General features: G+C 72.2%; 96 protein-coding genes and 4 pseudogenes (1 of these 100 running past the window's edge). 55 read left to right on the forward strand and 45 right to left on the reverse strand.

What is annotated here, in order from left to right; translation table 11 throughout:
• Positions 1–188: 188 nt before the first annotated feature.
• Complete coding sequence (locus ACZ4Z2_RS20090; protein WP_468077809.1) at positions 189–701, reverse strand: SRPBCC family protein; 513 nt, start codon at positions 699–701, stop codon at positions 189–191.
• Between the two features lie 404 nt (positions 702–1,105).
• Here ACZ4Z2_RS20090 and ACZ4Z2_RS20095 point away from each other — a divergent pair.
• Positions 1,106–1,354, forward strand: a pseudogene (locus ACZ4Z2_RS20095) (cytochrome P450); the annotation flags it as partial.
• A gap of 54 nt (positions 1,355–1,408) precedes the next feature.
• Here the strand turns inward: ACZ4Z2_RS20095 and ACZ4Z2_RS20100 are convergent.
• Positions 1,409–2,758, reverse strand: a complete 1,350-nt coding sequence (locus tag ACZ4Z2_RS20100) for a Gfo/Idh/MocA family protein (RefSeq protein WP_468077811.1) — start codon at positions 2,756–2,758, stop codon at positions 1,409–1,411.
• Positions 2,759–2,824: 66 nt separating this feature from the next.
• Between ACZ4Z2_RS20100 and ACZ4Z2_RS20105 the strand changes: the two genes are divergently transcribed.
• From ACZ4Z2_RS20105 to ACZ4Z2_RS20125, 5 genes are read left to right on the forward strand one after another with little or no spacing between them, the layout of a single operon-like run.
• Positions 2,825–4,111, forward strand: a complete 1,287-nt coding sequence (locus ACZ4Z2_RS20105; RefSeq protein ID WP_468077813.1) for an ABC transporter substrate-binding protein — start codon at positions 2,825–2,827, stop codon at positions 4,109–4,111.
• Between the two features lie 11 nt (positions 4,112–4,122).
• Positions 4,123–5,049, forward strand: a complete 927-nt coding sequence (locus ACZ4Z2_RS20110) for a carbohydrate ABC transporter permease (RefSeq protein WP_468078132.1) — start codon at positions 4,123–4,125, stop codon at positions 5,047–5,049.
• The gene (locus ACZ4Z2_RS20115; protein WP_468077814.1) at positions 5,046–5,927 is read left to right on the forward strand and encodes a carbohydrate ABC transporter permease; all 882 of its coding nucleotides are present in this window, start codon (positions 5,046–5,048) and stop codon (positions 5,925–5,927) included. Before ACZ4Z2_RS20110 ends, ACZ4Z2_RS20115 begins: the two co-directional genes overlap by 4 nt.
• 47 nt (positions 5,928–5,974) lie before the next feature.
• A complete protein-coding gene (locus ACZ4Z2_RS20120; protein ID WP_468078134.1) occupies positions 5,975–6,571 on the forward strand; it encodes a hypothetical protein in 597 nt (198 codons plus the stop codon).
• Positions 6,572–6,612: 41 nt separating this feature from the next.
• Complete coding sequence (locus ACZ4Z2_RS20125) at positions 6,613–7,044, forward strand: ankyrin repeat domain-containing protein (protein WP_468077816.1); 432 nt, start codon at positions 6,613–6,615, stop codon at positions 7,042–7,044.
• Positions 7,045–7,053: 9 nt separating this feature from the next.
• Here ACZ4Z2_RS20125 and ACZ4Z2_RS20130 read toward each other — a convergent pair whose 3' ends face one another.
• Positions 7,054–8,058, reverse strand: a complete 1,005-nt coding sequence (locus tag ACZ4Z2_RS20130) for a LacI family DNA-binding transcriptional regulator (RefSeq protein ID WP_468077818.1) — start codon at positions 8,056–8,058, stop codon at positions 7,054–7,056.
• Positions 8,059–8,190: 132 nt separating this feature from the next.
• On the opposite strand from ACZ4Z2_RS20130, the gene ACZ4Z2_RS20135 reads away from it, so the two are divergent.
• Entirely contained in the window at positions 8,191–9,342 is a 1,152-nt protein-coding gene (locus ACZ4Z2_RS20135) for a Gfo/Idh/MocA family protein (protein WP_468077820.1), read from the forward strand.
• 21 nt (positions 9,343–9,363) lie between these two features.
• Here ACZ4Z2_RS20135 and ACZ4Z2_RS20140 read toward each other — a convergent pair whose 3' ends face one another.
• The 5 genes from ACZ4Z2_RS20140 to iolC all read right to left on the reverse strand — a co-directional run bounded on the left by ACZ4Z2_RS20140 (position 9,364) and on the right by iolC (position 15,518).
• Entirely contained in the window at positions 9,364–10,425 is a 1,062-nt protein-coding gene (locus ACZ4Z2_RS20140; protein WP_468077822.1) for a sugar ABC transporter substrate-binding protein, read from the reverse strand.
• Between the two features lie 158 nt (positions 10,426–10,583).
• Complete coding sequence (locus ACZ4Z2_RS20145) at positions 10,584–11,393, reverse strand: GntR family transcriptional regulator (protein ID WP_468077824.1); 810 nt, start codon at positions 11,391–11,393, stop codon at positions 10,584–10,586.
• 40 nt (positions 11,394–11,433) lie between these two features.
• Positions 11,434–13,323 (reverse strand): 3D-(3,5/4)-trihydroxycyclohexane-1,2-dione acylhydrolase (decyclizing), encoded by a 1,890-nt coding sequence (iolD, locus tag ACZ4Z2_RS20150; protein WP_468077826.1) that lies wholly within the window; start codon positions 13,321–13,323, stop codon positions 11,434–11,436.
• A 92-nt stretch (positions 13,324–13,415) separates the two neighbouring features.
• A complete protein-coding gene (locus ACZ4Z2_RS20155) occupies positions 13,416–14,294 on the reverse strand; it encodes a Cgl0159 family (beta/alpha)8-fold protein (RefSeq protein WP_468077828.1) in 879 nt (292 codons plus the stop codon).
• Positions 14,295–14,561: 267 nt separating this feature from the next.
• On the reverse strand, positions 14,562–15,518 hold the full coding sequence (iolC, locus tag ACZ4Z2_RS20160) for a 5-dehydro-2-deoxygluconokinase (RefSeq protein ID WP_468077830.1): 957 nt from the start codon (positions 15,516–15,518) through the stop codon (positions 14,562–14,564).
• A 332-nt stretch (positions 15,519–15,850) separates the two neighbouring features.
• On the opposite strand from iolC, the gene ACZ4Z2_RS20165 reads away from it, so the two are divergent.
• From ACZ4Z2_RS20165 to fxsT, 8 genes are all read left to right on the forward strand, one after another.
• Positions 15,851–16,870: a sugar ABC transporter substrate-binding protein gene (locus tag ACZ4Z2_RS20165; protein ID WP_468077831.1), complete on the forward strand. Its 1,020-nt coding sequence runs from the start codon at positions 15,851–15,853 to the stop codon at positions 16,868–16,870.
• A 5-nt stretch (positions 16,871–16,875) separates the two neighbouring features.
• Entirely contained in the window at positions 16,876–17,952 is a 1,077-nt protein-coding gene (locus tag ACZ4Z2_RS20170) for an ABC transporter permease (RefSeq protein WP_468077833.1), read from the forward strand.
• An 8-nt stretch (positions 17,953–17,960) separates the two neighbouring features.
• Positions 17,961–18,866, forward strand: a complete 906-nt coding sequence (locus ACZ4Z2_RS20175) for an ATP-binding cassette domain-containing protein (protein WP_468077835.1) — start codon at positions 17,961–17,963, stop codon at positions 18,864–18,866.
• Between the two features lie 203 nt (positions 18,867–19,069).
• Positions 19,070–19,225 carry an FxSxx-COOH cyclophane-containing RiPP peptide gene (gene fxsA, locus ACZ4Z2_RS20180; RefSeq protein ID WP_468077837.1) on the forward strand — a complete coding sequence of 52 codons (156 nt, stop codon included), beginning with the start codon at positions 19,070–19,072 and terminating at the stop codon, positions 19,223–19,225.
• Positions 19,226–19,257: 32 nt separating this feature from the next.
• Positions 19,258–21,609 carry an FxsB family cyclophane-forming radical SAM/SPASM peptide maturase gene (locus ACZ4Z2_RS20185; RefSeq protein WP_468077838.1) on the forward strand — a complete coding sequence of 784 codons (2,352 nt, stop codon included), beginning with the start codon at positions 19,258–19,260 and terminating at the stop codon, positions 21,607–21,609.
• 176 nt (positions 21,610–21,785) lie between these two features.
• Positions 21,786–22,451: a TIR-like protein FxsC gene (locus tag ACZ4Z2_RS20190; protein ID WP_468077840.1), complete on the forward strand. Its 666-nt coding sequence runs from the start codon at positions 21,786–21,788 to the stop codon at positions 22,449–22,451.
• A 4-nt stretch (positions 22,452–22,455) separates the two neighbouring features.
• Entirely contained in the window at positions 22,456–23,781 is a 1,326-nt protein-coding gene (fsxC, locus tag ACZ4Z2_RS20195) for an FxsC protein (protein WP_468077842.1), read from the forward strand.
• Positions 23,778–27,764 (forward strand): FxSxx-COOH system tetratricopeptide repeat protein, encoded by a 3,987-nt coding sequence (gene fxsT, locus ACZ4Z2_RS20200; RefSeq protein WP_468077844.1) that lies wholly within the window; start codon positions 23,778–23,780, stop codon positions 27,762–27,764. Before fsxC ends, fxsT begins: the two co-directional genes overlap by 4 nt.
• Before the next feature lie 99 nt (positions 27,765–27,863).
• Here fxsT and ACZ4Z2_RS20205 read toward each other — a convergent pair whose 3' ends face one another.
• Together ACZ4Z2_RS20205 and ACZ4Z2_RS20210 are read right to left on the reverse strand one after the other, a co-directional pair.
• Positions 27,864–28,796 carry an alpha/beta fold hydrolase gene (locus tag ACZ4Z2_RS20205; protein ID WP_468077846.1) on the reverse strand — a complete coding sequence of 311 codons (933 nt, stop codon included), beginning with the start codon at positions 28,794–28,796 and terminating at the stop codon, positions 27,864–27,866.
• A gap of 342 nt (positions 28,797–29,138) precedes the next feature.
• Positions 29,139–30,815: an acyltransferase gene (locus ACZ4Z2_RS20210; RefSeq protein ID WP_468077847.1), complete on the reverse strand. Its 1,677-nt coding sequence runs from the start codon at positions 30,813–30,815 to the stop codon at positions 29,139–29,141.
• A 406-nt stretch (positions 30,816–31,221) separates the two neighbouring features.
• On the opposite strand from ACZ4Z2_RS20210, the gene ACZ4Z2_RS20215 reads away from it, so the two are divergent.
• Positions 31,222–32,583 carry a hypothetical protein gene (locus ACZ4Z2_RS20215; RefSeq protein ID WP_468078136.1) on the forward strand — a complete coding sequence of 454 codons (1,362 nt, stop codon included), beginning with the start codon at positions 31,222–31,224 and terminating at the stop codon, positions 32,581–32,583.
• A 77-nt stretch (positions 32,584–32,660) separates the two neighbouring features.
• On the opposite strand, the gene ACZ4Z2_RS20220 is transcribed toward ACZ4Z2_RS20215, so the two are convergent.
• Complete coding sequence (locus tag ACZ4Z2_RS20220; RefSeq protein WP_468077849.1) at positions 32,661–33,320, reverse strand: Pr6Pr family membrane protein; 660 nt, start codon at positions 33,318–33,320, stop codon at positions 32,661–32,663.
• 92 nt (positions 33,321–33,412) lie between these two features.
• A complete protein-coding gene (locus ACZ4Z2_RS20225; protein ID WP_468077851.1) occupies positions 33,413–35,038 on the reverse strand; it encodes a serine/threonine-protein kinase in 1,626 nt (541 codons plus the stop codon).
• 124 nt (positions 35,039–35,162) lie between these two features.
• On the opposite strand from ACZ4Z2_RS20225, the gene ACZ4Z2_RS20230 reads away from it, so the two are divergent.
• Positions 35,163–37,559 carry an ATP-binding SpoIIE family protein phosphatase gene (locus tag ACZ4Z2_RS20230; RefSeq protein WP_468077853.1) on the forward strand — a complete coding sequence of 799 codons (2,397 nt, stop codon included), beginning with the start codon at positions 35,163–35,165 and terminating at the stop codon, positions 37,557–37,559.
• Positions 37,560–37,619: 60 nt separating this feature from the next.
• On the opposite strand, the pseudogene ACZ4Z2_RS20235 reads toward ACZ4Z2_RS20230, so the two are convergent.
• Positions 37,620–38,402: pseudogene (locus ACZ4Z2_RS20235) on the reverse strand (DUF899 domain-containing protein).
• A gap of 214 nt (positions 38,403–38,616) precedes the next feature.
• Between ACZ4Z2_RS20235 and ACZ4Z2_RS20240 the strand changes: the two are divergent.
• On the forward strand, positions 38,617–39,231 hold the full coding sequence (locus tag ACZ4Z2_RS20240; protein ID WP_468077855.1) for a dihydrofolate reductase family protein: 615 nt from the start codon (positions 38,617–38,619) through the stop codon (positions 39,229–39,231).
• A gap of 36 nt (positions 39,232–39,267) precedes the next feature.
• Here ACZ4Z2_RS20240 and ACZ4Z2_RS20245 read toward each other — a convergent pair whose 3' ends face one another.
• Positions 39,268–40,419 (reverse strand): cobalt-precorrin-5B (C(1))-methyltransferase, encoded by a 1,152-nt coding sequence (locus tag ACZ4Z2_RS20245; protein ID WP_468077856.1) that lies wholly within the window; start codon positions 40,417–40,419, stop codon positions 39,268–39,270.
• A gap of 18 nt (positions 40,420–40,437) precedes the next feature.
• On the opposite strand from ACZ4Z2_RS20245, the gene ACZ4Z2_RS20250 reads away from it, so the two are divergent.
• Entirely contained in the window at positions 40,438–41,184 is a 747-nt protein-coding gene (locus ACZ4Z2_RS20250) for a cobalt-precorrin-6A reductase (protein WP_468077858.1), read from the forward strand.
• 50 nt (positions 41,185–41,234) lie between these two features.
• On the opposite strand, the gene ACZ4Z2_RS20255 is transcribed toward ACZ4Z2_RS20250, so the two are convergent.
• The gene (locus tag ACZ4Z2_RS20255) at positions 41,235–41,867 is read right to left on the reverse strand and encodes a precorrin-8X methylmutase (protein WP_468077860.1); all 633 of its coding nucleotides are present in this window, start codon (positions 41,865–41,867) and stop codon (positions 41,235–41,237) included.
• A gap of 176 nt (positions 41,868–42,043) precedes the next feature.
• Here ACZ4Z2_RS20255 and ACZ4Z2_RS20260 point away from each other — a divergent pair, with 176 nt between their 5' ends.
• Positions 42,044–42,601: a GNAT family N-acetyltransferase gene (locus ACZ4Z2_RS20260; RefSeq protein WP_468077862.1), complete on the forward strand. Its 558-nt coding sequence runs from the start codon at positions 42,044–42,046 to the stop codon at positions 42,599–42,601.
• 34 nt (positions 42,602–42,635) lie between these two features.
• Here ACZ4Z2_RS20260 and ACZ4Z2_RS20265 read toward each other — a convergent pair whose 3' ends face one another.
• The 4 genes from ACZ4Z2_RS20265 to ACZ4Z2_RS20280 form a co-directional block, all read right to left on the reverse strand.
• Entirely contained in the window at positions 42,636–43,208 is a 573-nt protein-coding gene (locus ACZ4Z2_RS20265; protein WP_468077864.1) for a hypothetical protein, read from the reverse strand.
• Positions 43,209–43,267: 59 nt separating this feature from the next.
• Complete coding sequence (locus tag ACZ4Z2_RS20270) at positions 43,268–43,600, reverse strand: DUF3140 domain-containing protein (protein WP_468077866.1); 333 nt, start codon at positions 43,598–43,600, stop codon at positions 43,268–43,270.
• Positions 43,601–43,606: 6 nt separating this feature from the next.
• Complete coding sequence (locus ACZ4Z2_RS20275) at positions 43,607–43,834, reverse strand: hypervirulence associated TUDOR domain-containing protein (RefSeq protein ID WP_468077868.1); 228 nt, start codon at positions 43,832–43,834, stop codon at positions 43,607–43,609.
• 133 nt (positions 43,835–43,967) lie between these two features.
• On the reverse strand, positions 43,968–44,849 hold the full coding sequence (locus ACZ4Z2_RS20280) for a LysR substrate-binding domain-containing protein (protein ID WP_468077870.1): 882 nt from the start codon (positions 44,847–44,849) through the stop codon (positions 43,968–43,970).
• Between the two features lie 82 nt (positions 44,850–44,931).
• Here ACZ4Z2_RS20280 and ACZ4Z2_RS20285 point away from each other — a divergent pair, with 82 nt between their 5' ends.
• The 5 genes from ACZ4Z2_RS20285 (at position 44,932) to ACZ4Z2_RS20305 (ending at position 48,579) form a co-directional block, all read left to right on the forward strand.
• Entirely contained in the window at positions 44,932–46,137 is a 1,206-nt protein-coding gene (locus ACZ4Z2_RS20285) for a thiolase family protein (protein ID WP_468077872.1), read from the forward strand.
• Positions 46,134–46,829 (forward strand): 3-oxoacid CoA-transferase subunit A, encoded by a 696-nt coding sequence (locus ACZ4Z2_RS20290; RefSeq protein WP_468077874.1) that lies wholly within the window; start codon positions 46,134–46,136, stop codon positions 46,827–46,829. Before ACZ4Z2_RS20285 ends, ACZ4Z2_RS20290 begins: the two co-directional genes overlap by 4 nt.
• A gap of 86 nt (positions 46,830–46,915) precedes the next feature.
• Positions 46,916–47,554 (forward strand): 3-oxoacid CoA-transferase subunit B, encoded by a 639-nt coding sequence (locus ACZ4Z2_RS20295; RefSeq protein ID WP_468078138.1) that lies wholly within the window; start codon positions 46,916–46,918, stop codon positions 47,552–47,554.
• Between the two features lie 134 nt (positions 47,555–47,688).
• On the forward strand, positions 47,689–47,964 hold the full coding sequence (locus tag ACZ4Z2_RS20300) for a hypothetical protein (protein ID WP_468077876.1): 276 nt from the start codon (positions 47,689–47,691) through the stop codon (positions 47,962–47,964).
• Positions 47,965–48,018: 54 nt separating this feature from the next.
• Positions 48,019–48,579 carry an AAA family ATPase gene (locus ACZ4Z2_RS20305; RefSeq protein WP_468077878.1) on the forward strand — a complete coding sequence of 187 codons (561 nt, stop codon included), beginning with the start codon at positions 48,019–48,021 and terminating at the stop codon, positions 48,577–48,579.
• A 26-nt stretch (positions 48,580–48,605) separates the two neighbouring features.
• On the opposite strand, the pseudogene ACZ4Z2_RS20310 reads toward ACZ4Z2_RS20305, so the two are convergent.
• The 6 genes and pseudogenes from ACZ4Z2_RS20310 to ACZ4Z2_RS20335 form a co-directional block, all read right to left on the reverse strand.
• Positions 48,606–49,137: pseudogene (locus ACZ4Z2_RS20310) on the reverse strand (TetR/AcrR family transcriptional regulator).
• An 82-nt stretch (positions 49,138–49,219) separates the two neighbouring features.
• Positions 49,220–50,620, reverse strand: coding sequence for an MATE family efflux transporter (locus ACZ4Z2_RS20315; protein ID WP_468077880.1), 1,401 nt, complete (start codon positions 50,618–50,620; stop codon positions 49,220–49,222).
• A gap of 45 nt (positions 50,621–50,665) precedes the next feature.
• Positions 50,666–51,718, reverse strand: coding sequence for a cysteine synthase family protein (locus tag ACZ4Z2_RS20320; RefSeq protein ID WP_468077881.1), 1,053 nt, complete (start codon positions 51,716–51,718; stop codon positions 50,666–50,668).
• Between the two features lie 13 nt (positions 51,719–51,731).
• On the reverse strand, positions 51,732–53,096 hold the full coding sequence (locus ACZ4Z2_RS20325) for a type III PLP-dependent enzyme domain-containing protein (RefSeq protein WP_468077883.1): 1,365 nt from the start codon (positions 53,094–53,096) through the stop codon (positions 51,732–51,734).
• A complete protein-coding gene (locus tag ACZ4Z2_RS20330; RefSeq protein ID WP_468077885.1) occupies positions 53,093–54,115 on the reverse strand; it encodes an ornithine cyclodeaminase family protein in 1,023 nt (340 codons plus the stop codon). Before ACZ4Z2_RS20330 ends, ACZ4Z2_RS20325 begins: the two co-directional genes overlap by 4 nt.
• A complete protein-coding gene (locus ACZ4Z2_RS20335; RefSeq protein WP_468077887.1) occupies positions 54,112–55,101 on the reverse strand; it encodes a TauD/TfdA family dioxygenase in 990 nt (329 codons plus the stop codon). The genes ACZ4Z2_RS20330 and ACZ4Z2_RS20335 overlap by 4 nt, the downstream gene beginning before the upstream one ends.
• Positions 55,102–55,383: 282 nt before the next feature.
• Here ACZ4Z2_RS20335 and ACZ4Z2_RS20340 point away from each other — a divergent pair, with 282 nt between their 5' ends.
• From ACZ4Z2_RS20340 to ACZ4Z2_RS20365, 6 genes and pseudogenes are all read left to right on the forward strand, one after another.
• Entirely contained in the window at positions 55,384–56,919 is a 1,536-nt protein-coding gene (locus ACZ4Z2_RS20340) for an ABC transporter substrate-binding protein (RefSeq protein ID WP_468078140.1), read from the forward strand.
• A complete protein-coding gene (locus tag ACZ4Z2_RS20345; protein ID WP_468077889.1) occupies positions 56,904–57,929 on the forward strand; it encodes an ABC transporter permease in 1,026 nt (341 codons plus the stop codon). Before ACZ4Z2_RS20340 ends, ACZ4Z2_RS20345 begins: the two co-directional genes overlap by 16 nt.
• Entirely contained in the window at positions 57,926–58,741 is an 816-nt protein-coding gene (locus tag ACZ4Z2_RS20350; RefSeq protein WP_468077891.1) for an ABC transporter permease, read from the forward strand. The genes ACZ4Z2_RS20345 and ACZ4Z2_RS20350 overlap by 4 nt, the downstream gene beginning before the upstream one ends.
• Positions 58,738–60,384: an ABC transporter ATP-binding protein gene (locus ACZ4Z2_RS20355; RefSeq protein WP_468077893.1), complete on the forward strand. Its 1,647-nt coding sequence runs from the start codon at positions 58,738–58,740 to the stop codon at positions 60,382–60,384. The genes ACZ4Z2_RS20350 and ACZ4Z2_RS20355 overlap by 4 nt, the downstream gene beginning before the upstream one ends.
• Positions 60,385–60,970: 586 nt before the next feature.
• Positions 60,971–61,145 (forward strand): annotated as a pseudogene (locus tag ACZ4Z2_RS20360) (amino acid transporter); the annotation flags it as partial.
• Positions 61,146–61,283: 138 nt separating this feature from the next.
• A complete protein-coding gene (locus tag ACZ4Z2_RS20365) occupies positions 61,284–61,703 on the forward strand; it encodes a DUF6003 family protein (RefSeq protein WP_468077895.1) in 420 nt (139 codons plus the stop codon).
• Positions 61,704–61,871: 168 nt separating this feature from the next.
• Here the strand turns inward: ACZ4Z2_RS20365 and ACZ4Z2_RS20370 are convergent, their stop codons facing one another.
• On the reverse strand, positions 61,872–62,150 hold the full coding sequence (locus ACZ4Z2_RS20370) for a GlsB/YeaQ/YmgE family stress response membrane protein (protein WP_468077897.1): 279 nt from the start codon (positions 62,148–62,150) through the stop codon (positions 61,872–61,874).
• Positions 62,151–62,425: 275 nt separating this feature from the next.
• Between ACZ4Z2_RS20370 and ACZ4Z2_RS20375 the strand changes: the two genes are divergently transcribed.
• Positions 62,426–63,901: an FG-GAP and VCBS repeat-containing protein gene (locus ACZ4Z2_RS20375; RefSeq protein WP_468077899.1), complete on the forward strand. Its 1,476-nt coding sequence runs from the start codon at positions 62,426–62,428 to the stop codon at positions 63,899–63,901.
• Between the two features lie 32 nt (positions 63,902–63,933).
• Here ACZ4Z2_RS20375 and ACZ4Z2_RS20380 read toward each other — a convergent pair whose 3' ends face one another.
• Positions 63,934–65,046 carry a DNA alkylation repair protein gene (locus tag ACZ4Z2_RS20380; protein WP_468077901.1) on the reverse strand — a complete coding sequence of 371 codons (1,113 nt, stop codon included), beginning with the start codon at positions 65,044–65,046 and terminating at the stop codon, positions 63,934–63,936.
• A 59-nt stretch (positions 65,047–65,105) separates the two neighbouring features.
• Complete coding sequence (locus ACZ4Z2_RS20385; RefSeq protein ID WP_468077902.1) at positions 65,106–66,071, reverse strand: helix-turn-helix transcriptional regulator; 966 nt, start codon at positions 66,069–66,071, stop codon at positions 65,106–65,108.
• Between the two features lie 142 nt (positions 66,072–66,213).
• Here ACZ4Z2_RS20385 and ACZ4Z2_RS20390 point away from each other — a divergent pair, with 142 nt between their 5' ends.
• A complete protein-coding gene (locus ACZ4Z2_RS20390) occupies positions 66,214–66,624 on the forward strand; it encodes an ATP-binding protein (protein WP_468077904.1) in 411 nt (136 codons plus the stop codon).
• Between the two features lie 996 nt (positions 66,625–67,620).
• Positions 67,621–68,727: a ricin-type beta-trefoil lectin domain protein gene (locus ACZ4Z2_RS20395; protein ID WP_468077906.1), complete on the forward strand. Its 1,107-nt coding sequence runs from the start codon at positions 67,621–67,623 to the stop codon at positions 68,725–68,727.
• Between the two features lie 320 nt (positions 68,728–69,047).
• Here ACZ4Z2_RS20395 and ACZ4Z2_RS20400 read toward each other — a convergent pair whose 3' ends face one another.
• Positions 69,048–70,394, reverse strand: a complete 1,347-nt coding sequence (locus ACZ4Z2_RS20400) for an extracellular catalytic domain type 1 short-chain-length polyhydroxyalkanoate depolymerase (protein WP_468077908.1) — start codon at positions 70,392–70,394, stop codon at positions 69,048–69,050.
• A 330-nt stretch (positions 70,395–70,724) separates the two neighbouring features.
• On the opposite strand from ACZ4Z2_RS20400, the gene ACZ4Z2_RS20405 reads away from it, so the two are divergent.
• On the forward strand, positions 70,725–72,737 hold the full coding sequence (locus ACZ4Z2_RS20405; protein WP_468077910.1) for a glycoside hydrolase family 31 protein: 2,013 nt from the start codon (positions 70,725–70,727) through the stop codon (positions 72,735–72,737).
• A 158-nt stretch (positions 72,738–72,895) separates the two neighbouring features.
• Here ACZ4Z2_RS20405 and ACZ4Z2_RS20410 read toward each other — a convergent pair whose 3' ends face one another.
• Positions 72,896–73,291, reverse strand: a complete 396-nt coding sequence (locus ACZ4Z2_RS20410) for a TetR-like C-terminal domain-containing protein (protein WP_468078141.1) — start codon at positions 73,289–73,291, stop codon at positions 72,896–72,898.
• 161 nt (positions 73,292–73,452) lie between these two features.
• Here ACZ4Z2_RS20410 and ACZ4Z2_RS20415 point away from each other — a divergent pair, with 161 nt between their 5' ends.
• Positions 73,453–73,800, forward strand: a complete 348-nt coding sequence (locus tag ACZ4Z2_RS20415) for a YciI family protein (RefSeq protein ID WP_468077912.1) — start codon at positions 73,453–73,455, stop codon at positions 73,798–73,800.
• 366 nt (positions 73,801–74,166) lie between these two features.
• Here ACZ4Z2_RS20415 and ACZ4Z2_RS20420 read toward each other — a convergent pair whose 3' ends face one another.
• A complete protein-coding gene (locus ACZ4Z2_RS20420; protein ID WP_468077914.1) occupies positions 74,167–75,330 on the reverse strand; it encodes a magnesium and cobalt transport protein CorA in 1,164 nt (387 codons plus the stop codon).
• Positions 75,331–75,601: 271 nt separating this feature from the next.
• Here ACZ4Z2_RS20420 and ACZ4Z2_RS20425 point away from each other — a divergent pair, with 271 nt between their 5' ends.
• Entirely contained in the window at positions 75,602–76,735 is a 1,134-nt protein-coding gene (locus tag ACZ4Z2_RS20425) for a winged helix DNA-binding domain-containing protein (RefSeq protein WP_468077916.1), read from the forward strand.
• Between the two features lie 112 nt (positions 76,736–76,847).
• Here the strand turns inward: ACZ4Z2_RS20425 and ACZ4Z2_RS20430 are convergent, their stop codons facing one another.
• The 3 genes from ACZ4Z2_RS20430 to ACZ4Z2_RS20440 form a co-directional block, all read right to left on the reverse strand.
• The gene (locus ACZ4Z2_RS20430; RefSeq protein ID WP_468077918.1) at positions 76,848–77,645 is read right to left on the reverse strand and encodes a S1 family peptidase; all 798 of its coding nucleotides are present in this window, start codon (positions 77,643–77,645) and stop codon (positions 76,848–76,850) included.
• 333 nt (positions 77,646–77,978) lie between these two features.
• Positions 77,979–80,840 carry a helix-turn-helix transcriptional regulator gene (locus ACZ4Z2_RS20435; protein ID WP_468077920.1) on the reverse strand — a complete coding sequence of 954 codons (2,862 nt, stop codon included), beginning with the start codon at positions 80,838–80,840 and terminating at the stop codon, positions 77,979–77,981.
• Positions 80,841–81,087: 247 nt separating this feature from the next.
• Positions 81,088–81,921: a LuxR C-terminal-related transcriptional regulator gene (locus ACZ4Z2_RS20440; RefSeq protein ID WP_468077922.1), complete on the reverse strand. Its 834-nt coding sequence runs from the start codon at positions 81,919–81,921 to the stop codon at positions 81,088–81,090.
• 155 nt (positions 81,922–82,076) lie between these two features.
• Here ACZ4Z2_RS20440 and ACZ4Z2_RS20445 point away from each other — a divergent pair, with 155 nt between their 5' ends.
• Positions 82,077–83,756 carry an AMP-binding protein gene (locus ACZ4Z2_RS20445; protein ID WP_468077924.1) on the forward strand — a complete coding sequence of 560 codons (1,680 nt, stop codon included), beginning with the start codon at positions 82,077–82,079 and terminating at the stop codon, positions 83,754–83,756.
• A gap of 23 nt (positions 83,757–83,779) precedes the next feature.
• Positions 83,780–85,363 carry an AMP-binding protein gene (locus tag ACZ4Z2_RS20450; RefSeq protein WP_468078142.1) on the forward strand — a complete coding sequence of 528 codons (1,584 nt, stop codon included), beginning with the start codon at positions 83,780–83,782 and terminating at the stop codon, positions 85,361–85,363.
• 17 nt (positions 85,364–85,380) lie between these two features.
• Here ACZ4Z2_RS20450 and ACZ4Z2_RS20455 read toward each other — a convergent pair whose 3' ends face one another.
• Positions 85,381–86,106: a hypothetical protein gene (locus ACZ4Z2_RS20455; protein ID WP_468077926.1), complete on the reverse strand. Its 726-nt coding sequence runs from the start codon at positions 86,104–86,106 to the stop codon at positions 85,381–85,383.
• 287 nt (positions 86,107–86,393) lie between these two features.
• On the opposite strand from ACZ4Z2_RS20455, the gene gcl reads away from it, so the two are divergent.
• Positions 86,394–88,178 carry a glyoxylate carboligase gene (gcl, locus tag ACZ4Z2_RS20460; RefSeq protein ID WP_468077927.1) on the forward strand — a complete coding sequence of 595 codons (1,785 nt, stop codon included), beginning with the start codon at positions 86,394–86,396 and terminating at the stop codon, positions 88,176–88,178.
• 751 nt (positions 88,179–88,929) lie between these two features.
• Here the strand turns inward: gcl and ACZ4Z2_RS20465 are convergent.
• Both ACZ4Z2_RS20465 and ACZ4Z2_RS20470 read right to left on the reverse strand, forming a co-directional pair.
• On the reverse strand, positions 88,930–89,823 hold the full coding sequence (locus ACZ4Z2_RS20465) for a 2-hydroxy-3-oxopropionate reductase (RefSeq protein ID WP_468077929.1): 894 nt from the start codon (positions 89,821–89,823) through the stop codon (positions 88,930–88,932).
• Positions 89,824–89,870: 47 nt separating this feature from the next.
• A complete protein-coding gene (locus tag ACZ4Z2_RS20470; protein WP_468077931.1) occupies positions 89,871–90,710 on the reverse strand; it encodes a TIM barrel protein in 840 nt (279 codons plus the stop codon).
• A gap of 253 nt (positions 90,711–90,963) precedes the next feature.
• Between ACZ4Z2_RS20470 and ACZ4Z2_RS20475 the strand changes: the two genes are divergently transcribed.
• The 8 genes from ACZ4Z2_RS20475 (at position 90,964) to hypA (ending at position 97,590) form a co-directional block, all read left to right on the forward strand.
• Positions 90,964–92,604 carry a hypothetical protein gene (locus ACZ4Z2_RS20475; RefSeq protein ID WP_468077933.1) on the forward strand — a complete coding sequence of 547 codons (1,641 nt, stop codon included), beginning with the start codon at positions 90,964–90,966 and terminating at the stop codon, positions 92,602–92,604.
• Between the two features lies 1 nt (position 92,605).
• Positions 92,606–93,694: an NADH-quinone oxidoreductase subunit B family protein gene (locus tag ACZ4Z2_RS20480; RefSeq protein WP_468077935.1), complete on the forward strand. Its 1,089-nt coding sequence runs from the start codon at positions 92,606–92,608 to the stop codon at positions 93,692–93,694.
• Positions 93,695–93,820: 126 nt separating this feature from the next.
• Complete coding sequence (locus ACZ4Z2_RS20485) at positions 93,821–95,614, forward strand: nickel-dependent hydrogenase large subunit (protein ID WP_468077937.1); 1,794 nt, start codon at positions 93,821–93,823, stop codon at positions 95,612–95,614.
• Positions 95,607–96,167, forward strand: a complete 561-nt coding sequence (locus ACZ4Z2_RS20490; protein WP_468077939.1) for a NifU family protein — start codon at positions 95,607–95,609, stop codon at positions 96,165–96,167. Before ACZ4Z2_RS20485 ends, ACZ4Z2_RS20490 begins: the two co-directional genes overlap by 8 nt.
• Positions 96,164–96,760: a DUF5947 family protein gene (locus ACZ4Z2_RS20495; protein WP_468077940.1), complete on the forward strand. Its 597-nt coding sequence runs from the start codon at positions 96,164–96,166 to the stop codon at positions 96,758–96,760. Before ACZ4Z2_RS20490 ends, ACZ4Z2_RS20495 begins: the two co-directional genes overlap by 4 nt.
• Positions 96,761–96,801: 41 nt before the next feature.
• The gene (locus ACZ4Z2_RS20500; protein WP_468077942.1) at positions 96,802–97,008 is read left to right on the forward strand and encodes a hypothetical protein; all 207 of its coding nucleotides are present in this window, start codon (positions 96,802–96,804) and stop codon (positions 97,006–97,008) included.
• A 74-nt stretch (positions 97,009–97,082) separates the two neighbouring features.
• Positions 97,083–97,232: a hypothetical protein gene (locus tag ACZ4Z2_RS20505; RefSeq protein ID WP_468077944.1), complete on the forward strand. Its 150-nt coding sequence runs from the start codon at positions 97,083–97,085 to the stop codon at positions 97,230–97,232.
• A 7-nt stretch (positions 97,233–97,239) separates the two neighbouring features.
• A complete protein-coding gene (hypA, locus tag ACZ4Z2_RS20510; protein ID WP_468077946.1) occupies positions 97,240–97,590 on the forward strand; it encodes a hydrogenase maturation nickel metallochaperone HypA in 351 nt (116 codons plus the stop codon).
• Between the two features lie 90 nt (positions 97,591–97,680).
• On the opposite strand, the gene hypE is transcribed toward hypA, so the two are convergent.
• The 7 genes from hypE to ACZ4Z2_RS20545 all read right to left on the reverse strand — a co-directional run bounded on the left by hypE (position 97,681) and on the right by ACZ4Z2_RS20545 (position 105,999).
• On the reverse strand, positions 97,681–98,751 hold the full coding sequence (hypE, locus tag ACZ4Z2_RS20515) for a hydrogenase expression/formation protein HypE (RefSeq protein WP_468077948.1): 1,071 nt from the start codon (positions 98,749–98,751) through the stop codon (positions 97,681–97,683).
• Complete coding sequence (gene hypD / locus ACZ4Z2_RS20520; protein ID WP_468077950.1) at positions 98,744–99,889, reverse strand: hydrogenase formation protein HypD; 1,146 nt, start codon at positions 99,887–99,889, stop codon at positions 98,744–98,746. Before hypD ends, hypE begins: the two co-directional genes overlap by 8 nt.
• Positions 99,886–100,167 (reverse strand): HypC/HybG/HupF family hydrogenase formation chaperone, encoded by a 282-nt coding sequence (locus ACZ4Z2_RS20525; protein ID WP_468077952.1) that lies wholly within the window; start codon positions 100,165–100,167, stop codon positions 99,886–99,888. Before ACZ4Z2_RS20525 ends, hypD begins: the two co-directional genes overlap by 4 nt.
• Positions 100,168–100,170: 3 nt before the next feature.
• The gene (hypF, locus tag ACZ4Z2_RS20530) at positions 100,171–102,519 is read right to left on the reverse strand and encodes a carbamoyltransferase HypF (protein ID WP_468077954.1); all 2,349 of its coding nucleotides are present in this window, start codon (positions 102,517–102,519) and stop codon (positions 100,171–100,173) included.
• Complete coding sequence (hypB, locus tag ACZ4Z2_RS20535; RefSeq protein WP_468077955.1) at positions 102,516–103,259, reverse strand: hydrogenase nickel incorporation protein HypB; 744 nt, start codon at positions 103,257–103,259, stop codon at positions 102,516–102,518. The genes hypF and hypB overlap by 4 nt, the downstream gene beginning before the upstream one ends.
• A gap of 464 nt (positions 103,260–103,723) precedes the next feature.
• Positions 103,724–104,257 (reverse strand): hydrogenase maturation protease, encoded by a 534-nt coding sequence (locus tag ACZ4Z2_RS20540; RefSeq protein ID WP_468077957.1) that lies wholly within the window; start codon positions 104,255–104,257, stop codon positions 103,724–103,726.
• The gene (locus ACZ4Z2_RS20545) at positions 104,254–105,999 is read right to left on the reverse strand and encodes an enoyl-CoA hydratase-related protein (protein ID WP_468077959.1); all 1,746 of its coding nucleotides are present in this window, start codon (positions 105,997–105,999) and stop codon (positions 104,254–104,256) included. Before ACZ4Z2_RS20545 ends, ACZ4Z2_RS20540 begins: the two co-directional genes overlap by 4 nt.
• A 188-nt stretch (positions 106,000–106,187) precedes the next feature.
• Here ACZ4Z2_RS20545 and ACZ4Z2_RS20550 point away from each other — a divergent pair, with 188 nt between their 5' ends.
• The 6 genes from ACZ4Z2_RS20550 (at position 106,188) to ACZ4Z2_RS20575 (ending at position 110,197) form a co-directional block, all read left to right on the forward strand.
• A complete protein-coding gene (locus tag ACZ4Z2_RS20550; RefSeq protein WP_468077961.1) occupies positions 106,188–106,448 on the forward strand; it encodes a YkoF family thiamine-binding protein in 261 nt (86 codons plus the stop codon).
• Positions 106,445–106,822, forward strand: coding sequence for a helix-turn-helix domain-containing protein (locus ACZ4Z2_RS20555; RefSeq protein ID WP_468077963.1), 378 nt, complete (start codon positions 106,445–106,447; stop codon positions 106,820–106,822). Before ACZ4Z2_RS20550 ends, ACZ4Z2_RS20555 begins: the two co-directional genes overlap by 4 nt.
• A 139-nt stretch (positions 106,823–106,961) precedes the next feature.
• Entirely contained in the window at positions 106,962–107,471 is a 510-nt protein-coding gene (gene uraD, locus ACZ4Z2_RS20560) for a 2-oxo-4-hydroxy-4-carboxy-5-ureidoimidazoline decarboxylase (RefSeq protein ID WP_468077964.1), read from the forward strand.
• Between the two features lie 7 nt (positions 107,472–107,478).
• Complete coding sequence (gene uraH / locus ACZ4Z2_RS20565) at positions 107,479–107,883, forward strand: hydroxyisourate hydrolase (RefSeq protein WP_468077966.1); 405 nt, start codon at positions 107,479–107,481, stop codon at positions 107,881–107,883.
• Positions 107,884–107,888: 5 nt separating this feature from the next.
• Positions 107,889–108,782: a factor-independent urate hydroxylase gene (pucL, locus tag ACZ4Z2_RS20570; protein WP_468077968.1), complete on the forward strand. Its 894-nt coding sequence runs from the start codon at positions 107,889–107,891 to the stop codon at positions 108,780–108,782.
• Between the two features lie 41 nt (positions 108,783–108,823).
• Positions 108,824–110,197 carry an 8-oxoguanine deaminase gene (locus ACZ4Z2_RS20575; protein ID WP_468077970.1) on the forward strand — a complete coding sequence of 458 codons (1,374 nt, stop codon included), beginning with the start codon at positions 108,824–108,826 and terminating at the stop codon, positions 110,195–110,197.
• 284 nt (positions 110,198–110,481) lie between these two features.
• Here the strand turns inward: ACZ4Z2_RS20575 and ACZ4Z2_RS20580 are convergent, their stop codons facing one another.
• Positions 110,482–112,686, reverse strand: coding sequence for an alpha-N-acetylglucosaminidase (locus ACZ4Z2_RS20580; protein ID WP_468077971.1), 2,205 nt, complete (start codon positions 112,684–112,686; stop codon positions 110,482–110,484).
• A 506-nt stretch (positions 112,687–113,192) separates the two neighbouring features.
• Here ACZ4Z2_RS20580 and ACZ4Z2_RS20585 point away from each other — a divergent pair.
• Positions 113,193–114,263 carry the 5' portion of a peroxidase family protein gene (locus ACZ4Z2_RS20585; protein ID WP_468077973.1) on the forward strand. 624 nt of this gene lie beyond the right edge of the window, so 1,071 of the gene's 1,695 nt are visible here — the first part of the coding sequence; its start codon is at positions 113,193–113,195; its stop codon lies beyond the right edge, outside the window.

Consider the following 114,263-nt stretch of genomic DNA (forward strand, 5'->3'; position numbering starts at 1 on the left):
ATTCCCACCTACCCCGCGACGCCATGCACGCGCTCTCGACGCACCGGGCCCCGACCCGAGTACGTCCAGTACACGGGTCGGGGCCCGGCACGCCGAGAGCACGCACCTGACGCCGCGGGGCCGCCCTTCGGGCGACGGCGGGAATGTGACGACAGGGCCTAGAACGCTCGCAGGCGCGCCGCAGGCGCTCAACGCCCGGCGGACGTGTCCCCCAACAGCCCGTCCACCGCGCGCCCGAACATCCGACGGGCCAGCCACCCGAGGGGCCGGTCGCAGCACCCGGGCAGCCGGTGGACGCGCAACTCCTCCCGCCACAGGACACGAGAAGCGACGGGGCCCGGGGCGGGGCCGGAGTCAGGGCGGGGGGCCGGTCCGAGGCCGGCGCCCGCCCCGTCACCGTACGGCTGGACCTCGATCTCGGCCCACCCCTTGACCACGGACCCGTGCTTGACGAGCCGGCACCGTCCCGCCCCTCCGCTCTCCGGCGGCTGCCACACCGTCACCTCCATCGGGTCGTCGAACGAAAGGGGACCGACACCGCTGCGGGCGACGAAAACCGTGCCCTCGGCGGTCGGGGGAGGCGTGCGGACGGTGACCCGGGTCAGGGGGACGACCTCGGCGTGGCGATGCCAGTCGGTGAGCCGCCGCCATGCCACGTCGGCGGGCAGCCGGGAGAGGCGTTCGAGGGAGAAGAGGACCACGAGCCGATCGTAAAGGAACGATCACTGCCCTTGTCGTCCATCCGACGAGGTCGAAAGGTGCCTCGAACCGGCACGGGACACGCCACGACGCGGGACGCGTCCTGGCCGCAGGCGAGGCTCACACGCGACGATGCACCCATGGATCTTGAGAAGCCCGACGGACTGGTGATACGCCACGCGGATGCCTCGGACTGGCCCGGACTGGCCGGCATCGACTCCGTCGCGGTATCGGGTGACGATGCGCGGCGCGCGACGATCCGACGCTGGTGCGAACAGGGCTCGGTCCTCCTGGCCGAGGACGCATCCGGCCCCTTGGGCTACAGCGTGCTGGAATACACCTTCTTCGAGCAGGGCTTCGTCACCACGCTGATGGTCGCGCCCACCGCCCGCCGACAAGGCGTGGGCGCACGTCTCCCCGGCACCCGGACCCCGACGGCTTCGACATCACCCGCACCGCCGCCGCCCGCCACCTCTCCTTCGGCCTCGGCGCCCACGCCTGCCCCGGCTCCACACTCGCCCGCGAACAGCTCCGCATCACCCTGGAACTCCTGACCCGCCGACTCCCCGGTCTGCGCCTCGCGGACGATCAGCGGATCGTCATGCGGCCGACGCTCATCCACCGCTCCCCGGAGACCCTCGACCTCGTCTGGTGACGTCCCCGAGGTGCCCTCCGCCCACGGACGGCAACCCCGCGCGCCCCCGCCGGCTCACACGTCCAGCACCTCCCGCGCCGCCACCGCCGCCCCCGTCTCCAGCGACCGGTTCGCCGCCAGCCCCGTCACCAGGGACCTCGCCCCGTCCGCCGCGTCCGCGGCGCGGCCCAGTTCGTCGGGGACGCGGTCCCCGAACAGGTCGGCCAGCATCAGGTCGTCCCCGCCGCCGTGCCCGCCCTCACCCGTCGCGACCCTCACCTCGCGCGGCCGCTCCCAGAACCGGCGTACCAGCAGCTCGGTCCGCCCCGCCTCGTCGCCGGTCTCCGTGCCGTGCAGGACCGGGCTCGCCCCGGTGACCCGGACGTGCGGCCGGGTCCACGTCGACTCCTCCACCAGCAGCTCCAGACGTCCCTCGCTGCCGTTGAAGGCGATGCGGTAGCCCTCCCAGGGCGCGTACGCCGTCAGGTGGTACGTCAGGGTCGCCCCGGACGCGTACCGCACCAGGACCGCCATGTCGTCCTCGATGGTCACACCGGGGCCGAAGACGTTCCGGTCGCGGTGGTAGCCGTCCTCCCCTTCGGCGTCCAGGTAGAGCGCGCCGAGGACGGGGGAGTCCTTGAGGTGCAGTGCGAACGGGTCGCCCTCGGCGGCGGGGGAGCCGTGGGCGCGGTCGTAGTCCCGGGCGAGCCCTCGGCGCCGGCCCGCCTCGTCGCCGTAGAAGAACAGGCCGCCCTGGGCGAAGACGGTCTCGGGGCGGGTGCCGAGCCACCAGTTGACCAGGTCGAAGTGATGGGTCGACTTGTGGACCAGCAACCCCCCGGAGTTCGCCTTCTCGCGGTGCCAGCGGCGGAAGTAGTCGGCGCCGTGCCGCAGATCGAGCAGCCACTCGAAGTGCACGGAGCCGACCTCCCCGATCTCACCGCTCGCGAGCAGCTCCCGTACGGCCGAATGCACCGGGTTGTAGCGGTAGTTGAAGGCGACCCGCACCTCGCGGCCCGTCCGGCGGCGCGCGTCCAGGATGCGGCGGGCGCGCCCGGCGTCCGTGGTCATCGGCTTCTCGGTGACGACGTCGCAGCCCGCCTCCAGGGCCCGCACGATGTAGTGGTCGTGGGACCGGTCCACACCGCACACCACCACCAGGCCGACCCGCTCGCGCCGCAGCATCTCCTCGAACTCCCCGGCCGCGTAGGCGGGTACGGGCGCGCGGCCGGGGTGGTCGGCGGCGATCCAGGTGTTGTGGACGGCCATGCGGTGCGCGTTGGTGTCGCAGAGGCCGACGAGGTCGATGCGGTCCGCGTAGGGGCCCGTCAGCGCCTCGGTGAACATCCGTGCGCGGGCGCCGAGTCCGACGACGGCGGCACGGCGGCGTCCCACGGAGGAGGCGCAGGGGTCTTGTTGTGACATCCGGACCTTCCCTAGGGTCTCATGCGGGGGGTGGAAGCGCTTTCTAGTGAAAGAGGTGACCCACTCATGCCCGGAAACAGGACGGGGAAGTCCTGCGCGACGGCCGTGGTCCTCGCTCTGTGCGCGGTGCTCGGCGGCTGCTCGGGCCCGGACGAGGCAGGCGGCGGCGGCAAGGTCGTCCTGCGCTACACCTGGTGGGGCAACCCGGACCGGGCGGCGAGAACCCAGCGGGCCGTCGACCTCTTCGAGCGGAAGCACCCCGGCATCGAGGTGCAGACCTCGTTCTCCGGCTACGACGCCTACAAGCAGAAGCTCGCGACCCAGGCGGCCGGCGGCGACGCGCCCGACGTCATGCAGCTCGACTACCGCATGATCGACCAGTACGCCTCCGGGGGCGTCCTCCTGGACTTCGCGGAGCAGCGGGCCGCCCTGGACACCGACGCGTTCGACCCGGGGCTCCTCGCCACCGGCAAGGTCGACGGCAGGCAGTACGCGATCCCCCAGGCCCGTGGCACCGAGACCGTCGTGTACGACGCGAAGCAGTGGAAGGCGGCCGGCGTCGCACAGCCCCGCGAGGGCTGGACCTGGAACGACTGGGCCGACACCATGCGGGAGCTGGCGCGCGGGACCGGTGAGCCCGGCGGCACGGACCCGGGCTGGAGCGAGGACGCCTTCGAGGTCTGGCTGCGCGGCCAGGGCAAGGCGCTCTACACCGAGGACCGGCGACTCGGCTTCACCGCCGACGACCTGACCCGCTACTGGACGTTCACCGACCGGCTCCGCCGGGAGGGCGCCGTCTCGCCCGCCGAGGAGACCACCCAGCTCGACGGCACGGTCGAGAACACCCCGCTCGGCCGCGGCAGGGCCGCCTCCGACACCAACTGGGACGCGCCGGCCAGCGGTTATGTCGGCCTCCTCCCGGACGGCGAGGTCACCCTCGCGCCGATGCCCTCCGGCGAGAACGGCACCCCGGGCCAGTACTTCAAACCCTCGATGTTCATGGGCGTCGCCGCCGACACGAGTCACCCCGAGGAGTCCGTCCGCCTCGTCGACTTCCTGCTGAACGACCCCGGCGCGGCGGAGATCCTCGGCGCCACCCGCGGCATCCCCGTCAACGAGAGGCTCCGCGAGGAGATCGCCCCCGGCCTCAAGGACTTCGACCGGACCATCTACGACTACCAGGCTTCCTTGGAAGGCGAGTTGAAGGCGCCGCCCCAGGCGCCCCCCTCCGGCGACAGCGCCCTGCAGACCACCTTCCAGCGCGACTACGACCAGGTGGCGTACGAGCGGATGTCCCCCCGAGAGGCCGCCGAGAACTACATCACCGAGGCGGAGGCGGAGCTGAGGTCATGACCACCACACACATGCCGACGACCGTACGGGGCGAGGGAACCGAACCGCCCGAAGGGCCCGCCCGCAGGCCCCGGCGCGAGGGCGCCGCGTGGGTGTTCCTGTCGCCGTGGGTACTGGGCGCCTGCGTCCTGACCCTGCTCCCGATGGCCGTGTCGCTCTACCTCTCCTTCACCGACTACGACCTGTTCAACGCGCCCAGCTGGGTGGGCCCGCGCAACTACACGCAGATGTTCACCGAGGACCCCCGCTACTGGCGTTCGGTCGGGGCGACCCTGACGTACGTCGTCATCGCCGTCCCCCTGCAACTGGCCCTCGCCCTCGTCGTGGCCCTCGCCCTGAAGAACATGCGCCATGGCAAGGGCTTCTACCGTTCCGCCTTCTACGCCCCGTCCCTCCTCGGCGCGTCCATGTCCATCGCCCTCGTCTGGCGGGCGATCTTCAACGACGGGGGCACGGTCGACCATCTGCTCGGCACCGGCGGCTGGGTCAACAAGCCCGGCTGGGCGCTGCTCGCGGTGGCCCTGCTGACGGTGTGGCAGTTCGGCGCCCCGATGGTCATCTTCCTCGCCGGACTCCAGCAGATACCGGGGGAGCTGTACGAGGCCGCCGAGGTCGACGGGGCCGGGCGGTGGCGCCAGTTCCTGTCGATCACCGTGCCGATGCTGTCACCGGTGATCTTCTTCAACCTGGTCCTCCAGACCATCCAGGCGTTCCAGGTCTTCACCCCCGCCTTCGCGATCAGCGCGGGCAAGGGAGGCCCCGCCGACTCCACCCTCTTCTACACGCTGTACCTCTACGACCGCGGCTTCGTCGCCTCCCACATGGGTTACGCCTCCGCCATGGCCTGGGTCCTGCTGCTCGCCATCGGCGTGGTCACCGCCGTGCTGTTCCGTACCTCCCGCTCCTGGGTCTTCTACGCCTCCGAGGGGGACCGATGACCACCACCACGACCACACCCGCCGACGCCGCCACCGCCCGCAAGCCCTTCGCCTGGCGGCGCGTGGCCCTGCACACCGCGTGCCTGGCCGCGCTCCTCGTGATGCTGTACCCGCTGGCCTGGCTCCTCGCGACCTCGGTGAAACCGGCGGACGAGGTCATCGCGAGCCTCGACCTGCTGCCGGGCCGCCTGGAATGGTCCAACTACGAAACTGCCCTGGACGGCGTCAACGACGTCTCGGTCGGCAGGCTGCTGGGCAACTCCCTGCTGATCGCCACCGGCGCGGTCATCGGCAACGTACTGTCCTGCTCCCTCGCGGCGTACGCCTTCGCCCGCCTTCGATTCCGCTTCCGGGGACCGCTCTTCGCCTTCATGATCGCGACGATCATGCTGCCGCACCACGCGGTACTGATCCCTCAGTACATCCTCTTCAACCAACTCGGCATGGTGAACACCTACTGGCCGCTGATCCTGCCGAAGTTCCTGGCCACCGAGGCGTTCTTCGTCTTCCTCATCGTGCAGTTCATGCGCGGCCTGCCGAGGGAACTGGAGGAGGCGGCGCGGATCGACGGCTGCGGACCGTTCCGGAGCTTCTTCCTGGTGATCCTCCCGCTGACGCGTCCGGCCCTGATCACCACCGCCATCTTCACGTTCATCTGGACGTGGAACGACTTCTTCACCCAGCTGATCTACTTGTTCTCGCCGGAGAAGTTCACGCTGACACTGGCGCTCCGGTCGTTCGTGGACGCGTCGAGCACCTCGGCGTTCGGCCCGATGTTCGCCATGTCGGTGATCGCGCTGCTGCCGATCGTGCTGTTCTTCCTCGCCTTCCAGCGCTTCCTGGTGGAGGGCATGGCCAACTCCGGGATCAAGGGGTGAGCGTGAAGCGGAACGACCGGGAGCCGGGCGAGATCTTCGGACCGCGGATGTCGCTCTTCGCCGACGTGCTGAACGTCGGTGTCGCGGTGGCGGTGGCGAGTCTGCCGCTGGTGACGCTGCCCGCCGCGCTGTCCACGGCGTGCGAGGTGCTGCGGGGCGTACGGGACGGACGGCCGGTCACCGCCCGGCGGTTCCTCGGCGGGCTGCGGCGACGGCTGCGCTCCGGTGACGTCGCCGCCGGGTGCGTGACCCTCGCGGGTCTCGGCCTCGTCCTCGTCGACCTGGCGCTGGTCCCCGCAGGCCTGCCCGGCGGTCCCGCCTTCGCCGTGGTGGCCGCCGCCGTCTTCGTCTGCGCCGCCGTGGTCGGTCTGCGCGCCTGCGCCCGCCCCGAGTCCGCCGTCGACTGGCCCGGCGCGGTGCGCGGGGCGGCCCACGACGCGGTACGGGACCCCGGCGGCAGCGCGCTGGTGGTGCTGGCCGTGCTGGCGTCCGCCCTGTGCGCGTGGATGCTGCTGCCCCTCGCCTTCCTCGTCCCCGGCCCGCTGGCCATGGCGCTCACGGCGATCGACGTACGCGCAGTACCGGCAGGGCGCGGCGTGGGCGGCACAGGCCGAAAAGAGGTCGCTCCTCAGGAGGGCGTGTGATGGGGTGACAGCCGGAATGCGTCTCACGGGACCGGGGTGCGGTGAACAGAAGGCGGCAGAAGAAGCTGTCAGGGCGGCTCGTCCGGGCCGCGTCGGTCGGTGACACCGGCGCCGTCGACGCGCTGCTGCGGGCCGGGGCCCGCCCCGACAGGGCCGACGCCGACGGTACGACGCCGCTGTACGCGGCGTCCGTGCACGGGGCGGCCGACACGGTCCGCCGGCTGCTGGCCGCGGGAGCCCCGCCCGACACCGAGAGCGGGCACGGCGCGGAGGGCACACCGCTGTGCGGGGCCGCCTGCTGGGGTCACACCGACGCCGTACGGGAACTCCTCGCGCACGGCGCCGACCCGAACCTCCGCGAGGACCACGGCACGGGCCGCTCCCCGCTGTACTGGGCGGAGCGCGGCCCCCACCCGGACACGGCGGCGCTGCTGCGGGCCGCGGGAGCCCGCCCCCTCGACGCTACGGCGTGACCGTGCGGCTCACCGGTCAGCCGGTGGGCCCGTCGTGCCGCGGATCTCCAAGGTCGGTGCGGTCAGGACGACTTGGGCCGGACGCGCAGGGTCGGCGATGCGGTCCAGGAGGCGCTGGGCGGCGCGGCGGCCGACGTCGTGGCTGGCGTTGTCCACGGTGGTGAGCCACAGATGGCGCAACCGGGAGACGTACGTGTTGTCGTAGCCGACGAGGGACAGGTCGCGCGGCACCCTCAGGCCCAGTTCCTCGGCGGCGGACAGCGCGCCGACGCAGGACATGTCGTTGAACGCCAGGATCGCCGTGGGGCGTTCGGGGGCGCCGAGCAGCCGGACCGTGGCGCGGTAGCCGCCCTCCTCCGTCAGGTCGCCGCGTACGACGACCGCCGTGTCGGACAGACCGTGCTCCCGCATGACCGCCTCGAAGCCGCGGCGGCGCAGCGCGCCCACCACACCGTCGCCCGCGATGTGCCCGATCCGCCGGTGGCCCAGGGCGATGAGGTGTTCGGTGGCGAGCCGGGCGCCCGACTGGTCGTCGCCCGCGACGACATCGACATGGGGGAGCGCCGGCTCCCTGGCCCCCGCGACCACGGTGGGCACCTGCGCGGCCGCCGCGCGCAGGGCCTCGGACGGGGGCAGTGTGCCGACCGCGATCAGACCGTCGACCCGCAGCTCGGTGAAGGTGCGGGTGAGGTCCTCCCCGAGACGCCGGTTGAGGTGGCCGTCGGCCAGCAGCATGCGCAGACCGTTGTCGTGCAGGCGGGAGTTCAGACCGTCCAGCAGCTCCACGAACCACGGATTGCGCATGTCGTTCAGGAGGACACCGACCGTCCGGGTACGGCGCTCGCTCAGGCTGCGCGCCGCCGCGTTGGGCCGGTAGCCCAGCTCGTCCGCGGCCGCCAGCACGGCCTGCCGCTTCTCGGGTCGCACCTGCTCCGAGCCGCGCAGCACCAGCGAGACCAGGGACTTCGACACGCCGGCGCGCTCGGCGACATCGCGGATCGTCGGAGGTCTCATGGCCTGGACCGTTCCACAGGGCGGGCGCGGTTGTCAAAGGGCTTGACAGCTGCGGAAGCTCACCTCCAAGGTGAGCGGCGTACGGTCTGGAACGGTCCAAAGCGGTTCCGGTGAGTCCGAAGAAGGGCAGTCATGGTGAGTGCGCTCGGTGTCGCCGTCGTGGGGTTCGGCTGGATGGGACGGGTGCACACCCAGGCGTACGCCCGCGTGCCGCACCACTTCCTGCAGCTTCCCGTACGCCCCGAGCTGGTCACCGTCGTCGAGGACGTGCCCGGCCGCGCGGAGGAGGCCGCCGAGCGGTTCGGGTTCGCGACCACCACCCGCGACTGGCGCGAGGTCGCCGCCGATCCGCGCGTCCACGCCGTGAGCATCACCGCGCCGAACTTCCTGCACCGCGAGATCGGTGTCGCCATGGCCGGGGCCGGCAAGCACATCTGGATCGAGAAGCCCGTCGGGCTCACCGCCGCCGACGCCCGCGCCGTCGCCGACGCGGTCGCCGAGGCCGGCGTCCAGGGCACCGTCGGCTTCAACTACCGCAACGCCCCCGCCGTCGCGTACGCCCGCGAGCTGATCGCCGCCGGTGAGATCGGCACCGTCACCCATGTCCGCGTCCGCCTCTTCAGCGACTACGCCGCCCACCCCGAGGGCGCCCTGACCTGGCGGTACGAGCGCGAACGCGGCGGCAGCGGCGTCCTCGGCGACCTCGCCTCGCACGGCGTCGACCTCGCCCGTTTCCTCCTCGGCGACATCACCGCCCTCACCGCCGACACCGCGGTCTTCGTCCCCGAACGGGCCCGGCCCACCGGCGCCACCGCCGGGCACACCCGCGCGACGGGCGGCGAACTCGGCCCCGTCGAGAACGAGGACTACGTCAACTGCCTGCTCCGCTTCGCCTCCGGCGCCCGCGGCGTCCTGGAGGCCAGCCGGGTCGCCGTCGGTGAGCAGAACAACTACGGCTTCGAGGTCCACGGCACCAAGGGCGCCGTCCTGTGGGACTTCCGTCGCATGGGCGAGCTGGGCGTCAGCCGCGGCACGGCCTACCAGGACCAGTCCGTCAGCACGGTCTTCGTCGGCCCCGGCCACGGCGCGTACGCGGCCTTCCAGCCGGGCTCCGCCAACGCCATGGGCTACGACGACCTCAAGGTCATCGAGGCCCACCACTTCCTGCGCTCGATCGCCGAGGGCACCCCGTACGGCGCCACCCTGGACGACGCCGTGCGCAGCGCCACCGCCCTGGACGCCATGAGCCGCTCCGCCGAGTCCGGGGCGTGGGTGAGCCTCTGAGCCGGGCGCCGCCCCGCCCGGTCAGTCGAGGTTGTTGCCCCAGAGGGACTTGTCGTCGCTCCTGAGGCTGGGAACACCGTCGTAGGTCGCGCCGTCCGCGGTCACCAGGGGTGCGGAGAGCTGGTCCTCCAGCACACCGTCGCGGATCCGCACGATCGTGCTGTCGTGGTCCGTCCCGCCGGGCTTGAACGTCTTGCCCTCGATCGCCGCCTGAAGGTAGTAGAGGGCGTACTTGGCGTAGAGGTCGGCGGGCTGGGAGACCGTGGCGTCGATCTTGCCCTCGGCGATCTCCCGGAGCTCTCGGGGGGTGCCGTCGTTGGAGACCACGAACACATGCCTGCTGTCCTGCGGGCCGACCAGGAGACCCTGCTGCTTGAGCACCTGCAGGCTGCCGGCGAGCGCCAGGCTGGAGTGCATGTAGATGCCCTTGATGTCGGGGTTGGCCGTGAGATTCGCCTGGAGTTTCTGCGCCGCGACCGCCCCGTCCCAGTTCGTCTTCTCCTCGAAGACCTCGATCCTGGGGTAGCGCTCCTTCATGCACGCGTTGAACCCCTCGGTGCGATCGCGGCCGTTGACCGAGGCGAGGTCGCCCTGCAGCATGACGACCTTGCCCTCACCCTTCAGCTTGGTGCCGAGGAACCGGCACGCCTTCTCCCCGTACGCGCGGTTGTCGGCGCGCACCACCATGTAGACGTCGCCGGTGTCGGGACGGGTGTCCAGGGTGACCACCGGAATGTTCTGCGCGGCCAGCTGCCGCAGGACGGGCGTGGTCGCGGCGGTGTTCTGAGGGGCCAGGGCCACGCCCTTCACACCATGGATGATCAGGCTCTGCGAGTTGGTGGCGAGTTTGGCGACGTCGTTGCGCGAGTTGGTGGTCTTCAGCTCCAGCCCGAGTTCCTCGGCGAATCCCGGGGTGTACTTCATGAACGCGTTCCAGAAGTCGGTGTCCGAGCGGGGGTAGTCGACGCCCACCATCGGGGCGCTGTCCGTGTCGGCACCGGAACCGCCGCAGGCGCCGAGCGCGGTGACGAGGAGAGCACTGACGGCACCGAGGCCGATGCGGCGGAGGCGTCGGGTCTTCACGGCTGGTTCTCCCTTGCGGACGGGTGCGTGTGGGAGACATCAGGCGGGGGCCGACCATGCCGCGGCCTCCGCTGCCCAATTTAGTACTTCCGCAGGTCTTCCTGCCTGACCTGCGGTTTCCGGGCGGAGGGAGCGCGGGTTCCCGGGCGGCTGGATCGTCAGGTGCGGACGAGCAGCTGGAAGTCGAAGGAGTAGCGGGAGGCCCGGTAGATGTGGCTGCCGTACTCGACGGCCCGGCCGGTGTCGTCGTACGCCGTGCGCTGCATGGTCAGGAGGGCGGCGCCCTCGGGCTCGCCGAGCCGCTCGGCCTCCTCGGGCGCGGCGAGCCGGGCGCCGACCGTCTGATGGGCGCTGTGCAGGGTGATGCCGGCGTTGCGCATCATCCGGTACAGGCCCGTCGCCTCCAGGCGCTCGGTGTCGAGGTCCAGCAGACCCGCGGGCACGTGGTTGGACAGGAACGCCACCGGCTGGCCGTGGGTGAGCCGCAGCCGCTCGAAGAGGTGGACCTCCGCGCCCTCGGCGAGACCCAGGGCCGCCGCGACCTCGGCGGACGCCGGCCGGATCTCGCTCAGCAGCACCCGGGTCGTGGGCTGCTGGCCCGCCGCCTCCAGGTCGTCGTACAGACTGCTCAGTTCCAGCGGACGCCTGACCTGGCTGTGCACGACCTGCGTGCCCACGCCCCGGCGGCGGACGAGCAGGCCCTTGTCCACCAGCGACTGGATGGCCTGCCGCACGGTCGGCCGGGACAGGCCGAGGCGGCCCGCGAGCTCGATCTCGTTGCCCAGCAGGCTGCCCGGGCCCAGTGCCCCCTGCTCGATGGCGGCCTCCAGCTGCCGGGCCAGCTGGTAGTACAGCGGCACCGGGCTGCTCCGGTCGACACTGAGGTCGAGCTTCTCCGTACTCCCTGCGGTCGCGCTGGTCACGGTCCGAGGGTAACCGCCCGTCCGGATGACAGGAAGCCCTGTCATTTCGTTGTCCTGACAAGCTCACGGCCGCAGGGGGTGCCGGTCATGTCCCCGGGCGGAGGTGGCGGCGGCGGGCGGCGGCCTCGCGGTCATAGGTCTCGCGGGCCTCGACCGCGGCCGGCCGGGCGGCGGTCTCCGCCACCGGTACGTCCCACCACGCCTCCGCGGGGGGAGCGGTGGACGTCGGGTCGGTCTCCACGTACACGCAGGTCGGCCGGTCGGAGGCGCGGGCCTCGGCCAGGGCCTCGCGCAGTTCCCGCACCGTCTTGGCGCGGAGGACGTCCATGCCGAGGCTGGCGGCGTTGGCGGCCAGGTCCACCGGGAGCGGTGCGCCGGTGAAGGTGCCGTCGGCGACGCGGTAGCGGTAGGCGGTGCCGAACCGTTCGGAGCCCACCGACTCGGACAGCCCGCCGATGGAGGCGTAGCCGTGGTTCTGGACGAGGACCAGATTGACGGGCAGCCCCTCCTGGACGGCGGTGACGATCTCCGTCGGCATCATCAGATACGTGCCGTCGCCGACCAGCGCCCACACGGCCGTCCCGGGCGCCGCCTGCTGCACACCGATCGCGGCGGGGATCTCGTAGCCCATGCAGGAGTAGCCGTACTCCAGGTGGTACTGGCGGGGACCGCGCGCCCGCCACAGTTTGTGCAGGTCACCGGGGAGCGAACCGGCGGCGTTGATGACGACGTCGTCGTCCCCCACGACCGCGTCCAAGGCGCCCAGCACCTGCGTCTGGGTGGGCACGGCGTGCTCGTCGGCCGGGGTGTAGGCCGCCTCCACCACCCGCTCCCAGCGCTCCTTGCCCACCCGGTACTCGGCCTCGTACGCCTCCTCCACACGGTGCCCGGCGAGTGCCTCCGTCAGCGCCTCCAGACCCGTCCGCGCGTCGCAGACCACGGTCCGGGCCGCCAGCTTGTGGGCGTCGAACGCGGCGACGTTGAGGTTGACGAAGCGGACGTCGGGGACCTGGAACAGGGTGTGGGAAGCGGTGGTGAAGTCGGTGTAGCGGGTGCCGACGCCGATGACCAGATCGGCGGTGCGGGCGATGTCGTCACAGACGGCGGTACCGGTGTGCCCGATGCCGCCCAGGTCGGCCGGGTGGTCGTGGCGCAGCGAGCCCTTGCCTGCCTGGGTGGACGCGACCGGGATGCCGGTGGCCTCCACCAGCGCCCGCAGCGCCGCCTCCGCCTCGCTGTGGTGGACACCGCCGCCCGCGACGAGCAGTGGCCGCCGCGCCGCGCGGATCGCCCGGACCGCCTCGGCCAGCTCCACCGGGTCGGGCGCGGGACGCCGGACCCGCCAGACCCGCTCGGCGAAGAACTCCTCCGGCCAGTCGTACGCCTCCGCCTGCACGTCCTGCGGCAGGGCGAGGGTGACGGCGCCGGTCTCGACGGGGTCGGCGAGGACCCGCATCGCGTTCAGGGCGGCCGGGATCAGCGCCTCGGGGCGGGTGATCCGGTCGAAGTAGCGGGAGACCGGCCGCAGGGTGTCGTTCACGGACACGTCGGCCTCGGTGGGGTGCTCCAACTGCTGGAGCAGCGGGTCGGCGGTGCGGCTCGCGAAGTAGTCGCCGGGCAGGAGCAGCACGGGCAGCCGGTTGATGGTGGCGAGGGCGGCGCCGGTGACGAGGTTGGTGGCGCCGGGCCCGATGGAGGTGGTGACCGCCTGCGCGGAGAGCCGGTTGAGCTGGCGGGCGTACCCGACGGCCGCGTGCACCATGGACTGCTCGTTGCGGCCCTGGTGGAACGGCATGGTCTCCTCGCCGGCCTCCAGCAGCGCCTGGCCGACCCCCGCGACGTTGCCGTGGCCGAAGATGCCCCAGGTCCCGGCGATCAGACGGTGGCGGACGCCGTCGCGCTCGGTGTACTGCGCGGACAGGAACCGCACCAGCGCCTGGGCGACGGTCAGCCGGCGGGTGGAGGGGGTGGTCATGGGGACCTCTCACTGAGACGAAGGGTTCGGGGGCTGGGGAGGGCTGGCAGGGACTGGTGCGCGGTGGCTGGTGCCTGGTGCCTGGTGTGCCGTCAGAGGAGTCCGACCGCCGTGTCGACCGCGGTCTCCACGCTGCCCTCGGCGGGGTAGAGCAGGGAACGGCCCACGACCAGGCCCTGGACGGTGGGCAGCCGCAGGGCCTTGCGCCACTTCTCGTAGGCACCGTCCTGATCCTTCCCCACCTCACCGCCGAGCAGTACGACGGGCAGGGTGGAGGTCTCCAGGACCTCGGCCATGGCGTCGGCGTCGTCGGTGACGGGCAGCTTCAGCCAGGTGTAGGCGGAGGTGCCGCCGAGGCCCGCGGCGATGGCGATGGAGCGGGTGACGGCCTCGGCGCCCAGGTCGTTGCGGACCCGGCCGTCCACCCGGCGCGAGAGGAACGGCTCCACGAACAGCGGCAGTCGGCGCGCCGCCATGTCGTCGACCGCCCGGGCCGCGGAGTGCAGGGTCCGCAGGGAGCCGGGGTCGTCGTAGTCGACGCGCAGCAGCAGCTTGCCCGCGTCGAAGCGGAGGCGCTCGATGTCCTGGGGGCGGTGGCCGGTGAAGCGGTCGTCCATCTCGAAGGAGGCCCCCGCGAGTCCGCCGCGGTTGAGGGAGCCCATGACGACCTTGTTCTCCAGGGCACCGAGGAGCAGCAGGTCCTCCAGGATGTCGGCGGTGGCGAGCACGCCGTCCACGCCGGGCCGCGACAGGGCGGTGCAGAGGCGTTCGAGGAGGTCGGTCCGGTCGGCCATGGCGAGGGGTCGCCCGCCGACGCCGAGGGCGCCCCGGGCGGGGTGGTCGGCGGCCACGATCATCAGACGGCCGCGGGCGCCGATGAGCGGGCGGCGGACACGGCGGGCCGCGGCTTCGGCGACGGCCTCGGGGTGGCGTGCGCGCACGGACACCAGGTCGGGGATGGTGAGGGTCAACTCGGGCTCCGTTCCAGGGGCGGTGCCCCTTCGACCCCCTCGGGGCGCCTGATGGCTCGGGGGTGCGTGGTGGTTGGCGGGTACGGGCGGTTCGTGGTTTCCCGCGCGGTTCCCCGCGCCTCTGGAGGGACGGGCCCGCGGCCCGCCCTCCTTCGGAAAAGCACGGGGCGAAGCCCCGGTCGCTTTTCAGGGGCGCGGGGCGGTGACACATGCGGCTCCGCCGCGTGGGCGCGACCAGTCCCCACCCGCCCGCAGACGACGTGCCGGTCACTCACCCGACAGCAACTCCTCCACCTCCCCCTCCGTCGGCATCGCCGAGGAGCAGGCGAGGCGGGACGCGACGAGGGCGCCCGCGGCGTTGGCGTACCGCATGATCCGCTCCAGGTCCCAGCCGCGCAGCAGCCCGTGGCAGAGGGAGCCGCCGAAGGCGTCGCCCGCGCCGAGCCCGTTGACGACCTCGACCGGCACCGGCGGCACCTCGGCGACCGTGCCGTCGCGGTGGACGGCGAGCACACCCTTGGGGCCCTGCTTGACGACGGCCAGTTCCACCCCCGCTTCCAGCAACGCCTCCGCGCAGGCCCGGGGTTCGCGGACACCCGTGGCGACCTCGCACTCGTCGAGGTTGCCGACGGCGACCGTGGAGTGCCGCAGGGCCTCGGCGTAGTACGGGCGGGCGTCCTCGGGGTCCCGCCAGAACATGGGACGCCAGTCCAGGTCGAACACGGTGATGCCGCCCTTGTCGCGGGCCTTGAGCGCGGCGAGCGTGGCGGAGCGGCTGGGCTCCTCGCTCAGGCCGGTGCCGGTGATCCAGAAGACGCGGGCCGCGCGGACGGCGAAGAAGTCCAGCTCCTCGGTGTGGATCTCCAGGTCGGGGGCCTTGGGGCGCCGGTAGAAGTAGAGCGGGAAGTCGTCGGGCGGGAAGATCTCGCAGAACGTGATCGGGGTGGGGTACGCGGCGACGGACCTGACGAACCGGTCGTCGACGCCGAACTCCTTGAGCGCCTCGCGCAGGAACACCCCGAAGGGGTCCTCTCCCGTGCGGGTGATCACGGCGGCCGTGTCGCCGAGCCGCGCCGCCGCCACCGCGACATTGGCGGCGGACCCGCCGAGGAACCTGCCGAAGGACTCGACGCGGGCGAGCGGTACACCGGTCCGCAGCGGATACAGATCGACTCCGATGCGACCCATGGTGACGAGATCGAAGGACTCGGCGGACTCGGGCATGCGCGTCGCTCCTCGGGTGGGGGATGCGGGCCGACCGGAGCCCGGGGTGCGCCGGGGGATGCGCGGGGGCGGGGTCCGGAGGTATCCCAGGTGTAGGGCTCAGGAGCAGCCCCTGTCAATAGTTTGTACGGACATTCGGACCTGCTCGTGAAATGATGTCTTAACAAAGTCTTGACAGCTGGGTGTGCCAGGGGTTTGATCCCGTCCCAACGAAACAGCGCAGCCGGCCTACCGGCAGAATGATCCGGACTTCAGGTCCGGGCCCGCGCGGGTACTCCGCCCGACGCTGTCCCGTTCCCTTTCCCCCTGTCGCACAGTGAGGTGCAGGAAAGATGGACCGCACGTTTCAGCCCCGCTCACGCAGAGTGGCTCCCTTTCTCGCCATGGCCGCGGCCTCCGCGATGCTCATAGCCGGCTGCTCCAGCAGCTCCGGCGGCAAGGAGGCCGAGGAGGGCGGGGCGAACGCCTCCGCGGGCAAGGCCGACACACCGCGGATGACGGTGGCGCTGGTGACCCACGCCGGGCAGGGCGACACCTTCTGGGACATCGTCCGCAAGGGCGCCCAGACGGCCGCCGCCAAGGACAACGTCAAGCTGGTCTACTCGAACGACCCGAACGCGGCGAACCAGGCGAACCTCGTCCAGAACGCCATCGACCAGAAGGTCGACGGCATCGCCGTCACCCTCGCCAAGCCCGACGCGATGAAGGACGTCATCGCCAAGGCCAAGAAGGCCGGCATCCCCGTCGTCGGCCTGAACTCCGGCATGGACGTGTGGAAGGAGCAGGGTCTGCTCTCCTTCTTCGGCCAGGACGAGACCGTCTCCGGTGAGGCGTTCGGCAAGAAGCTCAACGAGACCGGCGCCAAGCACGCGGTCTGCGTGATCCACGAGCAGGGCAACGTCTCCCTCGAGGCCCGCTGCGCCGGCGTGAAGAAGACCTTCAAGGGCAAGACCGAGAACCTCTACGTCAACGGCACGGACATGCCCTCGGTGAAGTCCACCATCACGGCCAAGCTCAAGCAGGACTCCTCGATCGACGAGGTCGTCACGCTCGGCGCCCCCATCGCCCTGACCTCCGTGCAGTCGGTCGACGACGCGGGCAGCAAGGCCAAGGTCGCCACGTTCGACCTGAACAAGCAGCTGACGGACGCCATCAAGGCGGGGGACATCGAGTTCGCCGTCGACCAGCAGCCCTACCTCCAGGGCTACCTGGCGATCGACTCCCTGTGGCTCTACAAGAACAACGGCAACTACAGCGGCGGCGGCGAGGAGCCGGTCCTGACGGGCCCGGCCTTCGTGGACAAGGACAACGTCGACACGATCGCCGAGTTCGCCGCGAAGGGCACCCGGTGATCTGAATGTCCCAAGCAACGGCACCGGCGGCGAGCTCCCCCTCGCCGCCGGCTCCGCCGGCCGCCCAGAAGGACGGCCGTACCGTGGAACGCTCCCTGGGCCGACGCCTGTTGGCCCGTCCCGAGGTCGGCGCGCTGATCGCCGCGATCGGTGTGTACGTCTTCTTCTTCGCCGTGGCCCCCTCCTTCCGCGAGGCCGGCTCGCTGGCGACGGTGCTCTACCAGGCGTCCGTCATGGGCATCATGGCGCTGCCGGTGGCGTTGCTGATGATCGGCGGGGAGTTCGACCTGTCCGCCGGTGTCGCGGTCACCACCTCCGCCCTGACCGCCGCGATCCTCAGCTTCCAGCTGACGGTGAACGTGTGGACGGGTGTGATCGTCGCGCTGATCGTGTCGCTGGCGGTGGGCGCGTTCAACGGCTGGCTGCTCATCAGGACCGGCCTGCCGAGCTTCCTGGTGACCCTGGGGTCGTTCCTGATCCTCCAGGGCTCCAACCTGGCCGTCACGAAGATCTTCACGGGCAACGTGGCGTCCGACTCGATCGCCGACATGGACGGCTTCGACCAGGCCAAGGGCATCTTCGCCTCCGAGGTCACGATCGGCGGCGTCGACTTCAAGATCACCATCTTCTACTGGCTGGTGTTCGCGGCACTCGCGACGTGGCTGCTGCTGCGCACCAGGTTCGGCAACTGGATCTTCGCGGTCGGCGGCAACCAGGACAGCGCGCGGGCCGTCGGCGTGCCCGTGAACCTCACCAAGGTCGCCCTCTTCATGGGGGTGGGCGCCGGAGCCTGGTTCGTGGGCATGCACCTGCTGTTCTCGTTCAACACGGTGCAGTCCAACGAGGGCGTGGGCAACGAGTTCCTCTACATCATCGCCGCGGTGATCGGCGGCTGCCTGCTCACCGGCGGCTACGGCTCGGCGATCGGCCCGGTCATCGGCGCCTTCATCTTCGGCATGGTCAACCAGGGCATCGTCTACGCCAACTGGAACCCCGACTGGTTCAAGGCATTCCTCGGTGTGATGCTCCTGATCGCCGCCCTCGTCAACTTGTGGGTCCGTCGCCAGGCGACCCGGAGGTGAACCACCCCATGACACCCACGAACCCGACCGCCGCCCCGTCCGCCGCGACCCCGGCCAGCGACACCCCGGTCGTGGAGCTGCGCGGCGCGGGCAAGGCGTACGGCAACATCCGCGCCCTGCACGGCGTGGACCTGACCGTCCACCCCGGCAAGGTCACCTGCGTCCTGGGCGACAACGGCGCCGGCAAGTCCACCCTGATCAAGATCATCTCGGGTCTGCACCAGCACACCGAGGGCGAGTTCCTGGTCGACGGCGCGCCGGTCCGCTTCACCACCCCCCGCGAGGCCCTGGACGCCGGCATCGCGACGGTCTACCAGGACCTGGCCACCGTGCCCCTGATGCCGGTGTGGCGGAACTTCTTCCTCGGCTCGGAGATGACGAAGGGCCCCTGGCCGTTCCGCCGCCTCGACATCGAGAGGATGAAGCGCACCGCGGACGCCGAACTGCGCAACATGGGCATCGTCCTGGACGACCTGGAGCAGCCCATCGGCACCCTCTCCGGCGGCCAGCGCCAGTGCGTCGCCATCGCCCGCGCCGTCTACTTCGGCGCCCGCGTCCTGATCCTCGACGAGCCCACCGCCGCCCTCGGCGTCAAGCAGTCGGGCGTGGTCCTGAAGTACATCGCCGCCGCCCGCGACCGCGGCCTCGGCGTCATCTTCATCACCCACAACCCCCACCACGCCTACATGGTCGGTGACCACTTCAGCGTCCTGCGCCTCGGCACGATGGAACTCTCCGCCGCCCGCGACCAGGTCACCCTGGAGGAACTCACCAACCACATGGCGGGCGGCACGGAACTCGCGGCCCTCAAGCACGAACTGGCCCAGGTGCGCGGGGTGGACGTGGAGGAACTCCCGGAGGAGAAGGACCTCACGGCACCGGTGGCCACCGCGCCGAAGGACGGGGCGGCCTGACCGAAGGCGGCCAGGGGCCGCGCGATGACGAGGGGGCCCACCGTTCGGCGTGGCCCCCTCATCGCACCCTGCCGTTCCAAGGCGTCGACGGCCCCTACCTGACGCTTCTTGAGGAGCACTTGGCTGGCGATCGCCTTGCTGTTCGGTTACCAGGCCGTCACCATGAGGTGTGCCGCCCGGAGCCGTACGCCGAGGAGACGCCTATGGACAGCTACGAGCAGCCTTTCGCCACGAGCGTCGTCAGGGACTTGCACGACACCTCGCTGGCTGAGGTACCGGAGTCCGCGCAGGAGTCGGCCGTGGCAAGGATGCTCGCGGGAGGCGGGGAATCGGTGGCCGCCTTCCAGTCGTCGCTCTGACCGGCCCGGCCGGAACCCGGGGGACCGTACCGGTGATCGCGGCGACGCGGCCCTTCCGCCAGTTCGTGATCAAAGTGCACAGCCGTTGCGACCTGGCGTGTGACCACTGCTACGTCTACCAGCACGCCGACAGGAGCTGGCTGGGGCGCCCGGTGACCATGTCGGAGGAGACGTTCCGCCGCACGGCCGAGCGGATCGCCGAGCACGCCCGCGCACACCACCTCGCCCGCGTGCACGTCATCCTGCACGGAGGAGAGCCCCTGCTCGCCGGACGGGAACGGCTGCGGGGCTTCGCCCGCACCCTGCGCTCCGCGCTGCGCGGCGTGGCCGAACTGGACCTCCGTATGCAGACCAACGGCCTGCGCCTGGACGACGAGTTCTGCGCGATGCTGGTGGAGGAGTCCATCGTGGCCAGCATCTCCCTCGACGGCGACGAGGTCTCCAACGACCGTCACCGGATCCGGCGCGACGGCTCCGGCTCCCACCGGGACGCGGTGCGCGCGGTGCGCCTCCTGGGAGCCCCCGCCCACCGCGCTGCCTTCGGCGGCCTGCTGTGCACCATCGACGTCCGCAACGACCCCGTGGACGTCTACCGGGCGCTGGCCGAACTACGGCCGCCCGCCGTCGACTTCCTGCTGCCGCACGCCACCTGGGAGTACCCGCCGCCCCGCCCCGGCGGCGACACCGACTACGCGGACTGGCTGATCGCGGTGCACAAGCAGTGGACCGCCGACGGCATGCCGATGCGCATCCGGCTGTTCGAGTCGATCAGCCGGTTGACGCATGGCCGCGGCAGCCTCACCGAGGCACTCGGCCTGGGCAGCTCCGACCTGCTCGTGGTCGAGACCGACGGCGCCATCGAACAGGCGGACTGGCTCAAGACGGCCTACCCGGGCGCCCCCGAGACCGGAATGCACATCGACACCCATCGCCTGGAGGAGGCCGCCGCCCACCGCGGCATCCAGGCGCGGCGCGCGGGACTGGACGGGCTGAGCGCCCAGTGCCGTTCCTGCCCGGTGGTGTCCGTCTGCGGCGGCGGCCTGTACGGGCACCGCCACCGAGCGGCCAACGGCTTCGACAACCCCTCGGTCTACTGCTCCGACCTGCTGAAGACCATCGAGTACGTCCAGGCCGTCGAACGCGACGACGCCGACGTCCGCCACGGCTGGCACGGCCTGACATGGACCCACTTCGACGAACTCGCCGCCGGACACGGCAGTGCCGCCGCCATCCGGTCCCTCGCGGCGGCCCAGAACAGCCAGCGCCGCGCGCTGCTGGCCGCCGCCCGCCGCGCGGACCCGGGGACGGCCTCGGGACCCGGCTGGGAGGCGGTCCTCGCGCTGCCCACGGCCGCGCTGGACGTCCTGCTGTCCGACCCGTATCTCCGCGTGTGGGCCTTCGCCTGCGGACGGTCGCTCCGCAAGGCCGAGGGGCACCCGGCCGAGGCGGCGCTGTCCGCGGTCGTCCGTACCGGTGGCCGGCTGACCCTGCCCGTGCCGCTGAGGGACGGCCCCGACGGCCCGGAGATCCATCTCCCCGGCCTGGGCAGGCTGTTGGTCGGCCGTGACAGTGGTGCCCATCGGGCCGGGACCGTCACCGTGACGGCCTCCGACGCGACGATCATGGTGGGCGGCCGCGTTCTGGGCCGGGAGCGGTCCCCCCGGGGCACGGTCTGGCAGCCACTGCGGCACCTGTACGCGGACGGACTCGAAGTCGCCCTGGACGATGTGGACCCGTCGCGCGACTGCTACCGGTACCGACCGCTGCCCCGGCTGCCGGAGGCCGATTTTCGACGCTGGGAGGAGATGTTCGCTCAGGCATGGCGGCTGATCCGCTCCGCGTACCCGGACTACGCCCGGGCCATCGCCGCCGGACTCGTCACGGTGACCCCGCTCGCCCCCGACCCGTCCGGCGACGACGTGAGCGCCACCTCCCGGCACGCGTTCGGGGCGGTGGGCATCGCCCTTCCCCGCTCGGCCGAGGACCTGGCGATGCTGGTCATCCACGAGTACCAGCACGTCAAACTGGGCGCGATGCTGGACATGTTCGACCTCCACGACGGTCTCGACGACCGCCGCTACCGCGTCCTCTGGCGCCCCGACCTCCGCCCCCTCGAGGCCGTCGTCCAGGGCGCGTACGCCCATCTCGCGGTCGCCGACGTCTGGCGGATCCGGCGCCGCCGGGGTGCCGCGGACATCGGTGCCGAGCTGCACGAGCGGGCCCGCCTGGAGGCCGACACATGGCGCACCGCCGTGCTGGAGGCCCTCGACGCGGTGGCCGAAACCGGCTCGTTGACCGCCCTGGGCCGCCGCTTCGTCCGCGGTCTGCGGGGTGAGGCGGAAACACTGGGCGGTGTAGCCGAAACCGGCCCGGTCGCGGTGTAATGGTCCGCCAACTCCCGTTCCCCGCAGTCATGTCGGATACAACTTGCTCTGGGCCGACCCCTGGTACCGGCAGTGGTTCTGGCGTTCCAATGGATCCTGGAGGAGATTCGGCTTGCGAGGCTCGGGGCCCTGGGAGGTCCGAGGTGGGCGCGACGGGGGAGCGGAAAGGCGAGTCCATGGTTCAGGCGGCTTCTCAGACGGTTCAGCCGTCGGATTCCTCCGATCCGTATGTGTTCTTCATGAGTTACGCCCGGACGCCGTTGAAGAGCGCCCGGGTGAAGAAGGACTCGTCGGATCTGGCGCTGCAGGAGTTCTACACGCTGTTATGCAGCAACATCATGCAGTTGACCGACCATGACGGTGAGGAGCCGCCCGGCTTCCTCGACCAGCGCATGGACACGGGTGTCGACTGGGAGAACCGGATCAAGCACGCCCTGGCCACGTGCCGGGTCTTCGTGCCGATCTACAACACCCGGTACTTCACCAGGGAATGGTGCGGGAAGGAATGGGACGCCTTCGCGAGGAGGCAGGAGGAACAGCTTCGTACCCGGGCGTACACGGGCAACGCGATCGTCCCCGTGCTGTGGGTGGGGGAGCAGCATCTGACCATGCCGCCCGTCGCGGCGAAGGTGCAGTACGCCATCCCCAGTCTGGGTAAGGATGGTAAGGACTACGTGCAGGCCGGCCTCTACGGATTCAAACAGGCGGGCCGCCGCGGGATTTACCGCAACTCGGTGTGGTCACTCGCCGAGATGATCGTGAAAGTGGCTCAGCAGACCAACCTTGAACCGTGCGACGTGGAGCTGTTCAAAGACCTCCGGAACGTCTTCGAGGGGGAATAGCAGGATGCCGATGTTCTTCATGAGCTATGCGCGGGTACCTGCTCCCCGACACCGGGACGCGTCGCAGGATCCCAACCGCCTGGTCTTCCAGTTCTTCGACGAACTGTGCGCGGATGTCGCACGTCACGCGAACGTCTCCCTCGACGAGGCCGGATTCGTCGAGCGGCCCGGCACCTCCAGCGAGAATTCGATCAACGCGCTCTTCGGCTGCCAGGTCTTCGTTCCGCTGTATTCGAAAAGGTACTTCAGCAACCCTCAGTGCGGCCGGCAATGGACCGCCGTCACCGAGAGCACCCTGCGGGGGGTCCGGCCGGACATCGTGCCGGTGCTGTGGACCCCGCTCTCGCCCACCGTGCTGCCGCAGCGGGCCAAGGACCGGTACCCCGAGGAGCCGGAGGGCATCGGTGAGGCGGCGGAGGACTACGCCAGGCAGGGGCTGCACCGGTTGCTCGATCAGAGACTCGATCCGGCCGAGCGACGGGACCCCGAGGACGAGCAGGCCGCGGCCCGGGTGGCCCAGGTGACCGACTGGCTCGCCCGGCGCATCGTCGACCTGGCCGCGCGGGTGCCCAGGCGGCCGGACACGTCCGGCGGACGGAAGCCCGTGCTGCCCGTGACACTGGCCGGGCTGGACGACGCCTTCGCCCAGCCGCCGTTCGCCTCCCCCCTGAACATCACCGTGCTGGCCCCCACCGAGGCCCAGTTACCCGTCGGCAGGGACGACACCCTGTACGGCCCCGGCGTCGCCGACTGGCGGCCGTACGGCCAGGTCGTGGGCCCGCTGGTCGAGCAGATGAAGGCCACGGCCCGCAACCTCGGCTTCGAGCCCACCGTGGTGCCCTTCCACAAGATCCAGGCGGAACTGCACAGCACACAGCTCCCGAGCGCCCCATGGGTCCTGGTGGTCGACCCCTGGGCGCTGGAGAACTCCCAAATGGCAGCCCAGGCACGGGAGTTCGACAGGGTGCGGCGGCCATGGACCGCGGTGCTGAGTACTCTGGCGGGGGACGACGCGCAGACCAAGGAACAGTCCGACCGGCTGCACGGTCTGCTGGCGGCGCACTTTCCCCGCTTCCTCAGCGAAGGACGGGCGGGAGAGCAGGAAGCGGTCCGCGGACTGGCCGGAGCGGACGTCTTCACACGCTGGTTCAGCGAGTTGGCCGTGGCCGCCAAGATCCGCTACTTGCGGTACATTCATTCACAATTGTCCCGGAGTGGCGACGCCGTCCGGGGCGATCCGGAAACCGATCCGGACCTGCCCCGACGGCCCGACGGAGCCAGGGACAACGGGGTATCGAGCGACGGACGTCGCGTGGAGGGCAGGCCATGAGCGGCGAGGATGCGCGCAGGATCATCACCTTCTACTCGTACAAGGGTGGTACGGGAAGGACGATGGCGCTCGCCAACACGGCGTGGATCCTGGCCTCCTCCGGCAGTCGGGTGCTGGTGGTCGACTGGGACCTCGACGCTCCGGGCCTGGACCGCTTCCTGCATCCCTTCCTGAGCGAGCGGCAGCTTCGTGAGACGCCCGGGGTGCTGGAACTGGTGAGCCGGTCGACCCACTTCATGGTCTCCACGCAGGGCGGCGCCGGTGAACTCGCGCACCCTGGCGAACCGGCGTCGGAGTACCCCGGAGTGGTCGACCTCGGAGCCTCCGACGGCATCACCCTCAACAGCTGCATCATCCAGGTCGATTGGGACTTCCCCGACGGCGGCCACCTCTACTACCTGCCGGCCGGCACGAAGAACCAGGGGTATCTGGCGGCGTTCTCGCAGTTCGACTGGAAGCACTTCATGGAGGGCCCGCTCGCCACGAGATTCCTCGACGGGCTCAAGCGCGAGTTCCTGGAGAACTTCGACTACGTCCTCATCGACAGCCGCACCGGCCTGAACGACATCTCGGACATCTGTACGGTCAGCCTTCCGCACACGGTGGTCACCTGCTTCACCCCGAGCAGCCAGAGCATCGAGGGCGCCGCCGGTGTCGCCGAGCGCATCGACGGCATGCTGTACGGCAACCGCGACATCAGGATCCTGCCGGTCCCCATGCGGGTGGAGAACGCCGAGGCGGACCGGCTGGACGCCGCCCGGGGCCAGATCCAGTACCGCTTCGACCGGATCGTGCGCAAACACATCCCGGAGCGCGACCCCGAGGACTACTGGGGCAGCGTGGAGATCCCCTACCGCCCCATCTACTCCTACGAGGAGACGCTCGCGCCGTTCCGCGAGCAGCCGGGCGACCCCAAGAGCCTGCTCTCCGCCTACGAGAGACTCACGGCGGTCATCACCGACGGCCAGGTCGACTCCATGCCCCGCATCGAGGAGTCGGTGCGCCGCAAGACCCTCGACCGGTACACCCGCCATCGGCCGCCGCGCATCTCCGACGTCTATCTGAGCTTCGTCCCCCAGGACCGCAGCTGGGCCAACTGGGCGGGCGCGGTGCTGGAACACGCCGGCTTCAAGGTCCACATGGCGCAGGAGAATCCGACCGACGGCGGGCAGGCGCGGGACGAGATCGAGCGGGGCGTGGAGGCGGCCTCCTACACGCTCATCATCTTCTCCGAGGACTACATCAGGTCCTCCCGGTACCGCGCCACCTGGGAGGCGGTCTACGCGGAGAGCGACCGGCGCACCCACCAACTGGTCTCGATGCAGGTCGACCGGCAGGTCTCGCTGGAGCCGCCCTTCAAGGAGCAGCTCGCGGACATGACGCGCTGCAACAGCACCGAGACCGGTCGCGCGGCTCTGCTGAAATGGTTCGGCAGAAGCGGGGAGTCGCTGACACGCAATCACTTCACCGGGGGCGAGCCGAAGCTCCCGCGTTTCCCGAGGACCGAGCCCCGGGTCTTCGGCGTACCGCTGCGCACCTCGTCCTTCACCGGCCGTACGGAACTGCTGGAGGGCATCCGGGAGAAGCTGTGGAAGGGTGACGCGCGCGCCCTCGTCCTCAAGGGGATGGGCGGCGTGGGCAAGACCCTGCTGGCGCAGGAGTTCGCCTACCGCTACAAAAGCGACTACGACGTCGTCTGGCACATCCAGGCCGAGCAGAAGATGCTGGCCCTGGAGCGGTACGCCGGTCTGGCCGAGCAACTCGATCTCCAGGAGCGGACCAACCCGACCGACACGGGTGAAGAGGTCTCCAAGTTCCTCAACGGCGCCGAGAACTTCGACAGCTGGTTGCTGATCCTGGACAACGTTCCGGAGCCCGACCACCTTCCCGAGTTCATGATGGACGGCCGGCGCGGCCACATCCTGGTCACGAGCCAGCGGGCCGAGGGCTGGGGACGGTTCGTGGACACCATCGACGTCCCCGTCTTCGAACGCCACGAGAGCATCGCCCACGTGCACAGCCGACTGCCCGACTGCAGTTGGACCGAGGCCGACCAGATCGCGGACGCCCTCGGCGACCTGCCGATCGCGATCGAGCGGGCCGCGGCGTTCATCGAGCAGACCAGGGCCGACGTACGCGACTACATCAAGCAGATCCAGCCGCAGGCCGCCGGCGACCCCGACGACAAGACGGTCGGGGAGGTCGTCAAGAACACCTGGGAGTTCGCGCTCGGGCAACTGAGGGAGAAGTTCCCTCCGGCGGTGAAGCTGCTGCAGATCTGCTCGTACTACAGTGCCGAGCCGATCTCCATGGACCTGCTGGAGGGCTTCGAGGTCTCGCGTGCCCTGGGCGGCGTCCGCACGGTGTCGCGCGCGTACAAGGAGCTGAGCCGGTTCTCCCTGGTCACCGTCGACCGGAAGGCGCGCAGCGTCACCGTGCACCGGATGATGCAGGCCGCCATGCGGAAGGAGATGACCGAGGCGGAGCGAGAGGCCGCGCAGGAGGTCGTCTACCGCTCGCTGATCGCCGCCCGGCCCAGCGGGGACGACCCGGAGAACCCCAACACCTGGGAGAACTACCGGATCATCTGGCCGCATCTGGGCACCCCGTGGGCCGAGACCGCTCCGGACGAGGGCATCAAGGAACTGTTCGTGGACCGCGTGCGCCAGCTGCGCCGTCGGGGCGAGCTCAGCCTGGCGATGGAGTACAGCCAGAAACGGGTCGCCGCGTGGTCCCAGGAGGAGGAGGTCGACGAACGCTGGACGCTGCACATGCGCTTCCAGATCGCCAACATCCTCCGCGCCCAGGGCAGATACGAGGAGTCGCTCGCCCTGGACCAGGAAGTCCTGGCACGACAGCTCGAAGTGCTCGGCGACGAGGACGACCAGCACATTCTGATGACCACCAGTAGCATCGCCGCCGACCTGCGGGGCCTGGGCCGACTGAAGGAGGCCCTGCGCTACGACGAGGAGACCTACGAGCGCTACGAGGCGATCTACGGCGAGGACCACGCGAGGACCCTCAGCGCCGCCAACAATCTCGCGGTCGCCCTGAGACTGTCCGGGGATTACAAGCGGGCCCGCGACATGGACCGCAGGACACTGGAACTGCGCGAGGCGATCCAGCTCCACGACCACCCCCTCACCATCGAGTCGGCGGTGAACCTGGGCCGGGATCTGCGTGACTGCGGCGACTACGAGGAGTCCGTGACGCTGCTGAGCCGCGCCTACGAACGCTGTCTGCGCAACCCTCGTCTCACCCAGGGCTCGCCCACGGTGCTGAACACGGCCAAGGGTCTGGCCGGTTCACTGAGGCGGGCGGGAAAGGCGGCGGAGGCGGAGGAACTCGTCCGCCACGTGCTGCGCAGCACACCCGAGGGGGAGAAGGGGTCCACGTCGGAGCGTCTGGTGCTGGAGATGGGCCTGGCCGGCGACATGGCCGCTCAGGGCCGGGTCGACGAAGGTCTGGCCCTCATCCGCCGGGCCCTGCACGACCTGCGGGAGACGCTCGGCGAGATGCACTCCCACACCATCGCCTGCTCGGTCAACTACGCGGTCCTGTTGCTGGACGACGGTGTGGCCATGCGTCCCGAGGCGGCGGCCGAGGCCAGGGAGCTGCTGCGTCAGGCCCGGGACAGGTTCGCGCAGCTCAACGGCGAACATCACCCCTTCGTCCTGATCTGCCATGCGAACCTGGCGGTCGCGGAAGCGGCGCTGGGAAGCTGGGAGGAGGCCCGGAAGACCAGCAAGGAGGCGTACGACCTGCTCAAGGAGGTGCTTGAGCCCACTCACCCGTCGACGTTGACATGTTCCGGGAACCTGTCGGTGATCCTGAGCCATCTGGGCCGGGCCGACGAGGCCCGCAAGCAGCACAACGACACCTTGGCGGCCCTGATCAAGCGCATCGGCAGCGAGCACCCCCGGGTGACGGCCCTCCAGACGTGGAACCTCAGCTGTCTGGACCTGGAACCGCATCCGATCTAGCCCTGGCGGGTCCAGCCCTGACGAGCGGGGTGCATCGGACCAGTCGGACGGTGCGGTCGTGGCGGGTGAGAAGCCCACGGCCGCACCGGGTGGACGCTGTCAGGCCGCCTCGTCGCGCACCCAGGCCAGTACCTGGGGCAGGGCCGGCAGGGCCGCGAAGTGGGCCACCGACGGCTGGAGCACCGCCTTGGCCGTGGGGATCTTCTTGGCGAGCCAGCGGAAGTGGGAGACGGGGGCGAAGATGTCGCGTTCACCGTGCCACAGCATCACGGGCACCGAGCCGTCGATCTCCTTGAGATCGAATCCCCAGTCCCTGCGGAACGCCACCAGGTCGTCCACCCACCCGGTCGGTGCGGGCGGTTGCTCCGCCGCTCCCTCGCCCTGCTCCCCGTCGCCCACCGCGGAAAGGTAGTTCACCAGCAGCTGCCGGCGGATGCCGGCGTTCTCGACGACCACCCGGTCCTCCTCCGGCATCTCCTCGCGCAGCGAGGCGAGGAACAGGGCGGGGTCCCGGCGGATGGTGTCGGCGTTTCGGGCCAGCAGCGCACCCAACGCGGACACGTCGGGCGCGTGGGCGTCGAGCAGGTCGTACGTCGACACATTGGACTCGGACATGCCCTCACGCCAGTGGAGTCCGTCGTCGGCGTCCGGTGGGGCGAGGGAGACCAGCGCGGCGGCACTCGCCACCTGGCTGCCGATGTTCCGGGCCGCACAGGCGAGGGCATGGGGGGCGCCGCCGGATCTGCCGACGACCGAGTACTTCTTGAGGTCCAGATCCTGTGCGATGGTGTTGATGTCGTGAGCGGCGTCGACCACCCTGCGGTGGGGGTGGCGTTGGGAGCCGCCGTACCCCGGCCGGTCGTAGGCGATCAGACGGATGCCCAGTTTGTGGAGGTCGAACGTCCTGGGCCGGGGGCCGAGGCGGCTGCCGGGTGTTCCATGCAGCAGAAACACCGGGTGCGAGTCGGGATCACCCCAGGTCTCATAGGTGATCACTCGTCCGTCGACCGGTGTTTGCACTGTCCTAACCACCCGATGCCCTCCCGTTGCCAGCGACTGTGGACTGGAGTGCGGGACCTCCCAGCATCGCGCAAGGGAGGCCGCGCTCCTAGTAGTTGCTCAGCCGTTCTGGCTAGGTGTGGCGGGTTCATGAGTATCCGTGGGCCGTCGGCTGGTCAGGCCCCAAGGTAGTGCACCGGGCCATGGGGTGCCCGGGGAGCGAGGAAAACATGGTGCGGAGGTGGGCGTCAGGGTGTAACGCCCCTGTGCTCAGGCGGTGCTGCCGCCGTCACACCGTCGTGCCCGGCGGCAGGAGGACGGCATGATCACCCTCCCGGGCTAGTACGGAGGGTGACACACCGTGAAGGATGCGTCTCACCGTCCGCCGGACGGCTCCGGGCGGTGTACTCCACGTGGCCGATAGTCGAGTTGGTCGGACCGCCCCAGCAGATCCGCCAGCAGCCAGACGATCGCCAGCCACATCTCCGTGCCCTGCAGGCCGGGCTCGGGGCCCGGCCCCGACGTACCCGGGCCGAAGCCGAAGCCCTGGCCGTCCTGCCAGCGCGAGAGGGTCCTCGTCAGCTGGGCCTCGGCCCAGGCGCGGATGTCGGCCGAGCGGTAGCCGGTGCCGTCCGTCCTGGCGCCCAGTTGGCGGGTGCAGAGCCAGAGGGGATGGGCGACGTCCAGGACGTTGCAGGCGTTCTCGGTGCCGGGGGTGAAATGGCGGGCGTCCCGTGCATGGTCCAGGACCGCGTCCACGACCCGCTCGGGGTGCGGGACGGGGACGCCGAACTGGGCGAAGGAGCCCCGCGTGAGGCGGTAGTAGCCGTTGACGACCTGGAGGCGCCCCGTGGTGGCGGAGGGGCTGCCCCACATGCCGGTCCAGGGGTCGGCGCGGGTCAGCAGCCAGCCGAAGAGAGCCTCCAGGGTGCCCGCCGGCTTCCGGTCCGCCGTGGCGTGCCGTCTGTTCCAGTGGGCCGCCGTGGCCCAGGCGTCGATCCACGCGCCCGCGCTCCACGCGCCGTTCTCCCAGGGCAGTGCCTCCAGCCGGGCGACCAGTTGAGGGGCGGTCATCTCCGCCACCCCGCGGGTCGGCCGCGGGAAGGAGGCACCGAGCAGATCCAGCGCGTACCCCACCGACAGGACGTGGTAGAGCGCGGCGCCCTCGCCGATGAAACCGTCCGCCTCCGGCGGGGGCAGTGGTTGGCCCGTCTCGGGGACCAGACCGGTCTCCGGGTCCTGGAGGGCGGTCAGCCGGGCGATGTGCTCGTGTGCGGGCAGGTGGGGGGGAGGGGAGCCGAGCAGCAGGTCCGCCGTCTCCACGGCGTCGCAGTGCGCGCGAACGGTGGGGGCGGCGCCGGGACGGTCGACGTAGTGCTCGCCGTCCCAGCACCGGTCGAGGATGTCGGCGGCCTGCGCCCGCGCGGTGTCGGCGAACCGGGCGAGGGGGTCGCCGCCGGTCCGGGCGCCGCCCGTCCGCCGGGCGCCCGTCTCCCGCCGGTCGCGAAGACGCCGGGCGGGGTTGCCCGCCGCCACCGTCCAGGGCGGCAGGTCCTTGGTGACGACCGCTCCCGCCCCGATCACGCAGTGGTCCCCGATGGTGACGCCGTCGACGACGACCACGTGCGAGCCGATCCAGACGTCGTCCCCGACGGTGATGCCCCGGCTGGTCTGCGCCTGACGGAAGACGGGGCGGTCGGGGGCCGTGGAGTGGTTGAAGCCGAGGAGGGAGGTGTGGGCGCCGATACGTACCGCGTTGCCGAGGGTCACGGTGCCGCGGACCACGGTGAACGGGTTCAGGGTGCAGTCCGTGCCCGTGGTGAGGTGACCGGTGACATAGGCGTGCGCGGCGATGTACGAGTCGTCGCCGAGACGGAGGAGGTCGGGGAAGACCGCCGCCGACTCGGCCACGTAGCACCGTTCTCCCACCTCGCTGTCGCCGCCCAGCGACTGCTGCCGCTCCCGTTGCGCGGTGCGCTGCTCCTCCGACGCCTCCTTCTCGAACAGCCAGGGGCAGTGGTCGAAGTGCCGTACGGATATGGGGTGATCCATAAGAGGCACGCTAGGCAGATGCCGGGCTCGCGAGGAAGAGGGCCGTTGGGCTCGCGAGGAAGAAGGCCGCTGGGCTCGCGAGGAAGAGGGCCGTTGGGCTCGTGAGGAAGAGGGCCGTGTGGCCCGCGAGGCAGAGGGCCGTGTTGGGGCGGCCGGGTGAAGCCGTCCGCCGACCGGTGCGGCGTGCCGCGACGACCCCGCACATGACTGATCCTTTTGTCATTCAAGAGGATTTTCCGCCCTTTGCTCTCGTGTGTCACCGGGATGGGTCATGCGCATCAGCTCCAACGCCCCGCCGCTCACCGCACCCGTCACCGTGCCGTCCGCCGTGCCCCCGGTCCTCGCTCCCCTGGCCGTCGTGGCCGGAGCGTTCACGCTCGCCCAACTCGTCCTCGTACCACCGGGGATGGGGCTGGGCTGGGACGAGTCGGTGTACGTCAGCCAGGTCAGCCCGCACGCGCCGGCCGCCTTCTTCAGCGCGCCACGGGCGCGCGGGGTCCCCCTGCTCGTCGCGCCCATCGCGGCCTGGTCGTCGTCCACCGAACTGCTGCGGGTCTATCTGGCGCTGCTGTCCGGAGCGGGGCTCTATCTCGGGCTACGGGTCTGGCACGGGCTGTTCCCCGTGCGGGTGCTGGCGCTCGCGGGAGCACTGTTCGCCACCTTGTGGGTGACCCTCTTCTACGGACCCCAGGCCATGCCCAACTACTGGGTGGCCGTCGGGGCGCTCGTCACGGCGGGATGCTTCCTCCAGGCGCGGGCGCGGGCGCGGGCGCGGGCGCGGACGGGGGCCCGTGCGTGTACGGCGCTCTGGGGAGCCGCCGCCGGCACCGCGCTGATGGCCTGGATGCGGCCCACGGACGCCGTGTGGGCCACCCTGCCGCTGCTCCTCCTGCTGGCCGGTGCCCGGAACTGGCGGCAGCCCCGCCTGCTCGCGGCGATGGCGGCCGGGCTCGGCACCGGCGTGGGGGCCTGGGCGGCCGAGGCGTACGTCCGGTACGGAGGGCTCGCCCGGCGACTGGACGAAGCCTCACGCGTCCAGGGCGGCCTGGGCTGGAACATCGCCGTCGACGACCAGCTGCGCGGCCTCGTGGGGCGCACGCTGTGCCGCCCCTGCACCGGTGAGCTGCCGCACGTGGCCGTCTACGCGTGGTGGTTCGCCCTGCCGGTGCTCGCCGCGGTGGGCACGGCCGCCGCCTTCCGGGCGCGACGCCGGGCGCCCACGCTGGTGCTGCTGGCCTGCGCCACCACCGCCGCCCTGCCCTACCTCTTCTTCATCGGATACGCGGCCCCCCGGTTCATGCTCCCCGCGTACGCCCTGCTCGCGATCCCCCTCGCCGACGGACTGCTGAGCCTGGTCACCGGGCCGGGCGGCGCGTGGCGGCCGGTGGCGGGGACACTCGTGGCGCTCGCCCTCACCGGGCACCTGGCGGTGCAGTACGCGGTGCTGACGCGGACCGTCGAACGCACCACCGCCTGGCACCGCGACTGGGACCGGGTCGCCGCCGACCTGCGACGGCTGGGCGTACGCCCGCCCTGCCTGCTCACCGGCGACTACGCCATCCCCATCGCGTACTACGCCGGGTGCGCCTCCGCGGCCGTCCACGGCAACAACGCCAACATCACCCGCGACGGCATCCTGCGCACCGCCGAGAGCATCCCCGTCGCCGCGCTCGTGGCACCGGGCGGCACCCCGCCCGAGTACGCCCGCTCCTGGCCCGCCCACGGGGTCGCCGGGTTCCGGCTGCACGTGGCGCCGACGGGGCGGTAGACGGAGGGGGAGACGAGGGCGGCAGACGGAGGCGGAGGCGCGGTGCCACGTCGCCGTGCCGGTGCGCACGGCGGCGTTCACCGGGGCCCCCTCCGGCGGTGGGACCGGAACTCCCGCGGGTGGCGCCGCGCCCCGGCGGTGTTGCCGGCCTTGACCACCAACGCCCCGACCGCCGCGAACAGCACCGCCAGCAGCAGACACGCCACCGTGACCCGTCCGAAGCCACCGACACCCCGGTCGGGGTCGAGGAACGGGTAGGCGTACCAGTCCGTCACCGCGCCCCGGACCAGGCTGTAGCCGACGTAGAGGAGGGGCGGGAGCAGCCAGGACACGGCGCGCGGGTAGCGCACGCGGCGGCGCGGCGGGTCGACCAGCCAGTCGGCGATCATCACCAGGGGCAGTGCCTGGTGCAGCACATGGTCCGCCCACGACGGCATCAGCGTGTCGTGGAACTCGGTGTCGACCAGCCCGTACACGAACCCGCTGACCGCCATGTACAGCACCACCGCACCTCGCGCCATGTCCGGCACCCCGCGCCCGCCCCGCCTGTCGCGCAACCCCGCGGCACCCGAGGCCAGCAGGACGACGCACGCCGCCATGGCGCTCAGGATCGTGAAGTGGCTGAAGAAGTCCACGAGGCCGGTCGCCGACGTCGCGGCGTCGTGGCCCGCGAAGCCCAGGGCCACGGCCGACAGGACAGCCAGGGCGATACGTGACAGGGAGAGAGCGAGCGTCATGCGCCCAGAGGTACGGGCGGACCGGGCTCCCGGCCCGCATTGGTCCGTCCGAGGGCGCCGCCCCCGGCCGTCGGTGCCGTGGGCGGCCGGCCTCAGGACGCGGAGGTGACGAAGCCGTCCCTCACCTTGTCGAAGACGGGACGGTACGTGTCCCACTCCAGGTCCGGTGCCGACAGGAGGATGTCGTACTCCCGCTCGCCCTCGCGCCCGAAGCCGACGTCGATGGCGCGGAAGGTCCGGGCACGCCCCCGGAAGGTGAAGTCCCAGACGGCGGCCGGCTGCCCGCGCAGCGTCGTCTTCTGCATGCGCAGCTTGCGGTACGAACCGGGGTAGTTGACCTTGGTGTTCGCCTCGATGTCCTTGAAGTGGTCAAGGGGGTGCGAACCGGCGGGGTCGACCACGCCGATCTCTAGGCGGACGAGGCCGGTTTCGTCGATGTGGACGACCGTCTCCGAGGTGCGCTGCGTGACCTTCCAGCCGTCCGGGACGGGGAAGGACACGTCGAGGCTCTTGTCCTTGACCAGGTGGTAGCCCTCGGGCACGGGAGGGGGCGAGTAGGACGGGGTGGGGGAGCCGCCGGTGGCGTCCCGAGTGGCGTTCGAGTCGGGGTGCGACGCCGAGTAGAGGGTGGCTCCGATCACCGTCGCGGCCACCGTCAGGGCGACGGCGAGCATGACGAGGACGCGGCGCCCCGTTCGACGGCCCCGGCGCGCGGGGGTGCCCGGGTCTCCCTGCGGCCCCCGCCCCGGCCCCGATCCCCGTTCCGGTCCCGTTTCCGTCAGGGCGCGGCCGCCCGCCGTCGTGGTGTGCGGGCCCGTGTCACCTTGCGGCCCGTGGGGTTTCGCGGTGCGCGGGGCGGACGGCGTGGGCAGTGTGGTCGTCGTCGTGCCGGACAGCACCGCTCGCAGGGCCTGCTCCGTCTGCTCCGCGGTGGGCCGTTCCCCGGGGTCCTTGACCAGCAGGGCCTCGATCAGGGGTTCCAGCGCGCCACCCTGCCTCAGGGGCTCCAGCGGGTCGACGGCGATGGCGTACGCGGCCTCCATCGCGGTCAGCCGGCGGAACGGCGGGCGGCCCTCCACCGCCTGGTACAGCGTGGCGCCCAGGGCCCACAGGTCGGACGCGGGGCCGGGCTTCTGGCCACGGATGCGCTCCGGGGCCATGTAGTGGATGGAGCCGACCATCTCGCCGGTCCTGGTGAGGGTCGAGGCGTCGGCCGTCATCGCGATGCCGAAGTCGGTGAGGACGACCCGGCCGTCCGCGCCGAGCAGGACGTTGCCCGGCTTGACGTCCCGGTGCAGTACTCCGGCGGCGTGCGCGGCGCGCAGCGCGGCGATCATGCCCAGCCCGATCCGGGCCGCCTCCTCGGGCGCCACGGTACGGCCGTCGGTGAGGAGGTCGGCCAGGGTGGGCGCCGGGACGTACTCCATGACGATGCAGGGCCGGCGGTCTCCGTCCACGTCGTCGTCGACGACGTCATGGACGACGATCACGTTCGGATGCGCCACCCGGGCGGCGCTGCGGGCCTCGCGGCGCGTGCGCTCGTACAGCCGGGCCAGGTCGTCGGGGGCCAGGTGCGGCTGGACGCGGAGCTGCTTGAGCGCGACCTGGCGGCCGAGGACCTCGTCCTCGCCCCGCCACACCGTGCCCATGCCGCCGCGGCCGATCTGCTCCGTGAGCCGATAGCGCCCGGCGACGAGCCGCCCTACGTCCGACACCACGTGCCTCCGCCAGCCCTGCGTACGTTCGATTCGCGTCGCCACCCTATCCGGCCACCCGCACGGGCCCCGCGGGTGGAGCCCCAGGACGCGCGACCCCTCGGCGTTCCGGCGTAACGTCGTGCATGTGGACCCCACGGCTGACGGTCTTGTGTCCCGTGTCGCGCGCGAGCTCGGTTCGAAGGCGGACGAGCTGATCGCCGAGGTGGAGTGGTGCCTGCGCAGTGAGCTGCCCGACCTCTGGGAGTACCCGGACGCCATGACGTCGGAGAACGTCGCGCAGCACGTGGTCGTCGTCCTCTCCGCACTCGAACACGGTGTCGACCCCCGTGCCCTGGAGCAGCCGATCGCGGAGCTGACCCGCGTCCGCAGGCTGGCCCGGCACGGCGTGCCCGTCAGCGTGGTGCTGCGGGCCTTCCGGCTGGGGCAGGGCGTGATGCTCGACCGGCTGCTCGAAGGGATGGCCCGGCTCACGGACGACGCCACGCTGATCAGCGAGGCCGCCCGCCGTCTGATCGTGACGGCCACCGGGTACGTGGACCGCTCCTCGGAGCAGGGCGTCGTGGCCTACGAGGAGGAACGGGACCGGCGGCTCCGGGGGCGGCTGTCGCTGGTGAACGAGGCCAGCGTGCGCATCGGTACGACGCTGGACATCGCCCGCACCACCCAGGAGCTCGCGGACTTCGCCACCCAGCCGCTGGCCGGGCTGGCCGACCGTTCCTTCGCCGACCTGGTCACCGTGGACCTCATCGACTCCGCGCTGCACGGCCATGACGCCCCGCCGGAGGACCCGCTCGTGCTGCGCCGGCTCGCCCGGAGAACGTCGGCCGCACGGCAGGAGCAGGCCCGGTCCGCGGCCGAGCACGAGGCGAGGGTTCCGGGGGCCGTCCCGGGGAGCGCGCGGGAGGCCGTCTTCGGCCCGACCCCGAAGATCGCGCTTCCGCGGCCGCACACCTTCCCGGCCGGATCGCTCCCGGCCCGCGCCCTGGCCACGGGGCACCCCTTCCGCCACCGTCCGGACGGCGACCCCGCCGATCCCTCGCCACGGGCGAAGGACGGCGCGCACCCCGATCGCATCCACACCGACGGCGCGCGTGCCGGTGGCCCCCACGACCCGACCGATCCGGCCTCACCGGCCCCGTCGACGCACTCGATGCTGGTCGTGCCGTTGCGGGCCAGGGGCGCCACGCTGGGGGTCGCGCAGTTCTTCCGGGGCCGGGCGTCCGACCCGTTCGACGACGAGGACCTGCTCCTCGCGCAGGAGATCGCGGCGCGGGCGGCGGTGGCCGTGGACAACGCACGCCGGTACACCCACGCCCGGGCCACCGCGATCAGCCTCCAGCGCAGCCTCCTCCCGTCGCGTATGCCGCCGCAGTCCGCCGTGCAGGTCGCCTGCCGCTACCGGCCCGCCGGTGACAGGGCCGGGGTCGGCGGCGACTGGTACGACGTCATCCCGCTCTCCGGGGCCCGTGTCGCCCTCGTCGTCGGGGACGTCGTCGGCCACGGGGTGCACGCCGCCGCCACCATGGGCCGCCTCCGCACCGCCGTGCGCACCCTCGCCGACATCGACCTGCCGCCCGACGAACTCCTCACCCACCTCGACGACGTGGTCCTCCGCCTCTCGGCCGAGGCGGAGGGGGAGGGCGAGGGCGAGGGCGAGGAACTCGGAGACGGACAGGAGGGGGGTGCGGACGTCGGGGGCCCGCCGACGGAGAGGGCGTCCCTCGGTGTCATCGGCGCCACGTGCCTCTACGCCGTCTACGACCCGGTGGCGCGCTCCTGCGCTCTCGCGCGGGCGGGGCATGTGCTGCCCGTCGTGGTCGCCCCGGACGGCGTGGTGGACGTGCTCGATCTGCCGCCGGGCCCGCCGCTGGGGCTGGGCGGGCTGCCGTTCGAGGTGGCGGAGTTCGAGTGGCCGGAGGGCACGGTGCTCGCCCTGTACACCGACGGCCTGCTGGAGGCGCGGGGCCATGACCTCGACGAGGGCCTCACCCGACTGCGCGACGCCCTCGCCCGTCCCGCCGCGTCCCTGGAGGCCACCTGCGACGCCGTCCTGGAGTCGCTGCTCCCCCCGCGTCCGCCGGACGACGTCGCCCTGCTGCTGGCCCGGACCCGGGCCCTCGGGGCCGCACAGGTCACCGACTGGGACCTGGAGGCGGACCCGGCGGCGGTGGGCCGGGCCCGGGCGAACGTCTCGCGCCAACTCGCCGCGTGGGGCCTGGAGGAGCTGGACTTCCTCGCGGAGCTGGTGGTGAGCGAACTGGTCACCAACGCCATCCGCTACGGCCGGCCCCCCATCGCACTCCGGCTCATCCACGACCGCACGCTCCTGTGCGAGGTCTCCGACGCCGGCAGCACCACCCCCCATCTGCGCCGGGCCCGGGTCTTCGACGAGGGCGGGCGCGGACTGCTCCTGGTCGCCCAGCTCGCCGAACGCTGGGGCACCCGCCACGCACGCCACGGCAAGACGGTCTGGGCCGAACTGAACGCGTCCGCCGCGCTCCCGGACATGACCTTCCTCTAGGCCCTGTCGTCAAAGGCCCTAGCCTCGGGCCTCCCCGACGAGCCCGGCGGAGCCGCGGGCTCAGTGGTGGTGGCCGTGGCGGCCCAGGGTCGTCACGGGGGTGGCCCCGGGGCGGGTCCACTGGGGCACCGGGCGGCTCGTGGGGCCCCAGGTGGGGTTGCCGTCCGCGTCCGAGCGCCAGGACCAGCAGGGAGCGCCTCCCTCCGGCCGGCCCTCGGGCTTGTCCTCCCATGCCTCGCCGCGGCCGTACGGCGTCATGTCGAGCAGGCCCAGCGACCCGTTGACCCTCTCGTTGCCGCGGCCCGTCGTGGAGTAGGTGAGGAAGACGCGGTCGCCGTCGCGCAGGAAACAGGTGAGGCAGCCCATTTCGCCGCCGACCGGCTCGTCCAGGCCGCGCACCGAGTACCAGGGCTGGGTGTAGCCCATGAAGTCGACCTAGGCGGCCACCTCGTCCCACGCGCCCGTGGTCAGGACGGCGAACGAGACGCCGCGGGCGTTGAGGTAGACGGCGTCCTTCAGATGCCAGGCCGTGGTCGTGCAGCCCTCGCACTGCCCCTGGTGCGGCGCGCCGTCGTACCACATGTGCCGGTAGACCACGAGTTCGTCGCGGCCCTCGAACAGGTCCAGGAAGGGGACGGGACCGTCGGGGCCGACGACCTCGACCGTCCCGTCGCACTCCACCATCGGCAGCCGGCGCCGGGCCGCGGCGAGCGCGTCGCCCTCACGGGTGTGGGCCTTCTCGCGGACCAGGAGTTCGTCACGGGCGGCCTGCCAGGTGGCCAGGTCGACGACGGGCGGTCGGCCCGGCAGCGCGGTCGTCGGGCCGTCCGGTGTGATGCTCATGCTGTCCTCCGGGGTCTCGCGTGCCGGGCACCGTCGGACCGGGCCCGACGACGGTCACCGGAACAGACTCCCGGCCCACGCGGAACTCATCGCGGCGGACCCTCCAGGGCGGTGGAAAAGCCCCCGCGGATCTCCGGGGCGGGGTGTCGAATGCGGCGGGTCCCGATCGACGTGACAGTGAAGCAGTACTCCCACGACCTCAGGAGCACCCATCGTGACCGTGACCGCGGATATGGCCATCTCCCTCGACGGCTACGTCGCCGGCACCGACGTCCGCGTCGACAACCCGGGGGGCGACGGTGCCGAGCCCCTCTTCGAGTGGATCCACGACCTGGCGAGCTGGCGGGAGCGCCAGGGCATGACCGGCGGGCGGGAGAACCGCGACTCCGAGCTGCTGCGCGAGTGGTTCGACGCCACCGGAGCGGTGGTCATGGGCCGGATGATGTACGACACGGGCGAGGAGTTCTGGGGCGACAACCCGCCGTTCCGGACGCCGGTCTTCGTGCTCACCCACCGCCCCCGGCCGACCCTGGTCAAGGAGGGCGGCACCACCTTCACCTTCGTCACCGACGGCCTCCACAGCGCCCTCGCCCAGGCCAGGGCCGCGGCCGGGGACCGGAACGTCGACATCGCGGGCGGCGCCGACACCGTACGGCAGTGCCTCAGGGAGGGGCTCATCGACGAACTCCAGCTCCACGTGGTGCCGGTGCTCCTCGGCGACGGCCTCCGTCTCTTCGAGGACCTGGGCGCCGTACGACGGGACCTCCGCCCGATCCGCGTGGTCGACACCCCGCTCGCCACCCACCTCAAGTACCGCGTCGTGAGGTGACAGCCCGGTCGCGGCGGTGCGGCGGCCGTCCGGTGCTCAGGCGACCGCGCTGCGCCCCACCACCGCCCCCGCCCGGTCGACGCAGATCACGTCGACGGCGACCGGTGCCCCGCGCAGGACCGTCAGGGCCTCGTCCCGGGCCGCCGTCGCGACCAGGTCGCCCAGGGGCACACCGGCCGCCGCGCACAGCTGGAGCGCGGCGAGCCCGGTGTTGGCCGCCGCCACCCCCGCGGCCAGCGCCTCGTCCGCGCCGCCCCGCCGGGCCAGCTCGGCGAGGAGCCCCTTGTCGACCTGGGAGCGGCCGGAGTGCAGGTCGAGATGGCCGGCGGCGAGCTTGGAGAGCTTGGCGAAGCCGCCGCAGATCGTCAGCCGGTCGACCGGGTGGCGGCGGATGTACTTCAGGACCGCCCCGGCGAAGTCACCCATGTCGAGCAGCGCGTCCTCCGGCAACCCGTACTCGGCGACGACCGTCCGCTCCGACGTCGACCCCGTGCACCCGGCGACATGCGTACGGCCCGCCGCCCGCGCCACGTCCACGCCCCGCCGGATGGAGTCGATCCACGCGGAACAGGAGTACGGCACCACGATCCCGGTGGTGCCGAGGATGGACAGACCGCCGAGGATGCCGAGCCGGGGGTTCCAGGTGGAGCGGGCGATCTCCTCGCCGTGGTCGACGGAGACGGTGATCTCGACGTCACCGGTGCCCCCGTGGCGCGCGGCGACCTCGGCGACGTGCTCACCCATCATCCGCCGGGGGACCGGGTTCACGGCCGGTTCGCCGACGGGCAGGGGCAGCCCGGGGCGGGTGACCGTCCCGACGCCGGGGCCGGCCCGGAAGACGACCCCGGATCCGGCGGGCAGCCGCCGGACCGTGGCCCGGACCAGCGCGCCGTGCGTGACGTCGGGGTCGTCGCCCGCGTCCTTCACGATGCCCGCCATGGCGTACGCGTCCGTCAGCTCCTCGGCCGCGAGCGCGAACGACGGGGTCTGCCCCTTCGGCAGGGTGATCGTCACCGGGTCGGGGAACTCACCGGTGAGCAGGGCGGTGTACGCGGCCGTCGCCGCCGCCGTCGCGCAGGCACCCGTGGTCCAGCCGGGCCGCAGCCCGGTGTGCTTGAGTTGGGCCGCGCGACCGCCCTTCGCCGCACCGGCCGCCCCGTCGGCGCGCTGCTCGTCACTGCTGTTCATGAACGGACCCGGCCCCCCATGCACGTACTGGTACTCGGCGGAACCACGGAGGCCCGCCGCCTCGCCGAACTGCTCCACGGCACTCCCGGCCTCACCCTGACCAGCTCCCTCGCCGGACGGGTCGCCGGCCCCCGGCTGCCCCCGGGCGAGGTCCGCGTGGGCGGCTTCGGCGGCGCCGAGGGCCTCACCGCCTGGCTGCGCGAGCAGCGGGTGGACGCGCTCATCGACGCCACCCACCCTTTCGCCGGGACCATCAGTTTCCACGCGGCGCGGGCCGCCGCCGACGCCCATGTTCCCCTGCTCGCCCTGCGCCGCCCCGGCTGGGTCCCCGTGGACGGCGACGACTGGCACGAGGCCGCGTCCCTGGACGAGGCCGCGGCCCTGCTGCCCGCCCTGGGCCGGCGGGTGTTCCTCACCACCGGGCGCCTGGGTCTGGCCGCCTTCGCCGGTCTCGACGCCCTCTGGTTCCTCGTGCGGTCCGTCGACCCACCCGAGGCTCCGCACCCGGCCCGCATGGAAGTACTGCTCGACCGGGGTCCCTTCACGCTCGACGGGGAGCGGGCGCTGCTGCGCCGCCACCGCGTCGACGTCCTCGTCACGAAGGACAGCGGGGGAGCGGCCACCGCACCGAAGCTCACCGCCGCGCGCGAGGCCGGCCTGCCCGTGGTCGTGGTCCGCAGACCTCCGGTGCCCGAGGGCGTCCCCGTGGCGGCGGACCCCGAGACGGCGGCCCGCTGGGTCGCCGAACACCTCACGGGCGGCTGACCTGGGACGTCACCGCCGTCCCCGGCCGGGGCCACCGGCCGGGTCCGTCCTCACTCCACCTCGCTCGCGAGCGCGTTGAGCGCGGCGGCGGCGATGGCGCTGCCGCCGCGACGGCCTCGTACGACCAGGTACTCCAGTCCCGCCGTGTTCGCGGCCAGCGCGTCCTTGGACTCGGCGGCGCCGACGAAACCGACCGGGACGCCGATGACGGCGGCGGGCCGGGGCGCGCCGTCCTCGATCATCTCCAGGAGGCGGAACAGGGCGGTCGGCGCGTTGCCGACGGCGACGACCGAGCCCTCCAGCCGCTCCCGCCACAGTTCGAGCGCGGCGGCACTGCGCGTGGTTCCCAGCTTCGCCGCCAGCTCGGGCACGGCCGGGTCGGCGAGCGTGCACAGCACGTCGTTGCCGGCGGGCAGCCGTGAGCGGGTCACTCCGCTGGCCACCATCCGCACATCCGTGAACACGGGCGCCCCCGCGCGCAGCGCCTCGCGGGCGGAGGCCACCACCCCCGGCGAGTACGCCAGGTCCCGGACGAGGTCGACCATCCCGCAGGCGTGGATCATCCGGACGGCGACCTGGCTGACGTCGGCGGGCAGTCCCGCGAGGTCGGCCTCCGCGCGGATGGTGGCGAAGGACTGGCGGTAGATCTCCGCCCCGTCCTTCTCGTAGTCGTACGTGGTCACGGTGCTCTTCTCGCTGCCTTCGGTCGTCCTGCGGCTGTCCTGCGGGCGTCGTCGCCGGGGGCGTGGGGCCGTGTGGATCCAGCCGGGGGCGGGCGCCGGACGGCGAGCATATCCACGGCCGCCGCGAGGCGACGTTCCGCCCACTCGTCCGCCGGGCTTCTGCCACGCTGACCGTCATGACGATGACGGTGCAGAGGTCCCCGCAGTTCACGCAGTTCACCCGTCCCGACGACGTCACCCGGGCCCTGCGGAAGGAACTCACCGACTGCTGGGAGGGCGTGGCCAACGCGGGCGGCGCGGTGCTCGCCACGGAGTTCCCGCCGCTGCCGGTGAGCACCCACGATGTCGCGCCCGTGGTCGACGGCCTCGTCCGGAACCTCCACCCCGCACGCGGCAGGCTCCTCGTCGCCACCGTCGACGGCTCGCTGGCCGGCTGGCTGATCCTGCGCCGCGAGCCGCACCCGCTCGGCGCGCACTGCGGCACGGTCAACCACGTCCAGACCCATGTGCGCTTCCGGGGCCTGGGCATCGGCGCCGGGCTGATGCACCGCGTCCACGCCATCGCGCGGGACGAGATGGGGCTGGAGCGCCTGCAACTGTCCACCCGCGGCGGGGTGGGACTGGAGGACTTCTACCGCAAGGTGGGCTGGGAGGAGGTCGGCCGCTGGCCGGGCGCGCTGCGCATCGCGCCCGGCGACGACCGCGACGCGATCCTGATGAGCCTCGTCCTGTGAGCCCGTCGTCCACCGACGTCGGCCGGGAGCGCGCTCAGGGGACGAGCCCGGCGCGCCGTAGCAGGGTCAGCCACTCGTCGTACTCCGCCAGGTCGTCGTCGACCGGACCGATCCGTGTGTACTCGGCGGTCGCCAGCCGTTCGACGAAGAACTCCTCCAGGCTGGACGCCAGTTGCTCGAAGCGCTCGGCGTCCGGCCACTCGCGGTGCTCGTCGGGGATGCCGAGGACGCCGCCGCCCGCCCGGTCCACGTGGACCGGCGTCTCATGGATCATGCCGACGCAGAACAACTTCTCCCGGGACAGCGGCGGCACGCAGTCGGCCACCGGATCGCAGTAGAACTGGTGCCCAAGGGCTTCCTCCAGGCCGAAGAGCTGCACCGACGGGCTGCAGCTCGCACCGTCCAGCACCCGGCAGAAGTCCAGGAACTCCGGCGGCGCCCCGTCCGCCGCGGCGGCCCGCGCGGTCTCCTCGTCGACGGTCCCGCCGAGCAGATACGAGAACAGGTCCGGGCTCTGCGCCTTGGCCGCCCGCAGAGCGTCCACCGTCACCCGCAGCCGCGTCCCCGGCCGTCGTATGTCGCCGGCCCCACCATCACTGAACGTCACACCCGGCACGATAGCTTCGCCGCCGGCTCCGGGCCGGGCTGCGTCGTTCACGGGGTCCGTCAGGCCAGTGGGTCGTGGCCCCAGTTCATGAGCGAGTACCTCCAGCGGGTGTCCCGCGGGTCACCGGAGGGACGTTGGGCGAGGTGCCGCCGGATGTAGCCGACGACCTTCCGCATGTGCCGGTAGTCGTCGTCCGAGAGGTCGCCCTCGGCCGTGCGCAGGATGCCGACGATCCGGCGTCCGGAGGCGTGGCCCGTGGACTCACCGCCGTCCTTGTGCTGCCCGGCGCCGCGCGACTCCTCCGATTCCAGCCACTCCTCCAGCTCGCCCGGCCTCATGTTGACCAGCTCGCGGAACGCGTCCCAGGTCTCCTGCCGCTCTGCGCCCTCCACGCGGCGTCACTTCTTCTTCAGCGCGGACGGCTTGTGCACCGCGGCGCGGCCGGACTTCTCGCTGCGGACCTGGTACTGCGGGTCCTCGGGCGAAGCGTCAACCGTCCTGCCCGCGGCCTCCGTCCGCTCGGTGATCTCCTTCTCGACCTCGCCCTCGGCCCGGCCGCCGTGACTGCGCCAGGCGACCTTGTCCCCCTCCTCCAGCTTCTTGCCCTTGCTCCGGTCCTTCGCCATGTCGGCCTCCTTCCCCCGCCCCGTGGACAGCGCGTCCCCCGACTTCCAGCGTGCGGGCATCCCGTCCACGCCGCAGCTCCGACCGGACCGCGGTCGCCACCGCACCCCCGGCGGGCCGTCCAGGAAGGGTGCGTCAGAACGCCGCGCGGATGATCCCCACCGTGCGTTCCAGATGCGGCTCCGCGCGGTCGGCGCGGTGGGCGACCGCCAGCTCCACGCGCGCGTCCGCCCCGGCCAGCGGCAGGTACGCGACGCCGTCGAGCGCCAGCGCCGTCACCGGCTCCGGCACGACCGCGACGCCGAGACCCCCGGCCACCAGCGTGACCAGCGTCGACGTCTCGCCGACCTGGTGGCGGACATGCGGTTCGACCCCGGCGCCGCGCAGGAGGGCCATCACGACGTCGTACATCACCGACCGGCGGTCGGCGGCGTGCACGATCAGGTCGGCCCCTGCCAGGTCCCTCGCCCGCAGCCGCTCGCGGCGGGCCAGGGGGTGGTCGACCGGTACGGCGACGACGAGCCGGTCCCGGCGCAGGGTGTGCACCGTCAGGGAGAGGTCGGCCGCCGGAGGGCGCAGCAGCGCGACGTCGATCGCGCCGGTGCGCAGCCCTTCGACCTGGTCGGGCGCGAGCATCTCGCCGCGGAACGAGAAGTCGACGCCGGGAAGCTCCTCCGACAGCCGCCGGGAGAGGGCGGGCAGGAGGCTGTACGTCGCCGAGCCCACGCACCCGATCGCCAGGTGCCCCACCGTGCCGGCGGCGACGCGCCGGGCGTGATGGGTGGCCTCGTCGACGTCGGCGAGGATCGCCCGCGCCCGCGCGAGATAGGCGCGGCCGGCCTCGGTGAGGTCGACGCGGCGCGTGGTGCGGCGCAGCAGCTCGACGCCCAGCTCGGCCTCCAGCTGCCGGATCTGCTGGGAGAGCGGCGGCTGGGCCATGTGGAGCCGCTCGGCGGCCCGCCCGAAATGACGCTCCTCGGCCACCGCCACGAAGTACCTCAGGTGCCGCAGATCCATACGTCATCCATACGTCGTGCCTATCAATCGGGTCGGATATGCGTACTTCAGAATATCGCGGTGCTGGATTAGCGTCGCTGCCATGAGTGCTTTCATCTACGCCGCGACGCGGACGCCGTTCGGCCGCTTCAACGGCGCGCTGGCCGGTGTCCGCCCCGACGACCTCGCCGCCGCCGCGATCACCTCGACGCTCGCGACGGTGCCGGGCCTGGACCCGGCCGCGATCGACGACGTGGTGTGGGGCAACGCCAACGGCGCCGGCGAGGAGAACCGCAACGTCGGCCGGATGGCCGCGCTGCTCGCCGGGCTCCCGGTGAGCGTGCCCGGCAGCACGGTCAACCGGCTGTGCGGCTCCAGCCTCGACGCGGCGATGACCGCCAGCCGGCTGATCGAGTCCGGCGACGCGGAGGTGGTGCTGACCGGTGGCGTGGAGTCCATGACCCGGGCCCCGTGGGTGCTGCCCAAGCCGGCGAAGGGGTTCCCGGCCGGCGATGTCACCGCGGTGTCGACGACGCTCGGCTGGCGGCTGGTCAACCCGCGCATGCCGAAGGAGTGGACGGTCAGCCTCGGCGAGGCCAACGAACTGCTCCGGGAACGCTTCGACATCTCCCGCGAACGGCAGGACGAGTTCGCCGCCCGTTCCCACCGGCTCGCCCACGCGGCCTGGGAGTCGGGTTTCTACGACGACCTGGTGGCGCCGGTCGAGGGTGTCGACCTCACCCGTGACGAGGGCATCCGCGCCGGGTCCACGACGGAGGTGCTGGCCGGGCTCAAGCCGGTGTTCCGCACCCCCGAGCAGGGCGGCACCATCACCGCGGGCAACGCCAGCCCGCTCAACGACGGTGCCTCGGCGGTGCTGCTGGGCGGCGAGGGGGCCGCGGCGGCGATCGGGGCCGACCCGGTCGCCCGGATCGCCGGGCGCGGGGTGATGGCGCTGGAGCCGCGGGACTTCGGCTACGCGCCGGTCGAGGCGGCGAACCGCGCGCTGGCCCGGGCCGGGATCGGCTGGGACCAGGTGGGCGCGGTCGAGATCAACGAGGCGTTCGCCGTGCAGTCGCTGGCCTGCCTCGACGCCTGGAAGGTCGACCCCGACCTCGTCAACCAGAAGGGCGGCGCCATCGCCATCGGGCATCCCCTGGGCGCCTCGGGCGGCCGGATCCTCGGCACACTGGCCAAGGTGCTGCGGGAGACCGGGCAGCGCTACGGCGTCGCCGCGATCTGCATCGGCGTCGGCCAGGGCCTGGCCGTCGTCCTCGAGAACTGCGACGTGACGGGGGTGGCCGCATGAGCAGGGCGGAGATCCTGCGGAGCGCCGACGAGGCGGTCGCCGGCATCGAGGACGGGTCCACGGTGCTGGTGGGCGGCTTCGGCCTGGCGGGCATGCCGTTCGACCTGATCGAGGCGCTCATCCGGCAGGGGGCGAAGGACCTCACCATCGTGTCCAACAACGCCGGCAACGGCGACGTCGGGCTCGCCGCGCTCCTCGCCGCCGGCCGGGTGCGCAAGGTGCTCTGCTCCTTCCCGCGCCAGGTCGACTCCTGGGTCTTCGACGACCTCTACCGCGCGGGCAAGGTCGAACTGGAGGTCGTCCCGCAGGGCAACCTCGCCGAGCGGATGCGCGCGGCCGGTGCCGGCATCGGCGCGTTCTACTGCCCGACCGCGGTCGGCACTCCGCTCGCCGAGGGCAAGGAGGAGCGGGAGATCGACGGCCGGAAGTATCTGCTGGAGTACCCGATCAAGGGCGACTACGCGCTGATCAGCGCCCATGTCGCGGACACGATGGGCAACCTCGTCTACCGCAGGACCGCCCGCAACTTCGGACCCGTCATGGCCACGGCCGCGACGACGACCATCGTCCAGGTCGACCAGGTCGTCGACGCGGGGAAGCTGGACCCCGAGGCCGTGGTCACCCCGTCCATCTACGTCGACCGGATCGTCCAGGTCGAGGCCCGTCACTACACCGTGCAGGGGGCGCGATGACCACCACACCGACGACCACGCCGGACGCCGGGTCGGCGACTTCGGCGACTGCTGCGGGTGGCGGCCGGGCGGACGCCGTGCCGCCCATGACCGCCGACCACCGGCTCTCGATGGACGAACTGGCCGCCGTCATCGCACGCGACATCCCGGCGGGCGCCTTCGTCAACCTCGGCATCGGCCAGCCCACCAAGATCGCCGACCATCTGCCGGCCGACTCCGGGGTGGTGCTGCACACCGAGAACGGCATGCTCAACATGGGGCCGAAGGCCGAGGGCGACGCGGTCGACCCCGACCTGACGAACGCCGGCAAGGTCCCGGTGACCGAGCTGCCGGGCGCGGCGTACTTCCACCACGCCGACTCCTTCGCGATGATGCGCGGCGGCCACCTCGACGTGTGCGTCCTCGGGGCGTACCAGGTGGCGTTCGACGGCGACCTCGCCAACTGGCACACCGGTGAGCCCGACGCGATCCCCGCCGTCGGCGGTGCCATGGACCTCGCCATCGGCGCCAAGGACGTCTACGTGATGATGACGCTGTTCACGCGCTCCGGTGAGCCGAAGCTCGTGCCCCGCTGCACGTATCCGCTGACCGGCGTCGGGTGCGTCAGCCGCGTCTACACGGACTGCGGCGTCTTCGACGTCGGCCCCGACGGCGTACGGATCCGGCAGACGTACGGCGTCCGCGCCGACGAACTGGCGGAGCGCCTCGGCATCACGCTCCCGTAGACAGCGTCACCCGGGCGGCGGCCGACCGATGTGCGACACCTGACCGGCGGACGGGTGACAGAGGAAGGGACCGCCTGTGTGCCCGCGAAGGCTGCCTCATCCTGAAGACTCGGACCGACGAGAGGGAGTCAGCGATGATCGCGAGGGTGGCCGTGTGGGAACCGATGCCGACGGACGACCGCGACTGGGTGCTGGATGCCGCCGCCGCGACGCCTGGCGTCCACGGGGCGTACCACCTCGTCGACCCCGCTACCGGCAATGGACTGTCCATCGCCTTCTTCGAGAACGAAGCCGCCGCTCAGGCCGCACACAAGGCGATCGAGAAGCGCGCCGAGGAGATCGGCTGGAACAGTGTCCCGCACCCGTCGCCCGCCTCCCAGACGATGTACCAGGTCGTCCGGCACGCGTAGCGCGCCGCCGGCATGGGCTGGCGCCCCGAGGACGCGCACGGGCACGCTGCTCTCATGGATCACACGGAGGTGTTGCTCATCGGGGGGCGGGCCGGCGTCGGCAAGACGACGGTGGGGTGGGAGGTTTCGGCGTTGTTGCGGGCCGCGGCGGTCCGTCACGCCATCGTCGACGGGGACTTCATGGGTGCGGTGCATCCGGCCCCTGAGGGGGACCCGCACCGCTCGGAGATCACCGAGAGCAACCTGACCGCCGTGTGGGCCAATTTCGCCCGGCGCGGCTACCGCCGACTGATCTATACGAACACCCTGAGTGTGCTGCCGGAAGCGACCGGTATGTTCCAGCGGGCCATGGGACCGGGGGTTCGGATCGTGCGGGTCCTTCTCACAGCCTCCGACGCCACCGCACGCGAGCGGCTGACGCGCCGCGAACTCGGCTCGGAACTGCAGCAGGAGCTGGAAGGCAGTGCCCGCAAGGCGCGGCTGCTGGACCAGCACCTCCCTGCGGACGCGGTGCGGGTGGTGACGGATGACAGGGGTGTCGTGGACATCGCACGCGAGGTGGTGGCCGCCACCGGCTGGTCCGGTCCCGGCCCCGGTACTGGGGTGATCGCCTGATCAACTGCCGCCGGCTTGACCTCGGGTCACCCGCCGGTGGTGACCGCGATGAGGGCCTGGAGCTGTGCGGCGGTGCGGTTGAGGGGCTGGGTGCTGCGCTTGGCACGGCACATCGCCACCGTCCCCTCGACGGCCGAGACGACGAGCGTCGCCACCTGCGCGGCCTGCTCGCGCTCGGCTCCGTGCTCGCGCAGGGGCGCCGCCGGCGGGGCCTCCCACTGCTCGAAGACCTCCGCCGCGGCGGCCGGGGAGGGCGGGACCTCGTCGGCCGGTGGTTCCTCGATGGCCTCTGCCAGGACGGGGCAGCCCGCGTGGAAGTCGCTCTCGACCACGATCCCGCGCCACAGCTCAAGGAAGGCGCTCAGGCCCGCCGCCGGCCCCCGCCTCCAGCTCCTTGCGCAGACTCCGCGCGACCCACTCGCCCGTGAACCGGACCGCCTCCGTGGCCAGTTGCTGCTTGCCCTCGGCGAAGTAGTGGTACGTCGAACCGAGCGGTGCCTTGGCGTGCTTGGCCGTCTCCCGGATGCTCGTGGCGCTCGGCCCGCACCGGCTGATCATGTCCGCGGCGCCGGCCACGATCCGCTCGCGCGACGGCGTACCGCTCCCCGGCGTCGCGCCACTCCGTCCGGCCCCGGCGCCGTCACGCCTGGGACGGCTCCGGTTCCGTCGTCCGGGGCAGCCGGCCGAGGCCCTGGTCGAAGCGACGCAGAAGGAGTACGGCGGTGGTGGCGAGGCCGGTGAGGAGGCCGAGCCAGATCCCGAGGGTGTCCAGCCCCACGGCGAGGCCGAGCAGGGCGGCGGCGGGCAGGCCCACGAGCCAGTAGCCGACGAGGGTGACGCGGAAACCGCCCTTCGTGTCGTCGAGGCCGCGCAGCAGGCCGACGCCGATGTTCTGGGCGCAGTCGAAGAACTGCAGCACCGCCGCGACCAGCAGCAGTTGGGTGGCGATGTCGACCGCCCTGGTGTCCCCGGTGTCGAAGAACGGCGCGAGCACCAGGCCGGGCGCGGTCACGTACACCAGTCCGACCACGGCCATCACCGCCGCCGCACAGGCCAGGGCGGTGGCCTTCAGCCGCTGGGCGGCGGCCAGGTTGTGCAGCGCCAGCTCCCGGCTGACGCCGATGGACGCGGCGTGGGACAGACCGACGGCGATCTGGAAGACGATGTAGACGAGCTGGTTGACGGCGGTGTGCGCGGCCAGCGCCGCCGTGCCGAAGCTGCCCGCGAACAGGGCGACGACGAAGAAGAAGCCCGCCTCGGAGCCGTAGGTGGCGGCGATCGGCGTACCGAGCCCGGTCAGCCGGCGCAGTGTGGCGGGGCGGGTCTTCCAGACGCTGAGCGACAGGACGGGGGCGAGCCGGGGGTCGCGCCGGGCGGACAGGTACAGGGCCAGGCAGGACAGCGCGTACACCAGGCTGGTGGACAGGCCGATGCCGGGCAGACCCAGCTCGGGGAAGATCCAGGTGCCGTGGATGAGGACCCAGTTGAGGCCGGCGTTGACGGCGATCGAGACGAGGGTGATGCGCAGCAGGGCCTGCGGGCGGCGCATGCCGACGGTGAACTGCCGTATCGCCTGGAACCACAGACAGGGGATCAGGCCGGGCGCCATCGTGTAGAGGATGGGCTTCGCGGCGTCGACCACCTCCGGGTCCTGGCCGAGCCAGATCACGGCGTGCCCGATGAGCACCATCAGCACGGCGCCCACGACCCCCACGAGGGTCGACAGGAGCAGGCTCGCCCGGACCAGGTCCCGGACCTCGTCCTCGGCGGCCCCGGTCGCGTCGGCCGACTCCGCCCGCGCGTCGGCCGCCGCGACCTGGTTGCCGACGGCGGTCACCATGCCGACGCCCATGGTGCGCAGCTGGTTGAAGATCACCATGGCGAGGCCGCCCGCCGCGAGGGCCTCGGTGCCGAGCAGGCCCATCATGATGGTGTCGGTGGTGGTGAGGGCGACCTGCGCGAGCTGGGTGAGCGCCAGCGGCACGGCCAGCGTGGCGAGGGCGCGGCTGTCGCCGAGGAGGCGGGCGAGGGCGGGCGGCATCGACTTCCGTTCCTGAGGTGGGGGGACGCTGACGACGGGGACGAACTACCCCTGGACGTCCGGCGCGACGCGGCGGAGCTTGGCGAGCAGCTCGTCCACCTCGCGTTCGGTGTCGGGGGAGAGCAGGTCCCGGGCACCCATCCAGTCGTCGTCGAAGACCGTGTCCAGGTACTTCTCCCCGCCGTCGTTGATCAGGGCGACCATAGTCGTCCCCGGCGCGAGGGAGGGCATCCGGGTCAGGGCCTCGTACACCACCCCGCCCGCCGAGCCACCGAGCATGAGCCCCGTGCGGCGGGCCACGGCGCGGGCGGTGGCGAACGCCTCGACGTCACCGACCTTCACGCCCTCGTCCAGCAGGCTGTAGTCGACCATGGCGCCGATCGTCGCGCCCTCCGGCGTACCGGTGCCGGACTGGTGGTAGTCGTGCGCGGGCGGCCCGAAGGCGATGGAACCCTTGGGCTCGACCCCGACGATCCGCACGTCCGGCACGGTCGCGCGCAGCGCGCCCCCGGTGCCGAACAGCCCGCCCCCGGTGCCGACCGCGCCGATCAGGATGTCGATACGGCCGTCCAGCGCGGCGTCCAGTTCCCGGGCCACCGGGTGGTAACCGACGCCGTTGGCCATGTTGTTGTGCTGCTCGGTGAAGTACGCGTTGTCCGACTCGGCGGCCATGCGCTCCGCCAGTTCCTCGCGCGCCGCCGTGGCGAGGTCCTCGTCGCCCTCTGCGGCCACGTAGACCAGTTCGGCGCCCATGGCCTTCATGGCGCGCAGCTTGTCCTTGGACGCGTGGTGGTCGACGACCGCCGTGAACGTGTAGCCGCGCTCGGCGGCCACCACGGCGAGCCCGAGCCCGGTGTTCCCCGACGTGGACTCGATGATCCGGCCGCCGGGGCGCAGCAGCCCGCGCTCCTCGGCGTCGACGACCATCTGCCGGGCCATGCGTATCTTCGCCGTCCCGGTCGGGTTGAACTGCTCCAGCTTCAGCAGCAGCCGGGCGTCGCTCTCCGTGCGGCACAGCTCGAACAGCGGGGTGGCGCCGATGAGTTCGGAGACCTGGCGGACGACGGGCGGACGGTGCAGGGGGTGGGGGTGGCTCATGGCGGGGAACTCCCTACGGGTGGCGGTCGAGACGCCAGCGGGGGCGGACGGAGGGGGAGTCGGGGGCCGGCGGTTCGACGACGACCTTGGGCGGCAGCGGCAACTCGTGGAACGGGGACTCGTTGGAGTCCATCTGGTAGCCCGCCGTGTTCAGGTACACCAGCAGGTCGCCGGTGGCCGGGCGGACGGGGAAGGGGATCTTGCGCCAGGTCAGCAGGTCCGACTCCAGGCAGGTGGCGGCGCCCACACAGGCCGGGTACGGGCCCGCGTCGGCCAGGTCGGCCCGGTCGGCCGGGACGAGCACCGGGTCCGGCAGGAACTCGCTCTCGAACCACTGCTCGGACAGGCTGAGGCTGCTGCCGTCCACGGTGAGGATGTCGTAGTCGTCGCGTTCCTTGACGCCCTGGACCCGGAAGACGCTGCATCCCGCCTGGTCCAGCAGTGCCCTGCCCGGCTCGACGAGCAGGGTCACCCCCGCCTGACGGACCAGCTCGGCCAGGCTCGACTCCTCGCCCGCCGGGGTCGAGGCGAGCAGGGCGGCGAGCGCGTCCGCGCCGGCGACGGGGGAGTGGTACGGGTAGTAGCCGCCGGAGAAGGTCTTGTTCCGGTGGAAGTGCTCGGGCCGGGTGCTCTCGTGGAAGCGGCGCCAGTCCTCCGCGCCCACGTAGTCCACCGCGAAGCCGCCGCCGACGCTGACCCGGTCGGCGCGCAGCCCCAGGGTGCGGGCGTGCGCGCACAGCCGCACCGCCCGGGCGGCCAGGTCGGCCCGTTCCTGGATGTCGTAGCCGGAGAGGTGGAAGCTGAACCCCGCCATGTCCACGTGCTCGGTGCGGCAACGGCCGAGGGCCGTCGCCATCTCGGCGTCGTCCAGGCCGAAGCGGCTGTGCGGCTGCCCCGGCGGCAGGCACCGCAGCAACACGTGGGCCACACGGCCGAGTTCACACCCCAGGGCGAGGACGTGGTCCAGTTCGTCGAGGGCGTCCACGGCGATCAGCGCCCCGTGCAGCACGGAGACCCGCAGCAGATGGTCGTCCTTGGCGGGGCCGGTGACCACCAGGTCGGTGCCGCGCACCCCGGCCGCCAGCGCCTCGCGTAGCTCCCCGTGGCTGGCCACGTCCACGCCCAGGCCCGCCACGGCGGCCCGTTCCACGAACACGGACGCCTTGTTGGCCTTCTTGGCGTAGTACACGCGGCCGTCCACGCCCGCCGAGGCGAACGCCGCCCGGAACGCGGCGGCGTTGGCGTCGAACCGCCGGGGGAACAGCACGTGGTACGGCCCGCCGAGCCCGTGTCCCAGCTCGTGCAGGAGGGAGTCGCCGGGCGGTTCGAGGAGCGCGCGCACCTCGTCGGTGGTGTGCGAGGGGAGGGCGGTCGTCACGTCCACAGCGGCACCGCCGTACCCAGGCCCTGCGCGAGCGCGAGCTGGGCGAACCGGTGGCCGAGGGCGATGTCCGTGACGACCAGCCCGCTGTTGTACGCGAAGATCCGCTGCCCCGGGTCCGTGCGGCCCTCGGCGCGGCCCGCGAGCACCTCCGGGAACTCGGCGTGCACGGCGCGTAGTTCGCCGTCGGCGTCGGCCATGTCCGTGCCGGTGACCCGCATCTGGGCCTCGCTGGTGGCGATGACACGGTCGGCGGTGTGCAGGGTGGACGGCGCGATGCCGTAGCCGATCAGCACCGACAGGGCGGACGGCTTGAGCCACTCGGCCTCGACGGACGCGGGGGTGCCCGGTCCGGCGGTGGCGAGCACGACGTCCGCGTCCGCGGCGGCGGCCCGCAGGTCCGTGACGATCTCCAGCTCCCGGTCGGGGAAGTACGCGTGCAGCTGCTCGCGCACGGCCCGGATGCCGTCCGGGTGGGTGCCGAAGAGCATCAGCCGTTCCAGGTCCGGCAGGGTGGTCAGCAGGAACGGCAGCGCGAGCCGGCCCTGGGTGCCGGTGCCGATGACGAGGGCGCTGCGGCTGTCCGGGGCGGCCAGTTCCCGGGCCAGCAGGGCGGAGACCGCGGGGGTGCGCAGGGCGCCGACGCGGCCGCAGTCGAGCATGGCGACCGGCAGGCCGGTCTCGTCGTCGTAGAGGGTGAGCGTCGTGTAGTAGTGCTGCTTGTCGCGGTCCTCGTGGAGGCCGTACTTGTAGGAGGTCTTGATCGCGACGACCCCGCGCACCCCGTCCCGGCCGAGCATCGCGTAGGCGACGGAGTGGCCGTCCTCGGGCTTGACGGTGAGCTTGCGCGGGTTGTCGGAGCGGCCGTCCGCCAGGGTGCGGTACGCCTGCTCCACCACGGAGACGACATCGGTCAGCGTGATGTCGATGCCGGCCACGTCGCTGGTGCTGAGAATCCGCAGTGTCTTGTCGTCGGGTGCCACGGCCGTTCCTTCCGGGGTGTCGATGCGGGTCATGCGTACGCCTCCACGGCTGCCTGGCCGTAGCCGTGCTCCGACTCCTCGGCGGGCGGCCGGGTGCGGCGGCCCCCGACCCGCACGGAGGAACGTTTCAGCCAGCGGTCCGTGCCGTCGTAGCGGGCCTGGAAGGGGACCCGGCCGTGGACGACCAGGTCGTTGTCGACGACCAGGACCTCGCCCGGGTTCAGGCTCACCGCGACGCTGACGCGGGCGAGTTCGCCCTCCAGCCGGGCGTAGGCCGCGCGGTGGTCCTCGGGTGCCTGGTCCAGGGGGGTGTAGGCGGGGTCGAAGCGCAGGGTCAGGCCGTCCTCGGACGCCCAGAGCGTGGGCACGGCCGGTGGCTCGCCCGCGTAGCCCTGGGCCTCCTCGTAGGCGTCGTCCGGCAGGATCGGAAGGACCGGGCGGCTGAGCAACTCCACCTCGTGGTCGTCGAGTTCGACCTGGCGGATGCTGGCGGCGGTGGTGGCGACGGAGTCGTGGTTGCGCATGCAGCCGAGGACCAGCAGATGGGCGCGGCCGGGGTGGAACGCGTCCTCGGTGTGCGGGCTGAGCAGCACACTGCTGCTGGCGCCGGTCTGCTCCTCCTCGTGGCCGGGGGACGGCACGATGTTGTGGACGAAGCGGCCCTCCTGCTGGCCCTCCCAGGCGATGGGGGTGCCCATCACCGTCGAGAGCAGCAGCAGGATGACGTCGTATACGGCGCCGGCGTCGCCGGCCGTCGACCAGTGGCCCGGTGTGGGGCCGATCTCGGTGTCGTCGACGGACAGGCCGCGCAGCACGAACAGGCCGTCCGCGGTGTCGACGGGGCGGCAGGCGTGGCGTATCGCGTCGCTCAGCGAGGCGGCCGCGGCGGGGACGTCGGCCAGCAGGTCGGGGTGGGTCGACGATCCGTCGTACCTGGCCAGGAGGGTGCGGGCGGCGGCGGTCAGTTCGGCCACCGAGTCGGAATCGAGCAGGCGTACGGGTGCGGTTCCCGTGGGCATGGTGACTGTCCGTTCCAGTGCGGGGGGTGCGGGGCAGCGCGTTGCTGGTCTACGGGCATGGAGAAGAAGGCCCTCCGGGGTGGGCCGCGTGGTCGGTGCGGCGCCGGGAAGCCCTGGTGAAACATAGCCAGGACCCCGATGACAGGCAAGGCTTACCTAAGTAGGATCTAGGTCACGCGAAGTGGGCCTTGTCACGCAGGAGTTGTACAAGGTAGGTAAGGCTAAGCAAATTTCGGTCAACTGCGGGAAAATGAGGAACACGTGGAGCTGACGCGACGTCACATGCTCTGGCTCGGCGGCGCCATCGGCGCGGGCGCCCTGCTCACCGCTTGCGGCGGGGGCGGCGACGAGGAGCCGAACGCGGCCGCCGGCGGCGGCTCTGCCGAACCCGTCAAGGGCGGCACCCTGCGGGTCGGCGCCCTCGGCAGGGCCGGCGCCATCACCCGGGACCCCCACGGCAGCCAGGCCAACGAGAGCGACTACCTCATCCTCAGCCTGATCTACGACACCCTGACCGTTCCCGGCGCCAAGCCCAACACCGAGCCCCGCCTCGCCGCGAGCTGGAAGGCATCGGACGACCTGAAGACCTGGCGGTTCACGATCGCCAAGGGCGCGAAGTTCCACGACGGGTCCCCCGTCACCGCCGACGACGTCGTCTTCTCGCTCAAGCGGCTGCGCGCCACCCCCGCCGGCGCCTCCCGGCTGCCCGGCATCCAGGAGAAGAACATCTCCGCCGACGGCACCGACACCGTCGTGATCGTCTCCGACTACGCCAACGCCGAACTGCCGCTCCTGGTCCGCCTCACCACCTTCGTCGTCCCCAAGGGCACGACCGACAAGAACATCGCCAAGGCCCCCGGCACCGGCCCCTTCAAGCTCGACTGGTTCCGCGGCGGCAACGCCCGCCTCGTCCGCAACGACGACTGGTACGGCGGCGACGTCCACCTCGACGCCATCGAGGTCAAGATCTTCGAGAGCCCCCAGGCGATGGCGAGCGCCCTGCTCGCCGGCCAGATCGACCTCGCCTCCAACGTCGGCGCCGTCGCCGCCCGCACGGCCGAGAGCCGCAAGGACATCAAGACCGTCCGCCGGCCCAACGACATGGCGATGCCCATCGTCCTGCGCACCGCCGACGGCCCGTTCGCCGACGCGAAGGTCCGCGAGGCGCTGCGCCTGGCCGTCGACCGCGAGGCCATGGTCAAGCAGGTCCTCTCCGGCTACGGCACCGTCGCCAACGACATCCTCGGCACCGGCGACCCGGCCTACGACAAGGGCATCCCGCAGCGCACCCGCGACCTCGCCAAGGCCAAGCAGCTGCTGAAGGAGGCCAAGTTCGACACGTCGAAGACGTACGAGCTGTACACCACCGAGGACATCGCCGGCCTCGCCGAGTCGGCCACCCTCTTCGCCACCCAGGTCCGCGAGGCCGGTGTGAAGGTGAAGGTCGTCAAGCAGGAGTCCGGCACCTTCTGGGACAAGACCTGGCTCAAGGGCGACCTCTACACCACCTACTGGGGCACCAACGACTCCGTGGTCTTCTTCGCCAGCAAGACCATGGTCTCCGACAGCGGCCAGAACGAGGCCGGCTGGAAGGACGAGGAGTTCGACAAGGCCTACCAGAAGGCCATCGGCACCGCCGACGCGAGCGAGCGCACCGCCCTGCTGAAGCAGCTCCAGCAGATCGAGCACGACCGCTCCGGCTACCTCCTGTGGGGCATGGCCGACGGCATCGACCTCGCCGGATCCAAGGTCAACGGGCTGCCCACGCTGCCCGGTTACGGCCGGGTCCAGCTCGAGCGGGCATGGCTGGCCCGTTGACCGCTGACACGGCCGCACCCGCCGGGCCCTCTCCCGAGGTGGAGAAGGCCCGGCGTACGCGTGCATCCGTCCCGCTGCTCGCCGCCCGTGTCGGTCTCGTCGTACTGAAACGGGCGACGCTGCTCGCCCTGCTCCTCGCGCTGGTCTTCGTCACCGTCGAACTGCTGCCGGGCGACGCCGCCGACGCCACCTCCGAACGCGGGGAGAGCGCCGCCGACACCGAGGCCCGACGCAGACTGCTCGGCCTCGACCGGCCCGTCCTGGAACGCTTCTGGGACTGGATGAGCGGCCTGCCCACCGGCGACCTCGGGGTGTCCGCCCGCGGCGAGAAGGTGGGCGACCTGCTGTCGTCGGCGTTCCCCAACACCCTCCTGCTCGGCGGCCTCGCCCTGTTGCTGACCGCCGTCCTCTCCCTCGCCCTCGGCTGCTGGGCCGCGCTGCGGCCCGGCGGGCGCGTCGACCGCGCCGTCTCCGCCACCGCCACCGCGGTCCTCGCCCTGCCCGAGTTCGTGGTCGCCGTCGCCCTCGTCCTGCTGCTCTCGCTGTGGACGGACTGGCTGCCCGCGGTCACCCTCACCGACGCCGACGGAACCCCCGCCGACTGGACCATGCTGATCCTGCCCGTCCTCGCCCTGACCGTCCCCCAGACCGGCTGGAACGTCCGCATCGTGCGCGCCGCCCTCGCCGACGAGGCCCGCGCCCCCCACGTGGAGACCGCCGTCCTCGACGGGCTGCCTCCGCACCGCGTCCTCACCCACCACGTCCTGCCGGGCGCCCTGCCCACCATCACCGCGGGCCTCGCCACCTCCACCGGCATGCTCCTCGGCGGCGCGGTCGTGGTCGAGACCATCTTCAACTACCCCGGCATCGGGTCGGTCCTGGCCTCCGCCGTGACCGACCGCGACAGCCCCGTCATCGCCGGTGTGACGGCCCTGTCGGGCGCGGTCATCACCGGCGTCCTGCTCCTCGCCGACCTCGTCCGGGACCTGACGGCGGGAGGACGCCGATGAGCCCCCGCACCCGGGGGACCGCCCTGCGTGTGCTGCCCGCCCTGCTGCTGCTCTGCCTCGCCCTCGCCGGGCCCTGGCTCGCGCCCCACCCCATCGACGCCCCGGTCGCCGCCCCGTACGCGGGTCCCGGCGGGGACGCCCTCCTCGGCGGCGACCAGCTCGGCCGGGACGTGCTGAGCAGGCTGCTCGCCGGCGGCCGCGAACTGGTTCTCTCCTCCCTGCTCGTCGCCGCCCTGGTCACCGGCAGCGCTGCGGTGCTCGGCGCGATCGGCGCGCTGCGCCCGCGCGTCGGCCGTCTGGTGGAACGCGTCGCCGACCTGCTGATGCTGCTGCCGGCCGTGCTCGGCATCCTCCTCGTGACCCTGTCCTGGCCCGACGGCGGCCGGCTCGCCGTGATCGCCGCCGCCGTCGTCCTCGGTGTGCCGTACGCGGTGCGGCTCGCGGCCGGCGCGGCGGCCCCGGTGGCCGCCTCCGGCTACGTCGAGGCCGCAGCGGCGGGCGGCGAACGGCTGTGGCACCTCGTGCTGCGCGAGGTCCTGCCCAATCTGCGCGCCACCCTGCTCGCCCTCTTCGGCCTGCGGTTCGTCGCCGCCGTCTACCTCGTCGCCACCGCCGGATTCCTCCAGGTGGGCCCCCAACCACCCGCCGCCGACTGGGCGTTGATGATCCGGGAGAACTCCTCCGGCATCCTCCTCAACCCCTGGTCCGTGGTCGCCCCCAGCCTCGCCATCGGCCTGCTCGCCCTCTGCGTCAACCTCGCGGCGGCGGCCCTCGCACCCCAGTCCGGCCGGAAGGCGGTGACCGTCCTGTGAGCCACACTCCCGACCGGTACGCGAAGGACGGGGCGGCGGCGTCCCCCGCCGCCCCGGCGGCACGGATCACCGACCTCACCGTGGCAGCCCACGACGGGCGGATCCTCCTGCGGGACGCCCGGCTCACCCTGCGACCGGGCCGGCTGACCGCCCTGACCGGCCCCTCCGGTTCCGGCAAGACCACACTCCTGCGCGCCCTCACCGGACTCCTGCCACCCGGCACCGCGCGCACGTCCGGGCACGTGGAGGTCCTCGGCCACGACGTGTTCGCCCTGTCCGAACGGGAGCTGCGAGCCCTGCGCCGCGAGCGGCTCGCCTACGTCGGCCAGGACCCCGGCTCGGCCCTCAACCCCCGTATGCGCGTCCGCTCCCTCCTGCGCGAACTCAGCGACTCCCGCGCCCCGGAGGCGGTGCGGGCCCTCCTCGACGAGGTGCGGCTCCCCGCCGACGGCGACCTCGCCACCCGGCGCCCGGCGGCCCTGTCCGGCGGACAGCAGCGCCGCGTCGCCCTCGCCCGCGCGCTGGCCCGCCGCCCCCAGGTCCTCCTCCTCGACGAGCCGACCGCCGGCCTGCACCCCGAACTCCGCGACGACATCGGCGAACTGCTGCGGCACCTCGCCCGCGAGCACCGGCTGGCCGTCGCGCTCTCCTGCCACGACCCCGAACTCGTCGAACGCATCGCGGACGAGGTGGTGGACCTCCACGCACCGGTCCCGGTCCCCAGGCCCCGCCCACGACCGTCCGACCCGGCCGGCGCGCCGACGGGGGACCTGACCGCGGGCCCGACCGAGGACCCCAACCGGGTCGAGAACCGGGTCGAGAACCGGGCGGAGCGCCGCGCGCCCGCGACCCGCGCGGCGGACGCCCCCGTACTCGACGTACTCGACATACTCGACGTGCGCGACCTGCGCGTGGTCTTCGGCCGGCGCTCGGACGCCCCGGCGCTGGACGGTGTCTCGCTGACCGTCGCCCCCGGGTCGGCGACCGGCATCGTCGGCGCCTCGGGCTCCGGCAAGACCACCCTCGTCCGCGCCGTGGTAGGGCTGCAACCGATCACCTCCGGCACGATCCGTCTCGACGGGGCACCGCTGAGCACGGGCCTGCGCGGGCGCGGCCGCGAACAGCGCCGCCGCGTCCAGTTGGTCACCCAGAACCCGCTCGGCGCGCTCAACCCCAGCCGCACGGTCGGCGCCGCGATCGGCAGGCCGCTGCGGCTGCACCGGCGGTGCGCGTCCGGCGCGGTGCCGGCCCGTGTGGCGGAACTGCTCGAACAGGTGGGCCTGCCCGCCGGGTTCACCTCCCGCTACCCGCACGAACTGTCCGGCGGACAGCGTCAGCGCGTGGCCATCGCGCGGGCACTGGCGGCCGACCCGGACGTACTGATCTGCGACGAGGTCACCTCGGCGCTGGACTCCGCCACCGCCGAGTCGATCATGAACCTGCTGCTTCGGCTGCGGGAGGAGCGCGGCACGGCCCTCGTCCTCATCAGCCACGACCTCCCGCTGATCGCCGACCGCACCGACACGGTCACCGTCCTCGACGGGGGCCGCGCCGTCGAGTCCGGCCCCACGGAGCGCGTCTTCACCACCCCGGCCCACGCGGCGACCCGAGCGCTCCTGCGGACACCGGCGGGCATGACCTGACGACTGCCCGGGCTCACCGGACGGCCGTCGCCGACGCCCCTCGCCGTCCCGTTGGCCGCGCGGCTCGGTCCGCGTCGGCGACGATCGAGCCGACACGCTCGGCCAGGGCCGGGTCGCGGCGTATCAGGACGGCCGCGTAGGCGCCTGGCGTGGCGGGTGCGCGGGCTGTCGACGGCCGATGGCGACGAGCGGGGTGACGGCGAGCGGGGTGACGGCGGGCGGGTACGGGGGTGCGGACGGCCAGTGGTCGGCAGTGCCGGGCGGGTACGGGGGTGCGGACGGGGCGGTGGTCGGCAGTGCCGGGCGGGTACGGGGTGCGGACGGGGCGGTGGTCGGCAGTGCCGGGCGGGTAGCTGGTGCGGACGGGGCGGTGGTCGACAGGCTGGGCGGTCCAGGGGGCAGCGGTGCAGGCGGCCGAGCAGATCGGCGGCGGACTCCCGGATCCCGGGGCCGCCCAGCGCCTCCGCGAGATCCAGATGGAAGCGGGTCTCCAACGCGGCCGGGCGCGCCGGGTCGTCGGTCCGTTTCCCTCTCCTCGACCAGGAGGCGCAGGCCGTCCAGACCCCCGACAGGCTGATCGTCTGGGATGTGGCTGTACCCGTACCTGACCTGGGCCACCATCGGGATGATCACGTTCGTCCTGTGCTACATGCTCACCGACACCACCGAGGGCGGCGGCCGCGACCACGTGGCCCCTGCCCCCCCTGGTGGCCGTGCACATGGTCGCCGTCGCCCTCCTCCGCGACCGCCTGCGCCGCAGGAACGCGCACGACGCCCCTGCCGAGGGCCTGTCAGCGGCGCGGCCGCCACGCCTGGAACTCCCGCACCTAATTCGGAGGCGACGGGGTAATGGGACGTCATCCGAACGCCGTCCGACCTTGCCGTGAAGGAGAACGAGGATGACCGATGACGCCTACCTGTTCCTGCTGGACGACATGCCCGCGTCGTTGGGGGTGGCCCCCGCGGCCGTAGGTGATCTCGCCTGCATGGAGACTCCCGCGGTACAGGCGTGGCTGAACGCGTACGGAATCACACCGACCTCGCCGCATCTGCGTCTGCTGCCCCCGGAGGAGACGGCGGCGATCCCCGAGGGGGCGGAGCGGCTGCCCGTCCCGTTGAGCGACGAGGAGATGAGCCGGCTCCGCCACGAGCTGGCACCGGAGCCGCTGGCCCGGATCGAGGAGGAACTGCTCGCCTACCGTGACTCCGCCGAGGGCCGGGACGGCCTGATCGGACGCGCTCTCGCCGCCGGCGTGCCGCCCCACCGCATCGTCGAGCTGACCGGAGTGGACCCCGCGACCGTGACATCGGCTTCCTGACAGGGGCGGCGCACCGGTACGAGGAGGTCCTCGGCCGGTGCCGCCGGAGGCACGCCGCAGCGTGTGCCACCGGCGGCACCGCCCCGCCCCGCACGCCAGGACGGCTCCCGTCCTGGGTAAAGGAGGGAGCCGTCCTGGGGTGGCCGCGGGCGTGGTGCCCTCAGCGGGTCACGCGTGGCGGTGCGTATGCCGGCTGCCGGCGACGAGGCGGTACAGCGCCAGCAGGATCACGGAGCCGACGATCGCGGCGATCCAGGTGGAGAGTTCGAAGAACCCGTCGATGGAGTCGACGCCGAAGACGACCTTGCCGAGCCAGCCGCCGAGCAGCCCACCGGCGATGCCGATGAGCATGGTGATGATGATGCCGCCCGGGTCCTTGCCCGGCATCAGAGCCTTGGCGATGGCGCCGGCGAGCAGGCCGATGATGATCCACGCGATGATGCCCATGGTGCCCTCCGCTTGTATAAGGACTGTGTCAGTTCACCGTCTGCACCTATTTCGCTCGTACAAACGTCACAGTCCCCCAGCAGTTTTCGGACAGCGGCGGCCAGTACCCCCCTCCACGCCGTAGCGGTGAGCCATGAGAACGCCCGGGCGACCGCGGCCGTGCCCGGCGCGTCACCCCGTCGTCATCGCACAACCATCCGGCGTTTCCGTGTGTCTTGAAGGTGAGTCACATCCGCGCGACGCGACGGACGTCGCTCGCGCTTTGAGGAGGAGCCGTGGGAATCCGCCGACCCGCCCTGTCGACCGCCGTGGCCGCTGCCCTGATCGGGTCGTTCGGCGTGCCGATCGCCGCGGGCAGCGCGTCCGCGGAGGGCCGCGTCGCCACCGTGCGCGAGGACTTCGACGGCGACGGCCACCAGGACATCGCCGTCGCCGCGCCCCGCGCGAGCGTCGGCGGGCACACCTGGGCCGGCTACATCACGATCGACTACGGCTCCGCCCAGGGCCTCGACCCCGAGCGCACCACGGTCATCACGCAGGACACCCCCGGCGTGCCCGGCGCCTCCGGCGACCACCAGGTCTTCGGCGACACGATGATCTCCCGCGATTTGGACGGCGACGGCCTGACCGACCTGGCCGTGGTCGCCCGCGACTACCGGCCGGAGAGCAACGTCAACGGATCGGTGACGGTCCTGTGGGGCCGCAAGACCGGCCTGTCCGGCCAGGACGCCGTCCGCGTCGGCACACCGGCGAACGCCGAGGTCGGCGACGACCTCACCGCGGGTGACTTCGACGGCGACGGGCACACGGACCTGTTCCTGCGCAACGGGGACGAGTACGACTACCACGACGTCCTCTACGGCCCCTTCGGCCGCGACGGCGTCCCCGCCCGTGAACAGCAAGTGCAGGTGTACAGCACCGACAACGCCATCAACGCCACCGCCGCGGGCGACTTCAACGGCGACGGCGTCGAAGACCTCGCGACCTTCTACGTCTACGAGAACCACGCCGAGGGCGGCAAGCTGTGGCTCGGGAGCCGCAGCGGCCTGTCCACCGTCCCGCAGCGGCTGAACTCCGCGGCCGGCGCCGCCGTCGCCGACTTCGACCGGGACGGCTACGCCGACCTCGCCACCCGGGTCTTCCTGAACGGTGACACCGAGGGCACCGAGGAGGACCCGGGCACTGTCAAGGTCTACTACGGTTCGCCGTCCGGGCCCAGCCAGACCCGTACGCGGACGATCACGCAGAACACCGCGGGTGTGCCCGGCGCCGGCGAGAAGGGCGATCAGTTCGGAGGACGGCTGCACGCGGGCGACGCGAACGGCGACGGATACCCCGACCTGGCCGTCGGCGTTCCCGGCGAGGCCATCGGCTCCAAGGCCAGGGCCGGCGCCGTGGTGCTGCTCAAGGGCGGCAAGGGAGGGCTCACCGGCACGGGGGCCCAGGCGTTCCACCAGGACACGACGGGGGTACCGGGCGCCGCCGAGTCCGGTGACGTGTTCGGCGCGGCCCTGCGCCTGCTCGACATGACGGGCGACGGCAGGGCGGACCTGATCGCGGGCGCGCCCGGCGAGAACCTGGGAAGCGTCGTGAACGGCGGCGCCGTCTGGCTGCTGCGCGGCGCGACCTCCGGTGTGACGGCCTCGAAGTCGGTCGCGGTGAACCCGACGGACATCGGGGCACCGTCGGCGAAGGCGTCGTTCGGCCAGAACCTGAGCGGCGACAACGGCTCCGGAGTGGTGATCCCCTGACCGGGAGTGGCCGATCAGCCATGGAAGCCGTCTCAGGGCGCCTCCGCGGCGGTGAGTTCGAAGGCGGCGCGGGCCGACTCGACTCCGTTGATCTGGAGGGAGATCGCGTGGGTTCCGGGGTGGTAGCGGCGGGTGGTGATCGGACGGAAGGAGTGCACCCGCGCGACCTGGATCTGTTCGCCCGGGGCGAGAGTGCGGGTGGTGAGCTTGAAGGTCTTGCCGGTCTGGCCGCCGTTGGCCTTGCGGTGGTGCACGATGTAGTCGATCGCGAGGCGTGCCTCGGCGTCACCGGTGTTGCGGATCGAGGCGGTGAACCGGACGCTGCCGCCGAACGGGACGGTCCCCCGGTCCAGGTGCGGTCCGTCGACCTCCGTCACGGCCGGCGCGAAGCCCAGCAGTTCCAGGGCGCCCGGATGGCCGCGCTTGACCAGGGTGCGCAGCCCGTGGCGGACGAGGCGTTCCGTCGTCGCGGCGGGGTCGGCCAGCCAGCGGCGGGCCGTACCGATGACGAGGTCGGGGTGGTCACGGCTGAGGTCGTTGAGATGGTTGGCGACCGAGCGGCGCACATACTCGCTCTCGTCCCGGTACAGGGCGTCGAGGAGGGGCAGGGTCACCCCGGGGCGGGCCATGATGTCCGGCACGCGTACCGCCCAGGGGAGGTAGGGGCGGGTGCCCTCGGAGGCGAGCCTGCGTACATGGGCGTCGGACGAGCGGGTCCAGCCCGTGGTGATGCCGAGCGCCCGGTCGAGGTCGTGCCGCAGCAGGGTCCGGATGGCGAACTCCGAGGTCAGGCGCCCGGTGAGGTCGGCGAGCAGCGCCATCGCGTCGTCGAAGGCCGTATCGCTGTCCTCCTGGACGGCGCGGGTGGCCAGCGCGCTGGTGACCGGCCAGATGAGCCAGCCGGTGAAGTCGGGGGCGTTGTCGCGGGCGGACCGTATGACCTGGGCGAGGGCGGCGTAGTCGCCGGGCAGATCCGCGAGCAGGGCATCGCGCAGCAGGTCGGCGCGTTCCCCGAGGGACAGCGGGGCGATCCGCTCCGGTGCTGAGCGCAGTGCGGTGAGGGCTGCGTCGGGAGCGGCGGTCCGGATGGCGCGCAGCAGGTTGTCGACGGCGGGGCGGCCCATGAGTTCGTCGGCGAATGGCATGCGGTCTCTTCCGTCACTGGGGTCGATGAGCTCCTCGCCCACTCTAGGAACCGACCCGGTCAGAACCTGTCCTGATCGCAGCCGAGGGCGTCGAGCTGGTCGCGCAGGCGTGCGCGGAGCACGTCGCGCAGTTCGTCGGGCGCGACCACCACGAGCGGCACGGCCAGGGCGAGCAGACGGGTGGCGAGTTCGTCGAGGCCGGTGCCGCCGAGGGTGACGCGCGTGGCGTACGGCCCGGCGCTCTCATGACCGCCGGAGCCGGGCGGGACGAGCCGCTGGGCCTCCTCCAGGGGCACCGGCAGCACCACGGTCGCGTAGAGCGGGTAGTCGCAGGTCAGCATGTCGGCGACCATGCGTCCGGCGTCCGGCGGGTCGTCGATCCGGACCGGCTGCCCCGTGGGCCGTACCTCCACCACCCGGTCCGCCCGGAACGTTCGCCACTGCCCCCGCTCGACGTCCAGCGCGACCAGGTACCAGCGGTGCCGGGTGCGGACGAGCCGGTAGGGGTCGGCCGCGCGGCTGCTGCGGCGCCCCGCGCTGTCGCAGTACACCAGCCGCAGGCGGTTGCCGTGACGGCAGGCGTCGGCCAGCTCCAGCAGAACCTCGGACGACACCGGATCGGCGGGTCCCTGCTGGGTGTGGACGACGGAGTCGGCGAAGGAGCTGAGCCGGTCGGCCACCCGGCGAGGCAGCATCCGCTGCAACTTGAACAGCGCCGACAGTGCCGCCTGGTCGCTGCCCAGCACTCCCCGCAGCGCTGTCTCCCGCAGCGCGACCGCCACGGCCAGGGCTTCGTCGTCGTCCAGGTTCAGCGGCGGGACGGTACCGCCGGGCGCCATGCGGTAACCGCCCCACGGCCCCGGATCCGATTCCACCCCGTAGCCGAGCTCCCGCAGCCGGGCCACGTCACGCCGCACGGTGCGCTCGTTGACGTCCATGCGCTCGGCGAGCTCGCGGTTCGTCCACGACGGCCGCTGGGACAGCAAGGACAACAACCGCAACAGCCGCACCGGAGTACTCGACACACCGGGACTCTAGTAGGCAGTTGATCGTGGTTCACCGGACCATCGCGGGCGGATCGCGGTGCCTGAGCGGCACTACGTCATCTGATGCCGGGTACACGGTTTTTGTACGCGGCAGGATGGCTGATGGGGAGGAGTCGGAACAGTGGCGGTGAAGGCGATGGGATGGGCCCACTCGTTCCCCATGTCCAGGGGGGTGCGTTCGGGGCGTGAGTGGACACGCAGGCGTCTCGAGTCCCTGCCCTGGGCCGCCGCCGAGCCACAGACGGTGGACTCCATCGTGCTGGCGGTGTCCGAGCTGATCACCAACGCGCATGTCCACGCGCACAGCGACGCACACTTGGTCCTCACCTGGGACGGCGACTGCCTCCATGTGAGCGTCCACGACGAGGACCCGACCCTGCCGCGCCAGCGCGAACCGGAGCCGGGTGCGGTCTCCGGCCGTGGCGTGGCGATCGTGCGGAAGCTCGCCGACGAGTGGGGGATCAGGTGCCAGAGGCAGGGCAAGACGGTGACGGCCTGCTTCCGCCCCACCGAAACCGATCCCGCGAGGTGATCCGGACGGCGACCGGATGACGGCGGCGCGCCCGACCGGGCGCGCCGCTTGTTGTTGCCCTCTCTCGCCGACCTGCCGAGTGTGCGCGGACACGGGGGATTTATCGTGGATGGCCGACGGCATTCTCGAAGCGCTTCGACGCATCTCCCGGCGTCGGCGCCGCGTCAAAAGATGAACATCGTTCATCAAGCAGAGCGCCTGTATAACCCTCCCCGCGCGCCTCGATGGAATCTTTGAAGTGGCTCTTGTGCGCCCCTAGGCGTTCCCTTAACCTCGCTGCAACATCGAAGCGCTTCGACGATGTCGCGTCGACAGTGATGGGATGTCCGCCTTTCAGCTCAACTGGTTCAAGTCACGTCACCGCAGCCGACGGCCCACCGCCGGGCGTCCGGGTGCGCCATGAAGGGTTGACGCAATGACGCCGAACGTCGCCTCCATGTCCTCAGTGCCGAGCCGGAGAGGCTCCAGCCGGCGATCCGTACCGGCCAACTCTCCGAACCGGGAAGGCAGTTGCCTCTCACGGCCCTCGCGCTGATGTACCGGGAGCGGCTCATGGCGTCGCACGACCGGCACGGTGTTCGTCAGCACCGACGGCGGCCGGACCTTCAATCAAGGGGAACGGCCTCTCCCGGCCGACCGCCGCGGGCGCGACCTTCACCAAGGTCAGCAGCTGGCACGCCGCCCACACCCTGGGCTTCGGCAAGGCCGCCCGGGGCGCTTCCCACCCGGCGACCTCCCTGGTCGGCGCCGTCGAGAGCGTCAGCGTCATCCACCGCTCCGACGACGAGGCGAAGACCTGGACGCGGATCAACGACGACCGGCACCAGTGGGGTTGGACCGGAGCCGCCATCACCGGTGACCCGCGCGTGTACGGCCGCGTCCGCCTCGCCACCAACGGACGCGGAGTGCAGTACGGGGGCCCCGTCTGATCTCCCGGTACGGCCGGGCGTTCGTCGGCCCCGTTGGAGCAATCACCCGCAGAACAGAGGAAACCGCATGAGAAAGTCCTGGATTCTCCCCCTGGTCACGCTTGTCGCCACCACGCTCGGGGCGACAGCCGCAGGTGTGGCCCCCGCCTCCGCCGCCTCCGACACGCCGTTGCGGGTCATGCCGTTGGGCGACTCCATCACCTGGGGTGTGGGCAGCGATACGGGCAACGGCTACCGGGGGCCGTTGTGGAACAGGCTCGCGGCGGACGGCCATCCGCTGGACTTCGTGGGCACGGTGCGCAACGGCCCGATGTCCGACCCCGACAACGAGGGCCACCCCGGGTACCACATCAACGAGATCGCCGCACTCGCCGACGCCTCGCTGGGCCGCTACCGGCCCAACGTGGTGACGCTGCACATCGGCACCAACGACCTCATCGGGGCTTCCGGGCCGGACGCCGCCATCGCCGAGCTGAGGTCGCTGGTCAACCGGATCACCGCCGCCGCCCCCGACGCCACCGTCCTCGTCGCCTCCCTGGTCGTGTCCACCAACAGCTCGGAGGAGCAGTGGCGGGGCACGTACAACCAGGCCGTCCGCCGGATCGTCGGCGACGCGCAGGCCACCGGCAAACACGTCGCGTTCGTCGACATGAGCGGTCTGACCACCGCCGACCTGGCCGACCCCCTGCACCCCAACGACTCGGGCTACCAGAAGATGGCCGACGCCTTCCACCGCGGCGTGCGGGCCGCGGACAGCGCCGGGTGGCTGAAGAACCCCGCCCCCGCCCCCGCCCGCGTGCAGTCCGGCGTGGCCGGCAAGTGCATGGACGTCAACGGCGCCGACAGCGCCGACGGGACCGCCGTCCAGACGTGGAGCTGCGGTGACGGCGCCCACCAGTACTGGTCCGCCTACCCCGACGGCACCCTGCGCTCCCTGGGCAAGTGCCTCGACGCCGCCGGCGGGGCCACCGCCAACGGCACCAAGGTGCAGCTCTGGGCCTGCCACGGTGGCGGCAACCAGAAGTGGGAGCCCTACAACGGCGGTTACCGCAACGCCGCCTCCGGCCGCTGCCTCGACGTTCCGGGCGGCTCCACGACCGACGGCACGCAGCTCGTGCTGTGGGACTGCAACGGCGGCAGCAACCAGAAGTGGACCACGCTGGCCACCGGCTGAACCCCGAGCCTGCCCGGTCCCGACACTGGTCCCGCCGCTCGGCGCTGCGCTGTTCCGCCGGTCGGCGGGGTGGTTCAGGCCGGTCGGCGGGAGCGCTGGCGCCACCTGTCGGACGGTCCGTCCCCTGACGGCACCGAAAGATCCTGCGCATGACCCAGACAAAGCCGCCGCAGGAGACGTCGGCTCCGCTGCCCTGGTCGGCCGCCACCAGGCCCGCCCAGTACGTCCGATGAGGCGCCGGGCGGGACGGCTCGGCTCTCCGCCGGCCCCGCCCGGCGCCTCGCGCCGGTCAGAAACCCTTCAGGCCCTGGGTGTCGGTGTCAGCCGAGGCGCCACTGCTGGTTGCTGCCCCCGTTGCAGTCCCACAGACCGACCAGCGTGCCGTTGGAGGTGGAGGCACCGGTCACATCCAGGCACAGTCCCGACTGGACGCTGGTGATGGTGCCGTTGGCGTTGCGGTTCCATTGCTGGTTGGTGCCGCCGTTGCAGTCCCAAATCGCGACCTTGGAGCCGGCGGTGGTTCCGGTCGCGTCGAGGCACTTCGCGCCGCCGTAGACGGTGAGCTGCTTGGTCGACGTGCTGGTCCAGGTCTGGTTCGTCTGGCCGTTGCAGTCCCAGATCACCGTCTGCGTGCCGTTGGTCCGCGAAGAGCCGGGCACATCCAGGCACTTGCCGGAGGCGGTGGCGCGGACCGGACCCGCGGTGGTCCCGCCGGAGCCGTCGAGGCCGAAGAAGGCGATGGCCCGGGCAGCCATGCCGCTCTCGGGCAGGGAGTGCCCGACACCCTGGAAGCTGTTCGCCTCGACCGGTGCCTGCGTCCCGGCGGAACCGTAGCGGGTGCGGGTCCAGTTGGGCTGCGGGGAGTCGGTGAAGACCGGGGTCTGGCTCACTCCCAGCACATTGGTCCACTGCTTGATCTCTTCACCGAAGTTCGCGTAGTACAGCGCGTCGTCCTCGGTGCCGTGCCACAGCTGCATTCGCGGCCGCGGGCCGGTGTACCCCGGGTAGGCGTTCCGGACGAGGTCGCCCCACTCCTGCGGGGTCTTGCTGATCTTGCCGGTGGCGCATTCGCTGTTCCATCCGGAGCCGTTGGTGGTGGCGAAGCAGCCGAACGGCACGCCCATGAACGCCGCACCGGCCTTGAACAGGTCCGGGTAGGCGCCGAGCATGACATTGGTCGTCATCGCGCCGGAAGAGGCGCCGGTGACGTAGACGCGGTCGGCGTCGGCGTTCATGTTCTGCAGGGTGTACCGGACCATCTGGGCGATGCTCGTGGGGTCACTGCCCCCGTCATGCTTGAGCGCCTGGGGCGAGGAGACGTCGAAGCACTGCCCGCTGACGTTCGCGTCCGGGTAGACGACGATGAACCCGTACTGGTCGGCCAGGCGGGCGAACTCCGTGTTGGAGTAGAAGGCGGGCCCCGTGCCGGTGCAGTAGTGCACCGCCACCAGCACCGCCGGGCGGGCCGGAGCACTGTCGGGCTTGTAGACGTACATCCGCAGGTTGCCGGGGTTGCTGCCGAAGTTGGTCACCTCGGTCAGTGACGCGGCCGACGCGGTGGTGGCCGAGGCGCCGGTCAGTACGAGCGCCGCGATCAGCGGCGAGATCGCCGTCAGCAGGGCTACGAGTACATCTTTGATGCTTCTCTTCTTGGACTTCAGGGACATGACGGTGTCCTTCCCGGAATCCGACGGGGGTGGGGGTTGACCGGCTGTTGAAGCGCTTCGACACTTCACCTGGGAGGCGACGCCGGACGGCATCGCAGCCGTCTCAGCCCTCTCCGCCGATACATGGGATGAATTAACGGACACGAACGTTGCTTCTGTCTAGTCGTGTGACACGAAAACTTGGTTACCTGCGGGTATGTGTTCGGGGCGCATCTGACGTCACATCAAACATTGGACTACGGGAGCAAGTGTGAGGAGCGCGAGAGCTGGATAACGTCAGCTCGTACCGTCGACGGGGCTCCCGCCCCGCCTGCGCCGCTCGACACCCCTATGAGTCGAACCGAGGAATCCCCTTTGTCCTACAGCGTTCGCGCGGGTGGTCTGGAACGACACACCCCCGCAGAGATCCTCCGCATCGAGCCCTGGGGTCCGGACGCCGTTCGGGTCCGGGCCTCGTCGGGGGCCGTCGACCCCGCCGCCCCGGGTGCGCTGGAGAACCCGACCTCCCAGCAGGCCGAGTTGTCCGTATCGGAGGAGGGCAGCGCCCTTCTGCGCAACGGCCGCCTCGCCGTCGAGGCGTCGGCCGACGGTCGTCTGAGGTTCCGTCACGCCGTCTCGGGCCGTGAACTCCTCGCGGACAAGGACCCTTACACGCATCACCCCGGCCCACGCGTCCACGCGGCGGGCGGCCGGACGGAGCAGCACTTCGAGGCATACGAGGGGGAACGGCTGCACGGCCTCGGCCAGCATCTGCACGGACGCCTGGACCAGAAGGGCTGTGTGATCGACCTCGTCCAGGGCAACACGGTCGCCGCCATCCCCTTCCTGCACTCCTCGCGCGGCTACGGCCTGCTGTGGAACAACCCCGCCACCGGCCGTGTCGAACTGGGCGCCGACACCACCCGGTGGACCGCTGACGCCGGCGGGCGAGTCGACTACTGGATCACCGCCGGCGACACCCCGGCCCAGATCCTCGACGCCTACACCCGGGCCACCGGACGCCCGCCTCTCCTCCCCGAGTGGGCCTCCGGTTTCTGGCAGTCGAAGCTGCGCTACCGCACCCGGGACGAACTCCTCGCGGTGGCACGGGAGTACAGGGAGCGAGGGCTGCCGCTGGCCGTCATCGTCTGCGACTTCTTCCACTGGCCGAAGATGGGTGACTGGCGCTTCGAGGAGAGCGAGTGGCCCGACCCCGCCGCCATGGTCGAGGAGTTGAACCGTCTCGGGGTGCAGCTCGCCGTCTCGGTGTGGCCGACCGTCGAACCCGGCAGTGACACCTACGACGAGCTGCGGGCCTCCGGGCACCTGGTCCGGGACGCGGACGGCGGTCTGCTCACCTTCGCGTGGCCGTCCCGGGAGGCCGGGGAGGCGCTGACGCTCCCGATGGCGTACTACGACGCCACGCACCCCGGCGCACGCGCCGCGCTGTGGCGGCGGCTAGACGACAACTACCGTGCGCTGGGCGTGGGCTGCTTCTGGCTGGACGCCTGCGAACCCGACCTGCCCCAATCCGTCGCCGAGCGCGCCGTCTACGCGGCCGGACCGGCCGCCGAGGCCGCGAACCTCTACCCCGTGCTGCACGTCCGCGCGGTGGCGGACGGACTGCGCGCGGCGGGCGAGGACCGGCCGTTGTCGCTGGTCCGCTCCGCGTGGGCGGGCAGCCAGCGCCACGGGGCCCTGCTCTGGTCCGGAGACATCCCCGCCACCTTCGACTCCCTCGCCCGCCAGATCAGGGCCGGGCTGAACGTCGCCATGAGCGGCATCCCCTGGTGGAACACGGACATCGGCGGCTTCGCCGGCGGCGACCCGGACGACCCCGCGTACCGCGAGCTGCTGATCAGGTGGTTCCAGTACGGCACCTTCAGCCCCGTCATGCGGCTGCACGGGGACCGAAAGCCCCACCACCCCACGTTCTCCGCGGACATCACCGGCGGCCCCAACGAAGTCTGGTCCTACGGGGAGGAGGCGTACGGCATCCTCCGCGACCACCTGATGCTCCGCGAGCGGCTGCGCCCGTATCTGGCACGCCTGTCCGAGGAGGCCCACCGCACCGGAGCCCCGGTGATGCGCCCCCTGTTCTTCGACTTCCCCGAGGACGAACACGCCTGGGACGTGGACGACCAGTTCCTGCTCGGCCCCGACGTGCTGGTGGCACCCGTGTACGAGGCGGGCGCGCGAACCCGCCAGGTCTATCTGCCGGCCGGCGCCCGCTGGCTGGACGCGCACACCGGCCGTGCGCGGGAGGGCGGCACGCGGCTGGAAGCGGAAACCCCACTGGACCGCATCCCCGTGTACACACGGGAAGGGAGCGACATGGGCACCGTGCTTGATCCGGCGGGATGACGGGCCGCGGTTGTGGCTCCGAGCCGGAGTCCAGCTGCGGCCCTTACGCGTCCGTCGCCCGGACTTGGATACCATCGGCTGTCTCTCCGTCTGGGCCCACAAGGGGAGAGACGCCGGCAGGGCGAACCGGACGGGTCACGCCCGCGGCCGACGAGGAGTCATGAGGAGACGGCATAGGCGGCCATGAACATGTCCAGCAGGCCGTCGATCGCTGCTTCGTCGACTGGGCGGGTGGACAGCAGCCCCCGGTAGTAGAGGGCGCCACACAGCACCTCGGTGGGGTAGGTGAGGTCGGCGTCCGCGATGAGTTCGCCGGCGCGTTGGGCTCTGGTCAGGCGGTCCAGCGTGCGCTGTTCGATCGTGGCGAGGAACTGCCGGTAGAGGCGCTCGCGCAGTGCGTCGTCGTCCTGGGCCGCGATGATGACGGCGCGGTAGACGGGCCAGATCGCGGGGCTCAGCAGTGCGGCACTGGAGCGGACGAACTGCTCGCGCAGATCGGCGCGGACGTCGCCGGTGTCGCGGTAGTCGAGGTCGGAGCCGACGGTGCGCAGCAGGGCCCCATGCCCTCACCACGGGACCGGACGGCGCCCTGTGGACCGCACTGGAGATCGGTTCACTCGCTCGCGTCACCTCGGCCGACAGCATCGCCTGAACAGACCACCCTTCCCACACCATCAGTAGTGGTCGCCCGTACGGCGACCGGAAAGGCATTCCCATGAAATTCGCACTCGTGATCTTCGAGACGGACGAGTCGCGCCGTCGGATCCAGGCCGACCGGGCCGCATACCGCAAGGAGTACGAAGGCTGGATCGGAGGACTCGCCGCAGCCGGAAAGCTGGTCGGTGGCGACGCCCTGGAGACCGAACACACGGCACCCGCGACGGTACGCACCGCGGCTGACGGGACTTTGATCGTGACCGACGGACCCGCGCACACCGGCGAGGAGACCCTCGGCGGCTGGTTCATCGTCGACGTGGCCGACCGCGAGGAAGCGCTCGAACTGGCCAAGAGCCTCCCCACCCCGGAGACCGTCGAGATCCGCCCGATCCTCGAATCCGCCTGAACGGCTTCGGCCCGTGTTCGCGGCGTGCTGGTGGGCGCGGACCTGCTGAAGGATTCGACCTGGAGCTGAACATCGGATCGCCTCTGCTTGAGCGGCGAGCGCGAGCAGCGAGCAGCGTCGCGAAGAGCCCGAGGAGCTTGTCCTCGAGGTTCCTGCCGCCAGCCTCTGAAAAGTGACCCTCGGTCAGTCTTGAGGGTCGGCCCCTCTGGTCATCCTGCGCGGCTCTACTGTGGCGCGCAGCCGCGCAGGATGGCCGCGATCAGATCGTCCAGGTCGTGCTCAGCCGCCTCGGCGGCAGGACGCCGCTCACCGTCAGGTCGGCGTAGCCGTGCGGCGCCGCGACGAGCCGGGGCTCTCCGCGATCGCTCAGAGCCAGTCCCGTCGCTTGAAAATGACGTACAGGCTGGTGCATACGACCCCCATCAGGGCGATGGCGAAGGGGTAGCCGAACACCCAGTGCAACTCCGGCATGTGCGTGAAGTTCATGCCGTAGACCGTGCCGACCAGCGTCGGCGCGAAGAGGATCGCCGCCCACGACGAGATCTTCTTGATCTCCTCGTTCTGTTCGAAGCCGGCCTCCGCCAGGGCCCGCATCTCCGCGTTCTGCTGCTGGGTCACCAGCGTCGCGTTCACCGTGAGGATGTCCGTGAGGGCCTGGCGGAAGCCGTCGACGCGTTCGCTCGTGTGCGTGACGTGGTCGGCCACGTCGCGGAGGTAGCTCTGGAGTTCGTCGTCCGTCCCGTACTTGGTGAACCCGGCCATGAGGCCGTGGAGCATCCCGACCAGGGGACGGGTGGCGCGCTGGAACTCGACCACCTCGCGGGAGAGTTCGTAGATGCGGCGGGACACCTCCGGGTCGCCCCGGAACACCTCGGTCTCGATCTCGTCGATGTCGTTCTGCACACCGGCGACGACCGGCACGTAGTCGTCCACCACCGCGTCGAGGATGGCGTACAGCACCGCCTCGGGGCCCAGCTTCAGCAGTTCCGGTGTGTCCTCCATCCGGCGGCGGACCGCCGAGAGGTCCGGCGCCGCGCCGTGGCGGACCGTGATGACGAAGTCCGGGCCGACGAACACGTGCAGCTCACCGAAGTCGACCTCCTCGGGGGCGTCGAGATAGCGCGCCGCGCGCAGGACGACGAAGAGGGTGTCGCCGTAGCGCTCCAGCTTGGGGCGCTGATGGGCCTCCATCGCGTCCTCGACGGCGAGCGGATGCAGGTGGAACTCAGAGGCCAGCGAGAGCAGTTCACCTTCGGTGGGGCGGGCCAACCCGATCCACGCCATGCCCGACGGAGTCTCCCGCAGCGCGCGGTACGTCTCGGCGAGCGACGCGGGCGCGGCGACCCGTACGCCGTCCTCGTACAGGACCGCCTGTACGACACTGGCTGCCCGGTCCGGCCGCTCCGGGCCCGCCGGTCCGGGGCGGGGCGCGGGCGGTCGGCCCGCCGGCGGTGCGGGCGGGGACAGCGCGCGGCGCCAGACCGGCCCCCTGGCGCTCTTCGAGGCTGGGCGGGCGCGTCGTTCGGCCATCGGTTCGCCTCCGGAGTCGCACATCCGTCTGTGTGATCTTCGAACAGGGTATCCGGGGCAAACCGTGGCACGGCCCCTGGGAGTTCCGATCCCGCCGGGCGTCGCGGACAGTCTCCGTCCGTCCCCCTCCGTGTCGCGGACAGTCTCCGTCCGTCCCCCTCCGTGTCGCGGACAGTCTCCGTCCGTCCACCCTCGTGTCGCGGACAGCTTCTGTCCGTCTCCGCGGGCGTCGCGGACAGAAGCTGTCCGCAAGGGCCGTTAGCGTTCCACCATGACGAAGAAGGCGACCTCCACCGCACCCCTGCTCGGCGCCCGCGCCCTCAACCGCGCCACCCTCGCCCGGCAACTGCTGCTGCGCCGTACGCCGGTGGCCGAGATGTCGGTGAGCGACGCCGTCGAGCACCTGCTCGGCCTCCAGGCGCAGAACGTCAAACCGCCCTACTACGCGCTCGCCGCCCGCCTGGAGGGCTTCGCCCCCGAGCAGTTGTCGGCGCTCATGGCGGAGCGCGCCGTCGTACGGATCGTCACCATGCGGTCCACCATCCACACCCACACCGCCGAGGACTGCCTCACCCTGCGGCCCCTGGTGCAGCCCGCCCGCGAACGGGAACTGCAGCTGTTCCGCAAGGGCCTCGTCGGCGTCGACCTCGACCGACTCGCCGCCCTGGCACGGGAGTTGGTGGAGGACGAGCCGCGCACCCTCAAGCAACTGCGCGAGGCACTGCTCGTCGAGTGGCCCGACGCCGATCCGCTCGCCCTCGGCATCGCCGCGCGCTGCCGGCTGCCGCTCGTGCAGGTCACCCCGCGCGGGCTGTGGGGCAGGAGCGGCCAGGTCGCGCTGACCACCGCCGAGCACTGGCTGGGCCGCGCCGCCGAACCCGCCCCGGCGCCCGAGACCGTCGTACGCCGCTATCTCGCCGCCTTCGGACCCGCGTCCGTCAAGGACATGCAGACCTGGGCCGGGCTGACCCGGCTGCGCGAGGCCTTCGAGCGGCTGCGCCCGGAGCTGGTCACCTTCCGCGACGAGAACGGCGTCGAACTCTTCGACCTCCCCGACGCGCCCCGCCCCGACCCGGACACCCCGGCCCCGGCCCGGCTGCTGCCCGAGTTCGACAACCTGCTCCTCTCCCACGCCGACCGCTCCCGCGTCGTACCGCCCGACCTCAAGGGCCGCAGCTGGCAGGGCAATCAGGCGTACCGCACCTTCCTCGTCGACGGATTCCTCGCGGGGATCTGGAAGTTCGACGGGCCTGCCGTCGTCCTGGAGCCGTTCGTCCGCCTCACCGCCGAGCAGCGGGCCGACCTCGTCGCGGAGGCCGAGCGCACCCTCCGGACGCTGCCCGGTGAGGGCGGGGGCGACGGCGACGGTCCGTACGACATCCGCTTCGGCACCGTCGCGACCTGAGGCGGCCGGGACATGGAGAGGGGGCGCTGCGAACCGCTCGTGGCAGGTTCGCAACGCCCCCTGGTATCACCTGAGGGTGTGCCTCAGGAGCTCACGGGCCGGCCTGTTCCGCTCAGGAGTTGATCTGCGCGGCCACCGTGTTGGAGAAGGTGGTAAGCCGGGTGTAGATACCGGGGTACTGCGCGTCGGCGCAGCCGTTGCCCCAGGAAGTGATGCCTGCCAGGACGCCCCCGATGATCAGGGGACCGCCGCTGTCGCCCTGGCAGGTGTCCACGCCGCCGGACGTGTAGCCGGCGCACACCATGTCGCTCGCGATGAACTCGGAGCCGTAGGCGCTGGAGCTGCCGCAGACCGAGTTGGCCACGGTCGGCACGGTCGCGGTGCGCAGCTGGTTGGAGGAGGAGCCGCCCGAGGAGGTGGTGCCCCAGCCGAGGATGCGGGCGGTGGTGCCGGCCGCGTAGACGCCGGTCTGCGACGAGGAGACGTACGAGATCGGGGTGTACGGCATCGACGACGACAGCGTCAGCACGGCGACGTCCTTGCCCGACTGGACGGAGGAGTAGCTGGGGTGGATCCATATGCGGCTGACCGTCCGGACGGTGCCGTCCGTGCCGTTGCGGAACGTACGGCCGCCGACGACGCGGGTGTTGGAGGTCGTTCTGCCCACCAGGCAGTGGGCGGCGGTGATCACCTTGGTGGGCGACACCAGCGTGCCGCCGCAGAACTGGCTCTGCGAGGCGTTGGTGATCTGCATGACGTACGGGTACGCGCTCGCGGTGGTGGTCGTACCACCGACGATGGGCTGGGGAGCGGCGACGGCGCCGGGGGCGGCCAGCAGAGCGGCCGCGGAGGCGGCGGCGGTCGCCGCGGCGGCGAGGATCGTCTTCCTGGCACGGATGAACCCGAACATGGTTCTCCTCGTGGGGTGGGGAGTTGCCGGTGGGGGACGCGCGGGTGGGGGGTGGTGCACAGGTGCGGTACCGCCCCCGCTCGGGGGAGCCGAGCGGGGGCGGTGGGCCGGTCTGTGTGCCCTGGCGTGCGGCACGGCGTAAAACGTATGACCGCTTGTGAATGCCCCCCAATGGGGGATCCCCCTAAGGGAGTTGGGGAGGGAAAACCCTCGATGACCCGGGCGGGGGTGTGAGCCTAGGCTGGATCCGCAAGAGCGGGGTGGCGTCACGGTCGACGCGAAGCCCTCGCACACGGGTCCCCGGGAGGGGTCGTCGCACCGGTCCCGGGGAGGTCAGTTCGTACGGTGTCCCGCCGCCAGTCGCACGATGTCCACACGCGACCGGATCCCCAGCTTCCGGTAGACCCGCGTGAGCGTCGCCTCGACCGTCTTCACGCTGATGTACAGCTTCCCAGCGATCTCCCTGTTGGTGGCGCCCTCCATCACCAGCTCGGCGACCTGCCGTTCCGTCGCCGCGAGCCCGGCGAGGGCGTCCAGCGCCGAGGGGGCGATCGCGGGCTGGGGCACGGGCGCCGGGGCGGCCGAGGCCTGCTCCACCTGACGCAGCCACGGCAGGGCACGGCAGCGGCGGAACAGCCGGGACGCCTCGTCGAACGCGGCCGGACCGGGCACCGGGGCCACCCCCGGGCGCGGAGCGACACCGAGTGCCTGGGGCATCGCGCGCAGGCAGGCCAGCGCATACGCGGCCCGCGCCTCCTCCAGCCCGCAGCCCAGCTTCGCCAGCCGGTCCTGCGCCGACGTCAACTGCCGTACTGCGGCGTCATGTTCACCGCGCGCGGCACGGACGAGGGCCTCGGCCCGGTCGAGGGCCGCGAGGATGCTCTCCCGGCCCAGCCGCAGCGCCCGCTGCCGGGTGACGTCGATGACGTCCTGCGCCTCGGCGATCTCCCCGACCCGCACCAGCGCCTCGGCGAGATCGGCCTGCCAGCGGCCGCGGGCCGGGTCGGTGACCCCGAGTCCCTCCTCCAACTCCCTTACCCGGCGCAGCGACTGCACGGTGCCGACCGTGTCCCCGGCCACCAACTGGGCGTGGCCGAGGGCGCCGAGGGCCCGCGAGAGGTACATCAGGTCGCCGTCCTGTTCGGCGTGCTCGGCAGCCTCCCGGGCCAGCGCCTGCGCCCGCTCCACATCGCCGCCAGCGGCCTCGGCGAGCGAGGTGAGCATGGCGGAGGCGCCCTCTCCTATACCGGAGTCCCGGGCGAGCCCGTAACCCTCGCGGGCGAGGTCGAGGGCGCGGCCGCAGTGCCCGGTGCGCAGTTCGATCTCGGCGAGGAAGCGCACGTAGTGCACCTCGCTCTCGACCATGCCGCGACGCCGCACCTCGCGCAGCAGCGCGGTGGCCGTGGCCCGGGCGTCGCCGAACTGGTCGCTCATCATCAGCCAGCGGAAACGGGTCGCGCCCGCCCCGTTGTGGTGGCAGGCCAGTTGCGGGTCCTGCGGCTCCTTCAGCGCCTTCTTGATCGTCGCGGGCGCGTCCGGGTGCCCCATCAGCGTCTCGACCTGCGCCTGATGGGCGAGCGCGAGGAGTTCGGTGCGGCGGTCACCGGCCTTCGCGGCCAGTTCCGCGGAGCGCGCGGCCTCTTCGCGGCCCCCCGCGAAGTCGCCGTCGATGACCAGCGCCCGCCAGGCCAGCTGGTAGTGGACCAGGGCGAGCAGCCGGGGGTCGTCGCCCGCGTCGGCGAGGGCCTGCGGGTACACGGCGTCGACCTCGGCGATCGACTGCCCGGCCGCCTCGATCACCACCATCCAGGCGCGGACGCGCTCGGCGGGCTCGGTGGCCCGGCTCAGCACCTCGCGGGCGATGTCCCGGGCGAGGTCGTTCTCCCCGGCGGTCAGCGCGTCCTCGGCGGCCTGGAGCCGCCGCTCGTCCGGGGAGGGCTTCGCGTCGGCCGGGGTGTGCCGGGCCGCGAGCAGACCCAGCTCGGCGGCGACCGAGGGCGCGCCCCGGTCCCGGGCGACGGCGGCGGCCTCACCGAGACGGGCGGCGACCTGCGGATCGGCGCCGGTGGTGGCCAGCGCGAGATGCCGGGCCCGCTCGATGGGGTCGACGGCGGCGGTGGACAGCGCGGCGTGGGCCGCCCGCCGCTCCTGCGCGGTGGCCTCCGCGTAGAGGGCGGCCGACACCAGCGGGTGCGCGAAGCGCACGCCGGGGCTCTCCCGCTCCGGGGACAGCAGGCCCAGCTCGACGGCCCGCGCGGTCTCCGCCTCGGCGTTCTCCCGCCCGGCCGCGCGCAGCAGGGCCAGGGTGGGCCGGGCGCCGGCGCTGGCGACCAGCAGGGTGCGGCGGGCCTCCGCCGAGAGCATGTCCAGCCGGTTCAGCACGAGGGTCCGCAGCGAGGTCGGCACCGGCAGCGGCTCGCCCGGACGGGGCGGGGTGGGGCTGTCGGCGAGGGCGCGGCCCAGCTCCAGCGCGAACAGCGGGTTGCCGCCGCTGGTGCGGTGGATGTCCCGCACGGTGGAGCGGGGCAGACCGGTGTACCCGCGGTTCTCCAGCAGCTCGGCGACATGCGCCCGGGACAGCGGGGTGACCCTGAGGGCCAGGGTGTCCGGCGGGGACGCGCGTAGATACCTGTCCTGCTCGTGGCCATGGGGGTCCGTCGAGGTGCGGACGGCGCACAGCATGCGGACCGGCATCTCGCCGAGGCGGCGGGCGGCGAACCCGAGCAGCTCGACACTGGCCGGATCCAGCCACTGCAGGTCGTCCGCGACGATCAGGACGGGGCCCTTGGCGGCCAGGGCGCGCAGGGCCGACAGGACCGCGAGACGCAGGGCCAGGCCGTCCCGCTGGAGGGTGGACTCGCCGCGTCCGGTGAGCGCGGACTCCAGGGCGGTGCGCTGGGGGGCGGGCAGCTGGTCGGAGACCTCGTCGACGACGAGGCCCAGCAGATCGGTCAGGGCGAGGAACGGCAGGTGCGACTCGGACTCGGTCGCCGAGCACCGCAGGACGGTGCGGGCCGTCGTGTCGTATTCAGCGGCCAGCGCGCGCAGGACGGTCGATTTACCGATACCGGCCGAACCGTGCACCAGGACGCTGCCGCCGCGCGCGAGCTGCTCCCGCGCCGCGGTGAACAGTTCCTCCCTGCCTATGACCAGGTCGGGGCGGGGTCTCCCAGGCTCTTTGAAGTCCCGATGCACGGGCCACCGCTCCCCTCTATGTCGTGTCCGGGCCAATATTAGGCAACCAGTCCTTGAATTTCGGAACGCAGCATGGTGTGGGAAATAACAGGAAGGGTACGGCATAAGGAATTTCACACGCCCGAAACATGAATCCCGAACCGCTGCCGGGCCGTCCCTCACCGCCCGTGCGAGCCGGCGGTGGACGCCGCCTCACCATCATCCTCCCTCCGCCCCGGCCGGCAGGGGGTGGCGCCTGGGGTGAGACCTACGGCAGCAACCCCGCCCGGCGGGCCGCGACCACCGCCTCCAGACGGGTGTGGGCCTCCAGTTTCCGCATGGCGGAGCGGAGGTAGCCCTTGACCGTCTCCGGGCGCAGACCGAGGCGATCGGCGGTGGTGGCGTTGGTCGCGCCGAGGGCCACGCAGGACAGGACGTCCAGCTCACGGGGGGTGAGAGCGATCTGTGGTCCGGAGGGCGGGGCGGGGGAGTCGGGGTCGGGGGTGTCGACGGCGGCGGCCCCCGCCAGCCGGCCGCACACCTGGAGCAGCTCCTGCCGGAGCTCCGGGTCGTCGATGCGCGGGGCCAGAGCGCGCAGCGCCACATGTGCCTCCCTGACCTCCTCCCACGCCCCGGGCGCCCCGTCCTCCGGCGGCCGTGCCGCCGCCAGCATGTTCCGGGCCTCGTCCCGCACCACCAGGGCCTGCTCCATGTCCCGCGCGGCCTCCATGGCCGCCCCGACCGTACGGTCGCCCAGCGGCTGGGGCGCGCGCAGGGCGCCGTACAGCACACCGCGCACCCGGCGCCGTACGACGATGGGCACGGCGAGCACCGAGCGGATGCCCTCGGCGGCCACGGCGGCGTCGTACTCGTGGCTGATCTGCCGCGACGAGGAGTAGTCGGTCACCCAGCAGGGACGGGCCAGCGCCACCGCCTTGCCGCCGAGCCCGTTCCCGGAGTGCACGGCCAGGCCGCTGAGCGAGGTCGTCCGGTTGCCCTGGAGTTCGCTGATGCGCAGTTGCCCGCGCCCCGGCTCGACCAGCCCGGCGAAGGCCAGCGGCAGCCCGGTGCCACGCCGTAAGCGGTTCAGCGCGCCGCGCATGTCCGCCGAACCGGATGAAGCAGGATCGACGGAACTGAAGGGATCCACTGCCACGAACTCGCCCTTTCCCCGCGGCGCACCCCCGTTCGGGGGTAGTGAGACGCGTATCACGCATTACACGATGTCAGGCGACGGTCCGGCAATGAGGAGGACACATGTCGGCGAGGACGAGCGCCACGGACGAGTTCCGGGCGGCCCGGGACTTCCTGCTGGCCCACCGCGAGGACTACGCGACGGCCTACAAGGGCTTCACCTGGCCGCGCCCGGACTTCTTCAACTGGGCACTCGACTGGTTCGACGTGATCGCACGCGGGAACGACCGCACGGCCCTGCACATCGTCGAGGAGGACGGCACCGAGACCCGGCTGACCTTCGCCGAGATGTCCGAGCGCTCCTCCCGCGTCGCGAACTGGCTGCGCGCCCAGGGGGTGCGCGCCGACCACCGGGTCCTCGTCATGCTCGGCAACCAGGCGGAGCTGTGGGAGACCGCCCTCGCCGCCATGAAGCTGCGCGCCGTCGTCATCCCCGCCACCCCGCTGCTCGGCCCCGCCGACCTGCGGGACCGCGTCGAGCGGGGCCGGGTCCGGCATGTGATCGCACGGGCCGAGGACACCCCCAAGTTCGACGAGGTGCCCGGCCGCTACACCCGGGTCGCGGTCGGCGGCGCCGTCGACGGCTGGCGCCCCTACGGGGACGCCCACGCGGCCCCCGCCGACTTCACACCGGACGGCGAGACCAACGCCTCCGACCCGCTGATGCTGTACTTCACCTCGGGCACCACCGCCCGGCCGAAGCTGGTCGAGCACACCCATGTGTCGTATCCGGTGGGCCACTTGGCGACGATGTACTGGATCGGCCTGCGACCCGGGGACGTCCACCTCAACATCTCCTCGCCCGGCTGGGCCAAGCACGCCTGGTCCAACCTCTTCGCCCCGTGGAACGCGGAGGCGACCGTCTTCATCCACAACTACACCCGCTTCGACCCCGCCCGGCTGCTGTCGGAGATGGAACGCGCGGGCGTCACCAGCTTCTGCGCCCCGCCCACCGTGTGGCGGATGCTGATCCAGGCCGACCTCACCCAGCTGCGCACCCCGCCCCGCGAGGTCGTCGCCGCGGGTGAGCCGCTGAACCCCGAGGTCATCGAGCAGGTGCGGCGGGCCTGGGGCATCACCATCCGGGACGGCTTCGGCCAGACCGAGACGGCCGTGCAGGTCTCCAACAGTCCCGGCCAGGAGTTGAAGACCGGCTCGATGGGCCGGCCGAGCCCCGGTTTCAAGGTCGTCCTCCTCGACCCCGTCTCGGGCGCCCCCGACGTCGATGAGGGCGAGATCGCGCTCGATCTGTCGGACCGCCCCGTGGGGGTGATGACCGGCTACCACGGCGACCCCGACCGCACCGCGGAGGCCATGGCGGGCGGCTACTACCGCACCGGCGACATCGGCTCCCGCGACCGGGACGGCTACATCACCTACGTGGGCCGCGCCGACGACGTGTTCAAGGCGAGCGACTACAAGATCAGCCCGTTCGAGCTGGAGAGCGCCCTGCTGGAGCACGAGGCGGTCGCCGAGGCGGCCGTCGTCCCGGCGCCGGACGAGCTGCGGCTGGCGGTACCGAAGGCGTACGTCGTGCTGGCGGCGGGCTGGGAGCCCGGACCGGACACCGCGAAGGTCCTCTTCGAGCACTCCCGGACCGTCCTCGCACCGTACAAGCGGGTCCGCCGCCTGGAGTTCGCCGACCTGCCGAAGACCGTGTCGGGCAAGATCCGCCGTATCGAGCTGCGCGAGGCCACGGCCGAGGGCTCGGACGCCGAGTACCGCGAGGAGGACTTCCGGTGAGCGGGAGCGGCGGTTCCACGAGCCTGCCGTCGTACGCGCACGGGACGAGCGGCACGGCCCTCCTCGGCGACACGATCGGCGCCAACCTCGACCGGGCGGCCGCGGCCTGGCCGGACCGGGAGGTGCTCGTCGACGTGCCGTCCGGGCGGCGCTGGACCTACGCCCGGTTCGCCGAGGACGTCGACCGGCTGGCGTACGCGCTGGTCGCGAGCGGGATCGCCAAGGGCGACCGGGTGGGCATCTGGGCGGTCAACCGCCCGGAGTGGATGCTCGTCCAGTACGCCACCGCGCGGATCGGCGCGATCATGGTGAACATCAACCCGGCCTACCGCACCCACGAGGTCGAGTACGTCCTCAACCAGGCCGGTGTCTCGCTGCTGTTCGCCTCGCTCAGCCACAAGACGAGCGACTACCGGGCGATGGTCGAGCAGGTGCGCGGGAACTGCCCGCGGCTGCGGGAGACCGTGTACCTCGGCGACCCGAGCTGGGACGAGCTGATCGCGCGCGGGACACCCGTCCCGTTCGAGGAGCTGTCCTGCGACGACCCGATCAACATCCAGTACACGTCGGGCACCACGGGCTTCCCCAAGGGGGCGACCCTCTCCCACCACAACATCCTCAACAACGGCTACTTCGTGGGCGAGTCGATCGCCTACACCGAGCGGGACCGGATCTGCGTGCCGGTCCCCTTCTACCACTGCTTCGGCATGGTCATGGGTAATCTCGCCGCCACCTCCCACGGTGCCTGCGTGGTCATCCCGGCCCCGTCCTTCGACCCGAAGGCCACCTTGGAGGCCGTCCAGCGGGAGCGCTGCACCTCCCTGTACGGCGTGCCGACGATGTTCATCGCGGAGCTGAACCTCCCCGACTTCGCCTCCTACGACCTGTCCTCCCTGCGCACGGGCATCATGGCCGGCTCGCCCTGCCCGGTGGAGGTGATGAAGCGGGTCGTCGCCGACATGCACATGGCCGAGGTGTCGATCTGCTACGGCATGACGGAGACCTCGCCCGTCTCCACCCAGACCCGGCGTGAGGACGATCTGGAGCACCGCACCGGCACCGTCGGCCGGGTCCTCCCGCACATCGAGGTGAAGATCGTCGACCCGGCCACCGGGGTCACCCGGCCCCGCGGCACGGCGGGCGAGCTGTGCACCCGGGGCTACAGCGTGATGCTCGGCTACTGGGAGGAGCCCGAGAAGACCGCCGAGGCCGTCGACGCGGGCCGGTGGATGCACACCGGGGACCTGGCGATGATGCGCGAGGACGGGTACGTCGAGATCGTCGGCCGGATCAAGGACATGATCATCCGGGGCGGTGAGAACATCTACCCGCGCGAGATCGAGGAGTTCCTGTACGGCCACCCGGCGATCGCCGACGTCCAGGTGGTCGGCGTGCCGCACGAGCGGTACGGCGAGGAGGTCCTCGCCTGCGTCATCCCGCGCGACCCCGCGCGGCCCCCCACCCTGGAGGAGCTACGGGCCTACTGTGACGGGCGGTTGGCGCACTACAAGATCCCGAGCGCGCTGCGGATCCTGGACGCCTTCCCGATGACGGTGTCGGGCAAGGTCCGCAAGATCGAGCTGAGGGAGCGGTACGCGGCCGGGTAGGAGCCGTCGCCCGGCGCTCACGTCCCCGCGCCGGTCGTGACCAGTTCCACCGCCGCGGGGTTCACCGGCTGCGGGGTGCCCGTGAGGTCCAGGACGAACAGGGCGACACCCAGGCCGTCGGCGCGGTCACGGGCCTCGTCCGCGTATCCGGCGAGCGAGAAGTACACGCAGTCGCAGGACTCGGCCATGGCGGTCAGCCACAGGCATTCCACGTCGCGCAGCGAGGCCGGCTGGACCAGTGGGTGCACCTGCACCAGGACGCCGCGTGCGGCGAGCCCGATGCCGTGGGGCTGGCGCTGGTCGGCCCGGCGGATGTCCCGGTAGCCCAGCCAGCGCAGATAGAGGGCGACGGCGGTGACCGCGTCGCGCGCGGTGCGGATGGTGACGGGCTGGAAGGTGGCGCGGGACGCGGTGCGCGGACGCGCGGGCGGTTCGACAGGCCCGCCGTCGCCGTCGTCCTCGTCGGTGCCCGGGGGAGGGGCGGCGGCCGTGACGGGGACGCGCAGCACGGTTCCGCAGGAGCAGCCCAGTTCCGGGTGGGGCCACTGGTCCGTCCGTCCGCAGCTCCCGCAGCGGACCGTCACCCAGTCCTCGTCCCAGGTGCGGTGGGTGACGCACACGGGGGCGGCGTGCCGGTTCAGGGGCGGCGCGACCGGGGTGCCGCACGCGCAGGGGTAGGCGGGGACGGCGTACGCGTGCTCCCGCCCGCAGTCCGGGCAGCGCACCGCCATGGTCTCGCTCATGTCCCACCCCACCACCGAGCTCACCGGGTCCCGTCGAACAGCCCCCTCATCGTCCTCCAGCCGCGGGCGCACCGGCAGGCGAACACCGTGACAGGTGCGGGCGATTCGGCGGACCCGCCCTTGACGGCCCCCACCCCGACTCCTACATTGCTTCCAGATAGCAGAAACTAGTTTCCGTAATGCGGAAGAGCTGAGTGAAAGCGCGTCAACGGAACACACGACCACGGAAGTGCTCGCGGCAGGGCGCGACGGGAGCGCGAGTCCGGCAGCTGAAGCAGGAGTACGCAATGGCTCGTATGACCGCTGCCCGCGCGGCAGTCGAGATCCTCAAGCGCGAGGGCGTCACCGACGCGTTCGGGGTCCCCGGCGCCGCCATCAACCCCTTCTACGCGGCCCTGAAGGCATCCGGCGGCATCCACCACACCCTCGCCCGGCATGTCGAGGGCGCCTCGCACATGGCCGAGGGCTACACCCGCACCCGCCCCGGCAACATCGGGGTCTGCGTCGGCACGTCCGGCCCCGCCGGCACCGACATGATCACCGGGCTGTACTCCGCCACCGGTGACTCCGTCCCCATCCTCTGCGTCACCGGCCAGGCACCCACGGCCGTGATCCACAAGGAGGACTTCCAGGCGGTCGACATCGCCGCCATCGCCCGCACGGTCACCAAGATGGCGGTGACCGTCCTGGAGGCGGCGCAGGTCCCCGGCGTCTTCCAGCAGGCGTTCCATCTGATGCGCTCCGGCCGCCCCGGACCGGTCCTCATCGACCTCCCGATCGACGTGCAGCTCACCGAGATCGAGTTCGACCCGGAGACGTACGAGCCGCTCCCCGTCCACAAGCCGGCCGCGACCCGCGCGCAGATCGAGAAGGCGATCGGGATGCTCAACGCCGCCGAGCGGCCGCTGATCGTCGCGGGCGGCGGTGTCATCAACGCCGACGCGAGCGAACTCCTCGTCGACTTCGCCGAGGTGACCGGGGTCCCGGTCGTGCCCACCCTCATGGGCTGGGGCGTCCTGCCCGACGACCACGAGCTGAACGCCGGCATGGTCGGTCTGCAGACCTCGCACCGCTACGGCAACGCGACCTTCCTCGCCTCCGACTTCGTCCTCGGCATCGGCAACCGCTGGGCCAACCGGCACACCGGGAAGCTGGACGTCTACACGGCCGGACGGACCTTCGTCCACGTCGACATCGAGCCCACCCAGATCGGCAGGATCTTCGCCCCCGACTACGGCATCGCCTCGGACGCCGGGGCCGCGCTGGAACTCTTCGTCCGGGTGGCGCGGGAGCTGAAGGCGCAGGGCCGGCTGCCCGACCGCTCCGCGTGGGCCGCCGAGGCACAGGACCGCAGGGCCCGCCTCCAGCGCCGTACCCACTTCGACGACATCCCGATCAAGCCGCAGCGCGTCTACGAGGAGATGAACAGGGCCTTCGGCCCCGACACCCGGTACGTCACCACCATCGGCCTCTCGCAGATCGCCGGCGCCCAGCTGCTGCACGTCCACCGCCCGCGCCACTGGATCAACTGCGGCCAGGCGGGCCCGCTCGGCTGGACCGTCCCCGCCGCGCTCGGTGTCGCCAAGGCCGACCCGGAGGCGTCCGTCGTCGCCCTCTCCGGCGACTACGACTTCCAGTTCATGATGGAGGAGCTGGCCGTCGGGGCGCAGCACCGGATCCCGTACGTCCATGTCCTGGTGAACAACTCCTACATGGGCCTCATCCGGCAGGCGCAGCGGGCCTTCGACATGGACTTCCAGGTCAACCTGGAGTTCGAGAACGTCAACTCGCCCGAGCTGGGCGTGTACGGCGTCGACCACGTCAAGGTCGCCGAGGGTCTCGGCTGCAAGGCGATCCGGGTGACCGACCCGGCGGAGCTGGGCGCCGCCTTCGAACAGGCGAAGAAGCTCGCGGCGGAGTACCGGGTGCCGGTGGTCGTGGAGGCCGTCCTGGAGCGGGTCACCAACATCGCGATGTCCACCACCAACGACATCAGCGCCGTCGTGGAGTTCGAGGAACTCGCGACCGAGCCGTGGCACGCGCCGACGTCGATCAGGACGCTGAAGGTCTGAGCCGGGAGGGCATCCGTGAGCCCGTGGAACCTGGGCGCGCTACGACCGGCAGTGGGGGCCGTGCGCCGGTGTGGCCTCGCATGATGCGAGCCGCTTTGCCACACCGCCGCACGGCCCCCGTTTCCCCCGTGCCCCCCGTTTCCCCGGATCCCGCGAACTCGCTTCCCCCGTGCTCGCGATGGTGCGCTCCCCCGTACCCACCACGGACGTTCCCCCCCCGTCGAGGCCCGCCGCCCCCGTGCCGGCGGGCCTCATGTGTCGAGGATGTGCCCGCACCCGGGGGCAGTTGAAGCCCTTCGACGGTGGTTCAGAGGTTGATTTGAGGGTTCCGTAGGCGCGCTACGCCCCGTTGCGTAGACAGGCGGGGTACGGAACACGCGCCAGGGAGGGGGAGGAGGCGGCCCAGGGCCCCGGGGTGGGGCGGGACCGCGGCGGCGCACGACGGCACGGGCCCGGCGTCCCTCACGTCGAGACGGGGAGGGCCCCTGCCTTGCGTCACCGCACTGGCGCGCACGCCGCCGCGGTCCTCGCCTGCCCGCGCACCCGCCGAACCGGATGACCCCTCATCCATGTGGTCCGGCGGGTGCGCGGACGCTGCGCACGCCCCCTGACGCATGGTCAGGGGGCGTGCGAGGTCCGGTGGTTCGGCGAAGTCGTCGGAGTTCCGGTCCGCGGCGGCGCCTGGGCGCGACAGGACAGGTGTCGGCGCCGCCGCGGACCGGAAGTGAGGTGGGCCCCGGCCGCTCGGGCTTCAGGGCCGGGCGCCGGAGAGGCGCTCCACGGCCCGCAGCAGGGCGGAGTGGTCCAGGCCCCCGTCGCCCTGCGCGCGCAGCGACGCCACCAACTGGGCCACCAGTGCGCCGACGGGCAGCGTGGCACCCACGGCGCGGGCGGCGTCGGTGACGATGCCCATGTCCTTGTGGTGCAGGTCGACACGGAAACCCGGCGCGAAGTCCCGGTTCAGGAAGTTGTCCTTCTTGCGCGTCAGCACGGTCGAGCCGGCGAGTCCGCCGTTGAGGACCTCCAGCGCCGCCCTCAGGTCCACGCCCGACTTCTCCAGGAAGACGACGGCCTCGGCGCACGCCTGGATGTTCACGGCGACCATCAGCTGGTTCGCGGCCTTGACCGTCTGCCCGGAGCCGTGCGGGCCGCACAGCACGACGGTCCTGCCGAGCGCCTGGAACAGCGGCTCGGCCTCGTCGAAGTCGGCCCGCTCGCCGCCGACCATGATGGACAGCACGGCCTCCACGGCACCGGCCTCACCGCCGGACACGGGCGCGTCGAGGACACGGACGCCCTTGTCCTTCGCGGCCCTCGCCAGATCGATCGAGGTCTGCGGGGTGATGGACGACATGTCGATCAGCAGGGCCCCGGCCCGCGCGTTCTCCAGGATGCCGTGAGGGCCGTACGCGACCGCCTCGACCTGCGGCGACGCGGGCACCATCGTGATCACGACGTCGGCGTCCCGCACGGCCTCGGCGACGGAGGCCGCCGCGGTGCCGCCGGCCGCGGTGAGCCGGTCGAGCTTGTCCTGCTCCAGGGTGTGACCCGTGACGTCGTAGCCCGCCTTGACGAGGTTCTCGGACATGGGGGAGCCCATGATGCCGAGACCTATCCAGGCGACCTTGGGAAGACTGCTGCTCATGATGAGGGTGCCTCTCTGACTGCTCTACTGCGTCCGGTCGGGGGCGCTCAGCGCGCCGCGCGGGCCTCGCGGGGGAGCCACTCGAAGGCATCGGCGCTCGGCCGGTCGCCCGGCTTGTACTCCAGGCCGACCCAGCCCTCGTAACCCGCCTCGCCCAATTGGTCGAGGAGGTCCGCCAGCGGGAGGGAGCCCGTGCCCGGCGCGCCCCGGCCCGGGTTGTCGGCGATCTGCACATGGCCCGTCCGGTCGGCGTACCGCTCGATCACCGACGACAGGTCCTCGCCGTTCATGGACAGGTGGTAGAGGTCCATCAGGAAGCGGGCGTTGCCGAGGCCCGAGGCCCGGTTCACCTTGTCGACGACGCCGACGGCGGCGGGGGCCGAGACCAGCGGGCAGAGCGGGGACTCCACCTTGTTCAGCGCCTCGATCAGCAGGATCGCGCCGATCCGGTCGGCGGCCCGCGCGGCGAGGACCAGGTTCTCCAGCGCGAGCGCGTCCTGCTCGGCGGGATCCACGCCCTCCACGCGGTTGCCGTACAGGGCGTTGAGGGCCGTGCAGCCCACCGACTCCGCGAAGCCGGCGACCACGTCGATGTTGGCGCGGAACCTCTCCGACTCCTCACCCGGCACCGACAGGGCGCCGCGGTCCGGGCCCGGCAGGCGGCCGGCGTAGAAGTTGAGCCCCGTGAGCAGGACGCCGGCGTCGTCGAGCGCGCGCCTCAGGGCGTCGAGCTCCGCCCGGTCGGGGGTGGGGGAGTCGACCCAGGGCCACCACAGTTCGACCGCCGTGAAGCCGGCCGCGGCGGCCGCCGCGGGGCGCTCCAGGAGCGGGAGTTCCGTGAAGAGGATCGACAGGTTGACGTTGAAGCGCTGCGCCGCGAATCCCATGGGGCCTCAGACGCTCCCTTCCGTGCGCTTCCGGGTGCTTCCCACTCGGCTTTCCGTAATATGGAAGTTTCTTTCTGTCTAACGGAAGACTGCCGTTCGTTGTCCGGGCTTGTCAAGAGGGGCGCGGCGGAAGACGGCACGCCGGGTTGCCCCTCGAACGGCTCAGTGCGCTGCGCCGGAGGAGGCGAGAGGGCGTGAGCGGTGTGACGGTGGTGGAAGGGATGGCCCGGCACACGAGCAGAAGGAGGGCGCGATGGCGTACGGACCGGTCGACAGCGGCACGGTGTGCCCGGACACGGGCATGGACACCGGCCTGCCGCCGGACCCGTCCGGGGGCGTCTTCGAGCGGATCGCCGCCGTCGCCGACGCCGTCCTCTACGAGGGCTACCTCCTGTACCCCTACCGGCGGTCCTCCGCCAAGAACCGCGTCCGCTGGCAGTTCGGGGTGCTGTTCCCCCGCGCGTGGGTGGAGGCCGACGGCCCTGTCGTCCCGGGTGTGTCCGGCTCGGCCGACTCCTGGTACCAGCGGACCGAGTGCCTGCTGCGCGTCCGGCGGCCCGGCGCGACCGTCCGGGTGAGGGTCCGTCATCTGCAGACGCAGCGCAAGCAGGTGGAGGAGGCCGGCCCCGACGGCGTCCACCGGGCGGTCGAGTCGCTGCGGACCGACGACGGCACGGTCCATCTGACCTTCGACGAAGCGGTCCCGCGTGAGACCGACGTCGTCGTCCCGCTGGAGGACCTGCTGCGCGGCGAGCGCACCGTCCCGGCGGTGTCGGCGGCAGGTGAGGACATCGAGCCGCTGCCCGGTGGCGCCGGGCGGGTGGTGCGACGCCGTGAGGAGGTGACGGCGAGCGTCACCCTGACGGCCGAGCGGATCGCGGACGGCCTCTGCCGGCTCCGTGTGCGCACCGCGAACGCCGGGAGCGGCCCGGCGCCCCGCGCGCCCCGCGACGAGGCGCTGCGCCGGGCCCTCGTCGCCACCCACACGCTCATCGGCGGTGACGGCGTGGAGTTCGTCTCGCTGATCGACCCGCCGGCGGAGCTGGACGGCCACGCGCGGGCCTGCCGTAACGAGTTCACTTTCCCCGTCCTCGCCGACGAGCCCCCCACCGCGCCCGTCGTGCTCTCCGCGCCGATCATCCTGCCCGACCATCCCCAGGTGGCCCCGGAGAGCCCGGGGGACCTGCACGACGCCGCGGAGATCGACGAGATCCTCACGCTGCGCACCATGTTGCTGACCGACGACGAGAAACGGGAGGCACGCGCCACCGACGCGCGGGCCGCCGCGATCCTCGACCGCGTCGACACCATGCCCCCGGAGGTCTTCGCCCGCCTCCACGGAGCGGTCCGCTCCCTGACCCCGGCCCCCGCCCCGACGGCCGCGCGCACGGCCACCGCCCCGACGGCCGCGCCCCCGGCCCCCGCCCCGACGGCCGCGCCCCCGGCCCCCGCGCCCCCCTTCGCCGCTCCCGCGACGTCCCCGGCGTCCGGGGCCGAGCGGCCCGTGTGGTGGCAGGAGGGGGCTGACGACGGGCTCTCGCCGACCACGGAGACCGTGCTCGTCGACGGTGTGCCGGTCGGCGGTGGCAGCCGCGTCCGGCTCCGGCCCCGCAGGAGCGCCGACGCCCAGGACATGTTCCTGGCCGGGCGCACCGCGGAGGTGGCCGCCGTCTTCCACGACGTCGACGGCAGCGTGCACCTCGCCGTCACCCTCGACGACGACCCCGCGTCCGAACTGCACACCTGGTACGGCCGCTTCCTGTACTTCCGGCCCGACGAGCTCGAACCACTGGAGCCCGCCGCATCCCCGGACGAGCCGTCGAAACCGGCTCCCGCCGCAGCCCCGGCGCGGCACACGACCGACTCCGAGACCCACCGCACCGGAGGCCGATGACATGACCACCAGCAGCAGTACCACCGAAGTCAGCGAGGAACCCAGCCGAGCCGAGGACCGTGAGGGCTTCGACGAGATCACGATCCTGTGGATCTCCGAGGGCATGAGCTGCGACGGCGACACGGTCTCGCTGACCGCCGCCGGCCAGCCCTCCATCGAGGACGTGGTCCTCGGGCTGATCCCCGGCCTGCCGAAGGTGAACCTCGTCAACAAGGTGCTGTCCCCGAGCCTGGGCGGCGAGGACTTCCTCGCCCCCTACCGGGCGGCGGCACGCGGCGACCTGGCCCCCTTCATCCTCGTCATCGAGGGCTCGATCCCCAACCAGAACATCATCGAGGGCGACGGCTACTGGACGTCCTTCGGCAACGACCCGGAGACCGGGGAGCCGCAGACCCTCAACTGGTGGATCGACCAACTCGCCCCCAAGGCATGGGCCGTGGTCGCCGCCGGCACCTGCGCCACCTTCGGCGGCATCCACGCCATGTCCGGCAACCCGACCGGATGCATGGGCCTCGCCGACTACCTGGGCTGGGACTACACCTCCCAGGGCGGGCTGCCCGTGGTCAACGTGCCCGGCTGCCCGATCCAGCCCGAGAACTTCATGGAGACCCTGGTCTGGGTCCTCTACCACGCGGCCGGCTCCGCGCCCCCGCCCCCGCTGGACCACATGCTGCGACCGCAGTGGCTGTTCGGCAAGACGGTCCACGAGGGCTGCGACCGGGGCGCGTACTACGAGCAGGCCGGCTTCGCCAAGGACTACAACTCGCCCAAGTGCCTGGTGAAGACCGGCTGCTGGGGTCCCGTGGTCAACTGCAACGTGCCCAAGCGCGGCTGGATGGCCGGCATCGGCGGCTGCCCGAACGTCGGCGGCATCTGCATCGGCTGCACCATGCCCGGCTTCCCCGACGCGTTCATGCCGTTCATGGACGAACCGCCGGGCGGAACCCTGTCGTCGCTGGCCATCAAGCCGTACGGGGCCGTCATCCGCCGGCTGCGCGGCATGACCAACGAGCTGGTCAACCACGAGCCCAGGTGGCGCCACAACAAGCGCAAGCTGACCAGCGGCTACAACCCGCGCTACCGCCCCTGACGCCGGGCACGCACGGCGTTCCACCGCCGCGCCCCCGGCCACCCCGTACCCCCAGTACCGCACGAACCCAAGCGACTTCCATCACCCCCACCCACACCACGCCGACAGCGAGGGGCAGCACCGCACATGACCACCACCGAGGCCCGGCCCACCGAGCGCAAGCCGCCACAACTCGTGGACATGTCCTGGGATCCGATCACCCGGATCATCGGGAACCTGGGCATCTACACGAAGATCGACTTCGCCAACCGGGAAGTCGTGGAATGCCACAGCACCTCGTCGCTGTTCCGCGGCTACTCGGTGTTCATGAAGGGCAAGGACCCCCGGGACGCGGGCTTCATCACGTCCCGGATCTGCGGCATCTGCGGCGACAACCACACCACCTGCTCCGACTACGCCCAGCAGATGGCCTACGGCGTCAAGCCGCCCCCGCTGGCCGACTACATCGTCAACCTCGGTGAGGCGGCCGAGTACATCTTCGACCACACGATCTTCCAGGACAACCTGGTCTTCGTGGACTTCTGCGAGGCGATGGTCAAGTCCACCAACCCCGGTGTGCTGGCCCGCGCCGAGAGCACCTCGGCACCCCGCGGCGACATCCACGGCTACCGCACCATCGCCGACATCATGCGGGCCTTCAACCCCTTCGAGGGCGAGGTCTACAAGGAGGCCCTGAAGGTCAGCCGCATCACGCGTGAGATGTTCTGCCTGATGGAGGGGCGGCACGTCCACCCGTCCACGCTGTACCCGGGCGGCGTCGGCACGATGCCGCAGCCGACCACCTTCACCGACTACCTCAGCCGGCTCATGCGGGTCATCGACTTCGTGAAGAAGGCCGTCGCCATGAACGACGACGTCTTCGACTTCTTCTACGAGGCGCTGCCCGGCTACGAGGAGGTCGGCCGCCGCCGTGTCCTGCTGGGCTGCTGGGGTGCCTTCCAGGACCCCATGACCGTCGACTACCGCTACGAGACCATGAACACCTGGGGCAAGCAGATGTACGTCACCCCGGGCGTCATCGTCGACGGCGAACTCGTCACCAACAACCTCATCGACATCAACCTCGGCCTGCGCATCATGCTGGGCAGTTCGTACTACGAGGACTGGGTCAACGAGCAGCCGTTCGTCACGCACGACCCGCTCGGCAACCCCGTCGACATGCGCCACCCGTGGAACCAGACCACCGTCCCGGTGCCGCAGAAGCGGAACTTCGACGACAAGTACAGCTGGGTCATGAGCCCTCGCTGGCTCGACCCGCGCACCGGCGACCACCTCGCCCTCGACACCGGCGGCGGCCCCCTCGCCCGGCTGTGGTCGACCGCGCTGAGCGGCCTCGTCGACACCCCGTACGTCAAGGCCACCGGCCACAGCGTGCGCATCTCCCTGCCCAAGGGCGAGAAGCTGCCGGAGACGACGTTCGAGTGGCGCATCCCGCAGTGGAGCAACACCATCGAACGCGACCGCGCCCGGCCGTACTTCGTCGCCTACGCGGCCGCGATGGCCCTCCAGTTCCTGGAGGAGGCCATGGGGCTGGTGCGGGCCGGCGAGACCAAGGTGTTCGAGAACTTCGAGGTGCCCGACGAGGCGATCGGCTGCGGCTTCCACGAGGCCGTGCGCGGTGTCCTCTCCCACCACCTGGTGATCAAGGACAAGAAGATCGCCAACTACCACCCGTACCCGCCCACCCCGTGGAACGCCAGCCCGCGCGACAAGTTCGGCACCCCCGGCCCGTACGAGGACGCCGTCCAGGGCCAGCCGATCTTCGAGGAGAACGGGCCCGACGACTTCAAGGGCATCGACATCATGCGCACCGTGCGCAGCTTCGACCCCTGCCTGCCGTGCGGCGTCCACATGTACGTCGGCAAGGGCAAGACCCTCACCACACTCCACTCGCCGACGTACGGGGCGAACCATGGCTGAGGCCGCCGCCCCCGCACGGCTCGCGGACCCGGACGTCGAGGCACGGCTCGCCCGCCTCGACGAGCTGCTGGAGGAGGTCGGTTCCGCGCCCGGCCCGGCGACCCGCTCCGCCACCGAGGCGGTACGGCTGCTGACCGAGGTCTACGGCGAGGCCCTCGCCCGGGTCCTGGACCACGCGGACGCTCCGCTCGCCGAACGCCTCGCCGACGACGAACTGCTGGGCCATCTGCTGGTCCTGCACGACATCCACCCCGAGCCCCCCGAGCAGCGGGCGGCCCGCGCGGTCGAGCGCCTGCGGCCCGCCGTCCGGGAGCGCGGCGGCGACGTCGAATGGGCCGGCGTGGACGGGGACGTGGCCCGGGTCCGCCTGACGTCGGGCGGCGGCTGCGGATCCGGGTGCGGCGGCGGAGGGGGCGGCGGCGACGTGACTACCGCCGTCCGCGAGGCGGTGCTCGCCATGGCTCCCGAGCTGACGGCGGTGGAGCCGGTCGCGGAGGCCCCGCCCCCGGCGTTCGTGCCGCTGACCACACTCAAGCGCCGGGGCACCCCGTGACCACCGAGGGAGCGCTGGCCCGCCTCATCCGCTCCTCGGCCGACCGTTCCTCGGCGGCCGGGGCGGAGGTGTGCGACCTGTGCGCCGCACCGGTCGCCGACGAGCACGCCCACCTCTACGACACCGGGCAGGCGGAGGTGCGCTGCGTGTGCGGCCCCTGCTCGGTGCTGTTCGCCGACGCCAAGGCGGCGGAGGGCCACCACCGGCTCGTGCCCCGGCGCAGGGTGCGGCTGCCCCACCTGGACACGGCCGTCCTGGGCGTCCCGGTCGGCCTGGTCTTCTTCGTGCCCCGGACGGACGGCACGGTCACCGCCGAGGGCCCCAGCCCCGCGGGCGCCATGCGGTGGGAGGTGGAGGCCTCGGCCTGGGAACAGCTGACCAGGACGTGTCCGCAGCTCGCCGGCGTGGAACCCGATGTGGAGGCCCTGCTGGTGAACACCGTCCACGGGCTCGACCACCACTGGATCGTGCCGATCGACGACTGCTACCGCATGGTCGCCCTCGTACGCCGCGAGTGGCGCGGCCTGTCCGGCGGCGGCCGGGTCTGGCCGGCCGTCGAGGAATTCTTCGAGGACCTCACCGAGCGGTCATGACCACGCACTCCGCCGGTCGGAGGCGAGGAAGGAGAACACCCATGGGCAGCATCAGAGTGGGCCGGGCCCAGGCCAGGCCCGACACGCCCCGGCACGTCATGGGCATGCACCAGGGCAACCGGGGACCGTACAAGAACCAGAAGGGACACCACGAGGACGGCACCGCCGACGCGCGCCGTTCCACCGGGATCCACTGGAAGCGGCATGACACCCTCGCGGAGACCATGCCGAACATCTCACCCGGATGAGACAGCAGGGAGTCGCCGCAATGAAGACGTACATGCGCGTACGAAGGCCGGGCGCCGTCAGGAGACGGGGCGGGATGACCGGGCAGCGGGTCCTGAAGGCCGAGGCCGCCCTGGTCGGCGGCCTGGCCCTGGGGCTGCTCCTGTGGGAGCTGCCGAGCCTGCGGCGGGAGGCGCGGATCTGGCGGATGGCCGGCGGTTTCCGCGCCGGCCACCGGTACCCGTGAGCCGGCCGTGCACGAACTGTCGATCGCGACCGCGATCATCGAACGGGCCGATGAGCTGGCCCGTGCGGACGGCACGGACTCCGTCTCGGCGGTGACCGTCCGGGTCGGGGAGCTGGCGGGCGTCGTCCCCGACGCCCTCGGCTTCGCCTTCGAGGTGGCCCGCGACGGCACTGCCCTCGCCGGCGCCCGGCTCCTGGTCGAGCAGGTCCCCGCACAGGCGTGGTGCGACCCGTGCGCCGAGGAGTTCGCGGTGGGCATGCCGCCGTTCTTCTGGTGCCCGCGCTGCGACCGGCCCTCCACCGAGCTGCGCAGCGGCCGGGAACTGGAGATCGCCGCGATCGAACCGGCCCCCGCATAGTCCGAGGCCGGCCCCGGCCACCGCACAACCCGAGGGCCCCGCCAACGCCGGCGGGGCCCTCGAATGTCGTTTTCAGCGAAGACGTCCTCCTCAGCAGATGCGCGGCAGCTGCTCGCCGAGCGGCAGGTCCACCACCCGTGTGCCGCCGAGACCGGTGGCGACCACGACCATCCCCGGATGGTCGGCGACGCACTCGCCGATCAGCGTGGCCCCGGCGCCCCGCGGATGGGCACGCATCGCCGCCAGCACCTCCTCCGCCGCCGACGGCGGCACGAAGGCCACAAGCCGCCCCTCGTTGGCGACGTACAGGGGGTCCAGCCCGAGGAAACCGCAGGCGTTGGCCACCGCGTCCGGCACCGGAATGGCACGCTCCTGGAGCCGGACGCCGGTCCCCGAGGCCCGGGCGATCTCGTTCAGGGACGCCGCGAGGCCGCCCCTGGTGGGATCGCGCAGCACATGGATGTCGGGGGTGACGGCCAGCATCGCCGCGACCAGGTCCGCGAGCGGCGCCGTGTCGCTGGCGACGTCCACCCCGAACTCCAGCCCCTCCCGCACGCTCATGATCGCCACCCCGTGCAGACCGATGGGCCCGCTGACGATGACCGCGTCCCCCGGCCGCGCCCGCTGCGGCCGGATGTCCACGCCCTCCGGGACGAGACCCACCCCGGCGGTCGTGACGTACACCCCGTCGCCGTGTCCGGACTCCACCACCTTGGTGTCGCCCGTGGCGACCAGGACGCCGGCGGCCTCGGCCGCCGCGCCCATGGCGCGCGCGATCCGCTCCACCACCGTCAGCTCCACGCCCTCCTCCAGCACGAACGCGGAGGACAGATACGCGGGCCGGGCACCGCTCATCGCCAGGTCGTTGACGGTGCCGTTGACCGCGAGATCACCCAGGCAGCCACCGGGGAAGAACAGCGGCCGGACCACATAGGAGTCGGTGGAGAACGCCAGCCGCGCGCCCCCGAGTTCGAGGACGGCGGAGTCGGCGAGCGAGGCCAGGACGGCGTTGCCGTAGGCGGGGGCGAAGACCTGCTCGACCAGTTCCGCCGACAGCGCACCCCCTCCGCCGTGCCCCATCACCACGACCGGCTGGTCGCGCAGGGGAGCGGGACAGGTCCAGGCGGACGGATCGACCACATCGGCGAGTTGTTCAGGCAACGGGGTTCATCTCCTCCCGCGCGACCGCAGCGGCCTGCGGCGTCGGGCCGTCGTTCATCCGGCGGTACAGGTAGTACGCCGCGCAGGCACCCTCGCTGGACACCATCGTGGCGCCGAGCGGGGTGCGCGGGGTGCAGGTGGTGCCGAACGCGGCGCACTCCGTGGGCTTGATCAGCCCTTGCAGCACCTCGCCGCTGCGGCACTCGGCCGGCTCCTCGGTACGGATGCCGGTGACGTCGAAGCGGTGCTCGGCGTCGTACGCGCGGAAGGCGTCGGTGAGCCGCCAGCCACTCGCGGGGATGCGTCCGATGCCCCGCCAGTTGCGGTCGGTGACCTCGAACACCTCCTCGATCATGCGGACGGCGGCCGGATTGCCCTCGTCCCGTACGGCACGCGCGTAGGCGTTCTCCACCCGGTGCTCACCGCGCTCCAGCTGACGGACCGCGCGGCGGATGCCCTCCAGGATGTCCAGCGGTTCGAAGCCGGTCACCACGATCGGGACGCGGAACCGCTCGGCCAGCTCCGGGTACTCGGCCGTGCCCATCACGCTGCACACGTGCCCGGCGGCCAGGAAGCCCTGCACCCGGCATGAGGGCGCCGTCATGATGGCCTCGACGGCCGGGGGCACCCGTACGTGCGACACCAGCAGGCTGAAGTTGGTCAGGCCCAGGCGGCGCGCCTGGTGCACGGCCATCGCGTTGGCGGGTGCCGTGGTCTCGAAGCCGATGGCGAAGAAGACCACCTCCCGGTCCGGGTTGCGGCGGGCCAGCTCCAGCGCGTCGAGCGGCGAGTACACCACGCGGACGTCGCCGCCCCCGCCCTTGACCCGGAACAGGTCCCGGTCGGTGCCGGGCACCCGCAGCATGTCCCCGAAGGAGCAGAAGATCACCCCGGGGCGGGAGGCGATCTCCAGCGCCTTGTCGATGACCTCCAACGGCGTCACGCACACGGGGCAGCCGGGCCCGTGGATCAGCTCCACCTCGTCGGGCAGCAGACGGTCGATGCCGTGCCGGACGATCGAGTGGGTCTGCCCGCCGCACACCTCCATCAGGGCCCACGGCCGGGTGGCGGTGGCACGGATCTCGTCCAGCAGCCGCCGCGCCAGAGCGGGGTCGTTGAACTCGTCGATGTACTTCACGCGGTTCCCGCCTCCTTCGCCGCCTGCTCCCAGGCGTCACCGAACTCCTCCTCCAGCAGCCCCAGTTCCTCGAACAGCTTCAAGGACGCCAGGGCCGACTCCTCGTCCAGGCGCTGGAGCGCGAACCCGACGTGCACGATGACGTACTCACCCACCCGTACGTCGGGCACGTACTCCAGGCACGCCCGCTTCTGCACACCGCCGAAGTCGATCAGCCCGGTGAGGGGGTCGGCGCTGTCGTCGATGTCCACGACCTTGCCGGGCACTGCCAAGCACATGGGTCACTCCTCTTGTCGTAGGTGAGCCGCGACCACCAGTTGGCCGAGGGCCAGTCCGCCGTCGTTCGGCGGCACCTCGCCGTGCCGCAGCACCGTGAAGCCCGCCCCGGCCAGCAGCCGCGCGCACTCCTCCTCCAGCAGGGCGTTGGCGAAGACGCCGCCGCTCAGGGCGACGACGGCCAGGCCGGTGTCCCGGCGCGCCCCCCGGCAGCTCTCCACGACGGCCCGCGCGACGCCCCGGTGGAAGCGCGCAGCGAGCACGGCCGCCGGGGTGCCCCGGCGCAGATCGGCGACGAGCGCGCGCAGTACGGGCGCGGGATCCCACACACCGGCGGCGACACCGAAGGCGTACGCCGAGGTGTCGGCGTCCCAGACGGAGGCCGCCGCGGCCTCCAGTTCCAGGGCGGCCTGGGCCTCGTACCCCGCCCGGTGGCACACCCCGGCGAGGGACGACACGGCGTCGAAGAGCCGGCCCATGCTGGACGTCGCCACACAGGCCAGCCCCCGCGTCAACTGGCGCTCCAGCACGTGGAGTTCATCGGGGGTGCAGGCGGTCACGCAGGGCAGGTCCGTGTCCCACGGCAGGCCCGCGGCCCACAGCCGGGCCAGTGCGAGGCGGCACGGGTTGGCCACGCCCGCGTCACCGCCGGGCAGCGGGGCGGGGGCCAGGTGGGCGAGGCGCCGGTGGCCGGCGTAGTCGGCGAGCAGGATCTCACCGCCCCAGACGGTGCCGTCGTCGCCGTAGCCCGTGCCGTCGAACGCGACGCCGATGACGGGTGTCGTGCCGTCGAGGCCGTGCTCGGCCATCGCCGAGGCGATGTGCGCGTGGTGGTGCTGGACCAGCACGGGTCTGCCCCCGGCCAGCCGGGCGGCCCACCGGGCGGAGTGGTAGCCGGGGTGCCGGTCCGCGGCGACCAGCTCGGGGCTGACGCCGGTCAGGCTCCGCATCCGCGTCTCCGCCCGCCGGGCCGCCTCCAGCGTGGTCAGGTCGCCCATGTCGCCGATGTGCGGGCCGAACCACGCCTGGTCGCCCTCGCCGACGCACAGGGCGTTCTTCAGGTCGCCGCCCACCGCGAGCGCGGGCCGCACCGCCACCGGCAGCCGCAGCGGGCGCGGTACATATCCCCGGGACCGGCGCAGCACCTGCTCGGTGCCGTCGGCGCGCACCCGCAGCAGGGAGTCGTCGCACGGCGCGGAGACCTCCCGGTCGTGGGCGAGCCAGGCGTCCGCGAGCCCCGCCAGCCGGGTCAGCGCCTCGTCGTCGTCCGTCACGATCGGTTCCCCGGAGCGGTTGCCGCTCGTCATCACCAGCACGCGCGGGCCCGGCGGATCGCCGGGCAACCCGAACAGCAGGGTGTGCAGCGGGGTGTACGGCAGCATCACGCCGACGTGCGGGCTGCCGGGGCACACACCGGGCGCGAGCACCTGCTGCCCCGCGCGTGGGCGCAGCAGCGCGATCGGGCGCCGGGGGCCGGTGAGCGTCGCCTCCTCGGCCGCGGAGACGGCGGCGAACCGCCGTACGGTGTCGAGGTCCGCACACATCACCGCGAACGGCTTGCCGCCGCGCGCCTTGCGGGCGCGCAGCGTGTCGACGGCGCTCGCGTCGGTGGCGTCGCACGCCAGGTGGTAGCCGCCCAGGCCCTTGACGGCGACGATCCTGCCGGTGGCCAGCAGCGCGCGGGCCGCCGCGAGGGCGCCGGCGTCCCGGGCCGGCCGGACACCGCCGCCCGGCGCGGGCACCAGGCGCAGCCGGGGCCCGCAGTCGGGGCAGGCGACGGGCTGGGCGTGGAAGCGGCGGTCTCCGGGATCGGCGTACTCGCGGGCGCAGGCCGGACACAGGGGGAACGCGGCCATGGTGGTGACCGCCCGGTCGTACGGCATCCCGGTGGCGATGGTGAAGCGGGGCCCGCAGTGGGTGCAGGTGACGAAGGGGTGCCGGTGCCGGCGGTCGGCCGGATCGGCCAGCTCCCGCAGGCAGTCCGCGCAGGTCGCCACGTCCGGCGGGAGCAGGGTGCGGCCCGGGGACCGGTCGGTGGTACGGATCGTGAAGGCGTCGTCGGTGCCGGTGACGGGCAGGTCCTCGACGCCGACGGCGGTGACGGCGGCCAACGGCGGCGGCTCGGCGGCCAGTCGGTCGCAGAAGCGGGCGATGCCGTCCGGCGGGCCCTCCACCTCGATGAGCACACCGTCCGCCGTGTTGCCCACGAACCCGGCCAGCTCCAGGTCGGTGGCCAGGCGGTGGACGAACGGGCGGAAGCCCACGCCCTGCACCGTGCCGCGCACCGTGACCCGCCGGCGCACCGTCCGCTCGCCGCCGGTGGCGCGCGGGGCACGGGTGGCGGGCGCCGTCACGAGACGCGGCCGGCCGCCAGGCCGGGTGCGGCGTCCCCGTGGCTGTGCGGGCGCGGTGCCAGGGGAGGCCGGTGGACGGGCGCTCCGTCCCGCACCGCGAGCACCCGCTCCAGGACGGTGTCGACGCCCTCGCCGCCCCGGGCGCAGGACCGCACCACCTCCACCCCCGGGTTGACCCGCTGGACGTGGGCGCGGAAGGCGGACTCGTCGAATCCGGCGACCCCGGCGAGGTCGGTCTTGGTGAGCACCACGAGCTGGGCGGAGCCGAAGGCCGTGGGGTACTTCAGCGGCTTGTCCTCGCCCTCCGTCACCGCCATCAGGACGATCCGCAGGCTCTCCCCCAGGTCGTAGGAGGCGGGGCAGACGAGGTTGCCGACGTTCTCCACGAACAGCAGTGACGTGTCGGCGGGCAGCCAGCTCTCCACGTGGCCGCGCAACTGCCGGGCCTCCAGATGGCACAGCCCGTCGGTCAGCAACTGCTTCACCGGTGCCCCCGAGCGGGCGAGCCTGCGGGCGTCGTTCTCGGTCGCCAGGTCAGCGGTCAGCGCGGCCACCGGGACACCGCGCTCGACCGCCCGGGCCAGCACCCGGCCGAGTAGCTCGGTCTTGCCGCTGCCGGGGCTGGACAGCAGGTTCACCACGGTCACTCCGCGTCCGGCGAGTTCGTCGCGCAGGCTCGCGGCCAGCCCGTCGTTCTTCGCCAGGACGGCCTGGGTGACGTCGTCCACGGACTCGCACATGGCGCAGCTCCTCGCGAGGGGTCGGGTGCGTCGGACCGCTGCCGATCCTGCGCGCCGCGGGTCACCGGGCGGGGGAGACGGGCCGCTGACGGGCCCGGGGATTCGTCCGGGCGGCTCAACGTGGCGTCCCCGCCGGGATCACCCGGGCGTCCCCGCCGGGTTCATCGGGGTGTCGCCGCCGGGGTCAGCGCGGGCGTCCTTGCGGGATCACCCGGGCGTCCCCCCCGGGATCATCCGGGCGTCGCCGCCGGGGTCAGCGCGGGTGTCGCCGCCGGGGTCAGCGCGGGTGTCGCCGCCGGGTTCAGCGCGGGCGTCCCCGCCGGGTTCAGCGCGGGCGTCCCCGCCGGGATCACCCGGGCGTCCCCGCAGGGATCACCCGGGCGTCCCCGCAGGGTTCATCGGGGTGTCGCCGCCGGGGTCAGCGCGGGCGTCCTTGCGGGATCACCCGGGCGTCCCCGCCGGGGTCACCCGGGCGTCGCCGCCGGGGTCAGCGTGGGTGTCGCCGCCGGGTCGGCGAGCAGGGCCGGGACCAGGACGTGCAGCGCCGTGACGGCGCGCGCGACGGCGTCGCGCACCGTCGCGCTGACACCCGGGGCGATGTCCTCGTCACCGTTCGGCAGCACCTCCGGCTCGCAGGCGAGCACCAGCACCCGGGGGAGCGGCTCGTCGCCGAGGTGCGCGGCCAGGGACAGGACCTTCGCCGGGTCCATGCCGTGTGCCTCGGGCGGCGGGCCGCCGTGGGCGCGGTCGGGGAGTTCCGGTTCGACCAGCGACAGGGTGCCGGGCCGGTGGCCCCGGACGGAGGCGTCGACCAGCAGGGCCGTGTCGTAGCCGCCGAGCAGTTCGTAGGCGAGGTCCATGCCGCGGATGCCGAAGTCCCGCACCCGCACCTCGGGCGGCAGCGGTCGCCCCTCCAGGGCGCGGACCACCTCGGGTCCGAAGGCGTCGTCCGCGAGGAAGATGTTGCCGACGCCCGCCACCAGCAGGCGCCCGCTCATCGCACGCCCTCCGTGGCCAGGGGCCGGGCGGAGCCGTGCGCGAGCTTGCGGACGAACGCCGACCGCAGGGCGTGGTACGGGGCGCGCGGATCGAAGAAGACGGCGTGCATCCGCTCGAGTTCGGCCCGCCGGTACTCGTCGAGGGGCCGCCGCTCCTCGTCCGCGCGGCGGGCCGCGGTCTTCGCGGTGATCCGCGCGGCGAGGTCCGGGGCGTCGGCCAGCGACGCGGCCCTGCGCTCCACCTCGGCCGCGAACCCCTGGGGCGGGACCGGCAGCGAACGGTCCACCAGCCCGAGCCGCGCGGCGGTCGCGGTGCTCACCGGCAGCGCCTCGCCGGTCAGCCGCTCGGCCGTCTCCGCCCCGACCCGGCGGGGAAGGGTGTACGTCCAGTACTCCGACCCGTACAGGCCCATGCGCCGGTAGTGCGGGTTGAGGACGGCGCCCTCGCGGCACCACACCTCGTCGGCGGCCAGGGCGAGCATCACGCCGCCGGCCGCCGCGTTGCCGCCGAGCGCCGCCACCACCAGGCGGTCGGTGGTGCGCAGCACCGCCTCGACCAGGTCGTTCATGGCGTTGAGGTTGGCCCAGGACTCCGCCGCCGGGTCGTTGGACGCCTCGATGACGCCCAGATGGATGCCGTTGGAGAAGAAGTCGCGGGACCCGCCGAGCACCAGCACCGGGGTGGGGCGGGCGAGCGCGTACCGGTAGGCGTCGAGCAGCCGGCGGCAGTGGTCGGTGCTCATGGCGCCCCCGGGGAACGAGAAGTCGAGGAACCCCACGTCGCCCCGCAGCCGGTACCGGATGTCGCAGAAGGTGCGCCGGTCCGCGGGCAGTTCCAGCGGTACGGCACTCACGGGCAGCCGCGGCGGCCGGCCGTCGGGGCCGGGCGCGGTCCCGGTGGCGCCGGGCGGGGCGGCGAAGCCGGCGAGCACCGATTCCGCGGGGCGGCGGAACGGCGCCGGGTCGCCGGAACCTTTGCGGGGGCGCAGTTCGGGGATCCACACCGCGCCGTCCCGGGTGGCCCGGCAGACCGCGCCGGCCCGCGTCGCCAGCAGTTCGCCGGGAGCGCCGCGGAGGCGGTCCTCGGGGTGCCCGCCGTGCAGGAACACCTCCCGGCCGAAAAGTTCGTCGAGGACGCCCGGCTGCGAGTCGGCCGCGCGGAGCTTGCTCAGCACCGTCTCCGTGCTGTCGTTCTCCCAGTCGATCCGGCGCCGCTCCTGACGGAGGAAGTCCCGCCACACCACCCGGATCCCGGGATCGGTCTGCGGCCGCGGCTTGAAGGACCCCTCGGCGTACCGCCGGACGGCCAGCAGGACGGCGGCCGAGGCGGCGTCGGCGACCTCGCCCCGGTACAGGTCGCTCTTGCCGACGGGCGGCACCGGGAAGGACACGGCGGCCCAGACGTCACCGGCGTCCATCCCCGCCTCGGCCTGCAGGACCGTCACGCCCCACTGGGGCGCCCCCTCGGTGATCGCCCAGTCCAGGGAGGACGGGCCGCGGTCGCCGGGCGGTCCCGGGTGCACGATGAGGCAGGTGTGCTCCCGCCAGACCTCCTCGGGCAGCGCCGTCCGCAGCATCGGGGCGACGATCAGGTCCGGGGGCGACGCGCGCACGGCGGCCACGACCGCGTCGGTGCCGTGCGTGGCCAGAACGACGTCGACCCGGTGGCCCCGGTCGGACAGTTCCGCGTGCACCCGCTGGGAGAGGCTGTTGAACGCGCTGGCTACGAGCAGGATGTCCATGAGGGGGAATGGTGACCGGTCACGGGAGGCTCACGAAGGACCACCGCGGCGTTTCGCCCGGGCTCACCTCCCGACGCCGGCGTGCTCGGCGGGACCCGGTCGCCGTTAAGGTCGTGTCGGAGCGGCTGCGGCACACCGCCGGTGTGATGACAGAACGCGCGGGTCGGATCCGAGGTCATGGGGGCGTAGTGCGATTGCGAGTGGAGTTCACCACCGAGCCGTTCGACCTGGACGAGCCGCCCCGGCACGCGCTGGTCGCCCGGGACGTCATCGAGGCCGCCGAGCTGGACGCCGTCGACGTGGGCCCCTTCGGCAACACCGCCGAGGGCGGCGCCGACGCCGTCCTCACCGCGGTCGACGCGCTGCTGCGCCGGGCCCTGGAGGCGGGCGCCACCCGGGTCTCGCTCCAGGTCAACGTGGTCGGGGAGAGCGGGGAGGGGCAGGGGTGACCGCCGCCGGGGACGACCCCTTCGTCGCGGCCGTCAAGCCGCTGGTCGACGCGATGGGCGGGGTCCTGCTGCCGCCGGGCGAGGCCGGCCCCGACGACGTCGTGCTGTCCTGGCAGGGCGCCGACGTCGTCGCCGTACGGCTGCCGCAGCTCGCCGAGTCGCTGGACCACATCCTCGCCGCGCTGGAGCGCAAGCACGGCAAGGCCCTCGCCGACCTCGACCGCAGGACCAAGCAGGAGATCGTACGAACACTGGAGGCGCGCGGCGCGTTCTCCGTGCGGCACGGCGTGGAGACCGTCGCGAGCGCCCTCGGCGTCAGCCGCTTCACCGTCTACAACTATCTGAACAGGGAGAACCCGGCCAAGGGGGGCTGAGGAGCGGCTGAGGGCGGTCCCCTCGGGCAGCGGCAGGCCGGCGACGCCCACGTGTTTTTTCAACAAACTGTTGACGCGGTGTCGTCGCGGGGCGTTAGCTTGCCGTAGCCAGTCCCGCACCACGGCCACGGAGGCTCCCGTGACTTCGCGTTCCTCGACGCCGGGCCTCGCCCGGTTCAACACCCTGGAGAAGCACGCCGCCGTCGCCGCGCTCCACGAGGCGTGCGCCTCGGCGGAATGGGGGCGCAGACTCCTCGCCGGCCGGCCGTACGCCACCGTCGGCGACCTCCTCGACGCGAGTGACGCCGCCATGGCGGAGCTGACCGCCGAGGACCTGGCGGAGGCGATGGCCGGACACCCGCCGATCGGCCGTCCCACACCGGGCGACGCGACCTCCGCCAGGGAGCAGCGCGGCATGGCCGGCGCCCCCGAGGCGCTGAAGACGGAGATGCTCGAACTGAACCTGGCCTACCAGGAGAAGTTCGGCCATGTCTTCCTGATCTGCGCCACCGGCCGCACCGGCGAGCAGATGCGCGACGCGGTCAGGGAACGCATCGGCAACACGCCGGAGGAGGAACGGGAGATCGTCCGCGTCGAACTCGGCAAGATCAACCGCATCCGCCTGACCCGACTGGTCGAAGAGGACTGAGAGCAGCATGAGCACCAGCACCACGGCCTCCGTGTCCACGCACATCCTGGACACCAGCGTCGGCCGCCCCGCCCCCGGGGTCGCCGTCCGCCTCGCCGCCCGTCCGGGACGCGACGCGGACTGGCAGGACCTCGGCGGTTCCGCGACCGACGCCGACGGCCGGTGCAAGGACCTCCCGGCGCCGCCGGAAGGGACGACCCACGTACGGCTCGACTTCGCGGTGGAGCCGTACTTCCAGGCCAGGCAGGCCGGGACCCAGCAAGCCGAGGCACAGCAGGACGCCCCCGCGCATCGGGACAGCGGTGTGTTCTTCCCCGAGGTGGTCATCACGTTCGCCGTCCAGCCCGGCGAGCACTACCACGTACCGCTGCTGCTCAACCCGTTCGGCTACTCCGTATACCGAGGGAGTTAGCACGCATGCCCACTCTTGGACAGAACCAGTACGGCAAGGCCGAGAACCGCGTCGTACGCATCACGAGGGACGGCGCCACCCACCACATCAAGGACCTGAACGTCTCCGTGTCCCTCTCCGGCGACATGGACGAGGTCCACCTCTCCGGCTCCAACGCGAACGTCCTGCCGACGGACACCACCAAGAACACGGTGTACGCCTTCGCCAAGGAGCACGGCATCGAGTCCGCCGAGCAGTTCGGCATCCATCTCGCCCGCCACTTCGTGACCTCCCAGCCGGCCATCCACCGGGCCCGCATCCGGATCGAGGAGTACTCCTGGGAGCGCGTCGAGCACTCCGGGAAGGGCGCGCACTCCTTCGTCCGCACCGGCCAGGAGACCCGGCTCGCCCAGATCACCTACGACGGCTCGGCCTGGGAGGTCGTCTCCGGCCTCAAGGACCTCACGGTCATGAACTCGACCGACTCCGAGTTCTGGGGGTACGTCAAGGACAAGTACACGACCCTCCCCGAGGCGCACGACCGCATCCTCGCCACCGAGGTCTCCGGCCGCTGGCGCTTCAACTGGACCGACGACGCGCGGCCGATGCCCGCCTGGGACACCTCGTACGCGCAGGTCAAGCGGCATATGCTGGCGGCCTTCGCCGAGACGTACTCGCTCTCGCTCCAGCAGACCCTCTACGCGATGGGCGCCCGGATCATCGACCACCGCGACGAGATCGACGAGGTCCGCTTCTCCCTGCCGAACAAGCACCACTTCCTGGTGGACCTGGCCCCGTTCGGCCTCGAGAACGACAACGAGGTGTATCTCGCCGCCGACCGCCCCTACGGCCTCATCGAGGCGACCGTCCTGCGCGACGGCGTCGAGGCGCGGATCCCGGCCGATCTCACCACCCTCTGACGCGGACCCGGTACGCACACCGGGAGTTGGGACGAACAACGATGGCACAGCGCATCGTCATCGAGAACGCGGCGATCGCGACCGTGGACGCGCGGGACACCGAGCACGCGTCGGGCCATGTGGTCGTGGCGGACCACGTGATCGAGTCGGTCGGCGCGGGACGGGCCCCCGAGGGCCTGACGGACGTCGTACGCCGGATCGACGCCACCGGCCATCTGGTGACCCCCGGCCTGGTCAACACGCACCACCACTTCTACCAGTGGATCACCCGGGGCCTCGCCACCGACCACAACCTCTTCGACTGGCTCGTCGCGCTGTACCCGACCTGGGCGCGCATCGACGAGCGGATGACGTACGCGGCGGCCCAGGGCTCCCTCGCGATGATGGCCCGCGGCGGTGTGACGACCGCGATGGACCACCACTACGTCTTCCCCAAGGGCTCCGGCGACCTGTCGGGCGCCATCATCCGGGCCGCCCGCGAGACGGGCGTCCGCTTCACCCTCGCCCGGGGCTCCATGGACCGCAGCGAGAAGGACGGCGGTCTGCCCCCGGACTTCGCCGTCGAGACCCTCGACGGCGCGCTCGCCGCCACCGAGGCGACCGTGCGCGAGCACCACGACGCCTCCTTCGGCGCGATGACCCAGGTGGCCGTCGCCCCCTGCTCCCCGTTCTCCGTCTCGACCGAACTGCTCAAGCAGGGCGCCGAGTTGGCGCGCCGACTGGGGGTGCGGCTGCACACCCACGGCTCGGAGACGGTCGAGGAGGAGAAGTTCTGCCACGAGCTGTTCGGCATGGGCCCGACCGACTACTTCGAGTCGACGGGCTGGCTCGGCGAGGACGTGTGGATGGCGCACTGCGTCCACATGAACGACTCCGACATCGAGACGTTCGCCCGCACGAGGACCGGTGTCGCCCACTGCCCCTCCTCCAACGCCCGCCTCGCGGCCGGGATCGCCCGCGTCCCCGACATGCTGGCGGCCGGCGTCCCCGTCGGCCTCGGCGTCGACGGCACCGCCTCCAACGAGTCCGGCGAACTCCACACCGAGCTGCGCAACGCGCTCCTCGTCAACCGCCTCGGCCCCCACCGCGAAGCCGCCCTCGACGCCCGCCAGGCGCTACGCCTCGGCACCTACGGCGGCGCCCAGGTCCTCGGCCGGGCGGCCGAGATCGGCTCCCTGGAGCCCGGCAAGCTCGCCGACCTTGTCCTGTGGAAGCTCGACACCCTGGCCCACGCCTCCATCGCCGACCCGGTGACCGCCCTGGTCTTCGGCGCGGCGGCCCCGGTGACCCTGTCGCTGGTGGGCGGCCGAGCCGTCGTGGAGGACGGCCGCCTGCTGCATGTGGACGAGGACGCGATCGCCCGCTCCACACGGGACGAGGCCCGGCGGCTGGCCCGGATCGCGGCCGGGGACTGACCCGGCCGCCCCGCCCCGCCCCGCGCCGACGCCGTGGCGGCACCCGCCTGTGCCGTACGGCGCCCGGACTCCGGCCGAGGGGGACGGCCCTCGGCCGGAAGCCGCGGACCCGAGCGGGGTCCGCGGCGGCCGTCCCCGGGGCGCACACCAGCGGTGCGCCCCGGGACGGTGCGACCGCCTCCATGGCGGCCGCGCTTCGCCGGGCGGGCCGGGCTTCGACGAGCGGACCGGGCCTCGATGCACTCGATGCAAGGGCCGGGCTCGGACGCGCGGGCCCGGCCTCCTCAGGAGAGTGCCGTGAGCCGCTCCCACACCTGCGCGGCCACCGTGTACGTGTCCCCGGTGGGCTCGGTGGCCAGCGGGCCCGGGTCGCGGATCCAGCGATCCTCCAGGGCGAACCAGTCGATCTTCTGCGGCGCCCGGCCCTCGGCGAGCGCGGCCCGCAGCTCCTCGAAGTACGTCGACCAGCGCAGCCGGTACAGGCCGCCGACCAGGCCCGCCCACTCCCGGTTGGCGTAGTCGCGCAGCCCCGCGTCCGCGCCCTCGTGGGTGCCCCACACGGTCAGCAGCGACAGGTTGTCGTACGCCAGCCGCTCCCGCTCGGCGGCGTCCGCCCCCCAGGCGCGCGCGTCGGCGACCCAACGGCCCAGCAGATGGCGGGAGTCGGTGGCGAGCAGCCGGTCCAGCAGGTCCATCAGGGACAGCCAGTCCTCCGCCAGCTCCTTCAGCCGGGCGGCGTCCCGGGCGTCGTACGCCTCCTTGATCCGCGGCAGCAGCGCCCGGCTGCGGTTGGACAGGGTCTGGCGGGCGACGTCGAGGAGGTCCCGGCGGTAGGCGGACGAGGTGCGCAACGCGGCCCGGACGCGCAGCAGTTCACCGAGGGCGGGCTCCAGGTCCGCCGCGGTGTACCGGAGCTGCTTGGGCGACCAGCGGGCGGCCCGTACGACGGTGAGTGCCGGGCGGGCGCCGAACAGGCCGTCGGCGCCCTCGCTCCACCCGTCGGCGCGCGTGGTGCCGTAGACGGTCCGGCGCAGGACGTCCCAGGCGGCCTCGGCGTGCGGATCACGGTCCCCGTACCGCGCGTGCGCCCACTCGGCGAACCATGACTCGAGGTTCAAATCTCCCTCTTGCCAAGCGAGTTCGGAGAAGAGGGCGAAGGCCGCCGGGTTGTTGTCCGCGGCCTCCGGCAGCAGCGCGATCCCGCGCAGCGCGCTGCCGGGTTTGGTGCGCCACGTCTCGTACAGCTCCGCCCAGTCCCGGGTGTTGGCGCCGAGCGCGGTGTGGCCGCCGAAGTTCCAGATCGAGCCGAACGCGTACGGGGTGCCGCCCCAGTCGGCCTCGCGGTCGGTGACCGTCGGGAAGCGGTCGGAGAGGCCGTCGACGACCAGCATGTGCTCCTTGTCGACGGCGTCGACGATCGCGCGCGGCGGGTTGTGCTGCCAGCCGAGGATCACCCAGGTGGCGTCGGGACGGGCCCGCCGCAGCGCCCGCTCCACGCCCTTCGCCGCGTCGCCCACGGGGACGTCGCCCGGGTCGCCGCCCTCGTGCAGCAGGTCCATCTTGTACAGGGTCGACGCCCCGCCGAACAGCTCGTCCTGGGTGCGGTAGAAGGCCGCCGCCACCCGCGCGAAGGTGTCCGTGCGAGGGTCCAGCCAGTCCGGGCGGGCGAAGCCCATCCACTCGCCCTGCGGGATCGTCCGCGCCCCCGGGACACGCGCGGCGAAGCCCGGCGGGACCGTGCCGAAGTAGCCGGGGAACACCGGGGTCATGCCCAGTTCGCGCACCCGGTCGGCGATCCGGCGGCCGAGCGCGGCGCGGGCGTCGAGCAGCTGCCGGGAGACGGGGGAGGGGAACGCCGACAGGTTCTGCAGCAGCCACCACGGCTGGTGGGCGGGGCCCGGGATCCACTCCCGCAGCTCCTCCTCCCCGTACCCGAACTCCTGGAACACCCGGTGGTAGAGCGCGTCCGCGCCCGCGTAGACGAGGATCTCGTTGTAGCCGTGCAGGGCCAGCACGTCCAGCTCGCGCTCCCAGTACGACCAGTCGAGGTAGGCGCCGGTGTAGCCGTCGTTGGTGTCGTTCAGGGCGAAGCGGTGGGGGACGTTCGCGCGTCGGGTGACCGTGCCGTCGAGGCCGGGCAGGGCGCGGGGGAGGCCGGTCTGCTCGCCGGCCCAGTTGATCTCGGCGTACGCGATGTGCCGCAGGTACCAGTTCAGACCGGTGAGCCGGGTGGCCGGGGTGTCGCCGGTGACGGTGATGTGCCCGGTGCGTCCCGCGACGTGGAAGGCGTCCCGCTCGGTCCCCTCGGCGAACGTGATCTGCCGCCAGTGGTCCGGCAGCAGCCGCCGGGCCGCCGCCGTGGCCGCCGTGTCCCCGTCCGCGCGGGGCGCGTCGTCCGAGGGCGTGGCACGGGCGGCGGTACAGGCCACCGCCGCCCCCGCCGAACCGGCGGCGAGGGCGGCGAGCAGAACACGGCGGGCGATCGGCATGATGCCTCCGGAAGCGGGTGGGGGGTACGCCGTGGCAGGGATACCCGACGAGACGTCCCTTCCGCACCGACACACACCCACAAGGGGGAGAATCCGGGGTGAACGGCCGGAATCTCACTCTGCGGCCGGGGTGTCACGCTGCCAGGGCTGTCGGCTGTCGCGTGATGGCGGTGTGGGCGAAGCGCTACCGCGGCTGCATCGCCGAGTCGCGGGCGGCCCATGACGCCGGTCGGAGCCCGGCGGCCGTCGACGCCTGACGCCCCCGGCGTCCCCCGTATCCCCCACATCTTCCACGTCCCCTACGTCCCCTACGCCCCGGCTACGTCATTCGTCCGTCCCGTCGTACGTCGATGGGGCCCGGATGTGCCGCGGCGGAAACCCGCGCCGGACGTGGCACGTTGTCGGAAAACAGGGATTCATCCGAATGATCGCTTCGCGTCCGGTGGGAACCGGTACGTCCGGTTGTGGCCGGGTCGCGGAGTCCGGGGGACAGAACGGGGACACACATGGTGCGTCGACACCATCGCGAGAGCTACTACGTCGTCGACGACGGCAGGGTGCTGGAGTTCGAGAAGGGGGACGCCGTCGCGCGCGTACCGAGCGCGGCCGAGCAGCAACTCGCCTTCAGGTTCTCCAGGTTCGGCAAGAAGGGGGTACAACTCGACGAGACACTGCGGGCGAAGCTCGCGCAGGCCATGACCACGGTCGGCGCGGGCGGCGACGACCCGGACTCGGGAAGGCCGGGGACCGCGGTCCCGGCCGGCTTCACCTACCTCGGCCAGTTCGTCGACCACGATCTGACCCTGGACCGCACCCAGGTCGGGCTCGGCGAGCCCGTCCCGGTCGAGGAACTGCTCCAGGGGCGCAGCCCCGCCCTCGACCTCGACTCGCTGTACGGCATGGGCCCGCATCATGCCGGCAGCGCCCGCTTCTACGAGCCCGACGGCCGCCTCAGGACGGGTACCACTCTCGGCGTGGGCTTCCCGCCCGAGTTCCCGCCCGCCAACACCGACCAGAAGGGCTTCGACCTGCCCCGGGCCGGTGAGACGGCCGGCGGCACCCGGGCCGACATGCGTGCCCCGCTCATCCCGGACGCGCGCAACGACGAGAACCTCGCCGTCGGCCAGCTCCACCTGGCGTTCATCCGCTTCCACAACCGCGTCGTCGACCTGCTCGCCGACAAGGGAGTACCCGAGCGCCGGCTCTTCCAGACGGCCCGGGAGATCGTCGTCAAGCACTACCAGTGGGTCCTGCGCACCGACTTCCTGCCGCGCGTCGTCGACCCGGAGATCGTCGACCGCGTCTTCACCCGGGGGCGCCGCCACTTCGAGGTTCCGGGGTACACCCGGCCCGGGGACCTGCCGACGATGCCCATCGAGTTCTCCGTCGCCGCCTACCGGCTCGGACACAGCATGGTGCGGACGGCCTACCAGTGGAACAGCGTGTTCCGTGCGGGCGGCCCCGGTCCGATCGCCTCGCTGGGCCTGCTCTTCCGGTTCAGCGGCACGGCGGGCAACCTCACGCCGGGTCCGGACGACCTGAGCGACCTCGACGACCCGAACGCGGGGGAGAACCTG

This window comes from Streptomyces sp. NPDC030183, assembly GCF_055573455.1.

Excerpts from the sequence above, each read along its gene's own strand:
- ACZ4Z2_RS20425 (WP_468077916.1), top strand. The coding sequence starts at position 75,602 with ATGACGAAGAAGGCGACCTCCACCGCACCCCTGCTCGGCGCCCGCGCC.
- ACZ4Z2_RS20110 (WP_468078132.1), top strand. The coding sequence starts at position 4,123 with ATGCCGACGACCGTACGGGGCGAGGGAACCGAACCGCCCGAAGGGCCC.
- ACZ4Z2_RS20165 (WP_468077831.1), top strand. The coding sequence starts at position 15,851 with ATGGACCGCACGTTTCAGCCCCGCTCACGCAGAGTGGCTCCCTTTCTC.
- ACZ4Z2_RS20540 (WP_468077957.1), bottom strand. The coding sequence starts at position 104,257 with ATGAGCGGGCGCCTGCTGGTGGCGGGCGTCGGCAACATCTTCCTCGCG.
- ACZ4Z2_RS20105 (WP_468077813.1), top strand. The coding sequence starts at position 2,825 with ATGCCCGGAAACAGGACGGGGAAGTCCTGCGCGACGGCCGTGGTCCTC.
- iolD (WP_468077826.1), bottom strand. The coding sequence starts at position 13,323 with ATGACCACCCCCTCCACCCGCCGGCTGACCGTCGCCCAGGCGCTGGTG.
- ACZ4Z2_RS20135 (WP_468077820.1), top strand. The coding sequence starts at position 8,191 with ATGGTGAGTGCGCTCGGTGTCGCCGTCGTGGGGTTCGGCTGGATGGGA.
- ACZ4Z2_RS20345 (WP_468077889.1), top strand. The coding sequence starts at position 56,904 with ATGGCTGGCCCGTTGACCGCTGACACGGCCGCACCCGCCGGGCCCTCT.
- ACZ4Z2_RS20245 (WP_468077856.1), bottom strand. The coding sequence starts at position 40,419 with ATGAACAGCAGTGACGAGCAGCGCGCCGACGGGGCGGCCGGTGCGGCG.
- ACZ4Z2_RS20210 (WP_468077847.1), bottom strand. The coding sequence starts at position 30,815 with ATGGATCACCCCATATCCGTACGGCACTTCGACCACTGCCCCTGGCTG.
- uraH (WP_468077966.1), top strand. The coding sequence starts at position 107,479 with ATGAGCACCAGCACCACGGCCTCCGTGTCCACGCACATCCTGGACACC.
- ACZ4Z2_RS20305 (WP_468077878.1), top strand. The coding sequence starts at position 48,019 with ATGGATCACACGGAGGTGTTGCTCATCGGGGGGCGGGCCGGCGTCGGC.
- ACZ4Z2_RS20380 (WP_468077901.1), bottom strand. The coding sequence starts at position 65,046 with ATGCCATTCGCCGACGAACTCATGGGCCGCCCCGCCGTCGACAACCTG.
- ACZ4Z2_RS20490 (WP_468077939.1), top strand. The coding sequence starts at position 95,607 with ATGGCTGAGGCCGCCGCCCCCGCACGGCTCGCGGACCCGGACGTCGAG.
- ACZ4Z2_RS20545 (WP_468077959.1), bottom strand. The coding sequence starts at position 105,999 with ATGGACATCCTGCTCGTAGCCAGCGCGTTCAACAGCCTCTCCCAGCGG.
- ACZ4Z2_RS20370 (WP_468077897.1), bottom strand. The coding sequence starts at position 62,150 with ATGGGCATCATCGCGTGGATCATCATCGGCCTGCTCGCCGGCGCCATC.
- ACZ4Z2_RS20215 (WP_468078136.1), top strand. The coding sequence starts at position 31,222 with ATGGGGCTGGGCTGGGACGAGTCGGTGTACGTCAGCCAGGTCAGCCCG.
- ACZ4Z2_RS20170 (WP_468077833.1), top strand. The coding sequence starts at position 16,876 with ATGTCCCAAGCAACGGCACCGGCGGCGAGCTCCCCCTCGCCGCCGGCT.
- hypB (WP_468077955.1), bottom strand. The coding sequence starts at position 103,259 with ATGTGCGAGTCCGTGGACGACGTCACCCAGGCCGTCCTGGCGAAGAAC.
- ACZ4Z2_RS20525 (WP_468077952.1), bottom strand. The coding sequence starts at position 100,167 with ATGTGCTTGGCAGTGCCCGGCAAGGTCGTGGACATCGACGACAGCGCC.
- gcl (WP_468077927.1), top strand. The coding sequence starts at position 86,394 with ATGGCTCGTATGACCGCTGCCCGCGCGGCAGTCGAGATCCTCAAGCGC.
- iolC (WP_468077830.1), bottom strand. The coding sequence starts at position 15,518 with ATGCCCGAGTCCGCCGAGTCCTTCGATCTCGTCACCATGGGTCGCATC.
- ACZ4Z2_RS20315 (WP_468077880.1), bottom strand. The coding sequence starts at position 50,620 with ATGCCGCCCGCCCTCGCCCGCCTCCTCGGCGACAGCCGCGCCCTCGCC.
- ACZ4Z2_RS20440 (WP_468077922.1), bottom strand. The coding sequence starts at position 81,921 with ATGCGCGGCGCGCTGAACCGCTTACGGCGTGGCACCGGGCTGCCGCTG.
- ACZ4Z2_RS20415 (WP_468077912.1), top strand. The coding sequence starts at position 73,453 with ATGAAATTCGCACTCGTGATCTTCGAGACGGACGAGTCGCGCCGTCGG.
- ACZ4Z2_RS20400 (WP_468077908.1), bottom strand. The coding sequence starts at position 70,394 with ATGTCCCTGAAGTCCAAGAAGAGAAGCATCAAAGATGTACTCGTAGCC.
- ACZ4Z2_RS20320 (WP_468077881.1), bottom strand. The coding sequence starts at position 51,718 with ATGAGCCACCCCCACCCCCTGCACCGTCCGCCCGTCGTCCGCCAGGTC.
- ACZ4Z2_RS20505 (WP_468077944.1), top strand. The coding sequence starts at position 97,083 with ATGACCGGGCAGCGGGTCCTGAAGGCCGAGGCCGCCCTGGTCGGCGGC.
- ACZ4Z2_RS20330 (WP_468077885.1), bottom strand. The coding sequence starts at position 54,115 with ATGACCCGCATCGACACCCCGGAAGGAACGGCCGTGGCACCCGACGAC.
- ACZ4Z2_RS20350 (WP_468077891.1), top strand. The coding sequence starts at position 57,926 with ATGAGCCCCCGCACCCGGGGGACCGCCCTGCGTGTGCTGCCCGCCCTG.
- ACZ4Z2_RS20465 (WP_468077929.1), bottom strand. The coding sequence starts at position 89,823 with ATGAGCAGCAGTCTTCCCAAGGTCGCCTGGATAGGTCTCGGCATCATG.
- ACZ4Z2_RS20455 (WP_468077926.1), bottom strand. The coding sequence starts at position 86,106 with ATGAGCGAGACCATGGCGGTGCGCTGCCCGGACTGCGGGCGGGAGCAC.
- ACZ4Z2_RS20115 (WP_468077814.1), top strand. The coding sequence starts at position 5,046 with ATGACCACCACCACGACCACACCCGCCGACGCCGCCACCGCCCGCAAG.
- ACZ4Z2_RS20220 (WP_468077849.1), bottom strand. The coding sequence starts at position 33,320 with ATGACGCTCGCTCTCTCCCTGTCACGTATCGCCCTGGCTGTCCTGTCG.
- ACZ4Z2_RS20275 (WP_468077868.1), bottom strand. The coding sequence starts at position 43,834 with ATGGCGAAGGACCGGAGCAAGGGCAAGAAGCTGGAGGAGGGGGACAAG.
- fsxC (WP_468077842.1), top strand. The coding sequence starts at position 22,456 with ATGCCGATGTTCTTCATGAGCTATGCGCGGGTACCTGCTCCCCGACAC.
- ACZ4Z2_RS20250 (WP_468077858.1), top strand. The coding sequence starts at position 40,438 with ATGCACGTACTGGTACTCGGCGGAACCACGGAGGCCCGCCGCCTCGCC.
- ACZ4Z2_RS20190 (WP_468077840.1), top strand. The coding sequence starts at position 21,786 with ATGGTTCAGGCGGCTTCTCAGACGGTTCAGCCGTCGGATTCCTCCGAT.
- ACZ4Z2_RS20485 (WP_468077937.1), top strand. The coding sequence starts at position 93,821 with ATGACCACCACCGAGGCCCGGCCCACCGAGCGCAAGCCGCCACAACTC.
- ACZ4Z2_RS20580 (WP_468077971.1), bottom strand. The coding sequence starts at position 112,686 with ATGCCGATCGCCCGCCGTGTTCTGCTCGCCGCCCTCGCCGCCGGTTCG.
- ACZ4Z2_RS20475 (WP_468077933.1), top strand. The coding sequence starts at position 90,964 with ATGGCGTACGGACCGGTCGACAGCGGCACGGTGTGCCCGGACACGGGC.
- ACZ4Z2_RS20365 (WP_468077895.1), top strand. The coding sequence starts at position 61,284 with ATGACCGATGACGCCTACCTGTTCCTGCTGGACGACATGCCCGCGTCG.
- ACZ4Z2_RS20290 (WP_468077874.1), top strand. The coding sequence starts at position 46,134 with ATGAGCAGGGCGGAGATCCTGCGGAGCGCCGACGAGGCGGTCGCCGGC.
- ACZ4Z2_RS20470 (WP_468077931.1), bottom strand. The coding sequence starts at position 90,710 with ATGGGATTCGCGGCGCAGCGCTTCAACGTCAACCTGTCGATCCTCTTC.
- ACZ4Z2_RS20285 (WP_468077872.1), top strand. The coding sequence starts at position 44,932 with ATGAGTGCTTTCATCTACGCCGCGACGCGGACGCCGTTCGGCCGCTTC.
- ACZ4Z2_RS20295 (WP_468078138.1), top strand. The coding sequence starts at position 46,916 with ATGACCGCCGACCACCGGCTCTCGATGGACGAACTGGCCGCCGTCATC.
- ACZ4Z2_RS20340 (WP_468078140.1), top strand. The coding sequence starts at position 55,384 with ATGCTCTGGCTCGGCGGCGCCATCGGCGCGGGCGCCCTGCTCACCGCT.
- ACZ4Z2_RS20100 (WP_468077811.1), bottom strand. The coding sequence starts at position 2,758 with ATGTCACAACAAGACCCCTGCGCCTCCTCCGTGGGACGCCGCCGTGCC.
- ACZ4Z2_RS20480 (WP_468077935.1), top strand. The coding sequence starts at position 92,606 with ATGACCACCAGCAGCAGTACCACCGAAGTCAGCGAGGAACCCAGCCGA.
- fxsA (WP_468077837.1), top strand. The coding sequence starts at position 19,070 with ATGGACAGCTACGAGCAGCCTTTCGCCACGAGCGTCGTCAGGGACTTG.
- ACZ4Z2_RS20575 (WP_468077970.1), top strand. The coding sequence starts at position 108,824 with ATGGCACAGCGCATCGTCATCGAGAACGCGGCGATCGCGACCGTGGAC.
- ACZ4Z2_RS20120 (WP_468078134.1), top strand. The coding sequence starts at position 5,975 with ATGTCGCTCTTCGCCGACGTGCTGAACGTCGGTGTCGCGGTGGCGGTG.
- ACZ4Z2_RS20300 (WP_468077876.1), top strand. The coding sequence starts at position 47,689 with ATGATCGCGAGGGTGGCCGTGTGGGAACCGATGCCGACGGACGACCGC.
- ACZ4Z2_RS20420 (WP_468077914.1), bottom strand. The coding sequence starts at position 75,330 with ATGGCCGAACGACGCGCCCGCCCAGCCTCGAAGAGCGCCAGGGGGCCG.
- ACZ4Z2_RS20260 (WP_468077862.1), top strand. The coding sequence starts at position 42,044 with ATGACGATGACGGTGCAGAGGTCCCCGCAGTTCACGCAGTTCACCCGT.
- fxsT (WP_468077844.1), top strand. The coding sequence starts at position 23,778 with ATGAGCGGCGAGGATGCGCGCAGGATCATCACCTTCTACTCGTACAAG.
- ACZ4Z2_RS20500 (WP_468077942.1), top strand. The coding sequence starts at position 96,802 with ATGGGCAGCATCAGAGTGGGCCGGGCCCAGGCCAGGCCCGACACGCCC.
- ACZ4Z2_RS20335 (WP_468077887.1), bottom strand. The coding sequence starts at position 55,101 with ATGCCCACGGGAACCGCACCCGTACGCCTGCTCGATTCCGACTCGGTG.
- ACZ4Z2_RS20145 (WP_468077824.1), bottom strand. The coding sequence starts at position 11,393 with ATGACAGGGCTTCCTGTCATCCGGACGGGCGGTTACCCTCGGACCGTG.
- pucL (WP_468077968.1), top strand. The coding sequence starts at position 107,889 with ATGCCCACTCTTGGACAGAACCAGTACGGCAAGGCCGAGAACCGCGTC.
- ACZ4Z2_RS20445 (WP_468077924.1), top strand. The coding sequence starts at position 82,077 with ATGTCGGCGAGGACGAGCGCCACGGACGAGTTCCGGGCGGCCCGGGAC.
- ACZ4Z2_RS20175 (WP_468077835.1), top strand. The coding sequence starts at position 17,961 with ATGACACCCACGAACCCGACCGCCGCCCCGTCCGCCGCGACCCCGGCC.
- ACZ4Z2_RS20280 (WP_468077870.1), bottom strand. The coding sequence starts at position 44,849 with ATGGATCTGCGGCACCTGAGGTACTTCGTGGCGGTGGCCGAGGAGCGT.
- ACZ4Z2_RS20130 (WP_468077818.1), bottom strand. The coding sequence starts at position 8,058 with ATGAGACCTCCGACGATCCGCGATGTCGCCGAGCGCGCCGGCGTGTCG.
- ACZ4Z2_RS20405 (WP_468077910.1), top strand. The coding sequence starts at position 70,725 with ATGAGTCGAACCGAGGAATCCCCTTTGTCCTACAGCGTTCGCGCGGGT.
- ACZ4Z2_RS20430 (WP_468077918.1), bottom strand. The coding sequence starts at position 77,645 with ATGTTCGGGTTCATCCGTGCCAGGAAGACGATCCTCGCCGCCGCGGCG.
- ACZ4Z2_RS20395 (WP_468077906.1), top strand. The coding sequence starts at position 67,621 with ATGAGAAAGTCCTGGATTCTCCCCCTGGTCACGCTTGTCGCCACCACG.